General features: G+C 56.5%; 109 protein-coding genes and 1 tRNA gene (1 of these 110 running past the window's edge). 55 read left to right on the forward strand and 55 right to left on the reverse strand.

Features of this window, described 5'->3' with window-relative positions; all coding sequences use genetic code 11:
• Positions 1–351: 351 nt before the first annotated feature.
• On the forward strand, positions 352–1,887 hold the full coding sequence (locus ACXJGX_RS13315; protein WP_474782475.1) for an alkaline phosphatase D family protein: 1,536 nt from the start codon (positions 352–354) through the stop codon (positions 1,885–1,887).
• A gap of 51 nt (positions 1,888–1,938) precedes the next feature.
• On the opposite strand, the gene ACXJGX_RS13320 is transcribed toward ACXJGX_RS13315, so the two are convergent.
• Positions 1,939–3,312 carry a M20/M25/M40 family metallo-hydrolase gene (locus tag ACXJGX_RS13320; RefSeq protein WP_474782477.1) on the reverse strand — a complete coding sequence of 458 codons (1,374 nt, stop codon included), beginning with the start codon at positions 3,310–3,312 and terminating at the stop codon, positions 1,939–1,941.
• A 441-nt stretch (positions 3,313–3,753) separates the two neighbouring features.
• Between ACXJGX_RS13320 and hemA the strand changes: the two genes are divergently transcribed.
• From hemA to ispG, 3 genes are all read left to right on the forward strand, one after another.
• Positions 3,754–4,977 (forward strand): 5-aminolevulinate synthase, encoded by a 1,224-nt coding sequence (gene hemA, locus ACXJGX_RS13325; protein WP_474782479.1) that lies wholly within the window; start codon positions 3,754–3,756, stop codon positions 4,975–4,977.
• Between the two features lie 114 nt (positions 4,978–5,091).
• On the forward strand, positions 5,092–6,288 hold the full coding sequence (locus tag ACXJGX_RS13330) for a helix-turn-helix domain-containing protein (protein ID WP_474782481.1): 1,197 nt from the start codon (positions 5,092–5,094) through the stop codon (positions 6,286–6,288).
• A gap of 74 nt (positions 6,289–6,362) precedes the next feature.
• Positions 6,363–7,499, forward strand: coding sequence for a flavodoxin-dependent (E)-4-hydroxy-3-methylbut-2-enyl-diphosphate synthase (gene ispG / locus ACXJGX_RS13335; RefSeq protein ID WP_474782483.1), 1,137 nt, complete (start codon positions 6,363–6,365; stop codon positions 7,497–7,499).
• A gap of 69 nt (positions 7,500–7,568) precedes the next feature.
• Here the strand turns inward: ispG and ACXJGX_RS13340 are convergent, their stop codons facing one another.
• Entirely contained in the window at positions 7,569–8,351 is a 783-nt protein-coding gene (locus ACXJGX_RS13340; protein WP_474782485.1) for an MBL fold metallo-hydrolase, read from the reverse strand.
• Positions 8,352–8,513: 162 nt separating this feature from the next.
• Positions 8,514–9,266, reverse strand: coding sequence for a DsbA family protein (locus ACXJGX_RS13345; protein ID WP_474782487.1), 753 nt, complete (start codon positions 9,264–9,266; stop codon positions 8,514–8,516).
• A gap of 117 nt (positions 9,267–9,383) precedes the next feature.
• Here ACXJGX_RS13345 and ACXJGX_RS13350 point away from each other — a divergent pair, with 117 nt between their 5' ends.
• The 5 genes from ACXJGX_RS13350 (at position 9,384) to ACXJGX_RS13370 (ending at position 16,301) form a co-directional block, all read left to right on the forward strand.
• On the forward strand, positions 9,384–10,529 hold the full coding sequence (locus tag ACXJGX_RS13350; RefSeq protein ID WP_474782489.1) for a pyridoxal phosphate-dependent aminotransferase: 1,146 nt from the start codon (positions 9,384–9,386) through the stop codon (positions 10,527–10,529).
• The gene (locus tag ACXJGX_RS13355) at positions 10,526–11,680 is read left to right on the forward strand and encodes an N-acetylmuramoyl-L-alanine amidase (RefSeq protein WP_474782491.1); all 1,155 of its coding nucleotides are present in this window, start codon (positions 10,526–10,528) and stop codon (positions 11,678–11,680) included. Before ACXJGX_RS13350 ends, ACXJGX_RS13355 begins: the two co-directional genes overlap by 4 nt.
• Positions 11,681–11,776: 96 nt before the next feature.
• Positions 11,777–14,296: a penicillin-binding protein 1A gene (locus ACXJGX_RS13360; RefSeq protein WP_474782493.1), complete on the forward strand. Its 2,520-nt coding sequence runs from the start codon at positions 11,777–11,779 to the stop codon at positions 14,294–14,296.
• 72 nt (positions 14,297–14,368) lie between these two features.
• The gene (gene prfB, locus ACXJGX_RS13365; protein ID WP_474782495.1) at positions 14,369–15,493 is read left to right on the forward strand and encodes a peptide chain release factor 2; all 1,125 of its coding nucleotides are present in this window, start codon (positions 14,369–14,371) and stop codon (positions 15,491–15,493) included.
• A gap of 55 nt (positions 15,494–15,548) precedes the next feature.
• Complete coding sequence (locus ACXJGX_RS13370) at positions 15,549–16,301, forward strand: DUF2189 domain-containing protein (RefSeq protein ID WP_474782497.1); 753 nt, start codon at positions 15,549–15,551, stop codon at positions 16,299–16,301.
• Between the two features lie 54 nt (positions 16,302–16,355).
• Here the strand turns inward: ACXJGX_RS13370 and ACXJGX_RS13375 are convergent, their stop codons facing one another.
• From ACXJGX_RS13375 to bcp, 5 genes are all read right to left on the reverse strand, one after another.
• On the reverse strand, positions 16,356–17,447 hold the full coding sequence (locus ACXJGX_RS13375) for a LysM peptidoglycan-binding domain-containing protein (protein WP_474782499.1): 1,092 nt from the start codon (positions 17,445–17,447) through the stop codon (positions 16,356–16,358).
• 216 nt (positions 17,448–17,663) lie between these two features.
• Positions 17,664–18,161, reverse strand: a complete 498-nt coding sequence (locus tag ACXJGX_RS13380) for a bactofilin family protein (protein WP_474782501.1) — start codon at positions 18,159–18,161, stop codon at positions 17,664–17,666.
• On the reverse strand, positions 18,151–19,443 hold the full coding sequence (locus tag ACXJGX_RS13385) for a DUF5930 domain-containing protein (protein WP_474782879.1): 1,293 nt from the start codon (positions 19,441–19,443) through the stop codon (positions 18,151–18,153). Before ACXJGX_RS13385 ends, ACXJGX_RS13380 begins: the two co-directional genes overlap by 11 nt.
• Positions 19,444–19,568: 125 nt before the next feature.
• Positions 19,569–20,405 (reverse strand): ferritin-like domain-containing protein, encoded by an 837-nt coding sequence (locus ACXJGX_RS13390; protein ID WP_474782503.1) that lies wholly within the window; start codon positions 20,403–20,405, stop codon positions 19,569–19,571.
• Positions 20,402–20,869, reverse strand: coding sequence for a thioredoxin-dependent thiol peroxidase (gene bcp / locus ACXJGX_RS13395; protein ID WP_474782505.1), 468 nt, complete (start codon positions 20,867–20,869; stop codon positions 20,402–20,404). The genes ACXJGX_RS13390 and bcp overlap by 4 nt, the downstream gene beginning before the upstream one ends.
• Before the next feature lie 93 nt (positions 20,870–20,962).
• Here bcp and ACXJGX_RS13400 point away from each other — a divergent pair, with 93 nt between their 5' ends.
• The 7 genes from ACXJGX_RS13400 to ACXJGX_RS13430 all read left to right on the forward strand — a co-directional run bounded on the left by ACXJGX_RS13400 (position 20,963) and on the right by ACXJGX_RS13430 (position 32,972).
• Positions 20,963–24,256: a DUF3971 domain-containing protein gene (locus ACXJGX_RS13400; RefSeq protein ID WP_474782507.1), complete on the forward strand. Its 3,294-nt coding sequence runs from the start codon at positions 20,963–20,965 to the stop codon at positions 24,254–24,256.
• Positions 24,253–25,317 carry a tRNA preQ1(34) S-adenosylmethionine ribosyltransferase-isomerase QueA gene (gene queA, locus ACXJGX_RS13405; protein WP_474782509.1) on the forward strand — a complete coding sequence of 355 codons (1,065 nt, stop codon included), beginning with the start codon at positions 24,253–24,255 and terminating at the stop codon, positions 25,315–25,317. Before ACXJGX_RS13400 ends, queA begins: the two co-directional genes overlap by 4 nt.
• An 85-nt stretch (positions 25,318–25,402) precedes the next feature.
• A complete protein-coding gene (locus ACXJGX_RS13410; protein WP_474782511.1) occupies positions 25,403–26,665 on the forward strand; it encodes an MFS transporter in 1,263 nt (420 codons plus the stop codon).
• Positions 26,666–26,784: 119 nt separating this feature from the next.
• A complete protein-coding gene (locus tag ACXJGX_RS13415) occupies positions 26,785–27,369 on the forward strand; it encodes a DUF924 family protein (RefSeq protein WP_474782513.1) in 585 nt (194 codons plus the stop codon).
• Positions 27,370–27,453: 84 nt separating this feature from the next.
• The gene (gene lpdA, locus ACXJGX_RS13420) at positions 27,454–28,848 is read left to right on the forward strand and encodes a dihydrolipoyl dehydrogenase (protein ID WP_474782515.1); all 1,395 of its coding nucleotides are present in this window, start codon (positions 27,454–27,456) and stop codon (positions 28,846–28,848) included.
• Between the two features lie 284 nt (positions 28,849–29,132).
• Complete coding sequence (uvrA, locus tag ACXJGX_RS13425) at positions 29,133–31,997, forward strand: excinuclease ABC subunit UvrA (RefSeq protein WP_474782517.1); 2,865 nt, start codon at positions 29,133–29,135, stop codon at positions 31,995–31,997.
• Positions 31,998–32,114: 117 nt separating this feature from the next.
• Complete coding sequence (locus tag ACXJGX_RS13430; RefSeq protein ID WP_474782519.1) at positions 32,115–32,972, forward strand: hypothetical protein; 858 nt, start codon at positions 32,115–32,117, stop codon at positions 32,970–32,972.
• Here the strand turns inward: ACXJGX_RS13430 and ACXJGX_RS13435 are convergent, their stop codons facing one another.
• A complete protein-coding gene (locus ACXJGX_RS13435) occupies positions 32,973–34,472 on the reverse strand; it encodes a CoA-acylating methylmalonate-semialdehyde dehydrogenase (RefSeq protein ID WP_474782521.1) in 1,500 nt (499 codons plus the stop codon).
• Between the two features lie 95 nt (positions 34,473–34,567).
• Here ACXJGX_RS13435 and ACXJGX_RS13440 point away from each other — a divergent pair, with 95 nt between their 5' ends.
• The 3 genes from ACXJGX_RS13440 to coaD all read left to right on the forward strand — a co-directional run bounded on the left by ACXJGX_RS13440 (position 34,568) and on the right by coaD (position 36,503).
• Entirely contained in the window at positions 34,568–35,470 is a 903-nt protein-coding gene (locus tag ACXJGX_RS13440) for a LysR family transcriptional regulator (RefSeq protein ID WP_474782523.1), read from the forward strand.
• Between the two features lie 37 nt (positions 35,471–35,507).
• Positions 35,508–35,942 carry a CBS domain-containing protein gene (locus tag ACXJGX_RS13445; protein ID WP_474782525.1) on the forward strand — a complete coding sequence of 145 codons (435 nt, stop codon included), beginning with the start codon at positions 35,508–35,510 and terminating at the stop codon, positions 35,940–35,942.
• A gap of 66 nt (positions 35,943–36,008) precedes the next feature.
• The gene (gene coaD / locus ACXJGX_RS13450; protein ID WP_474782527.1) at positions 36,009–36,503 is read left to right on the forward strand and encodes a pantetheine-phosphate adenylyltransferase; all 495 of its coding nucleotides are present in this window, start codon (positions 36,009–36,011) and stop codon (positions 36,501–36,503) included.
• A gap of 297 nt (positions 36,504–36,800) precedes the next feature.
• On the opposite strand, the gene gap (ACXJGX_RS13455) is transcribed toward coaD, so the two are convergent.
• The 3 genes from gap (ACXJGX_RS13455) to gap (ACXJGX_RS13465) all read right to left on the reverse strand — a co-directional run bounded on the left by gap (ACXJGX_RS13455) (position 36,801) and on the right by gap (ACXJGX_RS13465) (position 39,087).
• On the reverse strand, positions 36,801–37,802 hold the full coding sequence (gene gap / locus ACXJGX_RS13455) for a type I glyceraldehyde-3-phosphate dehydrogenase (RefSeq protein WP_474782529.1): 1,002 nt from the start codon (positions 37,800–37,802) through the stop codon (positions 36,801–36,803).
• A 74-nt stretch (positions 37,803–37,876) separates the two neighbouring features.
• Positions 37,877–38,026 (reverse strand): hypothetical protein, encoded by a 150-nt coding sequence (locus ACXJGX_RS13460; protein ID WP_474782531.1) that lies wholly within the window; start codon positions 38,024–38,026, stop codon positions 37,877–37,879.
• Between the two features lie 59 nt (positions 38,027–38,085).
• A complete protein-coding gene (gap, locus tag ACXJGX_RS13465; RefSeq protein ID WP_474782533.1) occupies positions 38,086–39,087 on the reverse strand; it encodes a type I glyceraldehyde-3-phosphate dehydrogenase in 1,002 nt (333 codons plus the stop codon).
• 195 nt (positions 39,088–39,282) lie between these two features.
• On the opposite strand from gap (ACXJGX_RS13465), the gene ACXJGX_RS13470 reads away from it, so the two are divergent.
• The gene (locus ACXJGX_RS13470) at positions 39,283–40,242 is read left to right on the forward strand and encodes a DUF808 domain-containing protein (protein WP_474782535.1); all 960 of its coding nucleotides are present in this window, start codon (positions 39,283–39,285) and stop codon (positions 40,240–40,242) included.
• A 104-nt stretch (positions 40,243–40,346) separates the two neighbouring features.
• Entirely contained in the window at positions 40,347–40,673 is a 327-nt protein-coding gene (locus ACXJGX_RS13475) for a BLUF domain-containing protein (RefSeq protein WP_474782536.1), read from the forward strand.
• Positions 40,674–40,728: 55 nt separating this feature from the next.
• On the opposite strand, the gene tkt is transcribed toward ACXJGX_RS13475, so the two are convergent.
• Complete coding sequence (gene tkt, locus ACXJGX_RS13480) at positions 40,729–42,747, reverse strand: transketolase (protein ID WP_474782881.1); 2,019 nt, start codon at positions 42,745–42,747, stop codon at positions 40,729–40,731.
• Between the two features lie 272 nt (positions 42,748–43,019).
• Here tkt and ACXJGX_RS13485 point away from each other — a divergent pair, with 272 nt between their 5' ends.
• Positions 43,020–43,490, forward strand: a complete 471-nt coding sequence (locus ACXJGX_RS13485; RefSeq protein ID WP_474782538.1) for a hypothetical protein — start codon at positions 43,020–43,022, stop codon at positions 43,488–43,490.
• Complete coding sequence (locus ACXJGX_RS13490; RefSeq protein WP_474782540.1) at positions 43,477–43,866, forward strand: cell division protein ZapA; 390 nt, start codon at positions 43,477–43,479, stop codon at positions 43,864–43,866. The genes ACXJGX_RS13485 and ACXJGX_RS13490 overlap by 14 nt, the downstream gene beginning before the upstream one ends.
• Here the strand turns inward: ACXJGX_RS13490 and ACXJGX_RS13495 are convergent.
• The 6 genes from ACXJGX_RS13495 to ACXJGX_RS13520 form a co-directional block, all read right to left on the reverse strand.
• The gene (locus tag ACXJGX_RS13495; protein WP_474782542.1) at positions 43,863–44,258 is read right to left on the reverse strand and encodes a hypothetical protein; all 396 of its coding nucleotides are present in this window, start codon (positions 44,256–44,258) and stop codon (positions 43,863–43,865) included. The genes ACXJGX_RS13490 and ACXJGX_RS13495 overlap by 4 nt on opposite strands.
• Positions 44,224–44,583, reverse strand: coding sequence for a Grx4 family monothiol glutaredoxin (gene grxD, locus ACXJGX_RS13500; RefSeq protein WP_474782544.1), 360 nt, complete (start codon positions 44,581–44,583; stop codon positions 44,224–44,226). The genes ACXJGX_RS13495 and grxD overlap by 35 nt, the downstream gene beginning before the upstream one ends.
• A 70-nt stretch (positions 44,584–44,653) precedes the next feature.
• Positions 44,654–44,890 (reverse strand): BolA family protein, encoded by a 237-nt coding sequence (locus ACXJGX_RS13505; RefSeq protein ID WP_474782546.1) that lies wholly within the window; start codon positions 44,888–44,890, stop codon positions 44,654–44,656.
• A 94-nt stretch (positions 44,891–44,984) separates the two neighbouring features.
• Positions 44,985–47,144, reverse strand: coding sequence for a phosphoribosylformylglycinamidine synthase subunit PurL (purL, locus tag ACXJGX_RS13510; RefSeq protein WP_474782548.1), 2,160 nt, complete (start codon positions 47,142–47,144; stop codon positions 44,985–44,987).
• Between the two features lie 483 nt (positions 47,145–47,627).
• Positions 47,628–47,825, reverse strand: a complete 198-nt coding sequence (locus ACXJGX_RS13515; protein ID WP_474782550.1) for a CsbD family protein — start codon at positions 47,823–47,825, stop codon at positions 47,628–47,630.
• A gap of 336 nt (positions 47,826–48,161) precedes the next feature.
• Positions 48,162–49,079: a LysR family transcriptional regulator gene (locus ACXJGX_RS13520; protein ID WP_474782552.1), complete on the reverse strand. Its 918-nt coding sequence runs from the start codon at positions 49,077–49,079 to the stop codon at positions 48,162–48,164.
• Positions 49,080–49,239: 160 nt separating this feature from the next.
• On the opposite strand from ACXJGX_RS13520, the gene ACXJGX_RS13525 reads away from it, so the two are divergent.
• From ACXJGX_RS13525 to ACXJGX_RS13575, 11 genes are all read left to right on the forward strand, one after another.
• Positions 49,240–52,662 (forward strand): indolepyruvate ferredoxin oxidoreductase family protein, encoded by a 3,423-nt coding sequence (locus tag ACXJGX_RS13525; RefSeq protein WP_474782554.1) that lies wholly within the window; start codon positions 49,240–49,242, stop codon positions 52,660–52,662.
• A gap of 65 nt (positions 52,663–52,727) precedes the next feature.
• Positions 52,728–53,636 carry a lysophospholipid acyltransferase family protein gene (locus ACXJGX_RS13530; protein WP_474782556.1) on the forward strand — a complete coding sequence of 303 codons (909 nt, stop codon included), beginning with the start codon at positions 52,728–52,730 and terminating at the stop codon, positions 53,634–53,636.
• Positions 53,614–54,426, forward strand: coding sequence for a glutamate racemase (locus ACXJGX_RS13535; RefSeq protein WP_474782558.1), 813 nt, complete (start codon positions 53,614–53,616; stop codon positions 54,424–54,426). The genes ACXJGX_RS13530 and ACXJGX_RS13535 overlap by 23 nt, the downstream gene beginning before the upstream one ends.
• Positions 54,427–54,462: 36 nt before the next feature.
• The gene (gene argC, locus ACXJGX_RS13540) at positions 54,463–55,491 is read left to right on the forward strand and encodes an N-acetyl-gamma-glutamyl-phosphate reductase (RefSeq protein WP_474782560.1); all 1,029 of its coding nucleotides are present in this window, start codon (positions 54,463–54,465) and stop codon (positions 55,489–55,491) included.
• Entirely contained in the window at positions 55,488–55,955 is a 468-nt protein-coding gene (gene ccmE, locus ACXJGX_RS13545) for a cytochrome c maturation protein CcmE (protein ID WP_474782562.1), read from the forward strand. The genes argC and ccmE overlap by 4 nt, the downstream gene beginning before the upstream one ends.
• Before the next feature lie 45 nt (positions 55,956–56,000).
• On the forward strand, positions 56,001–56,612 hold the full coding sequence (locus ACXJGX_RS13550) for a holin-associated N-acetylmuramidase (protein WP_474782564.1): 612 nt from the start codon (positions 56,001–56,003) through the stop codon (positions 56,610–56,612).
• Entirely contained in the window at positions 56,603–57,100 is a 498-nt protein-coding gene (locus tag ACXJGX_RS13555; RefSeq protein ID WP_474782566.1) for a holin family protein, read from the forward strand. Before ACXJGX_RS13550 ends, ACXJGX_RS13555 begins: the two co-directional genes overlap by 10 nt.
• The gene (locus tag ACXJGX_RS13560; RefSeq protein WP_474782568.1) at positions 57,090–57,293 is read left to right on the forward strand and encodes a pseudouridine synthase; all 204 of its coding nucleotides are present in this window, start codon (positions 57,090–57,092) and stop codon (positions 57,291–57,293) included. The genes ACXJGX_RS13555 and ACXJGX_RS13560 overlap by 11 nt, the downstream gene beginning before the upstream one ends.
• A 77-nt stretch (positions 57,294–57,370) precedes the next feature.
• Positions 57,371–59,341 carry a heme lyase CcmF/NrfE family subunit gene (locus tag ACXJGX_RS13565; RefSeq protein ID WP_474782570.1) on the forward strand — a complete coding sequence of 657 codons (1,971 nt, stop codon included), beginning with the start codon at positions 57,371–57,373 and terminating at the stop codon, positions 59,339–59,341.
• Positions 59,338–59,778 (forward strand): cytochrome c-type biogenesis protein, encoded by a 441-nt coding sequence (locus ACXJGX_RS13570; RefSeq protein WP_474782572.1) that lies wholly within the window; start codon positions 59,338–59,340, stop codon positions 59,776–59,778. Before ACXJGX_RS13565 ends, ACXJGX_RS13570 begins: the two co-directional genes overlap by 4 nt.
• Positions 59,779–59,847: 69 nt before the next feature.
• Positions 59,848–60,624: an enoyl-CoA hydratase-related protein gene (locus ACXJGX_RS13575; RefSeq protein WP_474782574.1), complete on the forward strand. Its 777-nt coding sequence runs from the start codon at positions 59,848–59,850 to the stop codon at positions 60,622–60,624.
• Here ACXJGX_RS13575 and ACXJGX_RS13580 read toward each other — a convergent pair.
• From ACXJGX_RS13580 to gltX, 5 genes are all read right to left on the reverse strand, one after another.
• A complete protein-coding gene (locus tag ACXJGX_RS13580; protein ID WP_474782576.1) occupies positions 60,612–60,923 on the reverse strand; it encodes a DUF2087 domain-containing protein in 312 nt (103 codons plus the stop codon). The genes ACXJGX_RS13575 and ACXJGX_RS13580 overlap by 13 nt on opposite strands.
• 36 nt (positions 60,924–60,959) lie before the next feature.
• Positions 60,960–61,106: a hypothetical protein gene (locus tag ACXJGX_RS13585; RefSeq protein WP_474782578.1), complete on the reverse strand. Its 147-nt coding sequence runs from the start codon at positions 61,104–61,106 to the stop codon at positions 60,960–60,962.
• Between the two features lie 153 nt (positions 61,107–61,259).
• On the reverse strand, positions 61,260–61,766 hold the full coding sequence (locus tag ACXJGX_RS13590) for a GNAT family N-acetyltransferase (protein WP_474782580.1): 507 nt from the start codon (positions 61,764–61,766) through the stop codon (positions 61,260–61,262).
• Positions 61,767–61,828: 62 nt separating this feature from the next.
• Positions 61,829–63,124 carry a citrate synthase gene (locus ACXJGX_RS13595; RefSeq protein WP_474782582.1) on the reverse strand — a complete coding sequence of 432 codons (1,296 nt, stop codon included), beginning with the start codon at positions 63,122–63,124 and terminating at the stop codon, positions 61,829–61,831.
• A gap of 93 nt (positions 63,125–63,217) precedes the next feature.
• Positions 63,218–64,612 (reverse strand): glutamate--tRNA ligase, encoded by a 1,395-nt coding sequence (gltX, locus tag ACXJGX_RS13600; RefSeq protein WP_474782583.1) that lies wholly within the window; start codon positions 64,610–64,612, stop codon positions 63,218–63,220.
• A gap of 81 nt (positions 64,613–64,693) precedes the next feature.
• Between gltX and ACXJGX_RS13605 the strand changes: the two genes are divergently transcribed.
• On the forward strand, positions 64,694–66,823 hold the full coding sequence (locus ACXJGX_RS13605) for a ComEC/Rec2 family competence protein (protein WP_474782585.1): 2,130 nt from the start codon (positions 64,694–64,696) through the stop codon (positions 66,821–66,823).
• On the opposite strand, the gene lexA is transcribed toward ACXJGX_RS13605, so the two are convergent.
• From lexA to ACXJGX_RS13640, 7 genes are all read right to left on the reverse strand, one after another.
• The gene (lexA, locus tag ACXJGX_RS13610; RefSeq protein WP_474782587.1) at positions 66,817–67,503 is read right to left on the reverse strand and encodes a transcriptional repressor LexA; all 687 of its coding nucleotides are present in this window, start codon (positions 67,501–67,503) and stop codon (positions 66,817–66,819) included. The genes ACXJGX_RS13605 and lexA overlap by 7 nt on opposite strands.
• A gap of 111 nt (positions 67,504–67,614) precedes the next feature.
• Positions 67,615–68,787 (reverse strand): molybdopterin molybdotransferase MoeA, encoded by a 1,173-nt coding sequence (locus ACXJGX_RS13615; RefSeq protein ID WP_474782589.1) that lies wholly within the window; start codon positions 68,785–68,787, stop codon positions 67,615–67,617.
• Positions 68,784–69,260, reverse strand: coding sequence for a cyclic pyranopterin monophosphate synthase MoaC (gene moaC, locus ACXJGX_RS13620; RefSeq protein WP_474782591.1), 477 nt, complete (start codon positions 69,258–69,260; stop codon positions 68,784–68,786). The genes ACXJGX_RS13615 and moaC overlap by 4 nt, the downstream gene beginning before the upstream one ends.
• Positions 69,260–70,066 (reverse strand): indole-3-glycerol phosphate synthase TrpC, encoded by an 807-nt coding sequence (trpC, locus tag ACXJGX_RS13625; RefSeq protein WP_474782593.1) that lies wholly within the window; start codon positions 70,064–70,066, stop codon positions 69,260–69,262. Before trpC ends, moaC begins: the two co-directional genes overlap by 1 nt.
• Positions 70,063–70,704, reverse strand: coding sequence for a uracil-DNA glycosylase (locus ACXJGX_RS13630; protein ID WP_474782595.1), 642 nt, complete (start codon positions 70,702–70,704; stop codon positions 70,063–70,065). Before ACXJGX_RS13630 ends, trpC begins: the two co-directional genes overlap by 4 nt.
• Positions 70,704–71,717 carry an anthranilate phosphoribosyltransferase gene (gene trpD, locus ACXJGX_RS13635; protein WP_474782597.1) on the reverse strand — a complete coding sequence of 338 codons (1,014 nt, stop codon included), beginning with the start codon at positions 71,715–71,717 and terminating at the stop codon, positions 70,704–70,706. The genes ACXJGX_RS13630 and trpD overlap by 1 nt, the downstream gene beginning before the upstream one ends.
• Positions 71,714–72,295, reverse strand: coding sequence for an anthranilate synthase component II (locus ACXJGX_RS13640; RefSeq protein WP_474782599.1), 582 nt, complete (start codon positions 72,293–72,295; stop codon positions 71,714–71,716). Before ACXJGX_RS13640 ends, trpD begins: the two co-directional genes overlap by 4 nt.
• Before the next feature lie 142 nt (positions 72,296–72,437).
• Between ACXJGX_RS13640 and ACXJGX_RS13645 the strand changes: the two genes are divergently transcribed.
• Positions 72,438–74,048 carry a divergent polysaccharide deacetylase family protein gene (locus tag ACXJGX_RS13645; RefSeq protein ID WP_474782601.1) on the forward strand — a complete coding sequence of 537 codons (1,611 nt, stop codon included), beginning with the start codon at positions 72,438–72,440 and terminating at the stop codon, positions 74,046–74,048.
• Between the two features lie 31 nt (positions 74,049–74,079).
• On the opposite strand, the gene trpE is transcribed toward ACXJGX_RS13645, so the two are convergent.
• The 6 genes from trpE to fabI all read right to left on the reverse strand — a co-directional run bounded on the left by trpE (position 74,080) and on the right by fabI (position 80,707).
• Entirely contained in the window at positions 74,080–75,588 is a 1,509-nt protein-coding gene (gene trpE, locus ACXJGX_RS13650; protein WP_474782603.1) for an anthranilate synthase component I, read from the reverse strand.
• Positions 75,589–75,594: 6 nt separating this feature from the next.
• On the reverse strand, positions 75,595–77,469 hold the full coding sequence (locus tag ACXJGX_RS13655; RefSeq protein WP_474782605.1) for a peptidylprolyl isomerase: 1,875 nt from the start codon (positions 77,467–77,469) through the stop codon (positions 75,595–75,597).
• 31 nt (positions 77,470–77,500) lie between these two features.
• Positions 77,501–78,676, reverse strand: a complete 1,176-nt coding sequence (locus ACXJGX_RS13660; protein ID WP_474782607.1) for an aminotransferase — start codon at positions 78,674–78,676, stop codon at positions 77,501–77,503.
• Positions 78,677–78,755: 79 nt separating this feature from the next.
• Positions 78,756–79,259, reverse strand: coding sequence for a xanthine phosphoribosyltransferase (gene gpt, locus ACXJGX_RS13665; RefSeq protein WP_474782609.1), 504 nt, complete (start codon positions 79,257–79,259; stop codon positions 78,756–78,758).
• A 23-nt stretch (positions 79,260–79,282) separates the two neighbouring features.
• Positions 79,283–79,897, reverse strand: a complete 615-nt coding sequence (locus ACXJGX_RS13670; RefSeq protein WP_474782611.1) for a LysE family translocator — start codon at positions 79,895–79,897, stop codon at positions 79,283–79,285.
• 3 nt (positions 79,898–79,900) lie between these two features.
• Positions 79,901–80,707: an enoyl-ACP reductase FabI gene (gene fabI / locus ACXJGX_RS13675; protein WP_474782883.1), complete on the reverse strand. Its 807-nt coding sequence runs from the start codon at positions 80,705–80,707 to the stop codon at positions 79,901–79,903.
• Between the two features lie 153 nt (positions 80,708–80,860).
• On the opposite strand from fabI, the gene pdxH reads away from it, so the two are divergent.
• From pdxH to ACXJGX_RS13710, 7 genes are all read left to right on the forward strand, one after another.
• Positions 80,861–81,466 (forward strand): pyridoxamine 5'-phosphate oxidase, encoded by a 606-nt coding sequence (gene pdxH / locus ACXJGX_RS13680; RefSeq protein ID WP_474782884.1) that lies wholly within the window; start codon positions 80,861–80,863, stop codon positions 81,464–81,466.
• A 115-nt stretch (positions 81,467–81,581) separates the two neighbouring features.
• Positions 81,582–82,109, forward strand: coding sequence for a cold-shock protein (locus tag ACXJGX_RS13685; RefSeq protein ID WP_474782613.1), 528 nt, complete (start codon positions 81,582–81,584; stop codon positions 82,107–82,109).
• A complete protein-coding gene (locus ACXJGX_RS13690; RefSeq protein ID WP_474782615.1) occupies positions 82,106–82,582 on the forward strand; it encodes a DUF192 domain-containing protein in 477 nt (158 codons plus the stop codon). Before ACXJGX_RS13685 ends, ACXJGX_RS13690 begins: the two co-directional genes overlap by 4 nt.
• 41 nt (positions 82,583–82,623) lie before the next feature.
• Positions 82,624–82,700: transfer RNA gene (locus ACXJGX_RS13695), tRNA-Pro, on the forward strand.
• Positions 82,701–83,238: 538 nt separating this feature from the next.
• Positions 83,239–86,859, forward strand: a complete 3,621-nt coding sequence (locus ACXJGX_RS13700) for a vitamin B12-dependent ribonucleotide reductase (protein WP_474782617.1) — start codon at positions 83,239–83,241, stop codon at positions 86,857–86,859.
• Between the two features lie 14 nt (positions 86,860–86,873).
• Positions 86,874–87,134, forward strand: coding sequence for a hypothetical protein (locus tag ACXJGX_RS13705; RefSeq protein WP_474782619.1), 261 nt, complete (start codon positions 86,874–86,876; stop codon positions 87,132–87,134).
• Positions 87,135–87,361: 227 nt separating this feature from the next.
• Complete coding sequence (locus ACXJGX_RS13710; protein WP_474782621.1) at positions 87,362–88,147, forward strand: TIGR00266 family protein; 786 nt, start codon at positions 87,362–87,364, stop codon at positions 88,145–88,147.
• Here ACXJGX_RS13710 and ACXJGX_RS13715 read toward each other — a convergent pair.
• From ACXJGX_RS13715 to ACXJGX_RS13755, 9 genes are all read right to left on the reverse strand, one after another.
• The gene (locus tag ACXJGX_RS13715) at positions 88,144–88,563 is read right to left on the reverse strand and encodes a cupin domain-containing protein (RefSeq protein ID WP_474782623.1); all 420 of its coding nucleotides are present in this window, start codon (positions 88,561–88,563) and stop codon (positions 88,144–88,146) included. The two genes, ACXJGX_RS13710 and ACXJGX_RS13715, sit on opposite strands and share 4 nt — an antisense overlap.
• On the reverse strand, positions 88,560–89,144 hold the full coding sequence (locus ACXJGX_RS13720; protein ID WP_474782625.1) for a GNAT family N-acetyltransferase: 585 nt from the start codon (positions 89,142–89,144) through the stop codon (positions 88,560–88,562). The genes ACXJGX_RS13715 and ACXJGX_RS13720 overlap by 4 nt, the downstream gene beginning before the upstream one ends.
• An 83-nt stretch (positions 89,145–89,227) precedes the next feature.
• Positions 89,228–90,505 (reverse strand): phosphopyruvate hydratase, encoded by a 1,278-nt coding sequence (eno, locus tag ACXJGX_RS13725; protein WP_474782627.1) that lies wholly within the window; start codon positions 90,503–90,505, stop codon positions 89,228–89,230.
• A 42-nt stretch (positions 90,506–90,547) separates the two neighbouring features.
• Positions 90,548–91,438: a DMT family transporter gene (locus tag ACXJGX_RS13730; RefSeq protein WP_474782629.1), complete on the reverse strand. Its 891-nt coding sequence runs from the start codon at positions 91,436–91,438 to the stop codon at positions 90,548–90,550.
• Between the two features lie 307 nt (positions 91,439–91,745).
• Positions 91,746–92,159, reverse strand: coding sequence for a Fur family transcriptional regulator (locus ACXJGX_RS13735; RefSeq protein ID WP_474782631.1), 414 nt, complete (start codon positions 92,157–92,159; stop codon positions 91,746–91,748).
• Positions 92,160–92,228: 69 nt separating this feature from the next.
• The gene (locus tag ACXJGX_RS13740) at positions 92,229–93,197 is read right to left on the reverse strand and encodes a CorA family divalent cation transporter (RefSeq protein ID WP_474782633.1); all 969 of its coding nucleotides are present in this window, start codon (positions 93,195–93,197) and stop codon (positions 92,229–92,231) included.
• Positions 93,187–94,038, reverse strand: coding sequence for a PhzF family phenazine biosynthesis protein (locus tag ACXJGX_RS13745; RefSeq protein ID WP_474782635.1), 852 nt, complete (start codon positions 94,036–94,038; stop codon positions 93,187–93,189). The genes ACXJGX_RS13740 and ACXJGX_RS13745 overlap by 11 nt, the downstream gene beginning before the upstream one ends.
• Positions 94,035–95,285 carry a cation:proton antiporter gene (locus ACXJGX_RS13750; protein ID WP_474782637.1) on the reverse strand — a complete coding sequence of 417 codons (1,251 nt, stop codon included), beginning with the start codon at positions 95,283–95,285 and terminating at the stop codon, positions 94,035–94,037. The genes ACXJGX_RS13745 and ACXJGX_RS13750 overlap by 4 nt, the downstream gene beginning before the upstream one ends.
• 58 nt (positions 95,286–95,343) lie before the next feature.
• The gene (locus ACXJGX_RS13755) at positions 95,344–96,141 is read right to left on the reverse strand and encodes a GNAT family N-acetyltransferase (protein WP_474782639.1); all 798 of its coding nucleotides are present in this window, start codon (positions 96,139–96,141) and stop codon (positions 95,344–95,346) included.
• A gap of 45 nt (positions 96,142–96,186) precedes the next feature.
• Between ACXJGX_RS13755 and ACXJGX_RS13760 the strand changes: the two genes are divergently transcribed.
• A complete protein-coding gene (locus tag ACXJGX_RS13760; protein ID WP_474782641.1) occupies positions 96,187–96,330 on the forward strand; it encodes a hypothetical protein in 144 nt (47 codons plus the stop codon).
• Here ACXJGX_RS13760 and tyrS read toward each other — a convergent pair.
• Entirely contained in the window at positions 96,327–97,580 is a 1,254-nt protein-coding gene (gene tyrS / locus ACXJGX_RS13765) for a tyrosine--tRNA ligase (protein ID WP_474782643.1), read from the reverse strand. The genes ACXJGX_RS13760 and tyrS overlap by 4 nt on opposite strands.
• Positions 97,581–97,643: 63 nt before the next feature.
• Between tyrS and ACXJGX_RS13770 the strand changes: the two genes are divergently transcribed.
• Entirely contained in the window at positions 97,644–98,753 is a 1,110-nt protein-coding gene (locus ACXJGX_RS13770; protein ID WP_474782645.1) for an anhydro-N-acetylmuramic acid kinase, read from the forward strand.
• A gap of 213 nt (positions 98,754–98,966) precedes the next feature.
• Entirely contained in the window at positions 98,967–99,587 is a 621-nt protein-coding gene (locus tag ACXJGX_RS13775) for an outer membrane protein (RefSeq protein WP_474782647.1), read from the forward strand.
• A gap of 215 nt (positions 99,588–99,802) precedes the next feature.
• Here ACXJGX_RS13775 and ACXJGX_RS13780 read toward each other — a convergent pair whose 3' ends face one another.
• Genes ACXJGX_RS13780 through soxR form a run of 3 tightly spaced genes read right to left on the reverse strand, consistent with a single transcriptional unit; the run spans position 99,803 to position 102,565 of the window.
• Entirely contained in the window at positions 99,803–100,864 is a 1,062-nt protein-coding gene (locus ACXJGX_RS13780) for a bifunctional transcriptional activator/DNA repair enzyme AdaA (protein ID WP_474782649.1), read from the reverse strand.
• A 50-nt stretch (positions 100,865–100,914) separates the two neighbouring features.
• Complete coding sequence (locus ACXJGX_RS13785) at positions 100,915–102,090, reverse strand: pyridoxal phosphate-dependent aminotransferase (RefSeq protein ID WP_474782651.1); 1,176 nt, start codon at positions 102,088–102,090, stop codon at positions 100,915–100,917.
• 31 nt (positions 102,091–102,121) lie between these two features.
• Complete coding sequence (soxR, locus tag ACXJGX_RS13790) at positions 102,122–102,565, reverse strand: redox-sensitive transcriptional activator SoxR (RefSeq protein ID WP_474782653.1); 444 nt, start codon at positions 102,563–102,565, stop codon at positions 102,122–102,124.
• Between the two features lie 76 nt (positions 102,566–102,641).
• Between soxR and ACXJGX_RS13795 the strand changes: the two genes are divergently transcribed.
• Together ACXJGX_RS13795 and ACXJGX_RS13800 are read left to right on the forward strand one after the other, a co-directional pair.
• Positions 102,642–103,190, forward strand: coding sequence for a VOC family protein (locus ACXJGX_RS13795; RefSeq protein WP_474782655.1), 549 nt, complete (start codon positions 102,642–102,644; stop codon positions 103,188–103,190).
• Between the two features lie 75 nt (positions 103,191–103,265).
• Entirely contained in the window at positions 103,266–103,769 is a 504-nt protein-coding gene (locus ACXJGX_RS13800; protein WP_474782886.1) for a DUF1697 domain-containing protein, read from the forward strand.
• Positions 103,770–103,962: 193 nt separating this feature from the next.
• Here the strand turns inward: ACXJGX_RS13800 and ACXJGX_RS13805 are convergent, their stop codons facing one another.
• Positions 103,963–104,409, reverse strand: coding sequence for a DUF2971 domain-containing protein (locus tag ACXJGX_RS13805; protein ID WP_474782657.1), 447 nt, complete (start codon positions 104,407–104,409; stop codon positions 103,963–103,965).
• 301 nt (positions 104,410–104,710) lie between these two features.
• A complete protein-coding gene (locus ACXJGX_RS13810) occupies positions 104,711–105,004 on the reverse strand; it encodes a hypothetical protein (RefSeq protein WP_474782659.1) in 294 nt (97 codons plus the stop codon).
• Positions 105,005–105,062: 58 nt separating this feature from the next.
• Between ACXJGX_RS13810 and cysS the strand changes: the two genes are divergently transcribed.
• The 3 genes from cysS to ACXJGX_RS13825 are packed head-to-tail and all read left to right on the forward strand — an operon-like array spanning position 105,063 to position 108,912.
• Entirely contained in the window at positions 105,063–106,496 is a 1,434-nt protein-coding gene (cysS, locus tag ACXJGX_RS13815) for a cysteine--tRNA ligase (protein WP_474782661.1), read from the forward strand.
• Entirely contained in the window at positions 106,496–108,115 is a 1,620-nt protein-coding gene (gene cimA, locus ACXJGX_RS13820; protein ID WP_474782663.1) for a citramalate synthase, read from the forward strand. Before cysS ends, cimA begins: the two co-directional genes overlap by 1 nt.
• 29 nt (positions 108,116–108,144) lie before the next feature.
• On the forward strand, positions 108,145–108,912 hold the full coding sequence (locus tag ACXJGX_RS13825; protein ID WP_474782665.1) for a squalene/phytoene synthase family protein: 768 nt from the start codon (positions 108,145–108,147) through the stop codon (positions 108,910–108,912).
• 1 nt (position 108,913) lies between these two features.
• Here ACXJGX_RS13825 and ACXJGX_RS13830 read toward each other — a convergent pair whose 3' ends face one another.
• From ACXJGX_RS13830 to cobA, 3 genes are read right to left on the reverse strand one after another with little or no spacing between them, the layout of a single operon-like run.
• Entirely contained in the window at positions 108,914–110,131 is a 1,218-nt protein-coding gene (locus tag ACXJGX_RS13830; protein WP_474782667.1) for an MFS transporter, read from the reverse strand.
• Positions 110,132–110,170: 39 nt separating this feature from the next.
• The gene (locus ACXJGX_RS13835; RefSeq protein ID WP_474782669.1) at positions 110,171–111,421 is read right to left on the reverse strand and encodes a cobyrinate a,c-diamide synthase; all 1,251 of its coding nucleotides are present in this window, start codon (positions 111,419–111,421) and stop codon (positions 110,171–110,173) included.
• 59 nt (positions 111,422–111,480) lie between these two features.
• Positions 111,481–112,332, reverse strand: coding sequence for a uroporphyrinogen-III C-methyltransferase (gene cobA, locus ACXJGX_RS13840; RefSeq protein WP_474782671.1), 852 nt, complete (start codon positions 112,330–112,332; stop codon positions 111,481–111,483).
• 97 nt (positions 112,333–112,429) lie between these two features.
• Here cobA and ACXJGX_RS13845 point away from each other — a divergent pair, with 97 nt between their 5' ends.
• The 4 genes in view from ACXJGX_RS13845 to ACXJGX_RS13860 are tightly spaced (each overlapping or abutting the next) and all read left to right on the forward strand, a layout consistent with a single transcriptional unit that may run on beyond the window.
• A complete protein-coding gene (locus ACXJGX_RS13845; RefSeq protein WP_474782673.1) occupies positions 112,430–113,476 on the forward strand; it encodes a cobalt-precorrin-5B (C(1))-methyltransferase in 1,047 nt (348 codons plus the stop codon).
• Complete coding sequence (locus tag ACXJGX_RS13850) at positions 113,473–114,195, forward strand: cobalt-precorrin-6A reductase (protein ID WP_474782675.1); 723 nt, start codon at positions 113,473–113,475, stop codon at positions 114,193–114,195. Before ACXJGX_RS13845 ends, ACXJGX_RS13850 begins: the two co-directional genes overlap by 4 nt.
• Positions 114,192–114,821, forward strand: coding sequence for a DNA-3-methyladenine glycosylase family protein (locus ACXJGX_RS13855; protein ID WP_474782677.1), 630 nt, complete (start codon positions 114,192–114,194; stop codon positions 114,819–114,821). The genes ACXJGX_RS13850 and ACXJGX_RS13855 overlap by 4 nt, the downstream gene beginning before the upstream one ends.
• On the forward strand, positions 114,818–115,343 hold the 5' portion of the coding sequence (locus ACXJGX_RS13860; RefSeq protein ID WP_474782679.1) for an alpha/beta hydrolase. It continues 143 nt past the right edge of the window; only the first 526 of its 669 coding nucleotides appear in the window; the start codon lies at positions 114,818–114,820; its stop codon lies beyond the right edge, outside the window. Before ACXJGX_RS13855 ends, ACXJGX_RS13860 begins: the two co-directional genes overlap by 4 nt.

Here is a 115,343-nt window from a genome sequence, read left to right on the forward strand (position 1 = left end):
TTTGGTTGCCAGACAAACCGATCCAACAGGTGAACAACTGCAAAAAATGCGGCGATGACGACGACAAAATAAAGAACAGTACTCATGTACTTCCTCTCATACCAACACATGCTTTAAGGCAGGAAATTCTGACAATTGTGTGATTGTTCTGATAGAAATGCGAAAGCTGAGCAGACATTCATGCAGGTTGCAGCATCAATCAATTGGGGCTCGGAGCCGACGTTCGGTGTCTGTCGAAAGCCTGAGCAATTGTCATCAAATCTTTCCTAAACTGTCATGTGTTTGGTGTGAGCCTGTCACGTGGCTGCTGGATAGTTTTCGGATCAACTCTTGGTCAGGAAAGTTCAGAACATGCCACGTATTATGCTCAACCGCCGTCAAACGCTTTTGGGTTCCGCAGCACTTGGAACCAGTCTTTTTATGCCATCGCTCAGCCGCGCGCAAAGCCGTCCGGTGATGACACATGGGATTCAATCGGGGGATGCCGCCCATGACGGTGCCGTTGTTTGGGCCCGTGCCGACCGCGAGTCGCGGATGATGGTCGAATGGGCCACCACCGAAAGCTTTGCTGACGCTAACCCGGTCCCTGGCCTGTCTGTTGGCACGCCCAGCGATTATACGGGAAAGATGGCGCTGACAGGGTTGCCGTCGGATCAGGACATTTTCTACCGGGTCAAGATGATTGATTTGGCGGACGGGGTGGAATCAGAGGCCCTGACCGGGCATTTCCGGACAGCGCCAAATGCGCTGCGCGATATCACCTTTGTCTGGTCGGGCGATACCGCGGGCCAAGGCTGGGGCATTGATGTGGATCGCGGCGGCATGCAGACCTATGCCACGATGTTGCAGCACAACCCCGATTTCTTTTTGCATTCGGGCGATACTGTCTATGCCGATGGCGCGTTGCAAGAAGAGGTCACATTGGCCGATGGCACGATCTGGAAAAATATTGTCACCCAGGCAAAGTCCAAAGTGGCCGAGACGCTGGATGAATTCCGTGGCCAGCATTTGTACAATCTGATGGACAAAAATGTCTTGGCGCTTAATGCCCATGTGCCGATCATTGCGCAGTGGGATGACCACGAGGTGACCAACAACTGGTACCCCAATGAAATGCTCAGCGCCGATGATCGCTATACCGAAAAATCTGCGGCATTGCTGTCGGCGCGGGCGGCACATGCGTTTCACGAAATGATGCCGACGCGTCAGTCATTGGCCGAACCGAAGCGCGTTTATCGCAAGGTCGCCTACGGGCCGCTGCTGGATATTTTTGTGATTGATATGCGCACCTACCGTGGTGACAACACGGCCAACACCGAAACGGCGCCGACACCGTTTCTGGGTGCAGAGCAGATGGCGTGGCTGAAGCGTGAGATGGTCAATTCCACCGCCACATGGAAGGTGATCGCGTCGGATATGCCGATTGGCATGATGGTGCGCGATGGTGATACCAACATGGAAAACGGGGCAAATGGGGACGGACCTGTGCTGGGCCGCGAACAGGATATCGCGGCCGTGTTGTCGTTTATCAAGACCGCCGGCATTTTGAACACGGTTTGGCTGACCGCTGACGTGCATTATACTGCCGCGCATCATTATAGCCCTGATCGGGCTGTGTTTCAGGATTTTGATCCGTTTTGGGAATTTGTGTCGGGCCCGTTGCATGCCGGTACTTTTGGTCCCAGCGACTATGATAACACGTTTGGCCCCGAGGTGCGTTTTGCCAAACATCCGGGCCAAGGTCAGGCGAACCTGCCGCCATCCGACGGGATGCAGTTTTTTGGCAAGGTGGATATTGCGGCTGCGACAGGCGTGATGACCGTGCGCTTGATGGACAGAGCGGATGTTGAATTGTGGTCGGTCGCGCTGGACCCTGTGCGTATGTAACCGCGCCGCGCAAAGGGGGGCGGGATGAAACCCGCCCTCCGATCGTGGGTCTTACTTGGTCATTTCGTGCAGAATGCGCGCCCATGACCGGATTCCCTTGTGGAACGATGACAGGTCGTATTTTTCGTTGGGTGAATGAATTTGGTCGTCGTCTTTGCCAAAGCCGATCAGCATCGCGTCCATATTCAAGATATCCTTGAAGTGCCCCGCAATCGGGATCGACCCGCCGCACCCGACAAAAGCTGCCGCATTCGGCCATTCATCAGACAGCGCCCTGCGCGCCTGATCAAAGGCTGGGTGGGTTGTGGTCATCTGCCCGGCGGCGCTGGCGCCATGCGGCGCGAAGGTCACGCTGCAATCGGTGGGCAGCATGTCTTGCACCATCTTACGAAAGCTTTCGCGAATTTTCAGCGGGTCTTGTTTGCCGACCAATCGGAAACTGATTTTTGCATGGGCTTGGGATGGCAGCACCGTTTTGAACCCGTCGCCGGTATAGCCGGACCACATGCCGTTGACCTCGCAGGTGGGGCGCGACCAGATCATCTCAAGCGGGCGCCTGCCTTTTTCACCGGCAGGTTCTGACAGTCCTACCTCGCCCAAGAACGCCTTTTCGTCGAATTTCAGATCGTCCCAAGCAGCGGCAAGTTCGTTCGAAAGTTCGGGGACACCGTCATAAAAGCCGGGAACGGTGATCCGCCCGTCATCATCATGCAGTGCCGCGATGATTTTCGCCAAGACCCGTGCCGGGTTCATCGCCAAACCGCCGTACATGCCTGAATGCAGGTCTTTGTTCGGGCCGGTGATGGTCAGTTCTTCACCTAAAAGCCCGCGCAACTGGGTGATGATGGCGGGCGTACTGTCGCCGTAAAGCCCGGTGTCGCAGATCAGCGCGATATCGGCCGTCAGTTCATCGGCATTGTCACGCATGAAAGGTGTGAGCGATGGCGACCCGGATTCCTCTTCGCCTTCGAAGAACAGGGTAATGTTGCCGGGCAGTGTGCCGTGCACGGCTTTCCAGGCGCGGCAGGCCTCGACAAAGGTCATCAGCTGCCCTTTGTCGTCGGAAGACCCGCGCCCGCGAATGACCGGCCCTTTGGCCGTGTCTTCGATTTGCGGATCAAACGGGTCGCGGTCCCAAAGGTTCAACGGGTCCACCGGCTGCACATCATAATGCCCGTAAAACAACACATGCGGTCCGGTCCCGCCGGAGTGGGCAACAACCATAGGGTGGCCAGCTGTCGGGCGCTTTGAGGCATCAAACCCGATGCTTTGCAGATCTGCCACCAGCCAATCCGCTGCTGTATCACAGTCACCTTTGTAGGCGGGGTCAGTAGAAATTGACGGGATCCGCAGCAGTTCCAGCAGACGGTCTGTCGCTGCCGAAAGGTCGGTGTCAATGCGTGCAAGCACAGGGTCGAGTATCATGTTCGATGCCTTTTTGTTGTTTTGCACAGGGTGGCACGTTTATGGTCAGGGTCAATCAAATTCCCCAATGCACATTCGGTGTGTCACCGGTCCGGTAAGAATGGGTACCGCGATGTATGATTATTTAACCGATTTAGTCGAAGTTGCCATGAACGGCGAGACGCGGGGCGTACGTAAATTCGCGTTTTTTGCACTATGCTGACCGATATTTCGAGACAGCGTACCCTTGGGCCGATCGTCGCGCGGATCAGGATGGGGCATTGGGGCACCCTGTTTGATCCAGATCACGGAACGCTAAGCGGGTGCCATGTATGACCTAAATGGGGGTCGCGACAGTTTGTAGCGTATTGCCCGATGGGGTTTGGCCCTATATGACGCTTAGAACGATTCAAAACCTGACGCCTGCGCGGGGTTTTGTGACGACGAAGGAAGGAAGTATCAGTGGATTACAACGCCCAGCTGGACGCCGCTATTCAAAGTTTGCACACCGAAGGCCGGTATCGGACCTTTATTGATATCGAACGCAAACGCGGTCAGTATCCACATGCGATTTGGCGCAAGGACGACGGGTCCGAGGCGCCAGTGACGGTGTGGTGCGGCAATGACTATCTGGGCATGGGCCAGCACCCCGTTGTTTTGACCGCGATGCACGAGGCGATTGACGCCACCGGTGCAGGTTCGGGTGGCACACGCAATATTTCCGGCACCACAGTGTATCACAAGCGCCTTGAAGCCGAACTGGCCGATCTGCACGACAAAGAGGCGGCATTGCTGTTCACGTCGGCCTATATCGCCAACGACGCGACGCTAAGCACGCTGCCAAAGCTATTTCCGGGGTTGATCATCTACTCTGATGCTTTGAACCATGCGTCGATGATCGAAGGTGTGCGCCGCAATGGCGGGGCGAAACGTATTTTCCGCCACAATGATCTGGCACATTTGCGTGAATTGCTGGCCGCGGATGATCCCGCAGCACCGAAATTGATCGCCTTTGAATCCGTGTATTCGATGGACGGTGATTTCGCCCCGATCAAAGACATTTGCGATTTGGCGGATGAATTTGGCGCGCTGACCTATATCGACGAGGTGCATTCTGTCGGTATGTACGGCCCCCGCGGTGCGGGCATCGCTGCGCGTGACGGGTTGATGGGGCGAATTGATATGATCAATGGCACCTTGGCCAAGGCGTATGGCGTCATGGGCGGCTACATCGCTGCGAGCGCTAAGATGTGTGATGCGATCCGGTCCTATGCGCCGGGCTTTATTTTTACGACGAGCCTGCCTCCAGCGGTTGCTGCGGGTGCAGCGGCAAGCGTGGCGCATTTGAAAACGGACGACAGCTTGCGCGTTAAGCACCAGACACAGGCCAAGATCCTGAAGCTGCGGCTGAAGGGCCTGGGTTTACCGATCATTGATCACGGTTCGCACATCGTGCCCCTGATCGTCGGCGACCCGGTGCATACAAAAAAGCTGTCCGATATGCTGCTTTCGGAATTCGGGATTTACGTCCAGCCGATCAATTTTCCGACTGTACCACGTGGAACAGAACGTTTGCGGTTCACACCGTCACCCGTTCATGGGGCGCGTGAAATGGATGCTTTGGTTGGTGCGCTGGACAGCCTGTGGTCGCATTGTGCGTTGAATCGCGCCGAGTTAGCTGGTTAACTTCTTTTCAACATATGCATAGCATGCGCCTGTATGCTATGCGTTGTACAAGTGCACTTGCAAAGTTGATTCGTGTTGCAGCGCATTTAGGGGCAGCAAGCGACGGGACAGTCGATGATCGGGAAGACCTTCAAGCGCGTTAACGCAGCTGAGGACGCACAAGCCAAAGGTTTTGACGCCTTTGAGTTGCGCCTTGGCGACCTGATGCGCGGCGAACGTGCGACAATGGGCAAGAGCCTGTTAGACGTGCAGCGCGAGCTAAAGATCAAAGCCTCATATATTGCTGCAATCGAAAATGCGGACCCGTCTGCGTTCGACACGCCCGGGTTTATTGCAGGTTACGTGCGGTCTTATGCGCGCTATCTGAAAATGAACCCTGACGAAGCCTTTGCCACGTTCTGCAAAGAAAGCGGTTTTTCGACCGCGCATGGGATGTCGCAAAAAGCGTCATCTTTGCAGGTGAAACCGGGCGAGGTGGTGTCGGCCCCATTGGGTAAAGACATTTTTTCCGGATCAAGAACAGCGTTTATTCCCGCGGGTGACGCGGTATTGTCGCAATTTGAGCCGCGTGCATTGGGTTCTGTTTTGGTACTGATCGCGATGATCGGTGGTCTGGGCTACGGCGGATGGGCCGTCCTGCAGGAAGTTCAAAAAGTGCAGTTTGCGCCGGTAGAGCAAGCACCTGCCATCATTGCCGATCTTGATCCGTTGGCCGGGTTTTCCAGTGCCGCTGGGGCGTCTGATGCGCTGACAGGCTATGAGGCGCCGACCCGTGAAGCGCTGGATCGGCTTTACCGCCCGCAAGCTCTTGATGTGCCCGTTTTGGTGGCACGTGACGCGCCGATTTCAACATTGAATCCTGGATCAATCGGCACAATCGTCCCAGATGTGCCTGAGAACCCGCAGGTTATCGTCGCCACCGCCGAAGATATTGTCGGCCCGCATGCCCCGGCTATTCAGGTTGTCGAATCCCCGGTGCCAGAGTTGCAGCTGGTGGCAGTGCGCCCCGCATGGGTCCGTGTAAAGTCTGCAGATGGCACAGTGATTTTCGAAGGCGTGATGGCCCCGGGCGAGAATTTTGTCGTACCTGCAACCGAAGAGCCCGCAACACTGCGCGTCGGCGAAAGCGGTGCGATGTATTTCGCGGTCAGCGGCGTGCATTATGGCCCAGTGGGGCAAAAAGGTGTGGTCACATCCAATGTTGCGCTGTCCACCGATAGTTTGACGGAAACGTACGACGTCGCCGATCTGTCGGCTGATGCTGACCTTGCGGAAATGATCCGCGTTGCCGAGGCGGGCGTGACCGAATAAGCCGCTTGACTGGTTGCTGCCATTGGTAATCATGCTTAGGTTAGGTGCATACGTGTTTGCCCGAAAGCAGCCCCATGTCATTGAATCATATCCGCCCTTGGCGTTCGATTGAACGCCGTAAATCTCGTCAAATTATGGTGGGGAACGTGCCCGTTGGTGGCGATGCACCGATCACTGTGCAGACGATGACGAACACGCTGACCACCGACGTCAAAGCCACCATCGCGCAAATTCAAGAGGCCGCAGACGCTGGCGCCGATATTGTGCGGGTGTCGGTACCCGACGAGGCGTCAAGCAAGGCGTTGAAACTGATTGTGCCCGAAGTCTCTGTTCCGATCGTCGCTGATATCCATTTCCATTATAAACGCGGGATCGAGGCCGCCGAAGCGGGGGCCGCCTGCCTTCGCATTAATCCTGGCAATATCGGTGATGAAAAGCGCGTCAAAGAGGTGATCAAGGCGGCCCGCGACCATAATTGTTCGATCCGCATTGGCGTGAACGCAGGGTCGCTGGAAAAGCATCTGTTGGATAAATACGGCGAGCCAACGCCCGACGCGATGGTCGAAAGCGGGATGGATCACATCAAAATTCTGCAAGACAACGATTTTCACGAGTTCAAAATCTCGTGTAAGGCGTCGGACGTCTTTATGGCTGCGGCGGCCTATCAGCAGCTGGGCGATCTGACGGATGCCCCCATTCACCTTGGCATTACCGAAGCGGGCGGATTGATCAGCGGCACGGTAAAATCGGCCATTGGTATGGGAAACCTGTTGTGGATGGGGATTGGTGATACCATTCGTGTGTCGCTGTCCGCAGATCCGGTCCAAGAGGTGAAAATGGGATTCGAGATCCTTAAATCACTGGGTCTGCGGCACCGTGGTGTAAATATCATTTCCTGCCCGTCCTGTGCCCGTCAGGGTTTTGACGTCATCAAAACTGTCGAGGCGTTGGAACAGCGTTTGGAACATATCAAAACCCCGATGTCGCTGTCGATCATCGGATGTGTGGTCAATGGCCCGGGCGAGGCACTGATGACCGACGTGGGCTTTACGGGCGGTGGGGCTGGTTCAGGGATGATCTATCTGGCCGGTAAACAAAGCCACAAGCAATCAAACACGGACATGATCGAACACATTGTCGAACAGGTCGAAAAGAAAGCCGCTGAAATCGAAGCCGCACAAAAGGTGACGGCGGCAGAGCAGGGCACCTAATCACAATTCCACTGTGCAGAAAAGATAAGAGCCAGACCTGATATGGTCTGGCTCTGTCGCGCGCGATTTTTAGGACGGCATTACGCCGCCGTACCAATTCCCGATTTTGACTTCGATCTCGCCCGAGATCAGTTCAGCGAATTCTTCGGGGTTTTGTGTGCCGTTGTCCCGTCCGCGATAGTGGTAGGGATAGACATACTTTGGCGCAAATTCCATCACGGCAGACGCTGCGGCCTCTTTGCCCATGGTGAAGGGCAGGTTCATGCAGACAAAGGCCACATCAATGTTTTCCAGCGCGCGCATTTCCGGGGTGTCTTCGGTGTCCCCGGAAATATAGATCCGCAGCCCGTCCACCGACACGATATACCCGTTGTCGCGACCTTGTGGGTGAAAGTCGAGCCGGTCTTCGGTGATGTTGTAGGCAGGGACCGCCTCGAGGCTGATATCGCCTGTGCGGGCTGTTTCGCCGTTTGCCATTGCGGTCGCGCGCGCCTGCATCGCGGCGGGCAGCATATCAAACACGGCAGGGTTGGTAATAAGCGCGGCATCGTCGCCCAACAGGGATGTCAGCGTGTCGATGTTGTAGTGATCGCCATGCTCGTGCGTCACGAGAATAAGATCGGCGGCGGGCATCGCGTCATACATCGCGACATCGCCGACGGGATCGACGTAAATCACCCCTGCCGGCGTCTCGAGAACGATGGATGCATGGTCGATAGGGTGCACAGTGACACGACCGTTTATCGTGTCAAAAGTATCAGCGCTATGGCCAGCGGCGCGCAAGCGGAACGGCAGAAGCGTGACTGCGCCAGCGGCTGCGGCAGTGGTGAGAAAAGTCCGACGAGAGGTCATGGTTTTAATCCTTACGCTCAATTTTGCATAGGGATCAGAGGTAGCTTGAGAGGCCGACTTGTCGAGAGGCCGATCACACAATGCGACGCGATCTTCTGATTGTGAATTTTATTTCAGCATTAGGCGCGCGGCGTTGATGACAAAGGCCAATGCCACAATCCGCTATTCGCTACGCATTTCCGCGACAAGCCCTTCCATCGCATCAATCGGGATATATCCGCGCACCATGACGTCACCAATGACAAAAGTTGGCGTTCCCGATATTTGCATATCATTGCCAAGATTGCGGTTTGCTGCGATCACCTGTGTGACCTCTTCGGAATCCATCCGCGCGATAATCGCGTCATCGTCAAGCCCAAGTATTTCAGCGAGCCGTGTCATGCTTGCCGCGGTGATATCGCCGCGAAACTCCATTAAGTTATCGTGAACCGCTTTATAGGCATCGTCGCCTGCGACCAATTGCGTGGCAATGGCAAAGCGCGCGGCCAAAACTGATTGTTCGCCTAAAATCGGGAACTCTTTGACGATAAAGCGGATATTGTCGTCAGCACCAAGCAGCGCCTCGACCTCGGGGAAGGCGCGCTTGCAGTAACCACAGCGGTAATCCATGAATTCGACGATGGTGATGTCACCGTCAGGATTGCCGCCAACATAGGAATGACCGTCGTTAAACAAAGCGTCGGAATATGTTTGCACCAGCGCCATATCCGTTTCGAACTGCACCTGCTGTTCGCGCGCCTGAAGGGCTGCATTTGCTTCTTGCAGCACTTCGGGATTGTCCAGCAGATAGGCGCGCACTTCGGCGCGGAATGCTGCGCGTTCTGCATCGGTCATCGCAGTTAGATCCAGTGCGGCGACGGGGCTGGCAAGCGCCAGAAGGGCAGGAAGGGCAAAGCGCAACATCATTTTGGTCATCTCTTCTGAATATTTATGGATTGTCAGACCATATCCGCCGGTCTTTGCCAAGGTGCATTGACGTCACATGCCAGTGAGAGGCAAACAGGGCCAAAGCAAAAACGAATAGGCGAGCATATGCGACATTCCTCTCGGGGCGACGTAGATCCATTTATCGTGATGGATGTGATGGAGGCCGCGCGTAAGGCGGAAGAGGCAGGCCGGCACATCATACACATGGAGGTCGGCCAGCCCGGCACCGGTGCGCCTGCGGCTGCCCGCGCCAAGCTGATCACCGAGATGAAGACCCCGCTGGGCTATACCGTGGGCCTTGGCTTGCCGGAACTGCGCGCCCGCATTTCCCGCCATTATGGCGATTGGTACGGTGTCGATCTGGACCCTGCGCGTGTGGTTGTGACCAGTGGCGCATCGGGCGCGTTTTTGCTGGCGTTCTCTGCATTGTTCGACAATGGCGAACGGGTTGGGTTGGGCACGCCCTGCTACCCGTCTTACCGACAGATCCTAAAGGCCGTTGGTTTGACACCGGTCGATATCCCGACAACCCTTGCGCAGCGGTTTCAACCCCTGCCAAGCGATGTAGCAGATTATGATCTGGCCGGTTTGATTGTGGCATCCCCTGCCAATCCAACCGGCACGATGTTGGACGCCAGGGGCCTAAGGGCGCTGGCAGACGCATGCGAAGATGCCAACGCCGCCTTTGTCTCGGACGAGATTTATCACGGGATTGACTATGATGTGGCGCCGGTGACCGCGTTGCAGGTCACAAACGAAGCCTACGTCGTCAACTCTTTTTCCAAATACTTTTCGATGACAGGCTGGCGCGTGGGGTGGATGGTTGTTCCCGATGATCATGTGCGGCGCGTTGAGCGGCTTGCGCAAAATATGTTCATCTGCGCGCCGCATGCTGCGCAGCGTCTGGCATTGCACGCGATGGACTGCCCCGAAGAACTGGACCAGAACAAGGCAGTCTATGCAGCCAACCGCAGTCTGATGATCGACGGGTTGCGCGCGGCCGGATTGGCGCGGTTTGCCCCACCTGATGGTGCGTTTTACGTCTATGTCGATGTATCAGAGTACACAGATGATGCGCTTGGGTTTGCGGCGCAAATTCTGGACGAGGTTGGTGTCGCGGTGACGCCGGGCCTCGATTTTGATGCGTCCCGCGGGCATCACTGGCTGCGCTTTTCCTATGCGCGCGGGACCGAAGATATCCGTGAAGGCCTGACCCGCATTGCGCGCTTTATGGAGGCGCGCCGCACGTGATCCGCGTCGTTTGTCTGTTTATTTTTCTGTGTTCTGGTGCCGTTGCGCAGGTGCAGTTCGATCCCGAACGGACGGCCGTAAAAGACGGTTGGTGGGAACTTCGGGTGGCGGTCGGACTATCAGAAGTGACGCCCTATCGTTTGTTTACATTGGATAATCCTCGCCGTCTTGTCATCGACTTTCAAGATGCGATCTGGCCGGAAATTGATCCGATGGCGCTGCTGTCGGGTGATCGCGCCACGGCATTGCGGTTCGAGCAGCTGGATGGTGGTTGGTCGCGGATGGTTGTCGATCTGGCCGGGCCGATGCAGGTCGAAACAGCGGCGCTTGTCACACATCAGTCGGGCGCGGACTTATCGATTGTTCTCAAACGCGTCAGCGCGGCCAGCTTTTCCGCCGCTGCGGGCGCCCCCCCGCATGTTGTCCCGCCGATTGCTGCGCCCGCGTTGCAAACCGACCGTGACAGTGGTGGTGACTTTGTCGTCGTTGTGGACCCCGGCCATGGTGGGATTGATCCCGGCGCGGAACGCGGTGGTGTGCAGGAGGCCGCGCTGATGCAGCAGTTGGGCCACGAGTTGGCGCAGGCTTTGAACCAACTCGATGGGGTTACTGCGGTGTTGACACGTGACAGCGATGTGTTTGTGCCCTTGGACGCGCGGGTGTCTGTGGCGCGTGCGGCAAGGGCTGATCTGTTTATTTCGCTGCATGCCGATGCGTTAAGCGAAGATGACGCCTCTGGCGCATCGGTCTATACGTTGTCGGCGGATGGCGGGTCTGTTGCGTCGCGGCGCATGGTGGAACGTCACGAGCGCGGTGATCTGTTGGCGGGTGTCGATTTGGCGACCCAGACCGATCGGGTCGCGACGGTATTGATGGGCCTTGCGCGGTCCGAAACCGGTCCAGAGGGGCGGCGGTTTGCGGATATTTTGGTGAAAAATATGCAAGCGGCAAGGGTGCGTGTGAATAACCAGCCCCGCCGAGAAGGCCAGCTTGCCGTTTTGTCCGCCGCTGATTTTCCCAGCGTGCTGGTCGAAGTCGGGTTCTTGTCGAACGCGCAGGACCGTCGTGACCTGACAGATACCGCCGGGCGTGCGCGGCTTGTCGCCACGATCGTGGCCGCCGTCGCCACATTCTCCGCAACTGCGCCGTAAATTGTGAACAGCCGCGCTATATCTACATAGATCGGCTTTTGACCATTGGTCGCGGGCCGCGTATAAGATCGGCTAAACTATAGGACAAAATCACCCGTGCTGCGCTTTATTCTTTCATTCTTTGGTGGGATTTTTACCCTGCTGACACTGGGCTTGATCATGGGCGCCCTGACGCTGGGGGCTGTGTTCTATATGTATGGTCGCGACCTGCCGACCTATGAAACACTGGCGCGCTACCAGCCCAAGACGATTAGCCGGATTTATTCTGGTGAAGGGCAAATTATTGATGAATTTGCTACCGAACGCCGTTTGTTTACACCGATTGAGGAAATTCCTGACATCGTGAAACAGGCGTTTATTTCGGCCGAAGACAAGAATTTCTATACTCATGCGGGCTATGATCTGCGCGGCATTCTGGCTGCTGGCGTCGAGGCTGTGACATCGCGCGGTGAAAATATCCGGGGTGCATCGACGATTACCCAGCAGGTTATGAAGAACTTTTTGCTGGATGGATCAACCACCCTAGAGCGCAAGATTCGTGAAATTATTCTGGCAAGCCGAATCGAGACGGCCATGAGCAAGGACCAGATCCTTGAACTGTATCTGACCGAAATTGATTTGGGTGTGCGGTCATTTGGCGTCACGGCCGCCGCGCGGTCTTATTTCAACAAGGCGCTGTCTGAACTTAGCCCTGCCGAAGCCGCGTTTTTGGCAGTGCACCCGAAGGCACCGTATTCCTATCATCCCGTCAATAACCGCGCGCCAGCAATCGCGCGGCGTAATTTCATCCTGCGCGAGATGTTCGAAAACGGCTATCTGACTGATGCGCAATTGGTTGAGGCGCTGAATGATCCGCTGCGCACGGTCCAGAACGGCGATTTCCCCAGCTTTCAAGAAAGCCTGCCGCCACGCGATTATTTTACGGACGAAATTCGCCGCCAGTTGTCGCAAAACTTTGGCGAGGACGAATTCTTTTCGGGGGGGTTGTCTATTCGGGCGACGGTCGATCCGGAATTGCAGGTCTCGGCGGCACATTCATTGCAGCGCGCGCTGGAAGAGTATGATCGTGCCGAAGGTATCTGGCGCGGCACCGGGATTACGATCGCCGAAGATCAACTTGCCACCGAAGGTCAGTGGCGCGTCGCCTTAAGCGCAACCAAGGTGGCGCGTGATGTTGATTTGGTGTCCCGGTGGTATCCTGCCGTTATTCTGGGCGTTGAAGAAAATGAGCTGAAAATCGGCGTTGAGGGCGTGATCGAGACCGAAGCTGAACCGTTTGTTGTTCCGCGCCGCGACATTGAATGGATGCGCGGCGATTTCTTCGAGAACTTTACAGTCGGTGATGTCGTGCTGGTGCGCCGGATGACATCTGACAGTGACGGCACCTTTATCCGTTGGTCATTACGCCAAGTCCCCGAAGTGCAGGGTGGTTTTATGGCAATGGATGTCAACACCGGACGCGTGATCGCAATGCAAGGTGGCTTTAGCTATCAGGCATCTGTGTTTAACCGCGCAACGCAGGCGCAACGCCAGCCGGGGTCGTCATTCAAGCCGTTTGTTTATGCCGCGGCCCTTGATAGTGGCTATTCGCCAGCGACCATCGTGGTGGATGCACCGATCACGATCAACACGCCCCAAGGTGTGTGGCGACCGAAAAACTCGTCCAACCAGTATTACGGCCCGACGCCGCTGCGCACAGGTATTGAACGGTCACGCAACCTGATGACCATTCGCTTGGCCCAAGAAATCGGGATCGACACGGTTGGTCTCTATGCGGAACGTTTTGGCGTATATGATCATATGAACCGGGTTTTGGCGGCGTCGTTGGGGTCTGACGAAACCACGCTTTTCAAGATGGTTGCGGCCTATGCCATGTTTGCCAATGGTGGCGAAAGGGTTGAACCGACTTTGGTTGACCGCGTGCAGGACCGTTATGGCAATACCGTCTATCGCCACGACCAGCGCGACTGTCTTGACTGTGATGACGCGACCTTGCCTGCGGGTGTCGGCCCGCGGATCGTGTCAAACCGCGACCGTGTGATGAATGAAATCACGGCCTATCAGCTTACATCGATGATGCAGGGCGTTGTGACGCGCGGGACCGCAAGCGGCACGATTGATTTGCCCGTCCCCATTGCCGGGAAAACCGGGACGACCAATGATTCAAAGGATGTATGGTTTATCGGGTTTTCTTCCAATATCGTTGCGGGCTGCTATATCGGCTATGATACTCCGCGCACCATGGGGCGCGGCGCATCAGGCGGCGGCATGTGTGGACCCGTGTTCAACCGCTTTATGCGTGACGCGATTGACCGGTATGGCGCCGGGCCATTCACCCCGCCTGCCGATTGCCAGTTTATCAACATCGACCGTTTTAGCGGTGCGCGTTTGCCGGACGGCGCGTCGGGCGACAACGTGATCGCGGAATGTTTCCGCCCCGGCGAAGAGCCACTGTTCGGGATCACGTTCGATGGTGGTTTTGCGATGGCGGGTGATTTGCCATTGTTTGATGAAGTGCCGCGCGCGTCACGCCAGGTCACAACATCGACGGGTGAAACGGCGACGGTTGGCCCCAAAGCAACATTTGGCACGCTGTCGACGGGTGGTCTTTACTGACCACCCGCTTGTCGGCGCAGCTTGTGCGCTGTAAGACCCCACTGACATTGACTTGACCCAAAAAGGTGCCCCATGCGCGCAGAAATCCAGACAACCGTGGAAGCGATCGAAAAGTCGCTGAACCTGCTTGCCCAGCGGATGGACCGCGAAACTGCGCCGCATCGGCTGGAGGAATTTAACGCCCGCGTCGAGGATCCGACCCTTTGGGATGATCCCGAAGCCGCGCAAAAACTAATGCGCGATCGCCAGTTACTGGTCGATGCGATGGCAAATTACGACACCATCGCCCAAGAGCTTGCCGACAACATCGAATTGATCGAACTGGGTGAAATGGAAGACGATGCCGAAATCGTCACGGATGCAGAGGCGGCACTGACCGCATTGCGTCCCAAAGCGGCCCAAAAAGAGCTTGAGGCGCTGCTGGACGGTGAAGCCGATGCAAACGATACCTTCCTAGAGATCAACGCAGGTGCTGGTGGTACAGAATCCTGCGACTGGGCCAATATGTTGGCGCGGATGTACGTCCGCTGGGCCGAGAAAAAGGGATACAAGGTCGAACTGCAAGCCGAGCAATCCGGCGACGAGGCGGGGATCAAATCAGCGTCTTATAAGATCAGCGGACATAACGCCTATGGATGGTTGAAATCCGAAAGCGGTGTGCATCGTCTCGTGCGGATTTCCCCGTTTGATAGCGCGGCCAAGCGCCACACATCGTTTACATCGGTAAAGGTCTATCCGGTCGTTGACGACAACATCGAAATCGAAGTGAACCCATCTGATATTCGACTGGATACGTATCGGTCATCAGGGGCGGGTGGTCAGCACGTGAACACCACGGATTCCGCGGTGCGCATCACCCACTTTCCGACAGGGATCGTTGTGACCAGTTCGGAAAAATCGCAGCACCAAAACCGCGATATCGCGATGAAGGCGCTGAAATCCCGGCTGTATCAGATGGAGCTGGACAAGCGGTCCGCCTTGGTCAACGCGGCCCATGAAAACGCTGGTGACGCGGGATGGGGCAACCAGATCCGGTCCTATGTTTTGCAGCCCTATCAGATGGTCAAAGATCTGCGTACGGGGCACGAAACGTCGGACACCAAAGGTGTGTTGGACGGTGACCTGGACGGGTTTATGGGGGCCACATTGGCGATGGACGTTGCCGGCAAAAGCCGGGCTCAGGCCAACGCAGAATAATCTTTCGTAGACGTCACGGACATTGCTTCCTATCCTTTACGGACAGGAGGGTCCGATGACGCAAGTTGTGAAGCCACAGGTGCAGGTGTTGTCGCTGTCGACCATCGGCGCGGTTTTACGCGCGGGGCTGGCGGATTTTCGCAAGGCGCCCCAGTTCGGGCTATTCTTCAGTGCGGTCTATGTTCTGGGCGGATTTTTAATGATCTGGCTCGGGGCAGGGCATGTCAGCTGGGTACTGGCGACATCGCTTGGTTTTCCGCTACTTGCACCATTTGCTGCCGCAGGACTTTACGAGGTCAGCCACCGGATGGAAAATGATACGCCACTTTTGTGGCCCGAGGTGTTGGGAATTGTCTGGCAAGAACGCACGCGCCAGTTGCCTTGGCTGGGTGCAATTATTGTCATCTACTTTTTGTTCTGGACCTTTCTGGCCCATATGATTTTTGCCCTGTTCATGGGTGTGTCAACGATGACCAATGTGACGGGCAGCCTGGATGTGTTTTTGACGCCCACGGGGATCGCGATGATTGCCGCAGAACTGGTGGTCGGGGCGGTGCTTGCGTTTTTGCTGTTCGCGCTGACTGTGGTGAGCCTGCCATTGGTGCTGGACCGCGAAGTGGATTTTGTGACAGCAATGATGTTGAGCCTGCAAGTGGTGCGCCAAAACCCGTTTGTGATGATCGTCTGGGCGGTGGTCATTGCGGTGCTGTCGTTGATCGCGTTGGCCCCTTGGTTTTTGGGGCTGGTGGTTGTGCTGCCGGTTTTAGGGCACGCAACCTGGCATTTGTATCGCCGGGCGATTGTGTGATTGCAAAAAAAAGGGCGCCAATCGGCGCCCTTTTCGCGTTTGCGATCGTGTCGCTTATTGTGTCATCGCGCGATGTGCTGACAGGTGGCGGTTCACAATTTCAAACCAGCGCCCGTCTGCTTTGATCGCTGCGATGCCTGTGTTCATCATGTTCAGCAAAGCTTCGCGGTTGGGGTTTGATTTTGAAATCACCGGGCTGAGGTTCAGAACCTTGGTCAGCTGTTCGTTCAGCATGATTTGGTCTTGCGCACCCAGTTCCAGAACCGCGCCTTGGCCGGGATCAACAGCGATCACCACAACGTCGTATGTGCCGTCCAGCAGACCTTGCATACAGCCTGTGATCAGGACTTCCTGGCCAAAGGTGATGGCTGGCGCGACAAGGCCGTCTTCTTCGAGAACGAAGGTTTCATAGCCGTCAGGACGGCAGATGCTTTTCCCCATAAGTTCGGCATGGGTGGCTGGCAACGGATCGTCCGCACGGCTGAAATAGCCCAGCAGAATTTCGAACATCGGGTCGGACCATTCGAAGTTGTTGCAACGGAATTTGGCGTCGTCGCCCAGACGGTCAACGACATCACAGGGGGGTTCGTACCATGCGGTCGCAAAGTCATAGGCGTGGTCCGTCAGCAGCGGCTGCAGGTGTGAGCCCCAGTCGTTAATGAAATCGATCTTGTACTCTGGGGTGCCTTCTGCGGCGGACAGTGCAACATTTGTCAGTTCGGTGACCATCCCGCCTTGTTCTTGGTCCTCGTTGAAATAGGGCGCCCAGTCGGTCGCAGTGACAACGCGGACCACCAGATCAGACGGCGCGGCAAGCTGTTCGGTCGTGACCACTTCGCGGATTGCGGCGGCGTTTGCTTGCGATGTGGTGTTGCCATCAAGGCAGGGGATATCAATGACCAGCCCTGACGAAATCAGCCCGGGATTTGGGCCGATTGCCGCAGCGTTTGCGCTGTAGATGATCTGGAAATCGGCGGCAGATCCGTATACTTGTTTGGCAATGCCTGACAATGAATCGCCTGACGAAATTGTGTATGGCGCGCCACATGCGATCGATTGCGCGCTGGCAGATTGGCCAGCCAGCACAAATCCGGTTGTTGCGATCCCGAGGGTCAGCGTGCGCAGGGCAGGCTTAAGGTAATTCAATGTGTCTCTCCATGCATGATAGATTCGTTTTATTGACTGATTAATCAACTAACTGGATACGCAGCCAAAGTGAGTACGGCAAGCGGCGGAAATCGGACCGATCCGCGGCAATTCTTTGTTCAGTGAAAAAAACAAACGCCACTGCTAGAAATGTAAGCGCCATAAGAAAAGGGCACCCGTTTCAGATGCCCTTTGAAAGTGCGATTTTGGCGCAAATTATTTGCTAGGTTCTGTCGCCGCGCCGGTCGTCGGCATTTTTTTTGCGCTTGTGGACAGCGGGTCATCCTGGCGCTGCACGGAGCCTTCAAAATGTGCGCCGCTTTCGATGGCGATTGTTTTATGAATGATGTCGCCTTCGACGCGGGCCGTGGATGTCAGGCGCACCTTAAGGCCGCGCACGCGGCCCACAACGCGACCGTTTACGACAACATCATCCGCGATGACTTCGCCGCGAATTGTCGCGCCTTCACCAACTGTCAGCAGGTGCGCACGAATGTCGCCGTCTACCTGACCTTCAACTTGGATGTCGCCCGTTGTCTTTAGATTGCCTGTAATCAACAGGTCTGACGACAGGATCGACGCCGCCGGCTTGGCCTTGGGTGCAGATGGTTTGAAATCCGAACCTGACGCAGCGGTTTTGGACGCATCTGATGCATTGGTTTCATTTTCGGCCGACTTTGGCCCAGGTTCATTGATTTTGGATTTAGAAAACATCTTGTCCAGCTCTTATATAGATCATGGGGTTGACGGGTTCGCCTCCGACGCGAACCTCGTAGTGAAGGTGTGGGCCAGTCGACCGACCTGAGTTGCCCATATCACCAATTCGATCGCCACGCGAGACTCTTTGACCAACACTGACATTCATGGCGTTTAAGTGTGCGTATCTTGTCTCTATTCCGAAATCATGTTGGATTTTGATCAGGCGGCCGTAACCCGACGCCCAGCCTGCGTGGACGACGACACCGTCGGCGGTGGCGTAGATTGGGGTGCCAATGGGCCCCGCAAAGTCGGTTCCCGCGTGCATCCGGCCCCAGCGCGGCCCAAAGCCAGATGTGTAGCGAAAGCCTGCTTTTACTGGGACATCAAAGGGCGCTTTTTCAGCCGCAATGCGGTACAGGTTGATGCGATCCATCGACGCCAAAATGCCGTTTGCACGTAGCGCGTCTGAATCCGGCTCACCGCCGCGCGTCGAGAATTGAATAGGGGTCAAAGGACCGCCGGTGCCAGAGTACCCGCGCCGCACCTGTTCAAGCATCGTATCCGGGTTCATCCCCGCTGCACGGAACATATCGTCCAGCGGTTCAACCGACACCATCATCGCCTCTTCGAGTTGGCGGAAAATTTCGTCGTTGCGTTCTTGTAGCAAGCGTAGCTGTAGCTCTATTTCTTGGGCGTGTCCGACCGCGAATTCAGCGTCGGCGGCGATTTTGTCGCGTTCGACTGCGGTCTGCGCCAGTGCAGTGGCCAGCATATCCACAGTACCTAAAGTGTCTTCATTGATGGCGGTGTTGGTCTGCGGTCCGTTTTCAAGAGAAAGTTCAGAGACTTGTGCGCGCGCTTCTTCGCGGGCTTTCATCGTATCGCGGAGCGTGCTTTGCACGACCTCAAGCCCTGTTTCAAGTTCGCGACGTTTTTCTTCGGTCGCTAACAGTTCACTTTGCATGATCGAAATTTGGCGCAGCGCCGAATTGAAACGCTCTTGTGCGGTTGCAGCTTCGATGGCGCGCGCGTCCCGCTCTGTTGACAGTGCGTTCAGACGTTGTTCATAGGTCATCTGATCGCGTTGTGCTTGTGCACGGAAATTCCCGGCGCCTATGCTGTCCATCAACAAGATGGCCGTCGCGACAATCGTCCACGCCACGACGATGATACATCCGGTCCAAGCCACAAGCTGCGTTTCAGACTTCAGCCGGATAAACCGTGTCTCTGAATCGGAACGCAGGAACAACCTGCGTTCAGGGAACCAGCGTTCGAGTGTGGTGTGAACGGATTTTATTAGCTTTGATCGCACTATGTCGCCCTGTGTCGTCCCGGTATAAACTGGTCCCCACACCAGTGTCGCCTATGTCTCTAAGCACCCTAATCGCGGCCTGCAACAATTTTAGGACGCGGTCCGCGGGTTTATGCCGGACCGTCGGCAGTCTTTGCCTCGTTGGCGGGTTCTGTCAGCGGCCAATAAAAGTCGGGTGGCATACCGGCTTCTGCCCGTTTTTCTTCGTTAAATGGTGGCTTTAACGTGCCGTGAAAATAACGCCGCACCAAGTCATGAAAAACGCCTGTCGGGTCAAGGTCGTGACGACCGCACAAAAAGTTGAACCATTTGGACCCGTAGGACACATGGTGAACCTCTTCGGCATAGATGGTTTCAAGGGCTGCCACCGCCGCGACATGTTTGGCCTGTTTGAAGACTTTGATCATCCCTGGCGTGACATCAAGCCCGCGCGCTTCCAGCACCATTGGCACAACCGCAAGGCGGCCCATCAGATCATCAGCGGTGTCTTCTGCGGCGCGCCACATGCCGGCATGGGCTGGAAGGGCGCCGTAAAAGCTCCCCATTTCTTCAAGACAGTCGCACATCAGATTGAAATGTTTTGATTCTTCGTCCGCGGCTTTGACCCAATCGTCGTAAAACCCGATGGGAAAAGGCGTGTCGGTAAACCGGGCAATGATGTCCCAGTGCAGATCAACAGCGTTCAGTTCGATATGCGCGACCGCATGCAAAAGCGCGATGCGCCCGGCTTCGGTTCCGGGCTTGCGCTGTGGCACGTCACGGGGGTTCAGCAGTTCTGGTTTGTCGGGGCGTGCCGGGTAGGAAGGCGGTTGGGCGTCACCGATTGCAATGGGCGTACTGCCGGCGCGGCTTTCGCGCCACTGTGCGGCATAGCGATGTGATAGCGCCGTCTTTTCGCGGCCGTCAGCAGTATTCAGCACCGCCACAGCCATTTCTGTCAGGGTCATAATGCGCGTACCGCGTCCAATACCGCATCCACGTGGCCGGGCACGCGCACCTTGCGCCAGATTTGCGCGATCTTACCGTCTGCGCCGATCAGGAAAGTCGCGCGTTCGATCCCCATGTAGGTTTTGCCATACATCTGCTTTTCAACCCATGTGCCATACCGTTCACACACGTCACCGTCTTCGTCCGACAAGAGCGCGATTTTCAGGTCATGTTTGGCGACGAATTTTTCATGTTTTTTGACCGGATCCTTGGAAACGCCAAGAACAACTGTGTTCAGGCTGTCAAAGCCGGGCAGGTTGGTGGTAAAATCAATGGCTTCTGTGGTGCATCCAGGGGTGGCATCTTTGGGATAGAAGTAAAGAACCACGTTTTGACCCAGGAAATCCGCCAACGACACGGTTGTGCCGCCATCGCGTGGCAGTGTAATGCTGGGGGCCGGATCGCCAATTGTCAGCTCTGTCATATCGCGTCCTTTTCTGCGTTGTTCTTTCTTGCTTTTGTTTTAACCCGACAAGAGCAAAGATAAAGACCTTACCACCCGAAAGTACCCATCCGCGTGTCAGACCCAGACGATCAACCGCTTTTACCGCCGCCCGCTGCGCCGACCAGCCGGTTGCGACGCTGGGTGTTTTGGTTGCGCGCGATGATCTGGATTGGTCTGACACCCGTCGTGTTTGCTGTTGTCGCCAGCGTGATGATGGTTGACCGTGAAATCACGGCCCCAAGTTGGATCGTGAACCGGATCGAGGCGCGCGCGGGCGATGTTTTGGATGGCGGCACCTTGGAATTCGGGGCCATCACGTTGCGGGTCGGCCGCGATTTGCACCCGCACGTTCGCCTGATCGACACTAGGCTATCTGACAAAAACGGCGTGATGATCACGCGCATCCCTGTCGTCGAAGGTGTCGTATCACCGCGCGGGCTGATTTTTCGCCGTGAAGTGCTGATGCAAAATGTCAGCGTGATTGGAACCCAAATCAACCTGCGCAGGGCACGCGACGGGACCGTTGCCGTCGCGTTGGGAGGAAACACAAACGAAGTTGGGCAGGCGCGATCCATACCTCTTTTGCTGGACCAGCTGGATCGTGTGTTTGAACGTCCGCAGCTTGAGGCGCTGGAAAGCGTGACTGCACAAGGCGTTGTCATCAATTTTGACGATGCGCGCGCACGGCGCAGTTGGGTGGTTGACGGGGGCACCTTGCGGTTAAACCTGCGCGGTGGTGTGACCGCGCTTGACGGGAATTTTTCGCTGCTGTCAGGGCGTGCTGATGTGACGACGGTCACCTTATCCTACAGCAGTCCGCGTGGCAGTCGCGCCGCCCAGCTGGCGGTGTCGATTGACGATGCGATCGCAAGCGACATCGCCGCACAATCGCCTGCCCTGACATGGCTGCGCGATATTGACGCGCCAATTTCAGCCTCGCTGCGCACGGCGTTAGATGACGACGGCGCGTTGGGTCCGCTGAGTGCCACATTGGAAATCGGGCGCGGCGCGTTGCAGCCAAATGATGCGACCAAACCGATCGCGTTTCAGGCGGCCAAAGCTTATCTGACCTACGATCCGGTTCGGGACCGCATCGCGTTTTCCGATATCAACCTTGAGACGGATTGGGGCAGTTTGCACGCGTCGGGCGATGCGTATTTGCGTGAGTTTCAGGACGGGTTGCCCAGATCATTGCTGGGGCAATTTCAATTTCGCGATGTCGCGTTGAACCCGCTTGGTCTGTTTGATGCGGCGCCGACAATTGACACCGCTGATGTCGACTTTCGCCTGCGGTTCGATCCGTTCCGCATCGATCTGGGGCAGATGGTGATCGAGACGGGCGATGTCCGCGTGATATCGCAAGGGAACGTGGTCGCGTCCGAAGACGGCTGGCACGGTGCACTTGATAGTGCTGTCCATGATTTGCAGCCCGCGCAATTGTTGGCGTTTTGGCCCGCAACCATCAAGCCGAAGACGCGTACGTGGATCGACGAAAATCTGGCGCAGGCACGTGTCACGACCGGCACTGTTGGTCTGCGCATCGCGCCAGAGACAAAGCCGGTCGTGGCCATTGGTTTTGAATTTGATCAGGCACGGATCAGGTTTATGCGTGACATGCCATTGATCACAGAGGCCGCGGGTGTCGGGTCCATTATCGATCACCGATTTTCGGTGTCTCTGGATGCGGGCACAGTCGCACCGTCGCAAGGTGGGCCGGTCGATGTTTCCGGCACCACGTTTGAAATTGCCGACACCCGACAGAAACCGGCGCAAGGGACGGTTGATCTTGCGATTGATGGAACGATCACGTCAGTTTTATCAATCCTGAACCAGCCACCGTTTCTTTTCCTCGACAAGGCCCAGAGACCCGTCACCTTGGCGGACGGTCGCGCGCAAGTTGGCGGCACGGTGTCGTTCCCAATGATGCGCGGCGTCAAGCTGGACCAAGTCGATCTTGATGTAGCGGCTGAATTGCGCAGCGTGCGCAGTGATCAACTGGTCCCGGGGCGCACGCTCAATGCCGCGCGGTTGCAGGTCGCTGTCGATCGATCTGGACTGACGATCAATGGCCCGGTGCGTTTGGGTGCGGCCAATGCCAATGGCACATGGCGCCAGCAGTTTGGCCCCGAGCACGCAGGACAAAGCCAAGTGGCGGCGCAAGTCGTGCTGAACCAGGACGTCTTGGATGAATTCCGGATTGCGCTTCCACCGGGAACACTTGCGGGCAGTGGCACAGCTGATGTGGTGATCGATCTTGTGCGCGGTGAGGCGCCTGCCTTTTTGATCACCTCTGACTTGCGCGGACTAAGGGTGGCAATTCCTGCAGTGGGATGGGCGAAACCCGCAGGTCAAGCAGGCGAACTGCGCGTCGCGGGCACCCTTGGCGCAGTGCCTTCGGTTGACAGTTTACGCATCAGCGGTGGCGGTTTGAACGCTGTGGGCCAAATCAGGTTACGTGCATCGGGCGGGCTTGAGACGGCGACATTTAGCAGACTGCAAATTGGGAACTGGCTGAACGCGCCTGTCACTTTGCAGGGGCGCGGCGCTGGACAGCCCGTAGGCGTCGTAATGAACGGAGGCAGCGTTGATCTGCGTCGCGCAAGTTTCGGGCCCAGCCAAGGTGACGGAGGGCCGATGCAAATTGCGCTCGATCGGCTGCAAATTACTGAAGGGATCGCACTGACGGGCTTTCGCGGCGACTTTAACGGCGCTGGCGGATTTTCCGGGCGTTTCAACGGCATGGTGAATGGCACCGCCTCTGTCCAAGGCGTGATCGCGCCGCGAGATGGCCGGTCTGCGGTGCGTGTGCAAAGTGATGATGCTGGCGCTGTCATCGCCGCAACGGGCCTGATGGCGAATGCGCGTGGCGGCAGCCTTGACCTTACTCTTTTACCTGCGGGTGGCGCGGGGTCGTTTGATGGCACCGTGGCTGTACGTGGCATCCGCGTGCGCGATGCGCCGACAATCGCGGCGCTGCTGGACGCCATCAGTGTGGTTGGGCTGTTGCAACAGCTTGACGGGCAGGGGCTGAGCTTTGACGAAGTTGACGCACAATTCCGGCTGTCACCGACACAAGTTATCGTGACGCGGGCCAGTGCGGTCGGGCCGGGGCTTGGCATTTCGTTGGATGGGATTTACACGCTCGCCAGCAAACAGATTGATCTGCAAGGCGTGGTGTCCCCACTGTATCTGCTGAATGGCATTGGTTCTTTTCTAACCCGAAAGGGAGAGGGGCTGATTGGTTTCAACTATACCATCAAGGGCAGCAGTGATGCGCCGCAGGTCAGCGTAAACCCATTTTCGGCGCTAACACCGGGTATGTTCCGGGACATTTTCCGCCGTCCGCCACCGGAAGTAAGCAAATGAAACTAAGTGATTTTGATTTTGATCTGCCTGATACGTTGATCGCCACGCGTCCCGCCCGGCCGCGCAGTTCGGCCAGATTGTTGTTGGCGCAAAACGGCCACATCTCTGACCGGATTGTCGCGGATTTGCCGCAGCTTATGCAGCCCGGTGACCGGTTGGTTCTAAACGACACCAAGGTTATTCCAGCACGGCTGACAGGGATGCGGCATCGTTCAGGTGCGGAGGGTGACACCAGCGCAAAGATCGAAGTAACACTACTCGAGCCGCGCGCAGACGGATGTTGGGCGGCGCTGGTGAAACCGTTGCGCAAAATTCGCGATGACGAGGTGATTGTATTTTCGCACGATCTGACGGCACGCGTCACGGGACGTGCTGACGGGCAGGCGTATCTGGCGTTCAACCTGACCGGCGATGATTTCGATGCGGCGCTGGCGCAGGTCGGTGCAATGCCGTTGCCCCCCTACATCGCCGCAAAGCGTCCCGCCGACGAGGCCGACAAGCAAGACTATCAAACCTATTGGGCACGTCATGCAGGCGCGGTTGCTGCGCCTACTGCATCGCTGCATTTTGATGGTCCTTTGATGGAGGCATTGTCTGCGCGCGGTGTTTTATTCACCCATGTGACATTGCATGTCGGTGCGGGAACTTTTCTGCCTGTCAAAGTGGATGATGTGCGTGACCACAAGATGCATTCCGAATGGGGAGAGGTAACCGCACAAGCGGCCGCCGAAATCAACGCCACCAAAGCCGCAGGCGGCAGGGTGATTCCGGTTGGCACCACGGCATTGCGCCTGATCGAAACGGCAGCGCGCGGTGGTGCATTGACACCTTGGGCCGGCCCCACCGATATTTTTATTACTCCGGGTTTCGAATTTAAGGTGGCCGACGGGTTGATGACCAATTTTCACCTGCCGAAATCGACATTGATGATGCTGGTGTCCGCGTTGATGGGGCCACAGGTCATCAGGGATATATATGCGCATGCAATCAGCTCTGGTTATCGGTTCTTTAGTTACGGGGATGCATCACTGTTGTTACCTTTCTCGAATGATGCGGCGTGATTAGATACAGCTGTGTCGCTTTCGTGTGATGGAAATATACGACGATCGTTCATAGGTTCGGTTCTGCCAATTGAAGGGGCGCGCGATGATTAAGGTTTTTGTAGGGTCTTGGGCCTTGTTCATCGGGATGTTCATGCTGATGGTCGGGAACGGCCTGCAGGGGACATTGCTGGGTTTGCGCGGCGATCAAGAAGGTTTTAGCACTTTCGCGCTTTCAATTGTCATGTCGTCCTATTTTGTCGGGTTTTTATTCTCGTCTCGTTACACGCCAGAATTGATTCGCCGTGTCGGCCACGTGCGCGTTTTCGCGGCGATGGGGTCGATGATTTCCGCTGTGCTGATCTGTTATCCGGTTTTGATTGAACCTTGGGCGTGGGCAATTGGCCGCGTTATGATCGGGTTCTGCTTTTGCGGGGTCTATATCACTGCCGAAAGCTGGCTGAACGATGCGTCCAGCAATGAAACCCGCGGCAAGGCCTTGTCGCTTTATATGATCGTCCAGATGGCTGGCATCGTTTTTGCGCAGTGGATCGTCAGCCGTGGGGATGTGTCCGGCTATACGCTGTTTATTATCCCGTCTGTTTTAGTGTCGCTGGCCTTTGCGCCGATCTTGCTTTCTGCCCGGCCAATGCCCGCGTTTGCAGCAACAAAACGTATGAAAATCAAAGACTTGATTGACGCGTCGCCGCTTGCGTGTTTCGGCATGTTCATGCTGGGCGGCGTTTTCGCAGCGCAGTTTGGGATGTCTGCGGTCTATGGTAACCGCGTTGGATTATCCGTCGGTGAGATTTCGTTCTTTGTCTCGGCAATTTATGTTGCGGCATTATTGTTGCAGTATCCGATCGGGTGGCTGTCAGACCGTATGGATAGACGGATTTTGATCATCTGGATCGCACTATTTGGCGGCTTTGGATCGCTGCTGGCGTTTATCATCCCTGACAGCTTTGCCATTATCGTTCTGAGCGGCGCAATCGTGGGCGGCACATCGAACCCATTATATGCATTGCTGCTGGCCTATGCGAATGACTACCTCGAAAAAGAGGACATGGCGGCAGCGTCAGGTGGGTTCTTGTTTGTAAACGGGGTCGGCGCAATTGCCGGGCCGCTGATTGTCGGGCGCATGATGGATGTCATCGGCAACCGGGGGTATTGGTTGTTTACCGCCGTCTTGATGCTGATCATTGGGATTTATGGTCTTTACCGGATGACGCGCCGCCAGCGCAGCGACCTCGAAAGCGACCATCAGGTCCCTTACGCCCCCGTGACCGCCGCATCGAGCCAGATCGCCGCAGAAGTCGCACAAGAAATATACATCGATGCCGGCGAAGAGGACGCGCATAGCACGTAAATGCGTTGCGCATTTAGCAACATTGCGCGGGTTATTGCTGTGAAATTATGTGGCACCTTGCTTGCATAGAGCGGGTCTGGTTCGGTTGCACGAACAACGTCAATCGCAGGAGCAGCACGATGACGACCCCAGAAGACGTCTTGGCCTTTTGGCTGGATGAATGCACACCCGCCGATTGGTACAAGTCCGATCCCGATCTTGACGCGCGAATCCGGGACAGATTTTTAACCGGTTGGGAGGAGGCCACAGCAGGTGCCTATGGGCTTTGGCTGACCTATCCGTCGGGCGCGCTGGCCTATATCATTCTGACCGACCAGTTTCCGCGCAACATGTTTCGTGGCGATGGCAGGTCATTTGCCACGGACGCCATTGCGCGCGCTGCGGCAAAAATGGCGATTGATCGCGACTGGGACCTGAAGATTGCCGCCCCGGCACGACAATTTTTCTATCTGCCTCTTATGCATTCTGAAGGATTGAGCGATCAGGACCGCGCTGTCCGGCTGTTTCATGCGCGGATGCCGGATAATGGCGCAGACAATTTGGACCATGCCTGTGCCCATCGCGCGGTGATCCGTGAGTTTGGGCGCTTTCCTTACCGCAACGCAGCGCTGGATCGCAAAACAACACCCGCCGAACAGGCGTTTCTGGACGCAGGCGGCTACAGTGCTGCGATACGTGCGGTGCGCGAAAAGTCTGCTACGTGAATAACGGCCTTGCACTGGGCTATCTGGTGATCTCTTTAAAAGTGGTTTAGTGTTGAACTAATTTTTGATTTGGAGGGTCAGCAGATGGCTGCAAACAACTTTGACATGATCGTAATTGGGGCAGGTCCGGGCGGCTATGTCGCCGCGATCCGTGGCGCACAACTAGGTTTGCGTGTTGCAGTAATTGAGCGCGAAAATCTGGGCGGGATTTGTTTGAACTGGGGCTGTATCCCGACAAAGGCGCTGCTGCGGTCCTCCGAAGTGTTTCATTTGATGCACCGTGCAAAGGAATTCGGGCTGTCCGCCAGTGGCATCGGCTATAATCTGGACGCGGTTGTGAAACGGTCACGTGGCGTGGCCAAGCAGATGGAAGGCGGCGTCAAGCACTTGTTGAAGAAGAACAAGGTTACCGTGATCATGGGCACGGCAATGATCCCCGCCAAAGGGAAGGTGTCAGTGAAGACTGAGGCCGGAACCGAAGAACTGACCGCCAAGAATATCATTCTGGCCACAGGGGCCCGTGCGCGCAATTTGCCAGGCCTAGAGGCAGACGGCGACCGTGTTTGGTCTTACCGTCACGCGCTTGTCCCGCCGCATCAACCTAAGAAGTTGCTGGTCATCGGTTCCGGTGCCATCGGTATTGAATTTGCAAGCTTTTACAACACACTCGGCGCGGATACGACGGTTGTCGAAGTGATGGATCGCGTGCTTCCCGTCGAGGATGCCGAGATCAGCGCCTTTGCGAAAAAGCAGTTTGAAAAGCAAGGCATGAAGATCATGGAGAAATCCGTGGTCAAACAGTTGGACCGCGCCAAAGACAAGGTCACGGCCCATATCGAGACCGGCGGAAAGGTCATCAAAGAAGAGTTCGATACCGTGATCAGCGCCGTTGGTATCGTCGGTAACGTCGAAGATTTGGGGCTGGAGGCACTGGGCGTAAACATCGACCGCACCCATGTGGTTACCGATGAATATTGCCGCACCGGAATCGAAGGCCTGTTTGCCATCGGTGACATCGCGGGTGCGCCTTGGTTGGCGCATAAAGCATCGCACGAAGGTGTCATGGTGGCCGACCTGATCGCTGGTAAACACCCGCATCCGGTCAAACCCGAAAGCATTGCAGGTTGCACCTATTGTCACCCGCAGGTCGCATCGGTTGGATATACCGAAGCCAAGGCCAAAGAACTGGGATACGACGTAAAGGTTGGCAAATTCCCATTCATCGGCAACGGGAAAGCAGTGGCGTTGGGCGAACCGGAAGGTATGGTCAAAACGGTTTTTGATGCCAAGACTGGCGAATTGCTGGGCGCGCATATGGTTGGTGCCGAAGTGACAGAGCTGATCCAGGGATACGTGATCGGTCGTCAGCTTGAGACCACCGAGGAAGATTTGATGAATACCGTCTTCCCGCACCCGACATTGTCAGAAATGATGCACGAAAGCGTGCTGGCTGCATATGGCCGCGCGATCCATATCTGATACGGGAAATAGCGTAACAAAAGGCCGCGCCCTTTCACCGGGCGCGGTCTTTTTATGTGCATGATTTTGTTGATCGATCACGACGACCGCCCGCATTCCGATTGCAGGCGCGATCGGGGGGCGGTGCGGATCGGCGCTGCAAATTAACGATAGGCGTCGCTGCTATCGCACGAACGCCATGCGAAAGTGGCGTAAAATGAAAATGTTCATATTAAGTTCTCATTTTATGGTTGGATAGTTTGCGTTGGTCACCTATTTGTTAATTAATCTTTCCCGAGGGCCCCATGGCAGAGCTAAAGTTTATCGAAGTACGCGGCGCGCGCGAACATAACCTCAAGAATATCGACGTTGATATTCCGCGTGATCAGCTTGTTGTCATCACGGGCTTGTCCGGGTCAGGCAAATCGTCGCTGGCATTTGACACGATCTATGCCGAAGGGCAGCGGCGGTATGTCGAAAGCCTGTCAGCGTATGCGCGGCAGTTTTTGGATATGATGGAAAAGCCGGATGTCGATCACATCAGCGGTCTTTCCCCGGCAATTTCGATTGAACAAAAGACGACCTCAAAAAACCCGCGTTCGACTGTCGGGACAATCACCGAAATTTACGATTACCTTCGTTTGCTGTTTGCGCGCGCGGGCACACCCTTTAGCCCGGCGACCGGACTGCCGATCGAAGCGCAACAGGTTCAGGACATGGTGGACCGTGTCATGGCGATGCCTGATGGGACGCGCGGTTACCTGTTGGCGCCGATGATCCGGGACCGCAAGGGCGAATACCGCAAGGAATTTCTGGACCTGCGCAAGCAGGGGTTCCAGCGTGTCAAAGTGGACGGGCAATTTCATGAATTGGACGAGCCGCCGACATTGGACAAGAAACTGCGCCATAACATCGATGTGGTTGTCGACCGGATTGTCGTGCGCGAAGGTCTTGAAACGCGGCTGGCTGATAGTTTCCGGACGGCTCTTGATCTGGCCGACGGGATTTGTGTGCTGGAAACCGCGCCGTCCGAAGGCGAACCCGAGCGCGTGACTTTTTCGGAAAACTTTGCCTGTCCGGTGTCGGGGTTCACAATCCCCGAGATCGAACCGCGGCTGTTTTCATTTAACGCGCCATTCGGGGCCTGCCCAAGCTGTGACGGGTTGGGCGTAGAGCTGTTTTTTGACGAGCAACTTGTCGTGCCTGATGTCACGCTGAAACTCATGGAGCTGGCCGCGACGCATTGGCCCGAAGGCGGCACCCCGTTTTATAAACAGGCGCTTGGCGCGATTGCCAAACACTACGGGTTTGACAAAAATGCCCGCTGGAAGGATCTACCCCAAAAAGTGCAACAGGTGTTGCTGCGCGGGTCCGGAAAAGAAGAGATCATGTTCCGGTTCGACGAAGGCGGACGGGTGTATAACGTCGAACGCCCTTACGAGGGTGTGATCCCTAATATCGAACGCCGCTATCGTCAGACCGACAGCGACTTTATGCGCGAGAAATTTGAACGTTATCAGAATAACCGGCCTTGTGGGACGTGCGGCGGGTACCGTCTGCGCGCCGAGGCATTAGCGGTGAAAATCGGTGGCCTGCATGCGGGGCAGGTCGTTCAAATGTCGATCAAGGAAGCGTTTGATTGGTGCGTCGGGGTGCCGGACACCCTGACCGTTCAAAAGAATGAAATCGCCAAAGCAATCTTGAAAGAAATCCGTGAACGGCTTGGGTTTCTCAATAACGTCGGTTTGGATTATCTGACGCTGGCGCGTAATTCCGGCACGCTGTCGGGCGGCGAAAGCCAGCGTATCAGGTTGGCATCGCAGATCGGGTCGGGATTGCAGGGCGTTCTTTATGTGCTGGACGAGCCGTCGATCGGGCTGCACCAGCGCGATAATGACAGGCTGCTGACCACGCTGAAAAACCTACGTGACCAAGGTAACACCGTCATTGTTGTTGAACACGACGAAGACGCAATCCGCGAGGCGGATTATGTGTTTGATATTGGTCCGGGGGCGGGGATTCACGGCGGCAACGTCGTCGCCAAAGGCACACCGGCTGAAATTATGGCGAATGCCGCGTCTTTGACAGGGCAATATCTGACGGGCAGCCGCCAAATTCCGGTGCCTGCGTCACGGCGTAAAGGCAAAGGAAAAAAGCTGACGGTGGTGAAGGCGACGGGGAACAACCTGCAAAATGTGACTGTTGAGTTCCCGCTGGGGCAGTTTGTCTGCGTGACAGGGGTGTCAGGCGGCGGGAAATCGACGCTGACCATCGAGACGTTGTTCAAAAACGCATCGCAAAAGCTGAACGGCGCGCGCCAAGTTCCGGCGCCTTGTGAAACCATCAAAGGGTTCGAACATCTGGACAAGGTCATCGACATTGACCAGCGTGCGATCGGCCGCACGCCAAGGTCGAACCCGGCCACCTATACCGGCGCGTTCACCCCGATCCGTGACTGGTTCGCAGGCCTGCCAGAGGCGAAGGCGCGCGGCTATAAATCGGGCCGCTTTAGCTTTAACGTCAAGGGTGGCCGTTGCGAGGCCTGTCAGGGCGATGGCGTGCTGAAGATTGAAATGAACTTCCTACCGGACGTTTATGTCACCTGCGAAACCTGCAAAGGCGCACGCTATAACCGCGAGACGCTCGAGATCAAATTTAAGGGCAAGTCCATCTCGGATGTGCTTGAAATGACTGTAGAAGAGGCGCAAAGTTTCTTCACTGCCGTACCGTCGATCCGGTCAAAAATGGATGCCTTGGTGCGCGTTGGTCTGGGTTATATCAAGGTCGGGCAACAGGCGACAACACTGTCCGGCGGCGAAGCGCAGCGCGTCAAGTTGTCCAAAGAACTGGCGCGGCAATCGACCGGACGCACACTGTATATATTGGATGAACCGACGACAGGTCTGCATTTTGAGGACGTGCGCAAGCTGCTTGAAGTGCTGCATGAATTGGTTGATCAGGGCAATTCGGTGGTGGTGATTGAACACAATCTGGACGTTGTGAAAACCGCTGACCATGTGATCGATATCGGCCCCGAAGGTGGCGATGGCGGTGGCCGTGTTGTGGCAACGGGCACGCCTGAACAGATCGCGAAAGTCTCCGAAAGCCATACTGGCCGCTATCTGAAAGATATGTTGAAACCGAAACCAAAGCAGGTCGCGGCAGAGTAACCGATCAATGGGGCAGGTGCGCGCCGTTCAGGGCCCTGCAAATATTTTATGTTTGGCGTTAGCAATTGATTATCTTCGTTGATGCATAACCAACGACGATAGTTGAAGGATTTTGCAGTGGCGAAACAAAAACTTGGTGTGATTGTTATTCACGGCGTTGGCGGCCAATCGGGGGACAGGCCTGCGACGCGCGGTGTCCAAAGCTTTTCAGGGGCGATGGCGCGCAGGGTGTTGCGAAAATTGGGGGACAACGCCGATGATGTCGCTTGGCGCGAGGTTCACTGGGCCGATATTCTGCAAAATCGCCAACGCGCCTATTTGGAGATGATTAAAAACAAGACCGGTGCAGATGCCGCGCGCGCATTTATCCTCTCGGCGATGTCAGATTCAGCGGCATATCGAAAAACCGCTGATGGTTCGGCTGCCATTTATGAACAGATCCACAGTCGCGTTGAAATGGCAGTGCGCGACATCGAAACCGAGATCGGCCCCGACGGACCCATTTTGATATTGGCGCATTCTCTTGGTGCGCATATTGTTTCCAATTACATCTACGACCTGCAAAATTTTAAACGGCGAGCCGGTGCCGGACGTTTCGCGTCACCTTTGCAAAACATGGAAACCGTCGCAGGGTTAATGAGTTTTGGATGCAATATTCCAGTATTCTTATTTGCTCACCCGATGGATGACATCGTTCCCATCGATTTTCCGGGGTCTGCTTTGCCAGAGGCAAAAAAAATCAGAACTTGGTGGCAGAATTTCTACGACAAACAAGATATCCTCGCCTATCCGATGGGACCATCTGCGCCAAGCTACGCGGCGATGGTAAAAGACCGAAATCTGCGGGACGTCCCGGTGCATTTGGGCGCGCCCGAAACGGACGGCTGGGACCCGCTTTCACATGGGTCATACTGGGACGATGCCGAAATGATCGCCCCAGTTGTACACTACATCAAAAAGTATTTAGACGCGTAGTTAGTCCATCGGCTTAAAGTTGAATTCACCACCTTCTTTGATTCCCGATGGCCAGCGCGATGTGACTGTCTTTGTCCGTGTATAAAATTTGAACGCATCCGGTCCGTGCTGGTTCAAGTCACCAAAGACAGATTTTTTCCAGCCACCAAAGGTGTGGTAGGCGAGTGGAACAGGAATTGGCACATTGATCCCAACCATGCCGACATTGATCCGGCTGGCAAAATCACGGGCGGCGTCGCCGTCGCGGGTAAAGATCGCGGTGCCATTCCCGTATTCATGGTCCATTGCAAGGCCGATCGCCTCTTCGTAGGTTTGTGCGCGCACAACAGACAGCACAGGGCCAAAAATCTCTTTTTGGTAGATGTCCATGTCTTTGGTCACCCGGTCAAACAGGTGAGGACCGACAAAAAAACCATCTTCATATCCTTGAAGACTGAAGCCGCGTCCGTCGACAACCAAATCTGCGCCTTGGCTGATACCGGATTCAATGAGTTTCAGAATGTTGGCTTTGGCGGCTGCGGTCACAACAGGGCCGTAATCAACGTCTTTGCCGCCTGTATATGGTCCGACCTTTAGTTTTTCGATCCGTGGCACCAGTTTCGCAATCAGGCGGTCGGCAGTTTCTTCGCCAACGGGCACAGCAACAGAAATGGCCATACAGCGTTCGCCTGCGGCCCCGTAACCGGCCCCGATCAGCGCATCCGCTGCTTGGTCCATGTCAGCGTCCGGCATGATGATCATGTGGTTTTTTGCGCCGCCAAAACACTGCACCCGCTTGCCCATCGAACAACCGCGCCCATAGATATATTCGGCAATCGGCGTCGACCCGACAAAGCCGACGGATTGGATGACAGGGTGATCCAGAATTGCGTCAACTGCCACTTTGTCGCCGTTGACCACCTGCAAAATGCCTTTTGGCAGGCCTGCTTCCTCCATCAGTTCGGCCAGCATCAATGGGACCGATGGATCACGCTCGGATGGTTTCAGGATAAATGCGTTACCGCAAGCAATCGCGGGCGCAAACATCCACATCGGGATCATGGCTGGAAAGTTGAAGGGAGTGATCCCGGCGCTGACGCCGAGCGGCTGTTTCATTGAGTACATATCGATACCAGGGCCCGCGCCATCGGTGAACTCACCCTTTAACAGTTGCGGTGCGCCAATACAGTATTCGACGACTTCAAGGCCGCGTTGCACGTCGCCTGCGGCGTCAGGCATTGTCTTGCCGTGTTCGCGCGACAGCGCTTCGGCTAATTTGTCCATGTCGCGGTTCAGCAGGTCGACGAATTTCATCATGACCCGCGCGCGGCGTTGTGGGTTCACTGCGGCCCAGGCGATCTGCGCTTTTGCCGCAACCTCAACCGCTTGCGCCATTTCTTCAGCACTAGCCAGCGGGACTTTGGCCTGCACTTCGCCGGTTGCCGGGTTGAACACATCGGCAAAGCGTCCGGATGTCCCTTTGACGTGGGTGCCGTTGATATAGTGGGTAAGTTCTTGCATGACGTTCTCCATTGGTTGCGATCACTATAGAATTGCATTTTTGTCTGTAAAAGCGTCAATTATCCAAAATGATTTTGCAAAAATGTGGGTATGAGATGGATAACTGGGACGACATGCGGGTGTTTTTGGCTGTCGCGCGGGCAGAAAGCCTTTCAGGAGCAGCACCCGTTCTGAAAATGGACCCCGCAACGGTCGGGCGTCGCGTGGCGAGGCTTGAGCGATCACTTGGCGCGACGCTGTTTGTAAAATCGCCTCTGGGATACGCGCTGACTGATCTGGGAGAGAGGATGCGTAACCGCGCAGTAGAGGCAGAGACCCATCTGGTCATGGCGCGCGAAGAAGGGCAGGGTGCATCCACATCCCTGACGGGCCAGATTCGGATTGGTGCGCCGGACGGTGCCGCGAATTTTTTGTTACCGCAAGTTTGCGCTGCAATTCAGGCGCAGAACCCCAACCTTGAGATTCAAATTCTGGCATTACCGCGCGTTGTCAACCTGTCACGTCGCGAGGCCGATATGGCAGTGACGGTGAGTGCGCCGGCAGCGGGGCGCCTTACGGTGCAAAAAATATCGGACTACAAATTACATCTCGCGACACGCCGTGACTGTCCCCCGCCAACGTCGATAAACGACTTAAGCGGGACGCCGATTGTCGGGTATATTCCCGATATGATTTTTGACAAAGAGTTGGATTATCTGGCTGATCTTGGGATGAAAGGCGTTCAACTGGCGTCGAATTCGGCGGCGGTACAGTTGCAGATGATCCGCCATGCGGGGATCGGTATTGTTCACGATTTTGCTGTCCCGTTCGCGCCCGAGTTGCGGTGTGTTTTGACCGATCAACTGTCCTTGAACAGATCGTTTTATTTGGTGCGCCACACGTCAGACCGTCAGTCGGACCGTTTGAACAGGGTGGCGCGTTTGGTAATCAAGGGGCTTCAGGACGAAATAGCGCGGCTGGAACAGATCGCGCGCTTGACAGATGCCCCCGCTGTTTGACAGGCTAAAGACCTCACTTACGCTCAAGGAGCCGCTGATGATTGTTTCCCAAATCCTGAAATCAAAAGACAATACAGACATTATTTCTGTGAAACCAAGCGATCCGGTGTTTTCTGCCGTCAGTCTTTTGTCCGAGAAACGGATTGGGACAGTGGTTGTATCTGCCGACGGTACGTCGCTTGATGGTATCTTGTCAGAGCGCGACATCGTGCGGGAAATGGGCCGACGGGGCGCAACCTGTCTGTCGGATACGGTGGCCGACATGATGACCGCGAAACTGGTGACCTGCACCCCCGACGATAGTGCCGATGCTGTGCTTGAAATGATGACGTCGGGTCGTTTCCGGCACCTGCCGGTCATGGCCGACGGCAAAATGATCGGGCTTATTTCCATTGGTGACGTCGTCAAAGCCCGTCTTGCAGAGCTGTCGATGGAAAAAGACGCTTTGCAAGGGATGATTATGGGGCATTAGGCCTCTTGCAATCCTGCCCGCAATATTGTTGCGTGCGCGCAGCAATTGCAATGAATGAGGTGCGCCATGCGTGTAGGACTTTACCCCGGAACGTTTGATCCGGTTACGCATGGACATATCGATATTATCAGACGTGCCTGTTCGTTGGTGGACCGTTTGGTGATCGGCGTTGCCATTAATCGCGATAAGGGACCGTTGTTCAGTTTGGACGAACGTGTCGCGATGGTCGAAGCCGAGTGCGTGCCCCTGGGCAAAGAGCGTGGGTGCGAGGTGGTGGTACACCCGTTTGAAAATCTTTTGATTAGCTGCGCCCGTGATGTCGGTGCCGGGGTTATCATTCGCGGGCTGCGCGCCGTCGCTGATTTTGAATATGAATTTCAGATGGTTGGCATGAACCGATCAATGGACAATACGATCGAGACGGTGTTTTTGATGGCTGACGCCAAAAATCAGGCGATTGCATCAAAGCTGGTCAAGGAAATCGCCCGGCTTGGTGGGGATGTTTCCAAATTTGTGACACCGTCGGTGAACGCGGCGCTTAAGGCACGTTTCGGCGGGTGAACCTTGGCACCTGCATGACGTCGGGCGTGTTTAGATCTGCAACCTGTCCGTTGATCATGGATTTTATGCGCCCGGTGCGCGGTGTTATCACAGCTGCATCGTGATGTTGGTGATCGTGCTTGCCAGGCTGCAACGCCCACGAGCATCTATGTGGCCCATACGCCGCAGGCTGATGCCAATTTGCGAGGGTCGTGGGGTAGGTGACGTGCTGTAGATCGTCATGGCGATAATCAAATGCCGCATACAAAAAGCCGACCCAAGGGGCCGGCTTTTTGAATGATTAATGGTTAAGCGCGCTTAGATAAGTTTACCCATCGCAACCGCTGTGTCGCTCATCCGGTTGGAGAAGCCCCATTCGTTATCGTACCATGTCAGGATACGGACCATGGTGCCGTCCAAGACTTTGGTTTGGTCGAGGTGGAATACCGAAGAGTGCGGATCGTGGTTAAAGTCAGAGCTAACCAACGGCAGATCTGTGTAGCCCAAAATGCCTTTGAGCGGACCATCTGCTGCGGCAATAATCGCTGCGTTCACTTCTTCAACTGTCGTGGCACGGCTTGCCTCAAAGGTCAGGTCAACGACTGATACGTTTGGTGTTGGCACGCGGATCGCAACGCCGTCCAGTTTGCCGTTAAGTTCTGGCAGAACCAGACCAACGGCCTTTGCCGCGCCTGTTGATGTCGGGATCATCGACAGTGCCGCAGCGCGGGCGCGGTACAGGTCTTTGTGCATCGTATCCAGCGTCGGCTGGTCGCCGGTGTAGCTGTGGATCGTCGTCATAAAACCTTTGGTGATCCCGATTGCGTCGTTCAGAACCTTGGCGACGGGCGACAAGCAGTTTGTGGTACAGGACGCGTTCGACACGATAATGTCGTCGGATGTCAATGTGTTGTGGTTCACGCCGTAAACGATGGTTTTGTCAGCGTTGGTCCCCGGCGCAGAGATCAGAACGCGGCTTGATCCGTTATCAAGGTGCGCTTGGCAGGCGTCTTTGCTGGTGAAGATACCAGTGCATTCCAGCACAACGTCGATATGAGCCCAAGGAAGGTCGGCAGGGTTGCGGATCGCTGTGACTTCGATCGGGCCACGACCCGCATCAATCGTGGTTTCCGTCGTTGTCACTGTACCCGGAAACCGCCCGTGCACGGAATCAAACCGCAACAGGTGCGCGTTGGTTTCCACTGGGCCCAGATCGTTGATTGCGACCACTTCGATGTCGGTGCGTCCGCTTTCGATGATTGCGCGCAACACGTTACGGCCAATACGACCAAATCCGTTGATGGCTACTTTGACGGCCATGGTATCTTCTCCTAAAGGATCAATGTTGGCGCTAACATTGCGATTTATACGAAAAGGTCAACCTGTCATCGGCATCAACGCCAGAATGCCATGTATTCAATCAGGCGGAAAAGCTCGGTCACGACAAACGCAAAGATGCGCCCGCTCATCCAGTAGTGATCCCAGACGATCAAGGCAATGATGATGATAGCAAGGATCAGCGCGATACGGTTTGTCATAGACATGGTTTAACGTGCTTTGCGCTGCTGGCAAAGCACGTCCTGATAGATATCGCGCTATTTAACTAGTTAAGTCGGCCCATCGTCGCGGCCACATCTGCCATGCGTGCAGAAAAGCCCCATTCATTGTCATACCATGCCAGTACCCGCACCGTTTTACCGCCGACAACTTTGGTTTGGTCTGGCGCAAAGATGCAAGATTGGGTGGTGTGGTTGAAGTCGATGCTGACCTTGGCTTCGGCGTCATAGGCCATGACCATGCCCATGTATCCACTGGCGGCCTCTGCAACGATTGCGTTTACATCGGCGATCGTGACGGATTTTCCGGCTTCAAAGGTCAAGTCGACCGCGCTGACATTCGGGGTCGGAACCCGTATCGCAGTGCCGTCCAGTTTTCCTGCCAGTTCTGGCAGAACTTCACCCAGTGCTTTGGCCGCGCCGGTGGACGTTGGAATCATCGCCATGGCGGCTGCGCGCGCGCGATACAAATCGCTGTGCCGGCGGTCCAATGTGGGCTGGTCGCCCGTATAACTGTGGATCGTGGTCATGATCCCACGTTCGATTCCGATCGCGTCGTTCAGCACTTTGGCCAGCGGGGCAAGGCAGTTGGTTGTACATGATCCGTTCGAGATCATCTTTTCGGTGTTCAGCAGATCCCGGTGATTCACGCCGTAAACCACAGTGCGGTCCACGTTTTGCGCAGGGGCCGAAATCAGAACCTTTTTTGCGCCACGCGTCAGGTGAATACCTGCGGTATCGCCATCATTAAATTTGCCAGTACATTCCAACACGACATCGACACCAGACCAATCAAGCTCGGACGGGTCGTAGGTCGACATGACATCAATTGGTCCGCGCCCTAGGTCCATCGTCGTGCCACTGATTTTTATGGGGCTACCAAAGCGACCGTGCACACTGTCGTATTTTAGCAGGTGTGCGTTGGTTTCAATCGGACCCGTCGCGTTGATTTTGACCACCTGAACGTCATTGCGCGCGGCTTCTGTGATGTGGGCCAATGTGCAGCGGCCAATCCGGCCGAACCCGTTAATTCCGATTGTGACTGTCATCTGCGTGGCTCCATCTGGCGATCATGAAATTTGCATAGAGGACCATCGTGATGCTTAAAAGTATAAATGTTAATATATTTCAATATGTTAGCGTTAACTTTGGCTGATTGCGCTAACTGTTTTCGCTAACGTTGCGGGGTTGGCCTAAGGTGTGGGTGCGCTACATTGGCAACGAATCGAAATAGAGGACAAAACATGAGCGGATTACTGGCGTTGCTGGACGACGTGGTGGCAATTACCAAGGTGGCGGCGACCAGCGTGGATGATGTTGCAAGCATGGCCGCGCAAGCGGGCGGCAAGACGGCCGGGATCATTATTGATGACGCCGCCGTGACCCCGAAATACGTGGCGGGGTTGGATGCAAAGCGCGAATTGCCGATCATCTGGAAAATTACCAAGGGGTCGCTGTTCAACAAACTGGTGTTGTTGTTGCCTTTGGCGTTGCTGCTGAATGCCTTTGCGCCATGGCTGATTACCTATCTGCTGATGTTTGGTGGGGCCTATCTTTGCTTTGAAGGTGCGGAAAAGGTGTTTCACGTGCTGTTTCCGCATGGCGACCCGCATGTTGAGGCCGATATGACCGTCGGCGACCCCATGCACCTTGAGGAATCGCGCGTGAAGGGGGCGATCAAGACCGATTTCATCTTGTCCGCTGAAATTATGACGATCACGTTGTCATCCATTCCGGCTGCGAACTTTTGGCTGGAGGCAGCAACGCTGGCCACGGTCGGCGTCATGATTACGCTTGTGGTTTACGGTGCCGTTGCCCTGATCGTGAAAATGGATGACGTGGGATTGTGGTTTGCATTGAATGGCAAAACCGGGATTGGCCGCACGTTGGGACGCGGTTTGGTGAAAGCCATGCCAAAGTTGATGTGGGTTTTGTCGGTCGTGGGGACCACCGCGATGCTGTGGGTCGGTGGCTCGATCATATTGCACGGGCTTGAGGTGACGCATATTTGGGCGTGGCCGTATGAAGAAATCCATCACCTTGCAGACATCGCAGCAGCGGCTGTCACGACGGCGTCCGGTGCGGTGCGGTGGGCGGTCACGGCTATTCTGGATGGCATATTCGGTTTGGTTGTCGGGATGTTGCTGATCCCTGTGGCGACCAGGATCATGTCGCCCCTTATACAAAAGTTTAGCCGCGATTAGTCCGATTATGGCGGCGGCCACAACTTTTGGTGTTGACGAAAAATTGACACAAAATAAAAGTCTCTGTCAAAGCATGACTGTGCTTTGGCAGAAAAAGGTTTCCGATGAAAAGACTTCTCTACTTTAGCACGGCGAGTGCAGACGTGACGCAGGACGATGTTGATCGCATTGTTCAAGCAGCAAGCGACGCCAACGCGCAGACCGAAATTTCGGGTGCTCTTGCCTATAATGGACGAAATTTTTGTCAAGTTCTTGAAGGGCCGGATGAACAGGTCAGTGCGTTGATGCAACGTATTGAAGCTGACAATCGTCATAGCGGTATCAAGATACTGGACGAAAAACCGATCACCAACCGGTACTTCGCGGACTGGACTATGGTTGCCGTGGACGAATTGGATTTCAGCGTCGTGATCAACGCGATGAACGCCTAACCCGCGCCATAGGTTTAAGAAAAAGGTCGGCGGGGATACCGCCGACCTTTTTTATTTACGCAAGAAGCGATTTCACCAATGCGGCCGTATCTTGCGCCGTGATCCCGAATTCTTCGAACAGGCGTTCAGCAGGGGCAGAGGCACCAAAGCCGGGCATCCCGATAAACCCAGCTTTTTTGTGGTTGCCGCGTTCACCGAGCAACCACTGATCCCAGCCAAAGCGGACGCCAGCCTCGATCGCGACCCGAACAGGGCCAGCAGGCAACACGCGCTTGCGATAGGATTCGTCTTGCGCTGCAAACAGTTCCCAGCATGGCATGGATACAACGCGTGTTCCAATCCCGGCGTCTTGCAATAGCGCGCGCGCCGCCAAAGCCACCTCAACCTCAGAACCGGTCGCCATCAGAATGGCCTGTCGTTTGCCTTCGGCCTCGGCCAGAACATAGCCGCCCTGCGCGGTCAGGTTTTTTGCAGTGTGTTTGGTACGCACAGTCGGCAGGTTCTGGCGCGACAGGCACAGCACGGATGGCGTGCTGCTGGATGTCAGGGCCAGTTCCCACGCCTCGGCTGTCTCGACGGTGTCAGCGGGGCGGAACACATGTGTGTTTGGCGTTGCGCGCATCATCGCCAGATGTTCGACAGGCTGGTGGGTTGGGCCGTCTTCGCCAAGACCGATGCTGTCATGGGTCATCACGTAGGTGACGGGAATACCCATCAAAGCCGACAGGCGCATGGCCCCGCGTGCATAGTCTGTGAAGCACATGAATGTACCGCCGTAAGGGCGTGCGCCCCCATGCAGTGCCATGCCGTTCATCGCCGACGCCATGCCATGTTCGCGCACGCCGTAATAGATGTAGCGACCTTTGCGGTTGTCGGGGTGAAACACGCCCATGTCTTTGGTCAGGGTGTTGTTTGACCCCGTCAAATCAGCAGAGCCGCCAATCGTTTCCGTCATAATCGGGTTGATGACCTCAAGCGTCATTTCCGACGACTTGCGTGTTGCGACCTTTGGCAGACCTTCTGAAATCTGCTTTTTCAACGCGCGGATGGTTGCAGCCAGTTTCTTGGGGGCTTCACCAGCATAGGCGCGATTGAATTCGGCCTGTTTGGTGTCGGACAAGGACGCAAAACGGGTTTCCCAGTCTTTGCGTGTCTGGACACCGCGTGCGCCAATGGCTTCCCAGGCGGCTTTTGTATCTTCTGCAACTTCGAAATCGCCCATCGGCGCGCCGTAAAGTTCCTTTGTGGCCTTAAGCTGTTCGGCGTTGGTCAATGCGCCGTGACCTTTGGAAGTGTCTTGCGCCGCATGACCAAGCGCGATGTGTGTTTTGCACGCAATCATAGAGGGGCGAGGGTCTGCTTTGGCCGCTGTGATCGCTGCGTCAATCGCCACCGGATCATGACCGTCGATTTCTTGTACATGCCAACCCGACGCTGCAAACCGCTGCGGCTGGTTGGTGATGTCGGCGATATCCACCTTGCCGTCGATCGTGATGTTGTTGTTGTCCCAAAACACAACCAGGTGTCCCAGTTGCTGCATGCCCGCGAGGCCGATCGCCTCTTGGCTGACGCCTTCCATCAGGCAACCGTCACCTGCAATGACGTAGGTGTGGTGGTTCACGATCTTTTTGCCCCAAGCGGCGCGCTGAATTTCTTCTGCGATGGCAAAACCAACCGAATTGGCGATGCCTTGGCCAAGTGGGCCGGTGGTGGTTTCAATCCCGCGGGCATGACCATATTCGGGATGGCCGGCCGTTTTGGCACCCCATTGGCGGAAGTCTTTGATTTGCTGCAGGGTGATATCTTCGTAGCCGGTGAGGTACATCAGCGCGTAAAGCAGCATCGACCCGTGGCCCGCCGACAGAATGAACCGGTCGCGGTCAGGCCAAGCGGGTGCCTTTGGGTCAAAGTTAAGGTGTTTTTCATAAAGCACGGTGGCGACGTCAGCCATGCCCATCGGCATGCCTGAGTGACCTGAATTGGCGGCTGCAACAGCATCCAATGTTAATGTGCGGATTGCCACGGCTTTGTTCCAGTGGTCGGGGTGTGCTTTGCGCAGTGCGTTGATATCCAAGGTGGTCATGTCCTATTTCGAAAAGTGAACGTCATGCTTGCCAGCGTCATATCAGGGTCACCCCCAAGATCAAGCGTGACGGTTAAACCATTCATAATCAACGATCCGTCCGATTTGCTGGGACCCGCTGGATCGCATAGTCTGGGCGCACAGCGGTACGATTCGGTGTATGCGCAAACATTGGACGATGTTCCAACGTATGCCGATTTTTTGATTTGCGCACAGGCAGTGCAAGGTGGTTGTTATTTTGACAGCTGTGAAAGGACGAGCGGATGAGTGATATAAGTGCGCTAGAAAGCCGGATAACGGCGGCGCTTGATCGGATTAGGCTGGGTGTGGACGCACAGTCCTTCCATGGGGGCGGGACCGATGCCCTGAATGCCGCGCTTGAAAATGAGCGTGCCGCCAATGTTGAATTGATTGAACGTGTGCGCGTCCTGAAGGATCGTCAAGATTCGCAAGTTGCCGCACTGTCAGCACGCGTCGAAAAGCAACGTGCGCAATTGATCGCCTATGATGCGCAGATCCAGAACTTGCGGGCGTCAAATTCACAGCTGCGCGAGGCGAACACATTGTTGCGTGAGGCGATGACCGAAGGGCTGGCGCCAGAGCTGGTTGATATGGCCATCTCAGCAGAGATCACGGCCTTGCAGGCGCAACGTACTGCGGAAGCCACTGAAATCGAAGCTATTTTAGCCGAGCTCAAACCCCTGATCGAGGAGACACCGCATGCCGCAGGTTGAGATTTTGATCGGAGGCCGTAGCTTTGAGGTGGCCTGCCAGCCCGGCGAGGAATCGTTTTTGCAGTCGGCTGCAGCCGTGTTGGATGGCGAAGCCGCACATCTGGCCGAACAGATTGGCCGGATGCCAGAGGCGCGGATGCTGTTAATGGCTGGTTTGATGCTTGCCGATAAAACGTCAGGGTTAGAAGAAAAATTGACAAATGCCCTAGCCGAGTCAGAGCAACTGCGTCACCAGATTGAAGCACTGCAATCGCGACCCGCGCCAGAGCCTGTCCGCGTTGAAGTGCCGGTGGTCCCCGCGTCAATCGCCGAGGCGCTGGCCGAAATTGCCGCGCGTGCCGAAGCGCTTGCTGATCATGTCGAGGGGCAGGTTTAGGACACTTTGGGGAATGGCGCAGCAAGGCGTTGGTCTTGCTGCATTGCTTTATTCCAGCGCGTGATCCGGTCGTTGTTGTTTTTGTCGGACAGCATCAGCCGCGCAAATTTGCACCCATCGTCAGGCAGCGCAAAAGGTGTTGTGGCGGGCATCCAATATTGTCGTCCCATACGCAGCTTTCGCGGAATGCGTGGCGGGATTGTTGTCGTCTCGGCCTGACCGGTTTTGCCATATGGCATGACGTCAACGTCGTTCGCGTCAGTGATCGCAACGATCGCGAAAACACGCACACACACAGCGATTGCGAACACCACAAATGCTCTCACCGAACATAATTCGGTGAGAGCCAGTTGCCGATTAGGCGTTGGCAGCACGGATTTGTTCAGCGGCATCTTTGCTGAATGCCACACCATTATCCGCGAACAGCGTATCCAATTCACCCGACAACATCATTTCGGTGATGATGTCGCAGCCGCCAACAAATTCGCCTTTGACGTAAAGCTGGGGGATGGTCGGCCAGTCGGAATAGTCCTTGATACCCTGACGGATGTCGGCATCGGCCAAGACGTTCACATCAGCATATTCCACGCCCATGAAGTTCAAAACGCCCGCGACGCGCGACGAGAACCCGCATTGCGGCATGGACTTTGTGCCCTTCATGAACAGGACAACGTCGTTCGCGGTAACGGTTTCTTTGATTTTTGCTTCGGCTGTCATGATGATGTCCTTTGTAAGATTCTCACAGTTTGATGCGCACTGTGGGTGCATTTTGGTGCAAGGTAAGCCGCTAGGCTGGTGCCTTGGTTGTTAAGGCGAGCGCGTGCAGTTCGCCGTTGCTGCCGTCCATCTTTCCCTTGAGGGCCGCATAGACCGCACGCTGCTGCTGCACGCGGTTCATACCACGAAAGCTCTCATCGACGACCTCGGCCGCAAAATGCGCCCCGTCATCGCCCTGAACGTTGATCTGCGCGTCTGGAAAGCTGTCGCGCAACAAGGTTTCGATGTCATTTGCTGTGATCGGCATGGGCATTCCTTTTATTCTTCCCCATCAATCTAGTGACGGCGTGCCGGAGCGACAAGAGGGCGCCCCGGCAAGCGTGGTACGGCACGTCAGTAGATTATGCCACTGCATCCGCGAACGATGTGCGGAATATCTGCGCGAGCACTGCTAACGGGGCTTCCGATGCGCCATAGCACACCTTATCTCCGCCAACTTTGCCAACCATCACCAATGGAACCTGCGCCGTTTGTGCCGCAACCATCAAGGCCTCGGCCATGTCAAAATTACAGCCGATCAAATAACGGGCCTGATCTTCGCCGAACAGTGTCGGGGTGTCGGCGATGTCGATACTGACACCAACACCGGCCGCCTCGGCCATTTCAAATGCGGCCAGCGCAAGCCCCCCATCGCTGAGGTCCGTGCATGCGGTGATCAGCGTATGATTGGCGCGGATAAAGTCGCCGTTGTTTTTTTCCGCAACCAGATCAACGTGTGGTGCATCGCCTTCGACCCGGCCAAATACCTCTGCCAGCAAGGCAGATTGACCAAGATGTCCTTTGGTCGTGCCAACAAGAAGCAACACATGACCTTCACGGATTTTGCCTGTGATCATTTCGTCAGGATGGCGAATGATGCCGACAGCGCCAATGGTAGGGGTCGGCAAAATGCCGGTGCCGTCAGTTTCATTGTATAGCGACACGTTGCCCGACACGATCGGCATATCGAGCGCTTTGACCGCTTCGCCGATACCTTGGATCGCACCGACAAATTGCCCCATGATTTCGGGCTTTTCGGGATTGCCAAAATTCATGTTGTCCGTCGTTGCGAGAGGGGTCGCACCTACGGCTGTCAGGTTACGGTAGGCTTCTGCGACGGCTTGCTTGCCACCTTCAACAGGGTTGGCTTTGACGTAGCGCGGGGTCACATCGCTGGTGAAGGCCAGTGATTTATCAGTGCCGTGCACGCGCACAATGCCAGAACCAAGCCCCGGCGTGCGTGCGGTATCGCCCATGACCTGCTGGTCGTATTGTTCGTATACCCATTGTTTCCCAGCATAATTCGGACTGCTGATCAGCGCCTTAAGGCCGTCAATCGGATCAATGCCAGGTACATCGCCCATTGGGGCTGCCGCAGGGGTGGGTACCCATGGGCGGTCGTATTCCGGGGCCGATCCAGACAAAGTCGCCAGCGGCAGGTCCGCCATGACAACGCCTTTGTGGACGACAATAAACCGGTCTTCGGCAATCGTTTCACCAACAATGGCGAAATCCAGATCCCATTTGACAAAAACGGCCCGCGCTTCGGCTTCGAGTTCAGGCTTGAGCACCATCAGCATCCGCTCTTGCGATTCTGACAGCATCATTTCGTAAGCGGTCATATCGGTTTCGCGTTGCGGCACGTCGTCAAGGTTCAGGCGGACACCAAGCCCACCTTTATCGCCCATCTCGACCGCAGAGCAGGTAAGACCCGCGGCACCCATGTCTTGAATAGAGATCACCGCACCGGTGGCCATCAACTCTAGGGTCGCTTCCATCAGCCGCTTTTCTGTGAACGGGTCCCCGACTTGTACGGTGGGACGTTTTTCTTCGATGGTGTCGTCAAATTCGGCAGACGCCATCGTCGCACCGCCAACACCGTCACGCCCGGTTTTCGCGCCAAGATAGACAACGGGCATCCCGACGCCCGAGGCCGCCGAGTAAAAAATCTTGTCTGCATCTGCAAGGCCCGCTGCGAAAGCATTGACCAGACAGTTGCCGTTATAGGCCGCGTCAAAGCGGACTTCGCCGCCGACTGTGGGCACGCCAAAGCAGTTGCCGTAGCCACCAACCCCAGCAACCACGCCATTGACCAGTTGTTTTGTCCTAGGGTGGGATGGAACCCCGAAAGAAAGAGAGTTCATCGCCGCGATAGGGCGGGCACCCATCGTGAATACGTCGCGCAAAATACCCCCAACCCCGGTCGCAGCACCCTGATAGGGTTCGATATAGGAGGGGTGGTTATGGCTTTCCATTTTGAATACAACAGCTTGACCATCGCCGATGTCGACCACGCCAGCGTTTTCGCCGGGGCCACAGATGACTTGTGGACCTTCGGTGGGCAGCGTCCGGAGCCATTTTTTCGACGACTTATATGAACAATGCTCGTTCCACATTGCAGAAAAAATGCCCAATTCGGTAAAACTTGGCGTGCGACCGATGATATCAAGGATGCGCTGATATTCGTCAGGCTTTAGTCCATGGGCGGCAATCAGGTCATCGGTGATGGCGGGTTCGTTCATTGCAATCTCCCAAGCAGCGTTGCGGCCTTTTAAGGCCTTGTTGCGCGGGTTGGAAGGGCCAACCTTCGCAACAGCCGAGGAGAGTGCTGTGTTAGCGAAGCGGGTGTTACGACAGAACGTCAATCAACTGGCTTTTGCGATGTGGCAGTTTCTACTGGCTATCTTCAAAATGGCGCGCCGACACGAGAAGATCCCAATATTGTATTCGTCGCTGGTCCCGACCGGGCGGTCAAAGTGCGCCTGATTCATTGATGCTTGTGCAAGTGGACCCGTCAATGTGAAAAAACGCGGGGCGGGGCAACAATATCCGGAAGTAAATTGTCTGTTAATTTGCTGTCTATCTGGCGTCGCGTGCCTAAAGTCGGGCACCATTTTAATCACACGGGCTATGGGTCGGTGCGTATTAAGTGATTTTTGGCGTATTCAATAAAAAAATGCCCCCGCGTGCGGGCGTTAGCCTGACACGCGGGGGTTTTTATTTTCTTAGAGGTCGTCGATGAAGCTGTCGACTTCCTGCTTGGCCTGCTCTTTGGTTTTACCGTATTTGGCCTGCAGTTTACCTTCCAGCACCTCGCGGTTGCCTTCGATCTGGTCGAGCTCGTCGTTTGTCAGCTCGCCCCATTTGGCTTGCACGTTACCTTTAAGCTGCTTCCAGTTACCTTCTACTTGATCCCAGTTCATGGTGTATCCTTTCGTGTTTCTCTTCTGGGGATACAACACGTGGAGGACGAAAGGGTTCATCGCTAGATTGCAATTAGGCAAAAAAAAAGCCGGGCACATGGCCCGGCAAGTCCAACAGGGAGGTGAAAGTGACGCGCAATTAAGCATCGTCGCCTTCGATTGTTCAGATAGGGTGTGAATTTTCAGCGTTCAAGAAAAATGATAGGATTTCACTGCAAAGCGGCTATGCGTTTATTGCATGGCTGCCCATGGCAGTGGCACGCCAACACCCGAAACGGTATCACATCACCACGATGCCATTATATTTGAGACACCGGAATGCACCGGATCTGTGACCTATTCGTCTTTTGATAGACCAACGGTATCGCGTAGCTTTTGCCTGTGCGAGATAATTTCATCCTGCACAAAGTCGCGAAAGGCGCTGATCCGCTTCGATTGCCGCAGTTCTTCGGGATAGGCAAGGAAAACAGGTACTTCGCCGCTTTGCAAATCGGGGAGGATCCGCACCATATGTGGAAAATCCTCGATCAGGTAATCAGGCAAAACGCCGACGCCAAGATTGTTGATCACCCCTTGAAGGACACCGAAGTAATTGTTGACCGTGAATAGGCTATGCACGTCATGCGCCAGCAATTGCTGGACCAGCGACGCGCCGGCGGCGACTTGCGTCGAATTCGGGCTTTGGCAAATCAAACGATGATTGGTGATATCTTCGATATCGTTAATCATGCCGTTCTTGGCGATATATTCTTGAGATGCGTATAGACGCATCCGCACGGACATAAGCCGCTTACGAATCAAATCAGCCTGCGAGGGTTCTTTCATCCGGATCGCAACGTCCGCTTCACGCATAGGAAGATCAAGCACCCGCTCTTCGAGCATCAGGTCGATCTTCAGGTCAGGATATTTTTCGTAAAGCTTTGGCAGTCGTGGCGCCAGCCACAGTGTCCCGAATCCGGTTGTGGTGGTCACGCGCAGTTCCCCGAACACCTCTTCTTCGCTGTCTTTTATTCTTGCTGCCGCGGCCTCTAGGCGCCGGTTCATCGATTTTGTTGCGTCAAACAGCAATTCGCCCTGTTCCGTTAGAATCAACCCACGCGCGTGACGGTGGAACAGTGTTGTGTTCAGCATTTCTTCGAGCGCACGAATTTGACGGCTGACAGCCGATTGGGACAGGTGCAGCGTATCACCCGCATGGGTCAACGACCCTGCGTCAGCAACTGCATGAAATATCCTAAGTTTGTCCCAGTCCATTTTGGCCCAATATGTTTGTGATAGTTTATGTCTAACCACTTTCCATAGCTATTGCAGTAATTCGTTGCAAACCCGTTAGGCGGATAAATACCTCTTTGTAGGTCAGCATATTTGACCTAAGCTGAAAAGATGAGCGGTTTTATGCGCGGGGAGGTGCAAGATGACCCATCAAAAGGTTTCTTTAAACGACCGTTACGATTTATCGAAGACAACTGTTTTACTGAATGGCACGCAAGCATTGGTGCGACTCATGCTGATGCAGCGGGCGCGCGATGAGCGGGCCGGGTTGAATACCGCTGGTTATGTCACTGGGTACCGCGGATCACCGTTGGGTGCGGTCGATATGCAGATGCAGCGCGCAGAGCCGGCTTTGACCTCGGCGCAGGTTACCTTTCAACCGGGACTTAACGAAGATCTTGCCGCCACGGCCATGTGGGGAAGCCAGCAAGCGGAACTGCGCGGTGAAGGCAAGTATGATGGCGTCTTTGGCCTGTGGTACGGCAAGGGACCGGGTGTCGATCGATCCGGGGATGTAATGCGACACGCGAACATGGCCGGCACCTCGCCCCATGGGGGCGTGATCATGGCGATGGGGGACGACCACACCGGGGAAAGCTCTACGACATTGCATCAATCGGACTGGGCGATGCTTGACGCATATATGCCGATCGTTTCTCCCGCAGGGGTTCAAGAGGTGCTTGACTACGGTCTCTATGCGTATGCGCTGTCGCGCTATAGCGGGCTTTGGGTTGGCTTGAAGACAATGAAAGATACCATCGAGGTCACGTCCGTTGTGGATGGGGACCCGCACCGCCTGACCTTTGTGACCCCGGACGTGGAAATGCCAGAAGGCGGATTGAACATAAGGTTGGTTGATACCCCGCAACTGCAAGAGGCGCGCGTTATCGACCACAAAAGGTTCGCCGCCGAGGCGTTTGCGCGTGCGAATAAGGTGGATCAGCGCAAATGGGGGAAACCCGGGGCAAAGATTGGTTTTGTCGCTGCCGGGAAAAACTGGCTTGATTTGCAGCACGCACTGTCGCTTTTGAACCTGGATGCGCAGTGTGCCGAAAGTATCGGTGTGACCACCTATAAGGTTGGGCAGGTCTGGCCCTTGGATATGGCGAGTTTCCATGACTGGGCCGAAGGGCTTGATCTGATCGTGGTTGTCGAGGAAAAGCGCAAACTGATCGAGGTCCAAGTGAAAGAAGCCTTGTTCGACGACCGTCAGGGGCGGCGAGTCTATGGTTGGCACAAGGGTGATGAACATTCTGCGGGGCGCCGCGAGGAGGTGTTTCCCACAAAAGGCGCGCTTGATCCGATATGGATTGCCGAAAAAATCGGCGGTATTCTGGTCGAGGAGGGATGCGCGACGACCGACGTAAAGGCGGGGCTCGCGAAAATGATAGATGCGCGCCGCGCGGACAACGCCCCAGAGATCGCAGCGCGATTACCTTATTTCTGCTCTGGATGCCCCCATAATACGTCGACCAAAGTGCCCGAGGGAAGCCGCGCCTATGCGGGTATCGGCTGTCACTACATGGTGCAATGGATGGACCGCGATACGGTCGGGTCGACGCAGATGGGCGGTGAGGGGGCAAATTGGGTCGGCGAATCCCCGTTTTCGACCCGCGACCATGTGTTCCAGAATTTGGGGGACGGGACCTATAACCATTCTGGTGTTCAGGCGATCCGCTTTGCGCTGATGGCAGGGACCAACATCACCTATAAGATACTTTATAACGATGCTGTCGCGATGACTGGCGGGCAGGGGAATGACGGGGGGCTGACGGCCGATCAAATTTGTCGCGAATTACTGGCGATGGGTGTCGCGCATGTGGCGCTGGTCTATGATCCAAGCGAAGGTTTGGATCTAAACGCCTTTCCCAAGGGGCTGGATATCCACACCCGTGATGCATTGCCCAAGGTCCAAGACACCTATCGTGGTCACAAGGGTGTTTCCGCCATCGTGTACGTTCAGACCTGTGCCGCCGAAAAACGGCGACGCCGCAAGCGGGATCAATTTCCAGACCCCGATAAGCGCGTGTATATCAATACAGACGTTTGTGAAGGCTGCGGAGACTGCGGGGTGCAGTCCAACTGTGTGTCGATTGTGCCGGTAGAGACGGCACTGGGCCGTAAACGTGCGATCGATCAATCAAGCTGCAACAAAGATTTTTCATGCGTCAAAGGCTTTTGCCCATCCTTTGTGACGATCTCGGGCGCAAAAATCCGCAAAGACCCGACACGCGATGTTGATCTGCCTGATCTGCCGCTGCCAGATTTACCTGTCATTCACGGGACTCATAATGTGGTGATGACCGGGGTCGGCGGGACAGGGGTTGTCACGATTGGTGCCGTTCTTGCGATGGCGGCGCATTTGGACGGAAAAGGCGCCGGGATGATGGAAATGGCCGGGCTCGCGCAGAAAGGCGGCGCGGTGCATATCCATTGCAGGATCGGCGAGCGTCCCAGCGATATCTCTGCCATCCGGGTCGCAGTCGGTGAATGCGATGCGCTGATTGGCGGTGATCTGGTGGTGAGTGCGGGTTCCAAAACACTGGGGTTGATACAAGCCGGGCGCACGGTTGGCGCAGTGAATAGTTTTGAAATGATCACGGGTGATTTCACCCGTGACGCCGGATTCCAGCTGCCTGTTGCGCAGCTCCGGCTGGCGTTAGAGGCGCGGATGCAGGACCGGCTTGCGCTATTTGATGCAACAGCGCTTTCAAAAACGCTTTTGGGGGACAGTATCTATTCTAACATGATGGTCTTTGGGGCGGTCTGGCAGATGGGCGGCATTCCGATCAGCCATGACGCCATCCAACAGGCGATCAAGATGAATGGTGCCGCAGTTGCGCCAAACCTGCGTGCCTTTGCACTGGGGCGCTGGGCCTATTTGCACCCGGATGATGCCGCAGCGCTATTGACCGCTGACGTTCCTGATCAGCCGCATTCGTTGGATGAACAGATCGCGTTCCGCGAGGCGCATCTGGTCGCATATCAAGGGAAACGGTTGGCTGCGCGTTACCGTGCTTTTGTGGATAGGTTTCAGGACGCGCCGCTGCGTACGGCGGTGGCGATTTCCTATCATAAGTTATTGGCATATAAAGACGAATACGAAGTGGCCCGGCTTTTGCTGCGATCCCAATCGGATGCTGAAGCCGTATTTGCGGGTGATCTTAAACTGACTTACCACCTAGCGCCGCCGCTGTTGGCACGTAAAGGACCGGATGGGCGGCCGCAAAAGCGTGCGTTTGGCCCATGGATGGGGCGGGTTTTGCCGGTTCTTGCGCGTCTGAAAATCCTGCGCGGAACAGTATTTGATCCCTTTGGTTATACCGCTGAAAGGCGTCAGGAGCGCATGTTGATCCGCCAGTACGTCGCGGACATGACGGATGTGCTTGCTATTGTCCGCCCAGATACGCGCGATGCTGCGATTGCGCTGGGCGCGTTGCCGCAGGACATTCGTGGCTATGGGCCGGTCAAAGCGGCCAGTATCGAAAAGGCTGCCGAACGCCGCGTCGCGCTATTGAAACAGCTTCATGCGCCGCCGATGGGCAAGGAGAAATCCAGCGCATAAATGTCATTTTCTTGTTTCTCGACTATGCTATTGTCGGCGCAGAAACCTGAACGGGCCGAACCAGAATGGCAATCAAAGAACGTGAAGTCGCGCGCGATATTTCCTACGCGACCTCTGTAAAAGGGCGCGGCAGCCGGGTGTTGGTGAGGGTGATGGAAAATGCGACAGGACGCCTGACGCTGATCCGTAAGGCACGCGGGTATGACCGCGATGTTGCGTCTGGCCGCGACTTTTGGGACGTTATTACAGGTCGTTACGGGCTCGACCTTGATGTGATATCAGGCACGCTTGAGGGTATTCCAACCGAAGGCCCGTTGATTGTGGTCGCCAATCATCCCTATGGCATTTTGGACGGGCTGATGCTGGGCCGGATTTTGTCCCAGCGGCGCAGCGGTGATTTTCGGGTGCTTGCGCACCGTATTTTCCGCCGCTCACCTGATCTGGAGCGCGTGATCCTGCCCATCTCATTTGACGAAACAAAAGAGGCGGCAAAGCTTAACCTTGAAACGCGGGCCGCGGCTGTACGCTATTTGTCAGAGGGCGGCGCAATTGGTGTGTTTCCGGGGGGCACTGTGTCGACCTCGGCCACGCCATTTTCGGCGCCGATGGATCCAGGTTGGCGCACGTTTACGGCCAAAATGGTTGCGAAATCGGGTGCAACTGTCGTCCCGGTATTTTTCGTTGGCGGCAATAGCCGTCTGTTCCAGCTTGCCAGTCATTTACACAGCAATCTACGTATGGGTCTGTTGATCCGCGAATTCCGCACACGGGTCAACAAACCCGTGCAAGTCGTGATTGGTAAACCGATCCTGCCCGACCAATTGGCGGCGTTTCAAAAAGACCCCAAAGCATGCATGGATTTCCTACGCAAAGCCACGTATGACCTAAGCCCAAGCCCGATAGACTCAAGCTGTCTGGGCCACGAATTTGAAGCAAAATATAGGGTGCGCGATGGCCGTCGGGATCTTCGATAGTGGGCTAGGGGGGCTGACAGTGCTAGACGCTGTCGCAAAGCGGTTGCCTGATGTTCCTTTGGTTTATCTGGGGGACAGTGCACATGCGCCGTATGGCGTACGGACCCCTGATGATATTTACAACCTGACCACCGCTGCGACACAGCGCCTGTTCGATGCAGGATGTGATCTGGTAATTTTGGCATGCAACACGGCATCTGCGGCTGCTTTGCGGCGGATGCAGGAAAGCTGGATACCGCCGGGCAAGCGTGTTTTGGGCGTTTTCGTGCCGATGATAGAAGCCCTGACAGAGCGGCAGTGGGGCGATAATTCGCCACCGCGCGAGGTTGCAACAAAGCACGTGGCGCTATTTGCGACGCCTGCGACCGTTGCCAGCCGTGCGTTTCAGCGCGAACTGGCGTTTCGTGCAATCGGCGTTGATGTCGAGGCGCAAGCCTGTGGCGGTGTCGTCGATGCGATTGAAGATGGCGATATGATCCTTGCACAGGCTTTGGTGCGGTCGCATGTCGATGCGTTGATGCGCAAAATGCCGCAACCTGACGCCGCGGTTTTGGGTTGCACCCATTACCCGCTGATGGAGGCAGAGTTTCAGGCCGCTTTGGGCCCCGACGTAAAGGTGTTTAGCCAAGCCAATTTGGTGGCCGAAAGCCTTGCGGATTATTTGCAGCGTCGTCCAGAAATGGTGGGGCCGGGTACAGAATCTGCATATCTGACAACGGGCAATCCACAGAAAGTTTCGGCGCGCGCGACGCAGTTCCTGCGACGACAGATCACATTCACCGCTGCCTGATCTTACGCTATTATCAAATCCCAAGAGGATACCGCTATGATTTACAATGTCGCCATTCTGGGCGCTTCTGGCTACACAGGGGCAGAGTTGGTTCGCCTGATTGCCACACATCCAAGCCTGCGTATTGTTGGGCTTTCTGGAAATTCCAAGGCAGGTATGGCGATGGCTGATGTTTTCCCACATCTGCGCCATCTGGATCTGCCCGTGCTGACCACGATCGACGACATGTCCTTTGACGGTGTGGATTTGGTCTTTTGTGCATTGCCACACGCCACCTCGCAGGCTGTGATTTCACAGCTGCCCAAACACCTGAAAATTGTCGATCTGTCCGCCGATTTCCGTCTGCGTGATCCGGCTGCTTATGAAAAATGGTACGGCAAGCCGCACGCCGCCCTCGAGATGCAAAAAGAGGCGGTGTATGGTCTGACCGAGTTTTACCGCGACGAAATCAAAGCTGCACGTCTTGTTGCCGGCACGGGCTGTAACGCTGCAACTGGCCAGTATGCGTTGCGCCCTTTGATCGCGGCGGGTGTGATCGACCTAGACCACATTGTGCTGAACTTGATGGCCGCAGTGTCGGGGGCGGGGCGCAGCCTCAAGGAAAACCTGCTGCACGCGGAACTGTCTGAAGGCGCGCATGCCTATGCTGTCGGCGGCACGCATCGCCATTTGGGTGAGTTTGACCAAGAGTTTTCGGCAATCGCCGGGCGTCCGGTGCAGATCCAGTTCACCCCGCATCTGATTCCGGCCAACCGTGGCATTCTGGCGACGACCTATGTGCATGGCGATGCGCAGGTGATTTATGACACGCTGGTCGCGGCCTATCAGGATGAGCCGTTTATCGTGATGCTGCCGATGGGGCAGCATCCGTCGATCAAACATATTCGCGCATCAAACTTCTGCCATATCGGCGTTGTCGCCGACCGTATTGCGGGCCGTGCGATTGTTGTCGCGGCCTTGGACAACCTGACCAAAGGATCATCGGGGCAGGCATTGCAGAACGCCAACTTGATGTTGGGACTGCCCGAAACCGAAGGCCTGATGTTGGCGCCGGTATTTCCATGAGCGGGTTCAAGAGCCTTAAGAAACGCCGCCGTGTGCAGGTGATCGGCATTGCTGGTGCTTGTATCGTGGCGGTGTTAACGACCTTATGGTTCTTGCCCGACGACAGCTTTCAGTTTTTCCGGTCACCGTCCGAAATAGCCCAGACTCCTCCGCAGCCGCACGAACGGTTTCGGATCGGCGGGCTTGTCGCTGACGGGTCGCTGGTGCGTGGTCAGGGCGAAGAAATCAGCTTTGCGGTAACGGATGGTGGGGCGACGATCAGTGTTGTCTACACAGGGATATTGCCCGATTTGTTTGCCGAAGGTCAGGGAATGGTTGCGCAAGGCAACTACATTAATGGTCGATTTGAAGCCGTTGAAATTCTTGCTAAACATGACGAAACCTACATGCCGAAAGAAGTGCTGGATGCGCTGAAAGAGCAAGGCGTGTATGTTGCACCGGACGGTGCTGCGGTGACGAATTAACCTCTTTGGCGCAGCTTTCGTGTCGCACAGACATGAGGGCCGCCAATGCAAACCATTTCCCAGATTGCCACCGAAATTGTCGCCCGCGAGGGGGGCTATGTGAATGACCCCGACGATCCCGGTGGTGCGACGAAATACGGGGTCACGGTCCACACCATGCGCCGCCTCGGGCTGGATTTAACAGGTGATGGACAGGTCGACGCCGCGGATGTCCAAGTTTTAAGCCGCGACCGCGCAGTCGCAATTTTTATTGCACATTATTACCGCGCGCCAAAGATTGATCAGCTGCCTGCGCCTTTGCAGGCCTCTGTCTTTGATATGTATGTAAATGCCGGGGCCAATGCTGTGCGCATTCTTCAGCGGCTGTGCAACGCGATGCGCATTGACGTCGGTGTAGACGGCGTGATTGGCCCGCAAACAATTGCGGCAGTGCAGCAGGCGATGGATGCCGCACCAAATCACCTGTGTGATGCCTATGGTATCGCACGGCGCAATTATTATTACGACTTGGCGGATCAGCGGCCTGCCAGCCGCAAATACGCCCGTCGCCGGGATGGCGGAAAAGGTGGCTGGATTACGCGCGCCGAACATTTCATCAGCCCCCGCTATCACTTGACTGCAGTGCAACATCAACAAAGGACAGCGCAATGGGGTTGATCACCGGAATTATGGGATTTCTGTTTGGCGACGGACGCAATGTGGTGGCACAGACGGCCGAGGTGTTTCGCGAAAATACGGAGCGGAGCGCGGTCAGGGAGGCGACCGCAAAAAGCGAGGCATTGCAACAGTTTGCCGCTGAATTTGCACATGCCCGTCGGGGACTGTTTGACCGCTTTGTTGACGCGCTTAATCGATTGCCTCGGCCGATGTTGGCGCTGGGGACGATTTGGTTGTTTGTGATGGCGATGCGGAACCCTGTTGCGTTCAAAAACGGGATGGAAGGGTTGGCCGTTGTCCCTGAACCGCTGTGGTGGTTGATGGGCGCCATTGTCAGTTTTTATTTTGGTGCCCGACATCAAGCCAAAGATCAGGATTTCCAGCGGTCGATCGTGCGGTCATTGGCGGCGACGCAGGGTGCGAAAACTGTCGTTTCAGACGAACAAAACCCGGCGCTTGCTGAATGGCGGGTGCAAAATGGACAATAACTGGCACGAGGTGACCGAACGCCGGCTGACATCACTTGAAACTCGCAACGCGGTTGACGAGGTCCATCGTGGCAACGTCGCGGACAGGCTGGGTGCGATCGAAGACACGTTGCGGTGGCTGGTGCGCATGATGATTGGTGGCTTTCTTATGGCGGCATTAACCTATGCGCTGCAGGGGGGGCTCAAGCTTTAGCAGTGCGCGGCAAAATGTAACGTGCAATTGGCGCCAACGGCATGTTGCACCGGCCGAAATTGGGTTAAGACTGTCATATGATGACAGAACTTGGACATTTCGCGCTGATTCTTGCCTTTGGCGTTGCCATTGTACAGATGACAGTACCCATGATTGGTGCCCATCGCGGTAACGCTGCGTGGATGGCGGTGGCAGGACCTGCTGCAATCATTCAGTTTGCGCTGATCGCCTTTTCGTTCATCGCACTCACTTGGGCGTTTGTGACCTCTGACTTCTCGCTGAACCTTGTCTATGCGAACTCGCATACAGAGAAACCATTGATTTACAAAATCAGTGGTGTGTGGGGAAATCACGAGGGGTCGATGCTGCTATGGGTATTGATCCTGACATTGTTCGGAGCGAGCGCCGCAGTCTTTGGCGACAATCTGCCCGAACGGCTGCGCGCGCGCGTGCTGGCCGTGCAAGGTGCAATTGGTGTCGCGTTTATTGCGTTCATTCTTTTCACGTCCAACCCCTTTTTGCGACTGGCTGTGCCGCCGTTGAATGGCAAAGACTTGAACCCGCTACTGCAAGATCCCGGTTTGGCGTTTCATCCGCCTTTCTTGTACCTCGGTTATGTCGGCCTGAGTATGTCGTTTTCGTTTGCTGTCGCCGCGTTGATCGAAGGCAAAGTTGATGCAGCTTGGGGACGGTGGGTGCGTCCATGGACACTGGCCGCGTGGATGTTCCTGACGCTAGGTATCGCGCTGGGGTCGTGGTGGGCCTATTACGAATTGGGGTGGGGTGGCTTCTGGTTCTGGGATCCGGTCGAGAACGCATCGTTTATGCCATGGTTGATATCCACTGCATTGCTGCACTCTGCTGTTGTTGTGGAAAAACGCGAGGCATTGAAAAGCTGGACAATTCTGTTGGCGATCCTAGCCTTCGGTTTTTCGCTGCTGGGAACATTCATCGTGCGATCCGGCGTGTTGACGTCGGTCCACGCTTTTGCGAATGACCCCGCGCGCGGCGTGCTGATTTTGATCATTCTTGCGGTATTTCTGGGCGGTGCGCTGACACTTTACGCGGCGCGTGCGGGCGCAATGGAGGCCAAGGGTGTTTTTGGCGCGGTTAGTCGTGAAAGCGCGCTGGTGTTGAATAACGTCCTGCTCGCGGTCAGTTGCTTTGTCGTTTTCATTGGCACCATCTGGCCGTTGGTTGCAGAAATCCTGTTCGGTCGGACATTGTCGGTTGGGCCGCCGTTTTTTGACGCGGCATTCACGCCGTTTATGGTCGGCTTGGCAATTGTACTACCTGCTGGGTCAATGATCGCCTGGAAGCGCGGAACATTAAGCCGGACCATCAAGCCGCTGCTGCCTTGGCTGGTTTTGGCTGTGGCACTTGGTGCGCTGGCGTTTGCGATGCAGACCGGGCGATCAGCCCTTGGCCCGATTGGCGTGTTTTTGGGCGCTTGGGTCGTTGGTGGCGCTATCGCTGACCTGTTGCTGCGCAGCGGTCGCGGGCGCCTTGCTGATCGCTTTGGTCGGGTATTGCGGTTGCCACGTGCAGACTGGGGCAAGGCCTTTGCGCATATGGGCATGGGCGTAACTATCTTTGGGATCGCCGCCATGACAGCATGGCAGCAAGAAGATATTCGCGTTGTTCGCCTAGGCGAGCGCTGGGGCGTTGGAGAGTTTTCGTTTACGCTGGACGACGTGCGCCAGTTCGAAGGGCCGAATTATGTAAGCACGCTGGCCGAAATGGGCGTCTGGCGCGGTGATCAGAATGTCACCGTTTTGACACCCGAAAAACGGTTCTATCCGGTCGCCAAAATGCCAACCACCGAAGCAGCCATTCGCAACGGAATTCTGCGCGACATCTATGTCGTCATCGGGGACGCACAGGCAGGCGGTGGGTATGCCGTGCGCGTCTATGTAAAACCTTTTGCCAACTGGATTTGGGGTGGGGCGCTGTTGATGGCGTTGGGCGGTTTCCTGTCACTGTCTGACAGACGGCTACGGGTGGCCGCACCCGCCGCCAAGACCGCAAAGATGGTGCCGGCAGAATGAGGACGTTAATATTTGTTCTGTGCGTACTGGTCACCCCGCTTTGGGCGGTCGAACCGGATGAAATGCTGGCTGACCCAACGCTTGAGGCGCGTGCCCGCGAAATTTCCCAAGGCCTGCGGTGCCCGGTGTGCCAGAATGAAACCATTGATGAATCACATGCGAGCCTGGCAAGGGAACTGCGTATTGTGCTGCGTGAACGTATTACCGCCGGCGACAGCGACGCGCAGGCGATTGACTATATGGTCAGCCGTTACGGAGAATTCGTGCTGTTGCGCCCCGACGCGCGCGGTGTAAATCTTGTTTTATGGTTCGCAGCGCCGATCATGCTTTTGCTGGCGCTGGTCATTGGTTGGCGGACAATTCGCAGGCGGGGTGTAACGACCACATTACTGTCGGCGCAAGAAGAAGCAGACTTGGAAAAAATCCTGAAACAGTGACGCGCCGTCCTGCTTGGTGGTTGGTCGAACTGCGTTAAGGTGCGGCAAACCAAAGAAATGGAGCGGCGCATGGACTATCAGGCAATCACCTTTGACATCACCGATAGCGTTGCCAGGATAACGCTGAACAGGCCCGCGCTGATGAATGCGCTGAACCGCCAGATGCGGCTTGAGATCACGCATGCTTTTCAGACGGCCGAAGCCGCTGCGCGCGCTGTTGTGATGACAGGGGCAGGCGCATCGTTTTGCTCGGGGCAGGATCTGGCTGATGCGGCCGCCGGTGGCATCATCGACATGGAGGGCACGCTGAATAACGAATACGTGCCGATGTTGCGTGCCATTTTCGATTGTAAAATCCCCACAATTTGCGCCGTGAACGGACCTGCGGCCGGCGCTGGCGCAAACCTTGCGCTTGCCGCTGATGTGGTGATCGCGTCCGAAGACGCGTATTTCATTCAAGCTTTCACCCGGATCGGACTGATCCCGGATGCAGGTGGTACCTATTGGTTGCCGCGCCAGATCGGTGCCGCCCGCGCGATGGGCGCCACCCTGTTTGCCGATAAGGTAAGCGCGACGCAGGCCCGTGATTGGGGCATGATCTATGAAACAGCGCCTGCGGACACGTTCCAGGACCACGTGACGGCCCGTGCGCAGCAGTTGGCGACGGGGCCGACAGTGGCCTACGCACAGTTAAAGCAAGCCATCCGCGGATCATTTGAAAACACGCTGACTGCGCAGCTTGCTCTTGAGGCCAAGTTGCAAGGTGTCTGTGGTGAAACCGAAGACTTCAAAGAGGGTGTGACGGCATTTTTGCAAAAACGTGCCCCACATTATCAAGGGCGCTGAACGGCCTTGATCAGCGCCAGTGCAGCCGCTGGCGGGGCCTGCTCGATGCGGCGGTATACTTTGCCATCGATTGTCCGGCTTATAAGCTTATGATCGATAAGCGACCGCCGCAGTAAAACGTGATCGCCAAAGCTGTGACCGCTTTTCAGCACGTTATTGACCTGCGTTTCCGACAAGTCTTGCTTTGCCGGAAGTGCGGACCAGAACGCCCATAGACAAAGAAACTGCACGCTGGTTTTTTGCAGCCAGCGGGTCATGATCCCGTGATCAAACACGCGCAACGCTTTGTCCAATCGCAAGGATGGGGTATCTGGCTTTGCCGCCTTGGCGTGCTGCTAGTTTTCAAACCCTGCGGCTTTTGCCACCAGCGACAGCATACTGGCATGGCCGGGCAGGGTGTCTTGTTGTTGCAACGCGCGGCGCAGCGTCTTGGTAAATGTTGACAGGTCGTTTATCGCGAGAGATGTGATTTGTCGTGGCATGTCTGGCCTCTATCTTACGCCGGAAACCCGCGAACGGGTGCGATGGTCGCCCTTGTCTTCCGGCTGATGGTGGTCAGCGGTCGTGTGATGCCAATCTCAGGTTTAGCGTGACCCGTGTGGGTCGGCGACGCCTTGGTGAACTGATGACCGCCTTCAGTGTAATCCATCGGGGCGCGGCAAGGCAAGATACAGGCTGTCGGACCACACCCCATTTATGCAAAACGTGTTCTTTGCGCGATGTGTTTCGACGAAACCCAAGGTCTTAAGCGCCGTGACAGAGGCAATGTTTTGCGGATCAACATCAGCGGTTAGCCTGTCAACGTCCGTGATCGCAAAAAGGTGGGGGATGATCGCGTGCATTGCTTCTGTCACGATGCCTTGGCGCCAGTAATCGGGATGAAGGATGAACCCGATTTCGTCATCTTTGTGCATCCCTGCAGTGCCAATCACGCGGCCAGCCATTTCGATCACAAAATATGTCGGAAGCCGCGCCGCCTGTGCGATCATCCATGTCAGGTTGTTCTGGGTGATCTCTGGACCGGGATGCGGGGGCGTCGACCAATAGGCCATAGCCTGCGGATTGCCGTAAACGGCAAATAGATCCGCAAGATCGGTTTGGCGGGCCGCCCGCAAGGTCAGACGGGATGTTTTAAGGATCATCGCACGTCTCTCGATCATGACCATCAACGAAAAAGGCCACCCGCAGGGGTGGCCTTTCGAGATTAGCGTTTTTCGATATCAACGTATTCGCGGGCGGTTTCACCCAGATACAGCTGACGTGGACGACCGATTTTCAGTTGCGGATCAGCCAGCTGTTCTTTCCACTGGGAAATCCAACCAACGGTCCGTGCCATCGCAAAGATGGGTGTGAACATGGATGTCGGGAAACCCATCGCCTCGAGGATGATGCCGGAATAGAAATCAACGTTGGGGAACAGCTTCTTTTCGGCGAAATACGGATCGGCCAAGGCTTGCTGTTCAAGCGCTATCGCGACCTGCAACAGCGGATTATCCTCGACACCCAGCAATTCAAGAACCTCGTCGGCGGACTGTTTCATCACTGTCGCGCGCGGGTCAAAGTTTTTGTAAACGCGGTGACCAAACCCCATCAAACGGTATGGGTCGTTTTTGTCTTTGGCGCGTGCAATGAATTCAGGAATGCGATCAACAGTCCCAATTTCCTTCAGCATTTCAAGACAGGCCTGGTTTGCACCACCATGCGCAGGGCCCCAAAGGCAGGCGATACCCGCAGCAATACACGCAAACGGATTGGCACCCGAAGACGATGCCAGACGGACCGTCGATGTTGACGCGTTTTGTTCGTGGTCGGCGTGAAGCGTAAAAATGCGGTCCATCGCACGGGCCAGCACAGGGTTCACGTGGTATTCTTCGGCAGGCACCGAGAAGCACATGTTCAGAAAGTTGGACGCGTAATCCAGATCGTTGCGGGGGTAAACGAACGGCTGACCGATCGAATATTTGTAAGCCATCGCAGCGATGGTCGGCATTTTCGCAATCAGGCGGATCGACGCAACCTCGCGCTGATGCGCATCATTGATGTCGGTTGAATCGTGGTAAAACGCAGACATCGCACCGACGACACCGACCATTGTTGCCATTGGATGCGCGTCGCGGCGGAAACCACGGAAAAAATTGTGCATCTGTTCGTGGATCATTGTGTGCTTTGTTACCAGCGACTCGAACTCTTCAAGTTCGGTCGCCGATGGCAGCTCACCATAAAGCAGCAGATAGCATACTTCGAGGTAATGTGACTGTGCGGCAAGTTCGCCGATGGGATAGCCGCGGTGCAACAGCACCCCTTCTTCGCCGTCAATAAAAGTGATCGTGCTATCGCAAGCCGCAGTTGACGTGAAACCCGGGTCATAGGTGAATACATCCGCTTGTGCGTAAAGCTTGCGGATATCTAGCACGTCGGGGCCAGCTGTAGGCGAGTGGATCGGAAGATCGTATGTCTTGCCCTTGATCGTCAGCTTCGCGATATCTGTATTTTCAGCCATATGTCTTCCCCTTAAAGCCAGCGCACCGCGGTGTTGCCAGCGTATCATCTTTCGTTGGTATGCCAGTAAACTGCAATTCGTAACGAATTGGTTTCAGTCGCTAGCGTCTTGCAGACGGCCGATTGTTTCGGCCTGTCCCAAAACCAACATCATGTCGAACACACTTGGTGAAACTGCGCGTCCAGCCAGCGCCGCACGAAGCGGACCAGCGAGTTTGCCCAGCGTCGTTTCATGCGCTTCGGCGAGTGACGTCACAATCTCTTCTAAAGTGTCCCGTGTCCAGCTAGCACTTTGCAACTGCGGCGTCAATTCTGACAGTATACCACGGGATACAGGCGTCAGTTGCGCCGCGGCCTTTTCATCCGGAACGACCGGACGCATGACCAATGCAAACTGTGCCTTTTCAATGAGTTCCGGGAATGTTTTTGCCCGCTCCTTCAGGCAATACATGGCGCGCTCAATTCTGTCGGACTGAACGTCCGTCAGCGCTGGTTCATCAGTGACCGCCAAAAAACTGTGCAATTCTTGCAGCAGCGCAGCATCATCGGCCGCCGCGATATGCTGACCACAGATATTGGCAAGCTTTTTAAAGTCGAAGCGGGCAGGCGATTTGCCGATTCCATCGAGGTCGAACCATTCACGCGCTTGGGCATCAGTGAAAAACTCGTCGTCACCGTGGCTCCATCCGAGACGGGTCAAATAATTACGCATACCAGCGGCAGGATAACCCAGTTTCTGGTACTCGGCAGCGCCAGTCGCCCCATGCCGTTTCGATAGCTTTTTGCCATCTGGCCCGTAGATCAACGGGATATGCGCCAGCGTTGGTTTATCCCATCCCATCGCTTCGTAAATCAGGTTCTGCCGGAACGCGTTGGCCAAATGGTCGTCGCCACGGATGACATGGGTCACCCCCATGTCGTGGTCATCAACGACCACAGCCAACATATAGACGGGTGTGCCATCAGACCGCAAAAGGATCATATCGTCGAGCTGATCGTTGGACCATGTCACGTCGCCTTGCACTTCGTCATGTAGCGTCGTGTGCCCGGTGCGTGGTGCCTTGAGCCGGATTACATACGGCAGGTCCGGGTGGTCGGCGTCCGGTACATCGCGCCATGGCGACTGAAACAGTGTTGATGTCTTTTCTGCGCGTGCCGCTTCGCGAAATGCCTCGATCTCGTCTTGGGTGCTAAAACACTTATATGCATCACCCTGAGCCAGCATCTGTTGCGCGACTTTGACGTGGCGCGGCGCGCTTTGTGCCTGGCTCGTGGGTTCGCCGTCCCAATCAAGGCCCAACCACTTTAGCCCCTCAAGAATGGCCTGTTTGTTTTCTTCGGTCGAACGGGCCTGATCGGTATCTTCGATCCGCAAAAGAAACTTTCCGCCGCGGCCACGGGCATAAAGCCAATTAAACAATGCAGTGCGTGCGCCGCCAATGTGCAGTGCACCTGTGGGCGAGGGGGCGAAACGTGTGACGATGGACATGGGGAATTAACCTTTCGCTAACCAGCTTTCCGGTAGGATCCGGATTGGGGACGGGATACGAAACTGTGGGGTGAAGAACAAGTGCGCGCAGCAATTGAAGACGGGCTTCTGGCGCAGCGCGGTGGCTTGATCGGCTGGGTGCCTGTGTGTTTGGGCATTGGTATTGGCGTATATTTCAGCCTGCAATTCGAACCCAGTCGCACGGATTTGACGTGGGTCTGCGGCATTGCGGCGGTGTTCTACGTCATCTCACGCAAAATGACAGCATCGGTATCGCCGCTTTTTATTGCTGTTGCGCTTGTATTTGCGGGCTTTGGCGCGGCGCAATGGCACAGCGCAGCGGTCGCGGAACCCGTTCTGAACTTTCGCTATTATGGACCCATACAGGGACGGGTGATTGATATTGACCGATCGGCCAGCGATGCCCCGCGGTTGACGCTGGATCAGGTTGTGCTGGCGCGCATGGCACCGGGTCGCACGCCCACGCGCGCGCGGGTGTCCGTTCACGCAGAGCAGGTCATCACACATTACGAACCCGGCGATACGCTGATCATGACGGGTCATCTTTCGCCTCCGGCGGGTCCGGCTGAACCCGGGGGCTTTGATTTTCAGCGGCACGCATGGTTTATGGGTCTTGGCGCTGTGGGGTATACGCGCACACCGGTGCTAAGACTGGATGCACCGGCAACGCCTTCTTGGTCGATGCGCATATTTGCCATGCGGATGCGCATTTCGACCGCAGTGCAAAACGCAATTCCCGGGCAGACCGGTGGGTTTGCTGCGGCGATCATGACCGGCGATCGGTCTGCAATGGCGCAAGACACATTAGCCAATTTGCGCGCGGCCAATCTGGCGCATTTGCTCGCGATTTCGGGGCTGCATATGGGGCTGCTCACGGGATTTATTTTTGCGACGGTGCGCTACTGTCTTGCATTCAGCGGGACAATTTCCCTGTGGTATCCCACCAAAAAAATTGCCGCGCTTTGTGCGCTGGTTGTGGGTGCATTCTACTTGGCGCTGTCCGGAGGGAACGTCGCGACCGAACGCGCATTTATCATGGTGGCTGTGATGTTCATGGCGGTGCTGCTGGATCGGCGGGCGTTAACCCTGCGGGCTGTAGCGATGGCTGCAATCGTCGTGCTTATGCGTGCACCGGATGCGTTGATGGGGCCAGGGTTTCAAATGTCGTTTGCAGCGACGACAGCGCTGGTCGTCGTATTTGGGGCACTGCGCCGCTTTAACCTGACGCGGTGGCCAAAATGGACACGCGGCATTTTTTCTGTTGTGATGTCGTCGTTGATTGCCGGACTTGCAACTGCTCCGTTTGCGGCTGCACACTTTAATCAAGTTTCACACTTTGGACTGATTGCGAACCTGCTTTCGGTGCCTTTAATGGGCGTCGTCGTCATGCCCGCAGCGGTTCTGGCCGTATGTCTTGCGCCAATTGGCCTGTCGCAAATCGGATTTTGGGTGATGGCGCAGGGATTGCGGTGGATTTTGATGGTCGCGGATAAAGTGGCCCATTGGGATGGCGCCGTGGGGCATGTTGTCGCCCCGGGGCCATCGGTTTTGCCGCTTATGGCGATCGGATTGTTGTGGGCCGTCTTGTGGCAGGGTCGGTTGCGTTGGCTCGGAACGTTGTGTGTGGCGACAGCGATCATCATGTGGACCCAGGCCGGACGCCCAGCGGTTTTGGTAGCAGATTCGGGGGCTTTGGTTGGTGTGATGGGGCCGTCTGGCCGCGCTTTATCAAAGCCGACAGGGGATAGTTTCGTCGCGCAGATATGGCTTGAAAACGATGGTGCCCCTGTGGATCAAGCGGTTGCCGCAAGCCGTGACGGATATTCGCGTGACGGGCGGGTGGTCAGCATGGATGTCGGGGGCTGGCAGATCGTACAGGTTGCCGGAAAAACCGCATTGGCACAATTGTCGGGATGTGACGGTGCAGATGTTCTGATTAGCAACCAAGCAGATGAAGAACAGCGCCCCTGTTTGGTTTTTGACATCAATACGTTACGCAGCACTGGCGCGCTCGCATTTACGTTAGATGATGACGGATCGCTAGTGATCACCACGGCCCATGGGGTTGCAGGACAACGTCCATGGAACGCAAATCAAGGACGCGCGCACGCCGCAACTGTCATCCCGATTACGCAACAACAAGGGCGACCCGAGCGACCCTTGGTCACTGCGCATGCCGCAAATCAGTAGGTCCGTATCAACCCCACCAAACGACCCTGAACTTTCACCTGATGATCCTGAAGCAGCCGGGTTTCATAGGCAGGGTTCGCGGCCTCAAGGGCGATCATGCCGTTTTGACGACGAAAGCGTTTCAGCGTCGCCTCAAGGTCATCAACCAGCGCGACCACAATATCGCCATTGTCAGCAACAGAGGTTTCACGGATGACCACAACATCGCCGTCATTGATCCCTGCTTCGATCATCGAATCGCCTTTTACCTCAAGCGCATAGTGATCACCCTTGCCAACCATAGACGCCGGGACCTGCACATTATGTGACACTTCGCTAATGGCTTCGATCGGAACACCGGCGGCTATTCGACCCATGACAGCCAATTCAATCGACCCTGTCATGACATTCATCGCCTGGGCTGGCGTGCTGTCTGGTTTGTCACCATCAATGACGCGGGGCTGAAACCCTGATTTGGCCATCATCGCATCTGGCAACTTGACAATTTCCAATGCGCGTGCGCGGTGTGCAAGACGACGGATAAATCCGCGTTCCTCTAGGGCGGTGATCAACCGGTGAATCCCCGACTTGGACCGCAGGTCCAATGCTTCTTTCATTTCATCAAAGCTGGGGGGAACGCCGTCGCGTTGCACGCGGTTGTGAATAAATTCGAGCAGGTCGAGTTGTTTTTTCGTCAGCATCGGCATGTCCTTCGCAGGTTGTACCTATGTTCTATGCATGTTCCCGTTTTGTGTCAACTGCGCCGGCGGTTCGTCCGCATGATATTTCTGCGGGAAAACCTGAAAATCGGTCTAAAGCGCTATCAGCTCGATCATGTCGCCGCGCCCGCGCGCGGGGTCATTCGCGGGGCGCACCGCGAGACAGTTTGCCTGCGAAAGAACGGTCAAAAGCGCGCTGTCTTGGCGGTCAAAAATGGTGACACCTTCGGGGCCGTAATATGCGCGCGTATAGTGTTCGCGCGGGCCGTTGGGGCCGATTGCATGTTGCAGCGTTGATGTGAACCGCCGCGCAGGGGCGGCACCTTGTCCAAGCATATGCAAAATGACGGGTGCCAGAAAAACATGACCGCAAACCATTGCTGACACAGGATTGCCGGGCAGACCGATCATGACCGCAGCCCCCATGCGCCCGGCCATCAATGGTTTACCCGGCCGCATCGCGATTTTGTAGAACGCGCGTTCCATCCCCTTTGCTTGGGCGACATGCCCGACCAGGTCGTGGTCGCCAACAGACGCGCCACCGATGGTGACAATCAGATCAGCGTCTGCGGCCAGATCAAAGGCGAGCGCGAGGGCTGGAACGGTATCGCGCGCAATGGGCAGCAGCCGAGGCTGCGCGCCCAACGACTGCACCAAAGCCGCAAGACCATAGCTGTTCGAGGCGATAATCTGATCGGGGCCGGGCGTCTCTCCGGGCTGCACCAGTTCATCACCTGTTGCGATAATCGCGACAACAGGGCGACGGGTGACCGGAACCTGTGCAATATTCATCGCCGCCAAAAGCGCGATATCCGACGTGGATAAAACGCGCGGTGCGTTGATCTGATCACCGGTTTTAAAGTCAGCACCGGCGGGGCGAACATACGGCTTTGTTTCGGGATTCGCATTCAGCGTAATTGTGTCACCGCTACGCGTCACGTCCTCTTGGATCACGACCCAATCGGCACCGTCAGGCAGGGGCGCACCGGTAAAGATGCGTGCAGCTTCGCCCCTTCTGACAGATCCGGCAAATGCGTGGCCTGCGGCGGCTTCGCCAATCACGGTGAACCGGGCGCCGGGCGCGACGTCAACCGCTGCCACCGCGTACCCATCCATCGCCGAGGCCGCAAAGGGCGGCTGATCACGCACGGCGTTGACGTCTTGGGCCAGCGTGCGCCCATAGGCCTGCACCAAAGGCACTGTCTCAACCGAAAGAGGCGCAACAAGCGCAAACAGCTGATCAAGGGCTTCGTTAACAGAGATCATCGGCTTTCAAACCGTCCCGATTTACCGCCATCCTTCAGAGTGACGCGAATACCGCCGATTTCCATGTCCTTTTGGACCGCTTTCACCATGTCATAAACAGTCAAGCCCGCGATGCTGACCGCCGCGAGCGCCTCCATCTCGACGCCGGTTTGACCACCGGTTTTGACCGTTGCGCTGATGCGGATGCCGGGCAGGGCGGTGTCAGGTGTCAGGTCCAACGCGACCTTGGTGATCGGAAGCGGGTGACATAGCGGGATCAGGTCAGCGGTTTTCTTGGCCGCCATGATCCCGGCGATGCGGGCAATGCCCAGCACGTCGCCCTTGTCCGCACGGCCCTCAATGATCAGGTCAAGGGTGGCGGGCGCCATTTTGATCCATCCTTCCGCGATGGCAATCCGGGCAGTGACCGGTTTGTCGGAAACATCGACCATATGGGCTTTGCCGTCCCCGTCAAAGTGGGTCAGACCGGTCATTACAAATGCCCCTTGGGGGGATTTGCCAGCAATGCGCGTGTCGCGGCGGTTACGTCGTCCTGACGCATCAGGCTTTCGCCGATCAGAAATGTGCGCGCACCGTAACGGGCCATATCAGCCAGTTCTTCGGGCGTGTTCAGCCCGCTTTCACACACGATCGTCCGGTCGGCGGGGACCAGTTTGGACAGCGTACGTGTGGTGTCCAACGTGGTTTCAAACGTTTTCAAGTTGCGATTGTTGATGCCCATCAACGACGACTTAAGCAAACAGGCGCGTTCCAGTTCGGCGGCGTCGTGTACTTCTAGCAAAACATCCATCCCCCAGCCAAAAGCGGCATCCTCAAGCTCTTGGGCCTGACTGTCGCTGACCGATGCAAGGATGATCAAGATGCAATCGGCGTGCAGTGCGCGGGCCTCTGCGACCTGATAGGTGTCGTACATAAAATCTTTGCGCAGCGCCGGCAGATCACACGCCGCGCGGGCCGCAGTCAGAAAGCTGTCGTCGCCTTGAAAGGATGGACCATCCGTCAGCACCGACAGGCAGGTCGCACCACCTGCCGCATAGGCCTCGGCCAGTGCGGGCGGATTGAAATCTGCACGGATCAGTCCCTTGGAGGGGCTGGCCTTTTTGATTTCCGCGATGAGCCCGTAACCTTCGCGCGCGGCCTCTGCCAAACGATCGGCAAAGCCGCGTGTCGGCGGGGCATCCTTTGCGCGCGCTTCGACCTCGGTCAGGGGTACGGCGGTTTTACAGGCTGCAATGTGGTCCAGCTTGTAGGTTTTGATTTTTTCGAGAATATCGTTCATGGGTCCGCCCAGCTAATTGGCTCTTGCGCCTGATCAATAAGCCACTGGTTCACCTTTGAAAATGGGCGGGACCCGAAAAAACCCCGGTGACATGAAAGCGGTGACGGATGCGCCGACTGAATGACCAGATGTTTTTCGCTGATCTGCTTTGCATAGGTCTGGGCGGGGCCGCCCCACAAGATAAACGCGCGTGGGCGGTCATCAAGGCGTGCGATCACCTGCTTGACAAGGTGTGCCCATCCCAGTTTCGCGTGGGCTTTGGGTTTTCCGGGCGGGACGGTCAGCGCTGTGTTCAGCAGTAAAACGCCCTGATCGGCCCAGTCTTGCAGCCCGGTTTTTGTGCGCATTACCGCAAGATCGGTCTGTATCTCTTTGAAAATGTTACCAAGACTGTCCAGCCTCCCGCCAAATTCATCGGGAATTGAAAATGCCAGTCCGTCGGCTTTGCCGGGGGTGTGATACGGGTCTTGGCCGATGATCACGACACGTGTCGCCGCGGGCTGGCAGCGTTCAAGTGCGGCAAACGTCAGCGCGGGGGGCGGCAAAACATCCGCCCCGACCTGCGCTGCGATCGCGGGCAGATCTTGCGCGAAAAATGGCAAGTCTGCCCAATCGCCCAATCGGCTTAGGTTGAACATCAGGCGGACGTGATCCGCGCCAGATCGGCCAAAGCCTGCGCGGCTTTGCCGCTGTCGATGCTGGTGCGGGCGCGTTCTACGCCCTCGGTCAGGGTCGCGGCCTTGTCGGCCACCACAAGCGCCGCTGCCGCATTGAACAACACAGCATCGCGGTAGGCGCCCGTTTCGCCTGCAAGAAGCGCGCGCAACGCAACGGCGTTTTCTTCGGGGGTGCCGCCTATGATGTCGCGGAAACTATGGACCGGCAGTCCTGCATCTTCGGGATGGATTTCGCGCGATGTGACTTTGTTGTTTTCCAGCACCGCAACCGCTGTGGGACCGCAGATCGTGATTTCATCGGTGCCATCGCTCCCATGCACCAGCCATGCTTTTTCTGTGCCCAGTTGTTGCAGTGTCTCGGCCATCGGGTGGATCAGATCGATTGCAAAAGCACCCGTCAGCTGACGCTTAACCCCCGCCGGATTTGTGAGCGGTCCCAATATGTTAAAGATCGTTTTGCATCCTAATTCCAACCGGATCGGCCCCACATGTTTCATCGCCGGGTGGTGCAGCGGTGCCATCATAAAGCCGATCCCGGCCTCGCCGATGGCGCGCGCGACAACATCGGGGCCTACCATGACGTTGATGCCAAGCGCGCTTTGCACATCGGCGGTGCCGGATTTCGACGACAGGTTGCGGTTGCCGTGTTTGGCAACAGGAACCCCCGCACCTGCCACGACAAAGGCAGTCGCGGTCGAGATATTCAGCGTGTGTTTGCCATCACCCCCTGTGCCGACGATATCCATCGCCCCTTCGGGCGCATGGACGGGGACGCAGTGCGCACGCATGACCGCAGCAGCCGCTGCATATTCCGATACTGATTCCCCCCGCGCGCGCAGGGCCATCAGAAATCCGCCCATTTGCGCAGGCGTCGCCGTACCCTCAAACAGATAGCCGAACGCTTCTTCCGCTTGCGACCGCGATAACGGCCCTTCGGATGCGGCAAAGATCAGGGGCTTCATCGCATCGGTCATGCGGGCACCTTTGCGAGGTCCAGAAAGTTGTTCAACAGCTTGTGGCCGTGTTCTGACCGGATGCTTTCGGGGTGAAATTGGACACCGTGAATGGGAAGGTTTTTATGTTGCAGCCCCATAATCGTGCCGTCTTCCAGTTCTGCCGTTATTTCAAGGCAATCGGGCAGGGTGGCGCGTTCCACCACCAATGAATGATAACGCGTTGCCTCAAATGGGCTGGGTAGATCTGCAAACAGACCTTTGCCAGTGTGATGCATTGACCCCATTTTGCCATGCACAATCTCGTGGCATCGCACAACATGTCCTCCAAAGGCTTCGCCGATGGCCTGGTGGCCCAAACAGACCCCCATCAGCGGCATCTTCACTTCTGCGGCGGCATGCACCAATGGTAAACAGATCCCTGCCTGTGCCGGATCACATGGCCCCGGCGACAGCATAATGGCGTCGGGGCGCATGGCCATCGCCTCTTGGACGTTCAAGGCATCGTTGCGCCTGACGACCACCTCTGCCCCAAGTTCACCGAGATAGTGAACAAGGTTGTAGGTGAAGCTATCGTAGTTATCTATCAGCAAAAGCATGACAAAATCCCAAGTAGGTCGAAATAAGGGCTACCGTCCGCCCATCGGCTAACAGTATAAGTTGAGTCATACATGGGCCGGGACGCGGGGGTGCGTCAAGGTCGAACGGCGCAAATTGGCGCCACATGAAGGGTAAATTGCGATGCGTGGCAGTGTAGTAGGTAGTCTTTGGGCGCTCGTTTTAGGGGGCGCGGGTCTTGGCGTTGCATCGCTTGTTTCAGAACAGCCCGCAGGGAACGCGCCACCCAAAGTGCCGCAGTTGGCCGCGCCCGAAGTTGCCGTGGTGGCCGCCCCATCAGAACTGACAACGCCACCTGCTGCGGTGAACCGTGAATATGTGGTGACGGCACCGCGGGTGTCGACACCCGCAGCCGAAGTGTCTGAACCTGCGCCCGATACTGAACCCGCCGCGCCGCCCCAAACATTGCAGCTCGACACTGCATTAAGCACGCCGACAGACGTAACGGATGCGGACATTGCTGCTGCATTGGAGGAACCCGTTTTGCCTGCGACGACAGGCGCGCCACCACAATTTCCGTCGCACGAAGAGGATGTCGTCATTGCGACGCAACCGGCGCAGGCAGAGGCCGCAGATGCGACACCTGATGACGCCGAAGTAGCGGGTGTGATCGAAGATGTTGCCGTTCCAGATGAAACCGCCGCCAGCGCAACGCAAGAGCAGGACCCGCAAGCCGTCGCATCCGAAGATGCAGCGCCAGAGGTCGAAGTCTTTTCTGAACCTGAAATGGCCGTGGTGCCGGATGAAACACCGGTATCCGATGGCATCACACCGTTCGACCTAGCCGAGGCGGCGACACCCGCCGACATCCAGCCAAAGCCGATGGTCGTGACACCCCCGATCGTCGCGCAACCCGCAGCGCCAGTGCTGCCTCAAACAGACGAAACACCTGCGCCAGTCGTTATTGCACCAGCGCCCGAAGCACCGATGTCGGTTGATCCCGCGCCCACGACACCCGTCAGCCGCGTCCGTGTCAATCGCCCCGGTGCAACACCGGCAGAGGACACCGTACCAAGCGTTGAAGCCGAAGCGGAGTCAGAGATATCGCTGGAAGACACCCCCGCATTACAGCGCTACGCGACGGCGTTTGAAAATCCGGCCAGCCTGCCAATGATGTCGGTCCTGGTCATCGATGATGGCAGTCAGGGCGATATGAGTGCATCTATCGCTGACCTGCCGATGCCAGTCACGGTCGTTCTGAATGCCCTTGATCAGGGTGTTGCCGCACGCAGCGCCGCCTACCGCGCAGCCGGTGTCGAGATCGCGATGCAGACCACGTTGCCTGCGGGGGCTGTGCCAACTGATGTTGAAGTGGCGTTTGAAGCCGCTTTCGGTTTGCTGCCAGAGGCGGTGATTTTATACGAGGATGGTACGGGTGTTGTGCAAGACAACCGTGCTGTCAGCTCTCAGGTTGTGCAGATTTTGGCCGCAGATGGGCGTGGGTTGATCACGATGCAACGCGGGTTAGGCACCGCACAACGAACTGCGCAAGATGCGGGCGTACCGGCAACGACAGTGTTGCGTGATCTGGACGGGAACGGGGAAGATCCGGGCGCGATCAAACGTGGTCTGGACCAATCCGCCCTGCGGGCGCGTCAGCAAGGTGCGGTGGTGTTGGTCGCACGCGCGCAACCCGATACACTTTCGGTATTGCGTGACTGGGCGCAAACGCTTGATAAAACCCAAATGCTGCTTGCGCCCGCTTCGGCCATTTTGATTGATAGCGATACCTGATTGTGGTGGGGATTTTCCCCCACCTGACTGCCTAGTTTCCGCCACCGGTAAACATTGTCGCGTCAGCCGCGGCCTTGCGTATGGCGTTGGATTTATGAACGGTTTCTTGGTATTCGGCCTCTGGGTCGCTGTCGTAAACAACGCCGCCGCCCGCCTGAATGTATAATTTTTCATCCTGCAGAACGGCGGTACGCAGTGCGATACACATATCCATATCGCCATTTGCGCTGAAATAACCGCAGCCACCGCCGTAGACGCCACGCTTTTCGGGTTCCAGTTCGTCGATGATTTCCATTGCACGCACCTTTGGTGCGCCGGAAACCGTCCCCGCTGGCATACCCGCAAAAAATGCCGAAAGCGCATCCTGATCGTCCGCCAACTCGCCCACAACATTCGAGACGATATGCATGACATGGCTATAGCGTTCGACGATAAATTGCTCTGTCGGGCGGACGGTACCGATTTTGCTGACCTTGCCCGTGTCATTGCGCCCCAGATCCAGCAACATCAGATGCTCGGCCAGTTCTTTTTGGTCGGCCATCAGATCTGCTTCGTTTGCTTTGTCTTCTGCGGGTGTTGCTCCGCGTGGGCGGGTGCCTGCGATGGGGCGAATGGTGACTTCTTTACCGAACACACGGACCAGAATTTCTGGACTGGCGCCGATGACCTGGAAGCCGCCAAAGTTAAAGAAAAACATAAATGGCGACGGGTTGGTCCGGCGCAGGCTGCGGTATAACGCAAAGGGTGGTTCGCGAAACTCTTGGGTCCAGCGTTGTGACGGCACGACCTGGAAAATGTCGCCGGCGCGAATGTACTCTTTCGCTTTTTCAACGGCGTCCAGATAGCCCGCGTGGGTAAAGTTGGACACAGGCGGGCTGACAGGCGCAGGGTCGGCCAAGACGCGGCTTTCACCCGGGGCAGGGCGCTCTAACGCCCGTTGGGCATCCATCACACGTTCGGCGGCTTGGGCATATGCGGCGCGCGCGCTTAGCCCCGCGTTGACATAGGCAGGGGCAACCAAAATGACGTCACCCTTGACGCCGTCCAAGACTGCGACCACCGACGGACGCAGCATCATGGCATCAGGCAGGCCAAGTGGGTCAGGATTCACGTCCGGCAAATTTTCGACCAGCCGGATCATATCGTAGCCAAGATACCCAAACAGCCCAGCCGACGCCGCTGGCAGGTCCGCGGGCATATCAATCCGCGATTCCGAAATAAGACCACGGAGCGCGGTTAACGGGTCAGCGTCCATCGTGGCAAAAGCGGTATCATCAAACCGCGCCGTCCGGTTCACCCGCGACGTGGTGCCGCGACATTCCCAAATCAGGTCCGGGTTCATGCCGATAATTGAATAGCGACCGCGTACTTCGCCACCTGTCACGCTTTCCAGCATAAACGCGTTTTTACCCGCGCCTGACAGTTTCAGCATCAACGATACCGGCGTATCAAGATCCGCCGCGATCCGTGTATAGACTATCTGGTTTTCACCCGCGTCGTACGCGCGGGCGAAGCTGTCAAAATCGGGCAAAAGCGACATAGGAACCTATTGGAACTGCGCGTTGACAGCATCAACAGCGGATTGATTGATGTTGATATCTGTGTCGGCCCGCAGAGCATCTGCGTAAGCGGCAAAAATATCTTGGGCGATGCCGTTGGATGCGCGGGTCGCATACCCGGCGATCGTGGCTGCCGTTTCCGCATCGGCCGGATCTGGCGCGGTGATTGCGTCAAGCCGCACGATGATTGCGCTGTCCTGACCGCCCAATACCGAGACTGTACCGACATCCATGCCGAAGACGGTATCGTTGAATGTCGGCGGTGTTCCGTCGACAAACCCTGTCCGTGTCAGGCGGTCTTCGGTGCTCGCGATAAGACCGATCGTCGCGAATTCGGTTAAGGGCTGGATATCTGCTGCGATCTCTTCGGCGCGTGCCACAATGGCCTCTTGCTGGGTCTGGGCTTGCCACGCTGTGTCGACAGCATCGCGAACCTCGTCCAGCGGGCGCAACGTTGGCGGGGTGATTCCGTCAAGACGCAAGGCAAAGATGCCACCGTCAGCAAGGTCCAGGATTTGCGCAAACGCGCCGACTTCGGCTTCGGCAGCGGCGGCGCGGAAAGAATCATACGCCGCGATTCCATCGGCGACATCTGCCGTCCAGTTGATTGTGCCAAGTTGCAGGTCCGTGCGTTCGGCCAAATCTTCGAGCGTGGCGCCCCCCGCAATCAGATCAAGGACAATATCCGTATCCGTATTGATCACTTCACGTGCCGCATCTGCGGCCAGTTCACTGCGCAAATCATCCGCAGCTTCGTCAAGCGGCGTTTCTTGTGCCGTCAGAACCGCGTTCATCCGAAAGAGCGCAGGCCCGAGGGGTGAATTAAATGGACCGACCACGTCACCAGGTGCGGCTGCAAATACGGCATCGCCAGCGGCGCGCAGTTCGTCGATATCGACGTCACCCATATCGACATCGTTCAACGTCAATCCGCGCTCTGCCACGAGGTCCTCAAAGCTGGTCTCGCCTGCGTCGACGCGCGCGCGGGCCTCTTCGGCTTTGGCAGCGTCAAGATAGACAAGCCGTTCAACAAGGCGGCGTTCGGGCTGCACGAATTCGGCGATGCGGTCCTGATAAAGTAGGGCTACAGCCTCGTCGGGGACATCCATCTGATCCTGGATCATATCGGGCGTCAGCCAAACATAGGTGATATCGCGTGTTTCGGGCAGCGTGAATTCTTCTGGGTTGGCATCGTAATACGCCGCAATGTCCGCGTCAGTGGCGCCGGGCAGTGGCGCGATAAGCGCATCAGGACCAATTGTGGTCCAGGTGATGGCGCGTTCTTCTGCCAAGTAATTGACAACGGTATTGCCAAAGATGTCAGATTCGGGGACGCCGCCCACAACCGCACCTTGCAGCAACGTCCGCGCCATCTCTTCACGCAGCGTGGTTTCAAAGTTTGCTTCGGTCTGTCCTGATTGGCGCAGCGCAAGGCGATAGCTTTCGGCGTTGAAACCGCCGGCGCCTTGAAATTCGGGAATGGCCTTAAGCTGATCAAACACGCGTTGGTCACCCACGGAGATACCCAACTTTGCGGTCTCGTTATCCAGTGTTCTGTTCAGGATCACGGCCTGCAACGCCTGACGGTCGATGCCAAAAGCCAATGCCTGCTGCATTGAAATCTGCGTTCCAAACTGACGACTAAGCGTGGCGATCTGCTGGCGCATCGCCGTTTGATAGGCATTGATCGGCACGTCTTTGTCGCCGACGGTGCCCAAGCTGCGCAGTGAACTGGTCAGCCCCGCGGACCCGAATCCAGCCATCCCAACCAGGATGACACCCACGATAACCAAAGGTCCGTAACGATTTTTGTTCTTCTTCGCCATCTGTTCTGCCCACTCTGCCCTGATGAGGTCGCGCATGAATACGGCCCCACGCAGAATGGTGCAAGGGTCAGTAAGGCAGGTTTGCCAGTCGATGGAACAAGGTTGCGATCCCGCTACGATCGATATTGGCAAAAGCGATCCGCAATTGCTGTTCGCCGCCGGGCATATCATCGGGCATGAACATGGTGCCGGGCAGCAAAAGTACGCCCGCATCTTTGACCAGTTGTTGCGCCAGCGTGGCGGACGACATCGCATAGGGGTGCTGCACATAGGCAAAGTACGCACCGCACCCAAGCAACGTCCATCCCCGTGCTGCCAAAGCCGGAAAATGGTCAGAAATCGCTGCACGCCGGTCCAAAATCTCGTGCCGTTCCCCGGCAAGCCAGTCACCTAGGTTTTGCATCCCCCATAGCGCTGCTTTTTGACCCAACTGGTTCGGACAGATGGTGACGGTATCAAGAAACTTTTCGACCTCTGCCAAGCGTGCGGGGCTGGCAATGATCGCACCAACACGGTGGCCCGTCAGGCGGTAAGCCTTCGAGAAGGAATAAAGCTGGATCAGCGTGTCGTCCCAGTTCGGGTCGGTGAACAATGCATGCGGCGCACCTTCGCGGCTATCAAAGTCGCGGTAGGTCTCGTCGACGATCAGTGCGATCTTGTGCTGCCGCGCGAGGTCCATAAAAGCCCGCAGTGTTTCAGCCGGATATTCAACGCCACATGGATTATTTGGCGAAACCAGCGCGATCGCGCGGGTGCGCGGCGTAATCAGCGCGGCGGCCCGCGCGACATCGGGAACCATGCCTGCGCCAGTTTCCAGCGCAACGGTTTTAACACCCGACATATCCAGCCACATCCGGTGGTTAAAATAGTAGGGAACCGGCAAAATCACCTCGTCGTCCTCGGCGCAAAGCGTGGCGATCGCCGCGGCAAAAGCCTGATTGCAACCCGAGGTGATAGCGACTTGACCGGCTGTCACCGCGCCACCGTATGCCGTGCTCCACTGTTGCGCGACCTCGGCCTGCAGGGCCGGCAGCCCCAACACCGGACCATAAAGATGCGCTGACGGATCATTCACAATGATCTGCGCCATTGCGTCAAGCATGATGGCAGGTGGCGGGTCAACCGGTGCCGCCTGGCTGACATTCAGCAACGGCCTGTCCGCAGGATGGGTCACATCGTCCAACCACCGCCGGGCCTCCATGACCGGAGGGGAGAAAGTTGTCGCTGTGCGTGGTCGTGTCATGGATTGATCCCATTGCGCGGCTGCGCCGCACGATATGTTTTAGGCGCCCGTGGCGCGGTCATCGCAAGGCTGTCGCGGTTCAATCTTTGCCGCGGTAAGGTTCGACATATTGCAGGGCCATATCCCACGGAAAGAATATCCATGTGTCCTGACTGACTTCGGTGATGAAGGTGTCGACCTGCGGGCGGCCTTTTGGCTTGGCATAGACCGTCGCAAATTGTGCCTTGGGGTACAGCTTGCGGACAAGTTCAAGCGTTTTGCCGCTGTCGACAAGGTCATCGACGATCAAAATGCCGGTGCCATCACCCATAAGTGCGGCATCGGGCGCTTTTAGTATTGTCGCTTCAGAGCGGTCCTGATGGTCGTAGCTTTTGACGCTGATCGTATCGACCGTGCGAATATCAAGTTCGCGCGCAACGATCATCGCCGGGGCCATGCCACCACGTGTAATGGCAACCACAGCTTTCCAAGCGCCTTCATCGGGGCCCAGTCCATCCAACCGCCACGCCAGTGCCCGGCTGTCGCGGTGGATTTGATCCCAGCTGATGTGAAAACCTTTTTCGTGGGGCAGGCGGTCCGTCATGGTGGTGTTCCTTTTGGCGTCGTTTAGGTTGCGGCAATCTTAAGGCCCAAAAGCGCGAGTGTCGCGCCGAACGCACGGTCAATGAGTGTCTTCAGGCTGATATAACCGCGCTTGGTGCGTTCGAGGGAAAAGATGCGCGCGACAAGAATATTCCATATGGTTTCATTCAGAAAGACGGCCGTCAGGATGGCGCAATAGGCCAGCGGACCGGTTTCTGCGGGTACGGTTCCCAGAAAAATCGCGCTGAAAAGAACGGCTGGTTTCGGATTGGCAAGCTGCGTGACAATGCCCAGCCGTAATGCGGAACCAAAGCTGCGCGGCGGGGTGTCGTTTGCACCAAGGTCAAGCGGCGTATCTGCCGATTTCCACAGTTTCCATGCCATCCATACCAAATATGCCCCGCCTGCTACCTTTAGCGCGACCAGCAGCGCGGGCGCTGCCGCAAAGATAAAGGCCAACCCCGCCAATGCGAGTGCGGCCCAGATGACGCCACCGATTCCGATGCCAATCGCCAGCATCGCGCCGGTGCGCATCCCCTCTACGACGCCCGTGCGCGCAGACATGACCACCGCAGGGCCGGGGCTGATCGCGGCCAGAAGGTGCAAAAACCAGATCGTCCCGAAGCCCGCGAGGGTCATTTTTTATTCCTTTGTTATGTCAGGCGCATCAACCGCCTTCATCCCAACCACATGATAGCCTGCATCGACGTGCAAGACCTCGCCGGTTACGGCGCTGCTAAGGTCCGACAGAAGATAAAGCGCGGATTTGCCGACTTCTTCTTGGGTGACTGTGCGGCGGAGCGGCGAATTATATTCGTTCCACTTCAGGATCAGCCGGAAATCGCCAATGCCAGAGGCTGCGAGCGTTTTGATGGTGCCAGCGCTGATTGCGTTCACACGAATATTGTCTTTACCCAAATCTTCGGCAAGGTAGCGCACGGATGCTTCCAGTGCTGCCTTTGCAACGCCCATGACGTTGTAATGTGGCATCACCTTTTCTGCGCCGTAATAGGTCAGCGTCAGGCACGATCCACCATCCGTCATCATCTTTTCAGCACGCTTTACAACGGCTGTGAAAGAATAGACCGAAATATCCATCGACATCAAAAAATTGCTGCGGCTGGTGTCAACGTAGCGGCCGCGCAGTTCGTTTTTATCTGAAAACCCAATAGCGTGGACAACAAAGTCAAGCTTGCCCCAGCGTTCTTCAAGGCTGGAAAACAGCGCATCAATTGACGCTTCGTCACCAACGTCGCAAGGCAGAACAATGTCTGATCCTACCGATGCGGCAAGCGGGTCAACGCGTTTCTTCAGTGCATCGCCCTGATAGGAAAATGCCAGTTCTGCACCTGCGTCGGCGCATGCTTTTGCGATCCCCCACGCGATGGATTTGTCATTGGCAAGCCCCATGATAAGCCCACGTTTGCCTTGCATCAGCTGTGACGTCATCGCTGTCGTTCCTTTGTCTTCGTTCATCTTGCGTCATCACCGTTTAGGCGATTGGCATCCGCGCAGCAAGCGTTTGAACAAAGGTGTAAAAAGGTTGCCAGAACTATGGATTGCCCCTAAGCCTTGCGGGCGCAGGAATGTTGAGGAGCTATGATGGCGGACCGAGGGGGGATTTTTGCAGGAGACGACCCGTTTCAACTTGCCCAGCGATGGTTGGACACTGCAAGCGCGACAGAGGCCAGTGATCCGAATGCGATCGCATTAGCCACCGCAGATGACACTGGTTTGCCAAACGTCCGCATGGTGTTGCTCAAGGAGATTGAGCCTGACGCATTTGTATTTTACACAAACTACGAAAGCCGGAAGGCTGTCGAAATTTCTCATTCCGGTAAGGCGGCATTTGTGCTTCACTGGAAAACACTAGCCCGCCAAATCCGTGTTCGTGGATTAGCCAGCAAAGAAGACGGGCCGATCGCTGATGCGTATTATCAGTCGCGATCGCTCAAAAGTAAGCTTGGTGCGTGGGCGTCGCGCCAATCGCAGCCGTTGTCGTCACGGAGTGCGTTGATGGCAGAGGTTGCAAAGGTTACGGTTCAGCAGGGAGCGGACCCGGCGCGGCCGCCTTTCTGGGGTGGTTTTCGTATTGTACCTCTAGAGATAGAGTTTTGGTCAGATGGTGCGTTTAGGTTGCATGACCGGTTTCGGTGGTCACGAGAGAAAATAGATCAACCGTGGAAGATCACGCGGCTTAGTCCATAAATTTCGATCGGTTTGAAATTTATGTGTAGGGTGTCGCGTAGTTCCGGGTTGTGGTCGGGAAAAATATTGGTGGGTAGGCATAGTGAGTTTTGCCTGCCTTCGAGAGGAAGACGTAATGGAAACGCACGATGCGAGCAGCCAACGGCGTGTGAACGGACTGGTGAAATGGTTTGATCCGGCAAAGGGGTTTGGCTTTGTTGTGGCCAGTGATGGTGGTTCGGATATCTTGCTTCATGCAAACGTGCTGCGCAATTTTGGGCAGGGGTCCGTCGTTGACGGATCTGAAATTACCATCGTTGTGCAAGACACGCAGCGTGGTTTGCAGGCAATCGAAGTGGTGTCGATCACCCCACCGCATACAGAATCATCTGTCCCCCTTAAGGATATGGCGGAATTTACCCCACAAGACATCGCACAGCGAACAATAGAGCCCGCACGGGTCAAATGGTTTGATAAGGCCAAGGGATTCGGTTTTGCGAATATCTTTGGAAATAACGACGATGTCTTCATCCATATAGAGGTGTTGCGCAGATCTGGTTTGTCGGATTTGCAATCAGGCGAGGCAATCGGGCTGCGGCTGGTTGATGGCGAACGTGGTCGCATGGCCATCGAGGTGGTCGGTTGGGAAATCGCGGCGCGATGAAAACAGGCCTTTTTGTTTTTGCGCTGATCACTGTGGCGCAACCGCTTTGGGCCGCATGCGCCGATGACAAGGTCACCATCAGTGGTGATTGGGGGCAGGCGCATTTTTCCATCGATGTTGCGGACGATGTGGAAGAACGCGCGCGCGGTTTGATGTTTGTGGAACAGATGCCGACGATGTCCGGTATGCTTTTCATCTATCAAGAACCACAACGCGTCAGCTTCTGGATGCAAAACACATTGATTCCCTTAGATATGTTGTTTGTGGCTCCGGACGGAGAGATTCTCAAGATTCATGAAAATGCGGTTCCGCTTGATACCACCCCGATTCCCGGTGGCGATGGCGTCCAGATGGTTCTTGAGATTAACGGCGGGCTTTCAGCGCGTCTTGGCATCGCTGAAGGTGATGTTTTACAGCATCCCAGCTTCGGTGAAGCAGCAATTTTGAATTGCAGCGAAAAGAGTGACGATTAGGTCTTTTCAAATCAGTTCACTGGGGTTAGAGAAACCCTCGTCGGGGCGTAGCGCAGCCTGGTAGCGCATCTGTTTTGGGAACAGAGGGTCGGGAGTTCGAATCTCTCCGCCCCGACCATTCAAATCCACAAATTTGGAACTGAACGCCGGATCACCGTAAGGTGGCCGGTCGTTCCAATTTTGCGATGACGATCTCCATATAAAACCGGCAGCGACCCAGACCGACTTTTGTCGTTTCTTAACCTGGTCTGTGAATGTTTTTATCTAAGTCAGCCGCATATATGGGCTTTCCCGTTTTCATCCCTGTGGACAAGTTGGTGGATGAATCACTGCATAAAATTGCAGTTCGGCATATATGAGCCGTCAACTCTTTTAATCTGCATTTAGTGTTAAAAATTCGTTGACCCACTAGGGCTAGATGCGTCAGGTTGTGCGAGCAAATCAGCAGAACGCAAAATGTTGTGGTGGTGGGGCCGGGGCGGTTCAGCAAGCGGCAGTATGCCAATATGATAACTCAGTGCATTTCTGGATGTTCGCCAGGATCATTGGGAGCGGGTCTGGCGACACGTTTTTAAACGAAATGTGGGCGTCGTTTCCGCGATGAAAAATAGGTTTTGCTGCGGTCGCAGCATGTGCAGAAATATCAGGGGCAAAGAATGAAAATCGAGCGTAATTTCACTACTTCCGGTCAGGACGCATATGCGAATCTGGCATTTAAAACGACGACATCAGAGATTCGTAACCCTGATGGCACAATCGTGTTTAAACTGGATGATTGTGAAATTCCGAAAGGTTGGAGCCAAGTCGCGTCTGACGTGATTGCGCAGAAATATTTCCGCAAAGCGGGTGTGCCGTCCGCTGTGACCAAGGTCAAAGAAAAGGGTGTCCCTGAATTTCTGTGGCGTGCGGCCCCCGCAAAAGGTGCGACTTTCGGCGGAGAAACATCCGCCAAGCAAGTCTTTGACCGTCTGGCGGGCGCGTGGGCCTATTGGGGCTGGAAGGGCGGCTATTTCACAACCGAAGAAGACGCGCGCACATATTTCGACGAAATGCGGTATATGCTGGCGACACAACGCGCAGCGCCGAACAGCCCCCAATGGTTTAACACAGGCCTGCACTGGGCCTATGGCATTGATGGACCTGCGCAGGGTCACTATTACGTCGATTACCAGTCGGGCGAGCTGACAAAATCGACCTCGTCTTATGAACACCCGCAACCGCACGCCTGTTTCATTCAGTCTGTGGGTGACGATCTGGTGAACGAAGGCGGCATCATGGACCTTTGGGTCCGCGAGGCACGTCTGTTCAAATATGGCTCCGGGACTGGCACCAACTTTTCAAGCCTGCGCGCTGCCGGCGAATCGCTGTCGGGCGGCGGCAAGTCATCCGGTCTCATGGGGTTCTTGAAAATTGGCGACCGTGCAGCGGGCGCGATCAAATCCGGCGGCACGACACGCCGCGCGGCCAAGATGGTGATTGTTGATGCTGACCACCCTGACATTCAGGAATTCATCAACTGGAAAGTTATCGAAGAGCAAAAAGTGGCTTCTATTGTCGCGGGCTCCAAGATGCACGCGCGCTACCTGAATGCAATCTTTGCGGCGATTAAGGCGTGGGATGGCGAGGTAAAGGACGCGTATGAGCCGAAAGTAAATCCTTCGCTTGCGGCGGCGGTCAAAGACGCGAAACGTTCTGCGATCCCTGAAACATACATCAAACGTGTGCTGGATTACGCCAAGCAGGGTTACGAGAGCATCGAATTTCCAACCTACGACACCGATTGGGATTCAGAGGCATATTCGTCCGTTTCGGGTCAAAATTCGAACAATTCGATTCGCGTGACCGACGCGTTCCTGAAAGCTGTCGAAGATGATGCCGACTGGAAACTGATTAACCGTAAAAACGGTGAAGTTGCCAAAATCATCAAAGCCCGCGATCTTTGGGAACAAGTCGGCCATGCCGCATGGGCCTGTGCCGATCCGGGCATTCAATACCACGACACGGTAAACGCATGGCACACATGCCCTGAAGATGGCGCGATCCGCGGATCGAACCCGTGTTCCGAATATATGTTCCTCGATGATACTGCGTGCAACCTTGCGTCGATGAACCTGCTCAAGTTCTACAAGGACGGCGAATTCCAAGTCGAAGACTATATGCACGCCACGCGTTTGTGGACTGTGACGTTGGAAATTTCGGTGATGATGGCGCAATTCCCGTCCAAAGAAATCGCGCAGCGGTCGTATGACTTCCGCACGCTTGGTCTGGGCTATGCCAACATCGGCGGATTGCTGATGAACATGGGCTTTGGCTATGACAGCGACGAAGGCCGTGCGATGGGCGCAGCGCTGACCGCGATCATGACTGGTGTGTCCTACGCTACCTCTGCCGAAATGGCGGGCGAACTGGGTGCGTTCCCTGGATATGCAAAGAACGCCAAGCACATGCTGCGCGTCATCAAAAACCACCGTCAGGCTGCATTGGGCAAATCGACCGGCTATGACAAACTGGATGTGAAACCGGTGCCGCTGGACCACGCAAACTGCCCCGATCAACGTCTTGTCGCGCTGGCGATCGGCGCATGGGACGAAGCGCTGGAGCTGGGTGAAAAGCACGGCTACCGCAACGCCCAAGTGTCGGTGATTGCGCCAACAGGCACCATCGGTCTGGTGATGGATTGCGACACCACAGGGATCGAGCCTGACTTTGCCTTGGTGAAATTCAAGAAACTTGCTGGCGGCGGGTATTTCAAAATTATCAACCAGTCGGTGCCAGCCGCGCTTGAAAAGCTGGGGTATGGACCAGCGCAGATCGAAGAAATCATTGCCTATGCTGTCGGTCACGCGTCGATCGGGCAGGCGCCTGCGATCAACCACACCAGCCTGATTGGCCATGGCTTCGGCCAAGCCGAGCTGGACAAGATCGAAGCCGCCCTTGCTGCGGCGTTTGATATCCGGTTTGTGTTTAACCAATGGACCTTGGGCGAGGATTTCTGCACCAAAACGCTGGGTATCCCGGCCGCCAAGCTGAATGATCCGACCTTTGATCTGCTGCGCCACCTTGGTTATTCCAAACAAGACATTGAGGCAGCGAACGACCATGTTTGCGGTACAATGACGCTGGAAGGCGCGCCGCACCTGAAGCTGGAACACTACAGTGTCTTTGACTGCGCGAACGCGTGCGGCAAAAAAGGCAAGCGTTACCTGAGCGTTGATAGCCACATCTACATGATGGCGGCGGCTCAGTCGTTCATCTCTGGCGCGATTTCGAAAACCATCAACATGCCAAACGACGCGACCATCGAAGACTGTCAGAAGGCATACGAACTGTCTTGGTCGTTGGGTGTAAAGGCGAACGCGCTGTACCGCGACGGATCGAAGCTGTCGCAACCCCTTGCATCGGCCTTGGTCGAGGATGACGACGAGGCGGCGGAAATCCTTGAAAGCGGTACACCGCATGAAAAGGCGACTGTGCTGGCGGAAAAGGTGATCGAAAAGATCATCATTCAAGAGGTACGCAATCGCGAACGCGAAAAGATGCCACAGCGCCGCAAAGGGTACACCCAGAAAGCGATCGTTGGTGGCCACAAGGTTTACCTGCGCACGGGCGAATACGAGGGTGGCCAGCTGGGCGAAATCTTTATTGATATGCACAAAGAAGGCGCAGGCTTTCGCGCGATGATGAACAACTTTGCCATCGCAGTGTCGGTTGGCTTGCAATACGGCGTGCCGCTGGAGGAATTTGTTGATGCGTTCACCTTCACCAAATTCGAACCCGCGGGCATGGTGCAGGGCAACGACAGCATCAAAAATGCGACGTCGATCCTGGATTACATTTTCCGGGAACTGGCGGTGTCCTATTTGGACCGCACAGATTTGGCGCACGTCAAACCCGAAGGCGCATCATTCGATGACATCGGGCGCGGCGAGGAAGAGGGTGTATCAAACGTGCGCACCCCATCCGAGAGCGCTGCATCGCGGTCGCTAGAGGTGCTAAAGCAGATTTCGTCGACCGGATACCTACGCAAGCGGATGCCGCAGGATTTGATGATGATGCAGGGCACCGCAACCTTGGCACAACCATCGCAAACCGTTGTTGTGACAGCAAAATCGGAAACTGCGATCAGCACGGGAACCATCAGCATTTCCGCACGCGACAAGGCGAAAATGCAAGGTTACGAAGGTGACCCCTGCGGTGAATGTGGCAACTACACGTTGGTACGCAACGGGACTTGCATGAAATGCAACACCTGTGGCGGCACCTCTGGCTGTAGCTAAGAAAGAGACGACTGATGAACCTTGCTTTTGATATCGCCGGCCACACCTGCGTCGCACACAGCGTGACAATGCGCGGCCGCAGCCTTGAGGCCAGCTTTGAGACAGACGCGGTTGGTCCGCTGCTTGAGGCCTATGTGAACGGCAAAGCCGTCGCGTTTTTGGGAGTGTCCGGCATGCCCGTCGTCTACGCGGTCGAGACGTTCGCAAACGATAACAATGCCGGCTGCACGGCTGTGTTCTCGGTACACGGGTTGGGCACAGGGGCGGTGCACTAAAAGAGATCCAGGGCGGATGCGTTCGCCCTTGGCGCAGATCAGGCCGCAGGCAAAAAATCAGAGCGGTAATAAATAGTGAGCCTGATCAGCGAGACTACAGGGGGACTTCGGTCCCCCTTTTTTTGCGGCCAACTTTCGCCCAGCGGGCCAAAGGTAAGGCTTTCCAGCCTTTTGCCTGCGACACCACCACCTATATGTTTCCAAAAGAATTTAAGGGAGCATGAGCAATGCGTTGCCACGAAGTAGACTATGAAATTTTCGGCGATGACATGCAGATCGTCGAGGTTGAACTGGACCCGCAAGAGACGGTGATCGCCGAGGCCGGCGCCATGAACTATATGGAAGACGGGATCGGTTTTGTCAGCAAAATGGGCGATGGCACGACACCTACCAGCGGCATGATGGGTGCGCTGCTGAATGTGGGCAAACGCGTGCTGACAGGCGAATCTATTTTCCTGACCCATTTTTCGAACAACGGTCAGGGCAAGAAACGCGTCGCCTTTGCAGCACCTTATCCCGGCAAGATCATCGCTGTTGACATGTCCAAGGTGGGCGAAGAACTGATCTGCCAAAAAGATGCGTTTTTATGTGCCGCTTTCGGCACCACAACCGACATCGCGTTTCAGCGCAAGTTGGGCGTTGGGTTCTTTGGCGGCGAAGGCTTTATTTTGCAGCGGCTGCGCGGCGACGGAATGGCGTTTATCCACGTTGGCGGCACGGTGATCAAACGCGAATTGCAGGCAGGCGAAGTATTGCGCGTGGATACCGGCTGTATTGCGGCGTTCAGCAGCGGTGTTGACTACAATATCGAAAGGGCTGGCGGGTTGAAATCCATGGTATTCGGCGGCGAAGGCATTTTTTTGGCGACATTGTCGGGACCGGGGACCGTCTATTTGCAAAGCCTGCCATTTTCGCGGCTTGCTGACCGGATTTTGCGCGCCGCCGGGCCGGGTGGCCGCAAGGGCGAAGGATCGGTGTTGGGCGGTTTGGGTGACATGTTCGGCGACCGCTAGCGCGGAATGTCAAAGCCGGGGGGCGCAAGGGTGAATCCCGCAAAGTCGAACCCCGGCGATACCGTACAGCTGACCAATGTCCAGTCACCAGTTGTGCGCGCCGCTTGCCAAGTATCTTTGGGAACGATGATTTGCGGGGCTTGATCGTCCAGAACATCCGGCCCAAGAATGTGGTCGGCTGCGGGGCCGGCATCAGTTTCCGCCAGTGATAGCACAATCGGCGCACCCGCATGATAAAGCCATATTTCGGTCGCATCGACGCGGTGCCAATGGCTTGCCTCGCCGGACTTGAGCAGGAAATAGATGCAGGTGCCAGTGGGCCGCCCGTCGTTTTCGGCAACCCATGTCTGGCGGTAGAAACCACCTTCGGGATGCGGTTGCAGGCCTAGTTTGGCAATAATCGCGTCAGAGGTCATGGAAACACCGGAATATGCGGGCCAGCGCTGCGCGGCAAAGCCCCTGTAAGGCGCGGATCGGGCGCAATTTCAATCTCTTGCTTGATAGGTTCGAACCCGGCGCGTGTATAAAACCCAAGCGCCTGCGGGCTATCAAGCGTGCAGGTGTGTACGTGAAACCGGCGAATGGGTCGCGCAAAGGCCTGTTTGATCGCGTGGCCGATCATGGCGCGCCCAGCCCCTTTGCCAACCATTGCAGCGGTCAGCCCAAAGAAAGCCAGTTCGCATTCGCCCGCGGTCCGATGATCAATCTCGACCAAGCCGACGTCGCGGCCATCATTGTGCAGGGTCCAGAGTTCGTAATTGGTGTCGTGCAGGGTTTCCGCCAAAGCCTGATCGTTCAGCTGTAACCGTGAAAACCACAACCAGTCCTGGCCAACGGCCCGGAACATGTCGCGATACCAGTCCGGATCAGCCGCAGTGTGACGTTTGAAATTTGCCGATTCTTGCGGGGGCGGTGCAGGTGGCGCTGTCATCGCAAGGTGGGTGACAACGGTGGCGACCATGCCGCGCGAGACGGGGTGAAAACCGGGTTCTAACATTAGCGCAGTTTAAGCGGTTTTCGAAAACTCCGCAAAGCAAACAAAAGCCCCGCTTGCCAAAAAATGGAAGCGGGGCCGACTGTTTAGGCCTTTAGGATCGAACGCCCGGCATAGACTGCCGTTTCGCCCAGCATTTCTTCGATCCGGATCAGCTGGTTGTATTTTGCCAGACGGTCAGAGCGCGAAAGCGAGCCGGTTTTGATCTGGCCGCAGTTGGTTGCGACAGCGAGGTCGGCGATGGTTGCGTCTTCGGTTTCGCCAGAGCGGTGCGACATCACGTTGGTGTAGCGGGCGCGGTGTGCCATATCGACGGCTTGCAGCGTTTCGGTCAGTGTGCCGATCTGGTTGACCTTGACCAACATGGAGTTTGCGACGCCTTGCGCGATGCCGTCGGCCAGACGCACAGGATTGGTCACGAACAGATCGTCACCGACAAGCTGGATTTTGTCGCCCAGTTTTTCGGTCAGCAGTTTCCAACCGGCCCAGTCGTCTTCGGCCATACCGTCTTCGATCGAAATGATCGGGTAATCTGCACATAGCGCAGCCAGATAGTCGGCGTTTTCGGCTGATGTCAGCGATTTACCTTCGCCTTTCATCTCGTATTTGCCGTTCTCGTAATATTCGGTCGAGGCACAGTCCAGCGCCAGATAGATATCTTTGCCGGGCGTGTAGCCGGCCTTTTCGATCGCCTTCAGAATGAAGTCCAACGCGCTGCGGGTGCTTTCCAGCGCAGGAGCAAAACCGCCTTCATCACCGATCCCGGTGTTGTAGCCCGCGTTTGACAGTTCTTTTTTCAGGGTGTGAAACACCTCGGATCCCATGCGCACTGCTTCTTTGATGTTGGTGGCTGATACCGGCATGATCATGAATTCTTGGATGTCGATCGGGTTGTCGGCATGTTCGCCGCCGTTGATGATGTTCATCATCGGGACGGGCAGGGTACGTGCAGATGTGCCGCCAACGTAGCGGAACAGGGGCTGACCGGAAAATTCAGCGGCGGCTTTGGCCACGGCCATTGATACGCCAAGGATGGCGTTGGCGCCAAGGCGGCCTTTGTTCGGGGTGCCGTCCAATTCGATCATCGCCATGTCGATCCCGACTTGTTCGGTCGCGTCAAAGCCAAGGATGGCTTCGGCGATTTCACCGTTCACGGCGGCCACGGCCTCAAGAACGCCTTTGCCCAGATAGCGTGCTTTGTCGCCGTCGCGTTTTTCAACAGCTTCGTGCGCGCCGGTGGATGCGCCTGATGGCACGGCCGCACGGCCCATGGTGCCGTCTTCAAGGGTCACGTCGACCTCGACCGTTGGGTTGCCCCGGCTGTCCAGAATTTCGCGGGCGTGAATGTCGATAATCGTGCTCATCAAGAGGCTCCTTTGGGAGGGATATTAGCGGTGTTGCGCGTTCTATAACGCGGGTTTTGACGCAAGGGAAGTCCGACGCACCCGTGCTTCACGCCAGAGCGTATAAATACCGGACGTAACAATAATTGCGGCCCCAAGCAGCGTGAGCGCATCGGGATTTTCGTCGAAAACCACAAATCCGATGATCAGCGCAAAGACCAAACGCGTATAGCGAAACGGTGCAATCAGCGATATCTGTCCGATCCGTGTTGCGGCGACCAGCATGTAATATGCAACAACCCCGACCAAGACCGCCCCACACAGGCGCATAACGTTCACCGGTTCGGGCGCGATCATTGGCGCGCCGGTGACCCACATCACAATCGCACCGGTTGGAACCAGCACAAGAAAGGCATAGGTCGCGAGCTGGCGCGACGTGACACCCGGCGGAACCCGGCGCGTCGCAAGGTCGCGGATCGCCAATCCAATCACGCCCTGCACGGCAAACAGTGAATTTGCATCGAACCCATCCAACCCCGGCCGCAGCACCATCAGCACGCCACACAGCCCGATACAGACAGCGACCCAGCGGCGCCAGCCTACGGTTTCCTTAAGAAATAGCGCGGCACCGATTGTGACCACCAGGGGTGTGGCCTGCAAAATTGCAGATGCCGAAGAAATCGGGGTCAGTGCAACCGCCGTGATAAACCCGAGCGTGCCAAAGACTTCGCCTGCGTTGCGGATCAATACCGCCTGTTGCAAAAGGTCGCGCGACCAGAGCCTGTCCCCGTATGCCCAGGCGAGAAGCGCAAACAAAATTCCCCCCGCACCACCAAGCAAGATCAGGATTTCACCGACGGGCAGGGCGCCGGCAATAAGTTTGATAAACATATCCTCGAAGGCAAAGCCAAGCATAGCCGCCACCATAAGTGCGCTTCCGCGAATATTGTCCAAGGGGGTCTCCGGCTATGGTGCGTTAAGAGTCTGGCATACGCGGGCTATCGCGGGATGCAAGTGCTGTGCATGGAATGATTTGGAAAACTTTGCCACAAGCGCGGATGGCGCCTATCCAAACTGACGCGTCCCCAATGCCCAATCTGGATTTGCAGCCAAATGCGGGCGTCTGGTGGGGTGGACGTTAGTCGTCAATCAGGCACAACAAATTAAATCACCAAATCGGCCGACAACCCTGTGCGACGCAGAATGTCCCGCCGATGGCTGAACGTCATACGGTATACGAAGGTGCTAGGCTGATTGAGGTTCAAGATTTTTTAATTGGCACGGCATAAAGTTCAAGGCGGTGCCCCTTTAATTCATAGCCAAGTTTGGCCGCAATGCGCTCTTGCAGGGCTTCGATTTCGGGATCGACAAATTCGATCACTTCGCCTGAATGCATGTCGATCAAATGGTCATGATGGTCACGGTCCGCGGTTTCATAGCGCGCGCGCCCATCGCCAAACTCGTGTTTTTCCAAAATACCAGATTCTTCGAACAGTTTGACTGTGCGGTATACCGTCGCGAGCGAAATCCGCGGATCAGCCGACGAGGCGCGGTTATATAATTCTTCGACATCGGGATGGTCGTCTGCGGCCTCTAGCACACCGGCGATGGTGCGGCGTTGGTCTGTTAAACGCAGGCCGTGGGCCTCGCAACGGTCAAGGATTGTTTGTTTCATATCGCATCTCGGATTTTTACTGTGCCTTGATACCGCCGATGCCCCGCAGTTTCTACCCATAGCCGCCCGTTAGAACCATTTAACCCAGCGCAGGACACCATAGGTCGCAAGACCGATAATCGCCATAAGCGCGCACAGGATAGCAAAGGCATAGGGTGAATCCGTGCCGGGAACCCCGCCCACATTCACACCCAGCAGCCCGGTCAAAAAGCTGATCGGCAGGAAAATCGCGGCGACCACGGATAATGTGTAGCCATTGCGCGCGACTCGGGCCTCGTTTGTCATGTCGATATGCGACGACAGGGCGCGCAAGCGGTCGCGCACCTCTTCGACCTCTTCGACGGACCGCATCGCTCGATTGGCGGTATCGCGCAAGCGATTGCGCAATGTCGATGGGATCGGGCCAGTATGATTGGAAGCGAGCGCCATCAGCGCGTCTTTCATCGGGCCAATGTGCCGCCTTAACCGGATTGCGATACGTTGCAGGTTGAACAAGTCTGGTACTTCGGTCGCCTCGCCATCATAAACAAGGTCCTCCATCTGGTCCGTCTGCAGTTCAAGATCGACGGACACGGATTCGATGCGTTCGACCAAGCTTTCGGTGATGCGGGCGACCAGATGCGCAGAGCTAGGCGGGCAATCACCCGCAGTCATTGCGGCCCCGACTTCATCCATCGCAAAGACCCGCATCCTGCGAACCGAAACCACCAGATTACGCGTAATCCATAACCGCAGTGACACCATATCCTCAAGTTCGGCACCTTCGTTAAGGTTGATGCCCCGCAAGGTCAGCACAATTCCTTTTTCGTCGTCGTCCATATGCGGGCGCGTTTTGGCAGCAAGAATGGCGTGCGCGGCGCGGGGGGGTAAAGCCGCATCACACCAAGATTCAAGCGCGGGATCGGACAGGTCAAAATGCAGCCAACGGTATGCTATTGCGTCAGGAATTTGTGCGCTGATCGCCGCGGCGCGTGTGGCCTGACCGTCGGACGTCACATCAAAGGCATGCAGCGCGGTTGGCGTGTGATTAGTAGACAAGGTTGCCCTCCATGACGCGCCGGGCCTGACCGCTAATTGTGACGGGCACAGGGTCCAACATTTGCGTCGTCGCGATGATCAGCGAAGGTCGCCCGATTTGTGCACCTTGGGCAATGCGTAAATTTTGCGCGGCCTTCAGTTCTTCGGTCAGTAACGCGGCCAATGTTGCGGCGGCGCTGCCTGTTGCGGGGTCTTCGGGGATATTATCAAGGGGCGCAAACATCCGCGCTTGGATGTCGCTACCGCGGCGCACGTAAACGTAGATCGCAAAATCAAGTCCCCCAGGGTGTTTGCGCGCCCCTTCACGCAGCACGTCAATATTGGGGGCGCAGGTTGCAAGGCTTTCTGCGCTGTCCAGTTCTGCAATCACAAACGGCAGACCAAGGCTGGCTTGGACCGGGGCGTGGGTCGTGCTGTTGATAGACGATGCCGACAGCCCCAATGCGCGTGCGATCAGTTCGGGCGCGGGCGTGCTTAATCTTTCGAGCCGGGCGCTGGTGGTAAAAGATGCAAGGTCTCCCGCAAAATGACAGGGGATCGGGCCAACACCCAGTTCCAGAACCATGTTGCCGACGTGGCCCAGATCGCGCAGCGCAAAGGCCGAACCGATGGTGGGGTGTCCCGCAAAAGCGACTTCCATCGTTGGCGTGAAAATCCGCACCTTGGCGGTATGGGCGGCGTGTACCGGTGGATAGACAAACGTCGTTTCAGAAAAGTTGAACTCCTTGGCGATTTTTTGCAAATCGGCCTCAGGCAGCGCGGTTGCGTCCGGGATCACAGCAAGCTGATTGCCCCCGAACGGCGTGTCAGTGAACACATCATAAACAAGATATTGGATCATACGGGCAGCTCCGGTTCGCGGCCGACTTTTTCAGCCAGTTTTGCCACACTTAGCCCCTGCACGATGATGGAAAACACCACAACAACATACGTGGCTGTCAGAATGACGGGTTTCCATTCATTGTTTGGCAATGACAGCGCGAGCGCAACAGATATGCCACCTTTCAAGCCGCCCCATGTCATAATCGGGATCACACCGGCAGCAAAGCTACGGAACGGCTTTAGCATCAAAACCGGCACAGCGACGGCCGCCAAACGGGCAACTAAAGCAAGCGCGATCGACGCCACGCCCGTGACCAAGAAGCTGGCATTAAATGCGACAGCAAACACCTCGACCCCGATCATCAAGAACAGCACGGCGTTCAGGATTTCGTCGATCAGTTTCCAAAAGGCATCCACGTATAGCCGGGTTTCTTCGGACATGCCGTATTTTGTGCCCACGTCGCCGATCAGCAACCCTGCGCAAACGGCCATGATCGGGGCCGATACATGAAGATAAACCGCCAATTCATAACCGCCAAACGCCAGCCCTAACGTAATGAGCACCTCAAGCGAATAATCGTCAATCCGCCGCATCACACGAAATACCAGCCACCCCAGAACCAGGCCCAGGATCGCGCCACCAAGGGCTTCTTGCACGAACAGACGCATTGCTGCGGCGGCACCGCTGCCGTGGCTTTCACCGTGCGGAAACGCCAGCCCCATTAGGACCAAAAACACCACATAGGCAACGCCGTCGTTGAACAGGCTTTCGCCCGCAATCTTTGTTTCCAATGATTTTGGCAATTCGGCCTGCCGCAAGACACCCATCACAGCAACTGGATCGGTTGGCGAAATGAGAACCCCAAAGACGAGCGCCGTCAGCAGCGGCATCCCCGTAAGCCAAGAAAACCCGTAGCCAACAATGACCGTTGACAGCCCGATACCGATGGTGGCCATCAACATGACCGGCACCCATTCGCGTTTCAGGTCGGACACCTTTACGTGCAGCGCCCCCGCAAACAGCAGCAGCCCCAACATGCCTTCAAGCAAGGCATCCGAAAAATCGATGCTTAGCACGGTGCGGCGCACTGTATCCTCAAGCCCAAATCCGGGAACTGCAACGTCCAGAAGCATGACCACAAACGATGCGAGCAACGACACAATCAAGATCCCAATCGCCGATGGGAGCTTGAGGAAAAGATAGTTGATCGAACCGAAAACTCCGGCCAAGACGATCAAAAGCGATGTGATTTGCAGTAAAGTCATAGTGATCCCCAAAAGCGTTCACCAAGACTTAACAGGTGGTGCGGAACGGGGCTAGCGGTTAGGGGAACCGGATCCAGCTTCCGCCTAACGGATGTATCTTGGCACCACTGCCGATCTTGAAACGTGCAAGCCCCGGCGCTGATTGCGTATCGACGGTGCCAAGGTCAAGCCGCTGTACACCAACGCCCGCAAGATGCATCGCAGCGTCAATCAGCATCCGGTGGTGCGCCGCATGTGCCCGCCCGTCATCGTTCGTCCACCCAAGATGGTAGGTGGCACATGCCCCGTGCCGCAGGAATAACATACCCGCGACGATCACCCCATTCATGTCTGCCGTGCAGACCGTGACATCGTGGCGTGGGTAGGCATGGATCAGCGCGTGGGGAAGCGCGCGAAACCGTTTTTGTTTTTGCTGGGCAAGGTCTGCCTGCAAAAGCCACTGGTGCTTTGCAGGTGCAAACTGTGCATGCCTAATCCGAAGCGGAGTGTTTTGGGACCGTCGCCAGACATTGCGCCACTTGGCGTGCATGTGTGCGGCCATGCCATCGGCGTCCGCCGTAACCGTTAGTTCGGCCACATGGGCCGCTGTCATGATCCGTCGATACCCTGCGTCGCGCAACCCTTGCGCGTCACCACCGTTGCTGTTGATCAGATGCAGCTTTGCCATCCGCAGATCATTGGGTCTGGTGCTGTGTCCAGACAGCCAAACGGGTCCGCGCGCCACATAGTTGATGCCGTAGCGCCGTATCACCTGCACCGGGGCCGCGCCTGATACCGTGACGCTGTTCACCTGCACATCGATGTGGCGCAAGGCCCTGCCGAAATTCGGGTGCTGCTGGAGGGGCAAAAGTGTCATAGTGCCGTTAAGCCATTAGAAACCTAAGGCATGGTTAATGGCCGCATGAAAACGGTAAATAGATCAACGATCGCAGGGGTTCATGCCCCATCGCCGCGCCCCACAGTTTTGGGGGCGGCCATGGTGGCCGCCCTTGTCACAACCCCGGTCGGGGTTACGCTGTTTATTGTGGATTTGCTGTTGCTTTAGCCCAGTTGCACCAATGCGTGACGCTTTTTGCCCGCGCTCAGTTTGATCGGTGATGCAAGGGCCGCAGCATCGATGATCAGCCCGGGATTTTCCAGTGGCGCATCGTTCACGCGCGCGCCGTTTTCGCCAATCAGGCGCTTTGCCTCTTTCCCCGTGGCGGCAAGACCCGCGCGCACAAACAACTGGACGATCGAAATACCATCCGTCAATTCATCTACAGTTAGGGTCAGTGTCGGCAGATCATCCCCGACGCCGCCTTTTTCAAACACTTCGCGTGCGGTCGCCTCTGCTGTCGCAGCAGCGTCAGCGCCATGCAGCAAGGTCGTCACCTCATTGGCAAGAATGATTTTGGCCGCGTTGATGTCGGACCCTTCTAGCGCGCCCAGCCGGTCACATTCGTCGACTGGCAGCTCTGTGTAGAGTTTCAGGAAGCGGCCGGTATCAGCGTCAGTTGTGTTGCGCCAGAATTGCCAGAACTCATATGGCGACAGCATATCCGGATTCAACCAGACGGCGCCCGATTGTGATTTTCCCATCTTTTTACCGTCGGATGTCGTCAAAAGTGGCGATGTCATGCCAAAAATCTGATGGTCAAGCACCCGACGGGTCAGATCGATCCCGTTGACGATATTGCCCCATTGATCCGATCCACCCATCTGCAACAAGCACCCGTAACGTCGGTTCAGTTCAAGGAAATCATACGCTTGCAAGATCATGTAGTTGAATTCAAGGAACGACAGCGATTGTTCGCGGTCCAGCCGTGACTTGACGCTTTCAAACGACAGCATCCGGTTGATCGAGAAATGCCGCCCGATGTCGCGTAGAAAATCAAGGTAGTTTAGCCCGTCCAGCCATTCGGCGTTGTTGATCATCAACGCGCCAGTGGGGCCTTCGGAGTAATCAAGGTAGGCCGCAAAAACCTGCTTGATCCCGGCGATATTGGCGTCAATCTGCTCCGGGCCCAGCAGGGGGCGTTCATCGGCGCGGAAGGACGGATCGCCCACTTTTGTGGTGCCGCCGCCCATCAGCGTGATTGGCTTGTGTCCGGTCTTTTGCAGCCAGCGCAGCATCATGATCTGGATCAGCGATCCGACGTGCAGCGATTTTGCGGTCGCGTCGAATCCGATATAGGCCGGAATAGGGGTGCCTTGGGAAAGCGCATCGTCCAACCCTTGATAATCGGTACAGTCGGCCAGAAAGCCGCGTGTCATCATGACAGACATAAATTCGGATTTCGGATGGTAGGTCATTGGCTTGTTCCCGGGGTTTGCACGGTGCACTCTATACAAAGGTCACAGCGCGAGGGAAAGCGGATGTTGAAAACGGGAATGTTGCGCGCGCTTGGCACGATGTCAGGCACATCGCTGGATGGGGTCGACGCCGCGGTGATCGAAACCGACGGCGTGACCATCGGCGCGTTTGGTCCGTCCCTTTACCGGCCCTATACATCGCAAGAGCAAACAGTGCTGCGCGAACATCTGGGCCGTTGGCAAAGTGACGATGTGGATACCGCAGCCAGGATTGTTGAAGACGCCCATATCGCGGTGATGGCCCCGTTTCAGGGCGTCGATATCATTGGATTTCATGGCCAAACCCTTGCGCATGAGCCGCAGGGGCGCGGCACGCATCAGTGCGGTGATGGGCAGCGGCTGGCGGATGCCCTTGGGATGCCCGTGGTCTGGGACTTTCGCAGTAATGACGTCGCGCAGGGCGGGCAAGGTGCGCCTTTGGCGCCGTTCTATCACTTTGCATTGGCAAAATGGGTCCGCAGCAACGCGCCCGTGGTTTTTTTGAATTTGGGGGGCGTCGGAAACCTGACATGGGTCGATCCCCGCTATGATGATCCGGCAGATGCTGGTGCGTTGCTTGCGTTTGACACGGGGCCGGCAAATGCGCCGATCAATGACATTATGCTTAATCGACGTGGCATGGCATACGATGAAAACGGGCAGTTGGCGGCGACGGGTAAGGTTGATCATGACATCATCGCCGCGTTTCTTGAAAATCCTTATTTCGCACGCAGGCCGCCAAAGTCTTTGGACCGCGATGATTTCGCCTCGCTTGCTTCGGCAGTGGCTGGATTGCGCGATCCAGACGCCGTCGCCACATTGACCCACGCGGTGGTCAAAAGCGTGGCGCAAGGCGTCGCGGCCTGTCCTGCTGTGCCAGCGCGCGTTTTCGTCTGTGGCGGCGGGCGCAAAAACGCGACCATGATGCGTGCCTTGTCTGCGGAACTGCCCTGTCCGGTCAAAGCCATCGAAGACGTGGGGCTTGATGGCGACATGATCGAGGCGCAGGCGTTCGGGTTTCTTGCGGTGCGCGCGGCGCGGGGCCTAAGCCTGAGCGCCCCACTGACGACAGGAATAGCGCAACCCGAGTCGGGAGGACGATTTGCACAGCCCAAGGATTCTGTGCGCGGTTAACACCCCTGACCACGCAAGATTTGTAAAGGCCGCAAAAGTCACAGTGATGTGATTTTAAGTCATTGAAATTGCGCGATGTTTCGCCGATGTTTACCGAAAAGTTACTCTATTTTGCCCAATTTGTTCACAGCGCCGTGAGGTCCTATTGAACCTTTTCAAATGATGGGCAGTTGTATGAGCAGACGACAACATAAATCCGAATGGAGAAACAAAATGACGACGACTTTCAAAATGGTTCGCGCAGGTATCATCGCTGCACCCTTGGCACTTGCTGCTGGCATGGCATCCGCTGGCGGTTTGTCAGAGCCAATCATGACACCAGCGCCGACACCAGTTGCAGTCGCACCGGCGCCAATGCGCACAACCGGTGACTGGACAGGGTTCTATGCCGGTGGTCAGCTGGGTTACGCACAGCTTGATTCAGACGCGCTGCCAGAAGATCCTGAGGACATGACATACGGTGTTCAGGCTGGATACATGTACGACATGGGTAGCTGGGTTGTTGGTGGCGAACTTGACATCAATGGCACAGAAATCGAAAGCGGCACACCTGATGTTGCTGTTGACGCGATCACACGTGCAAAACTGCGCGTTGGTTACGATGCAGGCAACTGGCTGCCATACGCGACCGCAGGCGTTGCACAGGCACGCGTTTCGGGTGACATCGACGGCGAAGACACCGGTGCATTCGTTGGTCTGGGCGCTGACTACCGTGTAAGCGACAGCGTGATTGTTGGCGCCGAGGTCATCAAGCACCAGTTCGAAGATTTCGACGATTCCGGTGTTGATATCGACGCGACGACCGCAGCACTGCGCGTTTCATACAAGTTCTAATGTGAACCCCATTTGCCAAAACGCGTATTTATGTCCCTGAATACGTATGATGGCAAGGAGAGAGGCCCGTAGCGAAAGCTGCGGGCCTTTTCTGTTGATCCCATCCTGCATTTGACAAATGCGTCTAACGCGGGGCGGGACAGGTGCATACCGATATGCCGCGCTGTTGCGCCCAAGGAATGCAACATCCGTGCGCGATTGCGGCCCGAGGTTTGTTAAATTCCTGTCGCTTGTGCATATGATTTTTCAAGTTCGATCAAACGCTGTTTGCGCCACAGCCCACCGCCATAGCCGGTCAGCGCCCCATCTGCCCCGATCACACGGTGGCACGGGATCATGACCGCGATCTGGTTTGTGCCATTGGCTCGCGCCACCGCACGCGCTGCAGATGGTGCACCGATTGTCTGGGCCAGCGCGCCATAGCTGCGTGTTTCACCAGCGGGAATCTTGCGCAGTGCGTTCCAGACCGATCTGGAAAACGGGCTTCCATGCAGGACCAGCGGCACCGTAAAGGTTGCACTTGCGCCCGCGAAATACGCCCCGAGTTCGTTTTCGACCTGATCGGTCACAAGGGTGCGACCGACACCGATGCTGTCTTTGGTCATCGCGCGCAATTTTGCGAGCTCTGCAGGAAGCGCCTTGCGGTCAGCGAATTCCAAAAGATGCAACGCCTTGTTGTCACAGACGGCGATCATATCGCCGAGCGGGGTAACCAGATGGGTCGCGCGCAACATGGCGTCCGCTTTGAAACTGTTTGGCGCGGTCCCCAAAAGCTTTGCGAATGCCGCACGAAACGCGGAGGGGCTGTCAAATCCGGCATCAAGCTGTGCTTCGATGACTTTGCCCGATTCCAACGCCGTGAATCCATGCGCCAGCCGACGTTGGCGCGCCATATCAAGAAACGTCATCCCAAAATGCCGCTTAAAGCTGCGCCGCACGGTTGATGGGTCGAATCCGGTTTGTGCAATGGCATCCTCTGACCATCGCCGGCTTGGATCGGCATCAAGACGGGCCAGCAGTGCTGTGATCGTCGGATCACTTTGCGCGGCCGGGGTGACGGGGTGGCAGCGTTTGCATGGCCGGAACCCAGCCTGAATGCAGCCAGCGACATCGCTGAAAAAATGGCAATTTTCACGTTTGGGCTTGCGCGCCGGACAGGTCAGGCGGCAAAATATTCCGGTCGAAGATACGCCGACATATGCAGTCCCATCATAAGCCGGGTCGCGGGCCAGCAGCGCGTCGTACAGTGTATCGTCATCAGGTAAATGTATCATCATTGGGAAACCTTAGGTGATTCCCCCCGTGTACGCCGCCTAAAATCGGGCGTTTATTGTTTGGCCTGTGCGACGGCAAACGCGATGATCCGTTCGAGCGCGGCAACATAACGGGCGTCGTCAATCGTCATCGCGATCCGGATGTGTCCTGCGGCGGCCTGTCCAAAGCTTTCACCGGGCATCACGGCGATCTGCGCGGCATCAAGAAGCGCGTTGGCAAAGGCTTCGCCCGTCAGCCCGGTCGCGCGAATGTCCAGCATCAGATACATCGCACCTTGGGACTGCACCGCCTTCACGGTATCTTGCCCGGCCAACACATCCAGCGACAGCGCCCGGCGGCGGCGAAAGGGTGCGGCGACGGCGTCTTCGACGCGCGCGCCCTGACCAAGCGCGAATTCGGCCGCGTCCTGAATATAGCCAGCAACACCATAGGTTGTGTGGGTGGCGAGGTTGATCAGTTGGGCAATCACATGTTCCGGGGCGCAGATCCAACCGACGCGACTGCCGGTCATTGCATGGCTTTTCGACATTGATCCGACAACCAGCGTGCGATCCACCATGCCGGGTAGGGCGCGCGGGCTGATGTGCGGCCCCTCCCAGATTTGGGTGTCGTAGACTTCGTCCGAGATTAACCACAGGTCATGATCCCGACATGCAGCGGCAATGGTGGTCATCGTTTCAGCCGAGTAGACCGCGCCGGTGGGGTTGTTGGGGCTGTTAATCAAAAGCGATTTTGCGCCGGCAGCGGCGGTTTGCAACGCGGCGTGGTTGGGTTGGAACCCTGTTTCCGGTGTCGTGACAATCGGCTTGGGGATCGCGCCCACACTGCGGATCGTACCGGGATAGGTGACGTAATACGGGTCAATAAAAAGCGCGATATCGCCTTGATCACAAACAGCATTATGGGCCGCGAACAGGCCCGCCTGACCGCCCGGCGTCACCAGTATGTTGGCACCTGTGGTGGGTACACCTGTACGGTCGGTGAGGCGTTGCGCGATGGCCGCGCGTAAACTGTCGGTTCCCGGAACAGTGGCATAGCCCGTATGCCCGTTCATCGCGGCCTCATGCATCGCGTGAAGAATATCGGGATGTGTGCGCGTGTCATGTTCGCCGATATTCAGTTCGGTGACGTCAATACCGGCGGCGATCATCCGCCGCGCGCGGTAAAAGGTGTCCCAGCCGTCAGAGCCGCCACCGGTAATATGTGTAATGCGATCAGAAAGTTTCATGCCGCATGGGGATAACACGCGCCGCCCAAAGTCAACCCGGAAGCCGGGTCAAATTACGAGGCCCAGACCCATCACGCCCCCTGATGTCGGCGGGGTTATATAGCGCGCAGCTTTTTAGGCTTAGACATCCACACCCGATGCAGCCGTCAAGCTTATTGCGCAGTTCTTCTAGGGCCGCGATCCGCGCATCTATTTTTGTGCGGAAGGTTTTGCCGATCCGCGTCCAATCCGCCTTGTTTGGGGCTTTGTCGTCGGGCAGCGCATGCAGATGTTCCGCGATTTCACCGAGCGGAAACCCAAGGGTTTGCGCGGCCATGACGAACGACAGCCGCCGGATATCTGCCCGCCCATAGCGCCGGTGCCCGCCACTGTTTCGCAAGGGTTTGACGATCCCGTGGGTCTCGTAAAACCGGATCGCCGAGACGGCCAGACCGGTCCGGTCTGCCAAGTCACCGATAGATAATCCGCCTGTCATGAAAATAATCCTTGATCTCAAGTTAACTTGAGAAATTAGAACCGGAATTGTTCAGGTAATCCAGCGGAAAAACATAATGCATACCACCTACCATCGGTTTTTCGTGTCAGGGCAAGCCGCGGCCGCGCTGCGACGTGACGGGTTTGGTTGGGATCATGGCATGGAGTGTGTCGTGCTCCCTTGCGAGCGCAAACGCTGGTTTTTGATGGGCATCTTCAACTTTAAAAAGGATAATAAAATGAGCCGTTTAGAACATGTGAACATCACCGTATCCAATCCGAAATCGACCGCCAAAATGCTGGGCCATCTGTTTGGCTGGCACGTCCGGTGGGAAGGGCCAGCGATGGGGGGCGCAGGTTACACGGTACATGTGGGGGGCAAAGATAGCTATGTGGCGCTGTATTCCGGCGCTGGCGAACAAACTGTGCCCGCGGCTGACGCAAGTTACGCAACGCGCGGCGCGTTGAACCATATCGCGGTCGTTGTCGATGATCTGGGTCAGACTGAAGAAAAGGTGCGCGCCTTGGGATTTGAGGCCCATAGTCATGCGGATTACGAACCGGGGCGGCGGTTTTATTTCCATGACGCGGATGGCGTGGAGTTCGAAATCGTTAGCTACGCCTGATTGATTGTCCGGTTGACCCGCGCCGCTGCCGTGGCATTGTTGCGGCAGCGAAAGGGGCAGATTGTGCCAAAATATGTGGCTTTTTTAAGGGGCATCAATGTCGGCGGGAATTGCAAAATTCCCATGGCGGATCTGCGCCTGCTGTGCGCGGGCATTACGTCGGACCCTGGTGTGCGCAGCTATATTGGTTCTGGAAACCTTGTTTTCAACGCGACAGAGCCATTGGCCGATCAGATCGCAGGTGGCATCAAGGACAGGTTTGGATGTGATGTGCCAATCGTCGTGTTGGCAGCGTCAGAGATGCGTCAGGTGCTTGCCGATTGTCCCTATGCGGGTGCGGCGGGCAATACAGTGCATGGGTATTTATGCCTTGAAACACCTACCGTCGATCGGGTGAAAATCGACAGCCTGAAAGCACCGACCGAACAGGTCTCGGTGATGGGCCGCACCGTTTGGCTGTTCGCGCCGGATGGGTTAGGGCGATCTAAATTGGCCGCAAAGATGGAGGCCTGTATCGGCCCGGCGACCGCACGCAATCTGAATACACTGACCAAGATGGTCAAGATGCTGGATGATTGATCGTTGCCCCGCAAAAGGTCAAAGCCAAGCGGCGCGGCGCATGTGACGCGCCCGACAGGCCGCGTTTGCAGTGATAAGACCAAGGCACGCAGCGCCCACGATCAAACACGACGTTCGTCGGACGGCAAATCAAGGTGTGTGATGCGAACTGAACCGACCGCCAAGGACTTGGTTAGTTTCGTTTCTACTTGCGCTATTGTGGGACCATTGCGAATTTACGGAACGATGGCCGCGCCGTGGCGAATTTCACTTGGTCTGACGGTTTGAGCAGGTCTCGTATATCTTTGCTAGAGTATTTTGATTTGGCACCAAGGATAACCTCTCTAAGGATTAGGTCGTGATTAAAGTGGGCGAAAAAGATGGCTGATGGATCATCCAGTTTCGACCGCTTTTCTGTGTCATCAAGTGAAAACCAATAACGCCATTCCTGCTCATACTCCCAGTGAGTGCCCTTTGTTCGTTTTGCGATACCTTGCATCTTTTGATTATACTCAGTGTCGTTCAAAAGCCGCTCGTCTATCTCAATTAGCTCGTTCACATAGATGATCTTGTCGCCGTATCTTGTTGATGCATCACGATAAACTGGCAAGTCAAAGCCAAGGCATACCCCCTTGTGATTATCCGCGTAATGAGCCCACATGGTTGGAACGCTCCAGCCTTCTGAGAAGGATACGAAACCTTGTGTCTTCGAATTTTTTTTATGGCCTTACCCCAAGCCGCGCTGAGGTTGTGCCCCTGTGTGCCTTCGCCAAAATCAAAAGGTCTCAATTCAAACAAATCATTTACTGAGTCAGGAAATGCTAATTTCAGACGTCGTTTTTGTATGTTTTCAAACCCAAACTTATCGTTGACGAAATGGTATAATCTTATCGTTTTTGACATTATCTACCCCGAAATTTTTATCTGTCCGAAAATCACAACAACGTCGCTTAAAAACGAGGTTAGATTATTTCAGGACCTAAGGCTTTAACGCGTGTCTGGGCTGTTTCCTTGCATTCGCCGCTCTTCATGCGGAAAGAAGCGTTGCCACATTTTTTGCCTTTGGTTCGGATTTTTGTGCAGGCCTCATTGCTGTTCATAACATCGGGTTGAACGCTGCGCCCTTTGGCCATCTGCGTGCGCATGAAATGCTGGACGCTTCGCATTTTCGCTGCTATCTGAGTTGCATGAAGAGCATTTGCATCATTCTCTGCTGCATTATTACCTGCTGACAAAGTCGCGGGCTGCTCTTTCACGTTTCCTTCAAATGCTGAACTTGGTAAGCCCGCCGGCGAAACCCGTGCGTGAGGCGTTATGACAATTATCCGGCTGCAAAATACAAAATCCCGCAAACGCGAGGAATTTGAACCGATCGACCCGACAAACGTGCGGATGTATTTGTGCGGACCGACGGTCTATGACCGCGCGCACCTTGGCAATTCCCGCAATGTGCTGGTGTTTGATGTGCTGTTTCGGCTGCTGCGCCATGTGTACGGGGCGGATCATGTGACCTATGTGCGCAATTTCACCGACGTTGACGATAAGATCAACGCGCGCGCTGCCGAAAGTGGTCGTGCGATTGGCGATATCACTGCGGAAACCATCGTTTGGTATCATGCGGATATGGATGCGCTGGGGGCGATGCGCCCGACGCACGAACCGCGTGCCACGCATTACATTGCGCAGATGATCGCGATGATCGCGGATTTGATCGACAAGGGACACGCCTACGAGGCTGAAGGCCATGTGCTGTTTTCCGTCGAAAGCTATGCAGATTACGGCGCGCTGTCGGGCCGGTCGATTGACGATATGATCGCGGGCGCACGGGTCGAGGTGGCACCATATAAACGCAATCCGATGGATTTTGTCCTGTGGAAACCATCGGGTGATGGTGTGCCGGGGTGGACCAGCCCATGGGGCTATGGCCGTCCGGGCTGGCATATTGAATGCTCGGCCATGGCGTATGATCTGCTCGGTGAAAGCTTTGACATTCACGGCGGCGGCAATGATTTGCAGTTCCCGCACCATGAAAACGAGATCGCACAAAGTGCCTGCGCCCATCCGCATGGCGCATTCGCCCGCTATTGGATCCACAACGAGATGTTGCAGGTCGAGGGCAAGAAAATGTCCAAATCCTTGGGCAATTTCTTTACCATCCGTGACCTGCTGGATCAGGGCATCCCCGGCGAGGTGATCCGGTTGGTGATGCTGGGCACGCACTACGGCAAGACGATGGACTGGACAGAGGCGCGCCGTGCCGAAGCCGAAGCCACGTTGCGCAAGTGGTACGGCATTTTGCAGGGGCATGGATTCGGGCCTGACCTGATTGCGGCACTGCGTGCCGATGGCAAATGGCAGCCAGACGCCGAATTTATCGGTGTGCTGGCGAATGATCTGAATACATCGGGTGCATTGTCGCGCCTGCACGTGTTGTCGAAAGGCAAGACGCCTGCGGCGCTCGCCGGGTTCGCGCATGGCATGGACATGCTGGGTCTGGTCAATGACTGGTCAGACATTCCGATGTTTGACGGTGGTGAGGCGGGCCCTGATGTGGCCCCCGCGGTTGCGGCGCGGGTTGATGCGCTGCTGGCGGATCGTGCCTCGGCGCGCGCGGCCAAAGATTGGGACCGTGCCGATGAAGTCCGTGATATTTTGAACGCAGCTGGCGTACAGGTAACGGATGTCGGCGGGCAGGCGACCTGGGCGCCGGGACCTGATTTTGATGCAGCCAAGCTGGGGGATTTCTGATGCCCAAAGAACGGCTTTATCTTTTTGACACCACCCTGCGCGACGGGGCGCAGACCCAAGGCGTGCAGTTTTCAGCCGGTGAAAAGCGGCAGATCACGGCTGTTCTTGATAGGCTAGGCGTGGATTACATCGAAGGTGGCTGGCCGGGGGCAAACCCGACCGACACCGAATTTTTCGCCAACCCGCCCGAAACCCGCGCCACGATGACCGCGTTTGGTATGACCAAGCGGTTGGGCCGGTCGGCCGAAAATGATGACATTCTGGCGGGGGTCATCAATGCAGGGACGCCTGCGGTGTGTTTGGTGGGAAAATCGCATGATTTTCACGTCACCACGGCGCTGGGGATCACGCTGGACGAAAACACCGAAAACCTGCGCGCAAGCTTTGCCTATCTGACAGCGCAGGGCCGCGAGGGATTGTTTGACGCCGAGCATTTTTTTGATGGCTATAAATCCAACCCCGGTTATGCGCTTGAGGCGGTGCATGCGGCTTATGGCGCCGGTGCGCGTTGGATTGTGCTGTGCGACACCAATGGTGGCACCTTGCCCCATGAGGTCAGTGCGATTGTGACTGCCGTGATTGCCAGCGGCATTCCCGGCGATCATCTGGCGATCCATACCCATAATGACACCGAAAACGCTGTGGCCAATAGTTTGGCCGCGGTGATGGCGGGTTGTCGACAAATTCAGGGAACGTTGAACGGGTTGGGAGAACGCTGTGGCAATGCCAATCTGACGACCTTGATCCCGACATTGTTGCTGAAGGAGCCGTTCGCAAGCCAGTTTGAAACGGGCGTCACGCCTGATGCGCTGAAAGGATTGCGCAAGGCGTCGCGGATGCTGGATGATATTTTGAACCGGGTGCCTGCGAAACAGGCGGCATATGTCGGCGCGTCGGCCTTTGCGCATAAGTCGGGGCTGCATGCCTCTGCCATTGCGAAAGACCCATCGACATATGAACACATCGACCCTGCCTGCGTCGGCAACAGCCGGATTGTGCCGATGTCGAACCAAGCCGGGCAGTCGAACCTGAAAGCGCGTCTTGCTGATGCAGGCATCGCGGTGGAATTGGGCAATCCGGCGCTCGCGCGGATTGTGGAACGCATCAAAGAAAAAGAGGCGCAGGGCTATTCCTATGACACGGCGCAGGCCAGCTTTGAACTGCTGGCCCGCAAGGAACTGGGGCTGCTGCCCGAGTTTTTCGAGGTCAAACGCTACCGCGTCACCATCGAGAGGCGCCGCAACAAGCGTGGTCGCATGGTATCCCTGTCCGAGGCAGTGGTCGTGACCAAGGTGAACGGCGAACGGTTCCTGAATGTATCAGAAAGCCAAGGCCCTGATGGCAGCGACCAAGGCCCGGTGAACGCGCTGTCGCGGGCCTTGTCCAAGGATTTGGGCCCTTACCAGCAATATATCGAAGATATGCAACTGGTGGATTTTAAGGTTCGTATCACCAATGGCGGTACAGAGGCGGTCACCCGCGTCATCATCGACAGTGAGGATGGGCAGGGGAATACTTGGTCGACCGTGGGCGTCAGTGCCAACATTGTCGATGCGTCTTTTGATGCGCTGGTCGATGCGATCAATTGGAAACTGATCCGCGATGGCGCGAAGGTCTGATTTTTGAGTATTTATGGCAAGATGATACGATGAGTTTGCATGCCTGCGCAGCCTTGGTTGAAAAAGCCGACCCGGAGCGGTTCCGCGCGACGATGGCGGCACCTGTCGCGGCGCGCCGCGTCCTGTTTGCGCTTTATTCATTCAACGTCGAGGTGGCCCGTGCGCCTTGGGTGACCCAAGAGCCGATGATCGCTGAGATGCGTTTGCAGTGGTGGCGCGATGCGTTGAGTGAAATTGAGAATGGTGTAAAGCCCCGTAAGCACGAGGTTGTGGATGCCCTGTCTGACGTGCTGGATGCCGAAGGCGCGCGCGTTCTGGATGGGTTGATTGCGGCGCGCCGATGGGATTGCTACAAAGACCCGTTTGAAGACACGGCGCATTTTGACAGCTATATTGATGCCACATCGGGCCATTTGATGTGGACAGCGGCGCGGCTGCTGGGCGCAACAGCCGAGACTGTTGTGCGCAATTTTGCCTATGGCGTCGGGGTGGCCAATCTGTTGCGTGCGATTCCTGATCTTGAGGACCGCAACCGAATGCCGCTTTTGGATGGATCAGAGGCCGGGGTGCTGGCGCTGGCGCAACAGGGCGAACAGCGGCTGCAATCAGCAATCAAAGCCAGAGCACAGGTGCTGCCACCAGCCGGGGCGGCAATGGCCGCGGGTTATCTTGCGCGCCCGGTATTGCGACAGGTGCGCAAAGACCCGGGCAAAGTGGCGCGCGGCGCGCTTGGCTTGCCGCCGTTGCGCGAACATCTGCGGTTCACCCATGTGGCGCTGCGGGGGTGGTGGCGTTAGGTCAGATGCCTGCGCGCGGCTGCCGTGCCAGCCAAATGAGCGCGCCGCCTGCCAGCGCCAAAAACGGGATCATCGCGAGGTTTACCGCGGTCCAGCCTTCGATCGCACTGCCGCCCGAGCAGTTCATCAATCCGCCTGACGCCAGTGATGCCACTGTGACCATTCCAAAGACCATCATGTCGTTCATCCCCTGGACGAGGCCGCGTTCTTCGGGGCGGTGCGCGCCCGCGAGCATCGTGGTCGCGCCGATGAAGCCAAAGTTCCAGCCGATTCCCAGCAAGACAAGCGCGATGTAGAAGTTGGCCAGATCAACGCCAGACAGTGCCACGATCCCTGCGCCGCCAAGAATGATCAGCCCGGCCGCGACGATTTTTTGCGTGCCGAACCGTGCGATCAGGTGTCCGGTAAAGAACGACGGCACATACATCGCCAGCACGTGCGCTGACACGATGTCGGAGGCATAGTTTTTGTCGAAACCACAGCCAACGACGGCCAGCGGCGTCGAGGTCATCACAAGGTTCATCAGTGCATAGGAGACCATTGCGCAGATAATCGCGACCAGCACCCGTGGTTCGCGCAACAACGCCATGCGGCTGCGCCCGACAATGGGGTCTTCGATTTTGGGGCTATTGCGCGACCCTTTTGGCAGGTCGAGGAAGAAAAACAGCAACATGCCCCCAAGGTTCAGCGCCGCGACAGCAAGGTAGGTGCCCAAAAATGGCACGGCATACGCGTCTTGGACCACTTTGTTCAACTGCGGCCCGACGATGGCAGACAGCAAGCCGCCCGCCATGACGTAAGAGATGGCTTTGGGCCGGAACGCATCTGATGCTGTGTCCGTCGCAGCGAAACGGAAAAATCCCTGCGATGACATATAGATACCGGTCAAATATGATCCAGCGAGCAAAATGGCAAAAGAGGCAAAGTAAAGCCCGGCTGCGGCGATCAGCGCGCCGAGCGCCCCCGCCAGCGCCCCGAGGAAAAATCCGAAGCGCCGACCGCGTCGCTGCATCAGCGGGCTGAGCCAGGGCGCCGTGGTCATCGACCCGAAGACGATGAACGAGATCGGCAAAGTGGCAAGACAGGGGTTTGGCGCATACATGCCGCCCGCAAGCCCGCCGATTACAAAGATCATCGGCATTTGCGCGCCAAGGATGGCTTGGGCTAGGACCAAGACGGCGACGTTACGTTTTGCGCGGGTATCGTTTATCATTTCCATAGCGGTATCGGTAAGGCGCGATTTGGCCCAAGGCAATGGTCATTCAGCCGCGTCGATCAGATGGCCGAATGACCCCGACACCCTGCCGTTGATCAGGCCCATCGCGGGCAGTGGCGCGGCTTCGGCATCTTGTGCGGTGAACAGCGGATCGCCAATTGCTTGCAGGGTGGTCGCATAGTGGAATTCGTGGCCGGTCCATGCGCCGCACATGATGCCTTTGGTGGCGGTGAGATGCCTGTAACCCAGGTGCAGTTTGCGACGGGCAAAGGATGTTTCAAGCCCCAGCAGCCCCGCCATCGCGTGTCGCTGTCCGTCCGCGTCGATCAATCCTTGACCGAGCACCATATACCCGCCGCATTCACCATAGATATGGGCTGGGCTGTTGCGCAGGCTATCGAGAAAGGTGCTGTTGGTGGCGATCCGTCCGGCGTGCAGTTCGGGATAGCCGCCGGGCAGGTAAATCACGTCAGCCGTCGGGGCCGGTTCGTCGGCGAGCGGCGAAAAGAATGACACCTGTGCCCCGGCGCTGCGCCAGTCGTTCAACAGGTGCGGATAGCAAAAGGCAAACGCGGCGTCTTGGGCCACTGCGATCGTTTGGCCGGGTGGTGGGATGGGTTTGCTGTTGGCGGGTAACAGCGGTGCAGTGTGCAGGCGCATGAGCCCGTCGAGGTCAAGATGGCGCGCCATCAGATCGCCCGCCCGGTCAAGATATGCATCAAGATCAGCGTGTTCGGTTGCTTGCACAAGACCGAGGTGACGCGATGGATGATGCAGGTCGGGTGTTCGGGGAATTGCGCCGAAAATCCGCACATCTTGCAGGGCGCGCCGCAGCATGGATTCGTGCCGGGCGGAGCCCACGTTGTTCAAAATGACGCCTGCGATTTTGACCTGCGGGTCGTGGTTGATGAAACCCGCCGCAAGCGCCGCGACAGACCCGGCCATTTTTCCGGCATCAATCACCAAAACCACGGGCAGGTGCAGGATGCGTGCCAGATCGGCGCAGGCCCCTTTGCCGTCAGGTGGCGCGCCGTCGAACAGGCCCATTGCGCCCTCTACGATCAGGGGTGTCGGACCTGCCGCCAATGATCTGACCCGATCTGGTGTCATCGCCCAGGCATCGAGGTTCAGGCAGGTCTGTCCGCAGGCGGCGGCGTGAAACCGCGGGTCGATATAATCGGGGCCTGATTTTGCGGCGCGCACAGGGGTGCGGCGACTGATGGCGCGCAACACGCCAAGGGTAACAGTGGTTTTGCCGCTGCCCGAAGCGGGGGCGGCAATCAGAAAGCTCATGTGAGGCGGAGGCGTAGTGCGGCCTCCGGCGGGAGTATTTTGACCAAAGCGAGGGGCATTTAGGCCGTTTCAGCGGGCAGGCCGCGGTTCAGGGGGTCCAGATTGCGCGGCGGTTGACCTGATGCCATGCCTTGCCAGTCGAGCACCTGCCGCATCAGTACCGATTTGCCGACGCAGATGATGGCGGGCGGTTCCAGCCCCGATGCTGCAATGTCAGCAACCATGTTGCCCAAAGTGGTTTCAAGCACGTGTTGATCAGGCGTTGTGGCCGAGGTGACCACGGCCACGGGTTCATCCGCACCGCGCCCGGCCGCCAGCAGTTTATCGGCGATCTGGGCGATGTGTTTCATCCCCATGTAGATCACCAACACCTGACTACCTTTTGAAATACTGTCCCAATCGAGCGAACCGGGGGTGTTGCCCGATTGGTCATGTCCGGTCACGAAGGTCACCGATTGGTTGACGTCGCGGTGCGTGACCGGAATGCCGGCGTAAGCCAGCCCGCCGATTCCGGCGCTGATTCCCGGGATGATGCGCACGGGGACACCGTGTTGCACCAGTGTCTGCGCCTCTTCGCCGCCGCGCCCAAACACAAAAGGATCGCCGCCTTTTAGCCGCAGGACCTTTTTGCCAGCGCGTGCCAGATCAACCAGTTGCAGAGAGATGTCGCGCTGTTTTGCTGAGGGTTTGCCGCCGCGTTTGCCCGCGAAAATGTGTTCTGCTTGTGGCGCCCAATCAAGGATCACCTCTTGGACCAGCGCGTCATAGATGACCACGTCGGCCTGCCGCAGTGCGTTGGCGGCATGCAGCGTCAAGAGGCCCGGATCACCGGGGCCAGCGCCGCAGAGCCAAACCCAGCCGGGTTGCAGTTGCGGCCAGTCATAGGCGGGAAGGGAGGGTGTCAATGTCATGCCCCCTATATGCCGTTCGACGCGGGTTTTGGAAAGGTGCCAAACGACCATCATTTGCCGATTGGCGGCATCGGTGCCTGCGCCTATAGTCCTGCTGATGACACGCAAACCCACATCTGACTTGCGCCGTGGCTGGACCACGGGGGCCTGTGCGACAGCCGCCACCAAGGCGGCGTTGATCCGTCTGTGGGGCGGCGCATTTCCGGCTGAGGTGGGGATCACGTTGCCGAAGGGGGAAACCCCGGTTTTTCCGCTGGCTGTGGCCGAGGCTGGCGATGCGTGGGCGCGTGTCGGGATCACCAAAGATGCGGGTGACGATCCGGATGTGACACATGGCGCGTTGATTATCGTCACCGTGCGCCCGAGCGAATCTGGCGTGACCTTTCGCGCTGGCGCAGGGGTTGGGATGGTCACCAAGCCTGGTCTGCCGATTGCGGTGGGCGAACCTGCGATCAACCCGGTGCCGCGCCAGATGATGCAGGCTGTGGTTCACGAGATGGCCGCGCGTTTCGGCCAGCGCCACGATGTCGAGATCGAAGTTTCAATTCCCGATGGTGCTGCGATTGCGCTGAAAACGTGGAACCCAAGGTTGGGGATCGTCGGCGGCCTGTCGATTTTGGGTACGACCGGCGTTGTCCGCCCGTTTTCCTGCGCGGCGTGGATTGCATCGATCCACCGCGGAGTTGATGTGGCGCGTGCCGGTGGGCAGGCCCATGTTGCGGGGTGTACCGGCGCGACATCCGAATCCACCGTGCAGCGGCTATATAACCTGCCCGATCACGCGATGCTTGATATGGGGGATTTTGCGGGCGGTATGTTGAAATATCTGCGCAAACATCCTGTCGCGCGCGTCACCATCGGCGGTGGCATTGGAAAGATGGCGAAACTGGCGCAGGGGGCGGTCGATTTGCATTCGTCGCGGACCCAGGTGGATTTTGCGCAATTGGCCGAGTGGGCTGGAAATGATGATGTGCGCACCGCCAATACCGCGCTTGAAGCCTATACGATTGCGGGCGCACCTTTGGCCGCGCGGATTGCGCAAGAGGCCTGTGTCACGGCGCAAACCATGGTCGGTGACGCTGTGCAGATCGATACCGTCGTGATTGACCGTGCAGGCCATATTATCGCGAGGGCGGGCGGATGACGCTTTTGATTTTAGGTGGCACCGGGGATGCGCGCAGCATTGCGCAGGCTTTGATTGGGACGGATGCGGTGATTTCATTGGCCGGTGCGACCCGCAGCCCTGACCCGCTGCCGTTGCCGACACGCATTGGCGGTTTTGGCGGAGACGCGGGATTTCGCGATTATCTGCGCGATGCAGGAATAACTGCGGTATTGGATGCGACCCATCCGTTTGCCGATCGCATCACGGCGCGGTCGGCGCGGATCTGTGCAGAGATCGGGCTGCCGTATCTGCAATGCTTGCGGCCCGGTTGGACGCCAGAGCCCGGTGACGACTGGCGCGAAATCGCCCGAGAGGAAGAAGCGATGGCCCAGATCCCACCGGGGGCGACGGTGTTTTTGGGAACTGGACGGCAAACATTGGACCGCTTTGCCAACCTTGTCGGTCGCACGGTGATCTGTCGGCAGATTGATCCGCCGAGTGGTCCGTTCCCGTTTACGGGGGGGCGATTTTTGGTCGGGCGTCCGCCGTTTTCGGTCGGGGACGAGGTCGCGTTGTTCAGCGCGCTAGGCGTTGATTATCTGATTGTAAAGAATGCAGGGGGCGCGGCAAGCCGCACCAAACTGACGGCGGCCAAGCAATTGGGGATCCCCGTGCTGATGATCGCCCGCCCGCCGCAAGGTGACTGGCCAGTGGTTGATAGTGTGGATGCGGCGCTGGACTGGGTGCGCGGGTTGTGACCGGGCGCATTATTACCAGCGATGCCTGTGTGTCCGAAGGCGCTGCGTGGCTTTGCCAGCAAGAGCCGCGTTTTGCGGTGGCGATGCAAACCCTGCCACCCTTGCCACTGCGGCGCAAACCAGACGGGTTTGCAGAACTGCTGAGCGCGATTGTCAGCCAGCAGGTCAGTGTCGCGTCGGCCACTGCGATTTGGGGGCGTCTGCATGGTGCCGGTATGGTGACACCGACCGCAGTGTCGGCGGCAACCGAGGATGAATTGAAGATATTGGGCCTAAGCCGCCAAAAAGTACGCTATGCACAGGCGCTGGCCGCAGCGGGGATTGATTTTGAGGGTTTGCGCGCTTTGTCGACGCTGGACGTGGTCAAGACGCTGACGGCCGTGCCGGGTGTTGGTATCTGGACCGCCGAGATTTACGCGATGTTTTCACTGGGGCGCGCGGATGTGTTTGCGCCCGGTGATCTGGCGCTACAAGAAGCGGCCAAGTTGATGTTTGACCTGGATACGCGTCCATCAGAACGCGCCCTGCGCAAAATGGCGGAAGACTGGTCGCCGTGGCGATCGGTTGCGGCGCGCATCATGTGGGCCTACTACAAGCACAGCAAACAACGGGAAGGTATCAGATGACACGGGCACTTCAGGCGCAGCGGCGCGAACCAATTTCGGGCGAAATCCGGTCTTGCGTGGTGTTTTTGCACGGCTACGGCGCAAATGCAGCGGATTTGATCGGTCTTGCCGACCCTTTGGGCGAACATATGCCGGATACCTTGTTTATCGCGCCCGATGCACCGGAAGACTGCGCCGGGTCGCCGATGGGGTATCAGTGGTTTCCGATCCCGTGGATTGACGGATCATCCGAAGAAGAAAGCCGCGCAGGATTGGACCGCGCCGCGGCGGATCTGGACGCGTTTCTGGATGGTGTGATGGTTGACGAAGACCTGTTGCCCGAGCAGGTGATCGTGTTGGGCTTTTCGCAGGGCACAATGATGGCGCTGCATGTGGTGCCCCGCCGCGAAGACCCGGTTGCAGGGATTGTCGCGTTTTCGGGACGCCTGTTAGAGCCAGAATCCTTGGTTGACGATGTCCAAAGCCGCCCGGCGATTTTGCTGATCCATGGGGATCAAGACGAAGTGGTCCCGCCACAATCAT

This window comes from Yoonia sp. SWMV100, from assembly GCF_056108365.1.

Bases quoted from the DNA above. Each gene is read 5' to 3' on its own strand.
- ACXJGX_RS13315 (WP_474782475.1), top strand. From the start codon at position 352: ATGCCACGTATTATGCTCAACCGCCGTCAAACGCTTTTGGGTTCCGCA.
- ACXJGX_RS13320 (WP_474782477.1), bottom strand. From the start codon at position 3,312: ATGATACTCGACCCTGTGCTTGCACGCATTGACACCGACCTTTCGGCA.
- ACXJGX_RS13330 (WP_474782481.1), top strand. From the start codon at position 5,092: ATGATCGGGAAGACCTTCAAGCGCGTTAACGCAGCTGAGGACGCACAA.
- ispG (WP_474782483.1), top strand. From the start codon at position 6,363: ATGTCATTGAATCATATCCGCCCTTGGCGTTCGATTGAACGCCGTAAA.
- ACXJGX_RS13340 (WP_474782485.1), bottom strand. From the start codon at position 8,351: ATGACCTCTCGTCGGACTTTTCTCACCACTGCCGCAGCCGCTGGCGCA.
- ACXJGX_RS13345 (WP_474782487.1), bottom strand. From the start codon at position 9,266: ATGACCAAAATGATGTTGCGCTTTGCCCTTCCTGCCCTTCTGGCGCTT.
- ACXJGX_RS13350 (WP_474782489.1), top strand. From the start codon at position 9,384: ATGCGACATTCCTCTCGGGGCGACGTAGATCCATTTATCGTGATGGAT.
- prfB (WP_474782495.1), top strand. From the start codon at position 14,369: ATGCGCGCAGAAATCCAGACAACCGTGGAAGCGATCGAAAAGTCGCTG.
- ACXJGX_RS13370 (WP_474782497.1), top strand. From the start codon at position 15,549: ATGACGCAAGTTGTGAAGCCACAGGTGCAGGTGTTGTCGCTGTCGACC.
- ACXJGX_RS13380 (WP_474782501.1), bottom strand. From the start codon at position 18,161: ATGTTTTCTAAATCCAAAATCAATGAACCTGGGCCAAAGTCGGCCGAA.
- ACXJGX_RS13390 (WP_474782503.1), bottom strand. From the start codon at position 20,405: ATGACCCTGACAGAAATGGCTGTGGCGGTGCTGAATACTGCTGACGGC.
- bcp (WP_474782505.1), bottom strand. From the start codon at position 20,869: ATGACAGAGCTGACAATTGGCGATCCGGCCCCCAGCATTACACTGCCA.
- queA (WP_474782509.1), top strand. From the start codon at position 24,253: ATGAAACTAAGTGATTTTGATTTTGATCTGCCTGATACGTTGATCGCC.
- ACXJGX_RS13410 (WP_474782511.1), top strand. From the start codon at position 25,403: ATGATTAAGGTTTTTGTAGGGTCTTGGGCCTTGTTCATCGGGATGTTC.
- ACXJGX_RS13415 (WP_474782513.1), top strand. From the start codon at position 26,785: ATGACGACCCCAGAAGACGTCTTGGCCTTTTGGCTGGATGAATGCACA.
- lpdA (WP_474782515.1), top strand. From the start codon at position 27,454: ATGGCTGCAAACAACTTTGACATGATCGTAATTGGGGCAGGTCCGGGC.
- uvrA (WP_474782517.1), top strand. From the start codon at position 29,133: ATGGCAGAGCTAAAGTTTATCGAAGTACGCGGCGCGCGCGAACATAAC.
- ACXJGX_RS13435 (WP_474782521.1), bottom strand. From the start codon at position 34,472: ATGCAAGAACTTACCCACTATATCAACGGCACCCACGTCAAAGGGACA.
- ACXJGX_RS13440 (WP_474782523.1), top strand. From the start codon at position 34,568: ATGGATAACTGGGACGACATGCGGGTGTTTTTGGCTGTCGCGCGGGCA.
- ACXJGX_RS13445 (WP_474782525.1), top strand. From the start codon at position 35,508: ATGATTGTTTCCCAAATCCTGAAATCAAAAGACAATACAGACATTATT.
- coaD (WP_474782527.1), top strand. From the start codon at position 36,009: ATGCGTGTAGGACTTTACCCCGGAACGTTTGATCCGGTTACGCATGGA.
- gap (WP_474782529.1), bottom strand. From the start codon at position 37,802: ATGGCCGTCAAAGTAGCCATCAACGGATTTGGTCGTATTGGCCGTAAC.
- ACXJGX_RS13460 (WP_474782531.1), bottom strand. From the start codon at position 38,026: ATGTCTATGACAAACCGTATCGCGCTGATCCTTGCTATCATCATCATT.
- gap (WP_474782533.1), bottom strand. From the start codon at position 39,087: ATGACAGTCACAATCGGAATTAACGGGTTCGGCCGGATTGGCCGCTGC.
- ACXJGX_RS13470 (WP_474782535.1), top strand. From the start codon at position 39,283: ATGAGCGGATTACTGGCGTTGCTGGACGACGTGGTGGCAATTACCAAG.
- ACXJGX_RS13475 (WP_474782536.1), top strand. From the start codon at position 40,347: ATGAAAAGACTTCTCTACTTTAGCACGGCGAGTGCAGACGTGACGCAG.
- ACXJGX_RS13485 (WP_474782538.1), top strand. From the start codon at position 43,020: ATGAGTGATATAAGTGCGCTAGAAAGCCGGATAACGGCGGCGCTTGAT.
- ACXJGX_RS13490 (WP_474782540.1), top strand. From the start codon at position 43,477: ATGCCGCAGGTTGAGATTTTGATCGGAGGCCGTAGCTTTGAGGTGGCC.
- ACXJGX_RS13495 (WP_474782542.1), bottom strand. From the start codon at position 44,258: ATGCCGCTGAACAAATCCGTGCTGCCAACGCCTAATCGGCAACTGGCT.
- grxD (WP_474782544.1), bottom strand. From the start codon at position 44,583: ATGACAGCCGAAGCAAAAATCAAAGAAACCGTTACCGCGAACGACGTT.
- ACXJGX_RS13505 (WP_474782546.1), bottom strand. From the start codon at position 44,890: ATGCCGATCACAGCAAATGACATCGAAACCTTGTTGCGCGACAGCTTT.
- purL (WP_474782548.1), bottom strand. From the start codon at position 47,144: ATGAACGAACCCGCCATCACCGATGACCTGATTGCCGCCCATGGACTA.
- ACXJGX_RS13515 (WP_474782550.1), bottom strand. From the start codon at position 47,825: ATGAACTGGGATCAAGTAGAAGGTAACTGGAAGCAGCTTAAAGGTAAC.
- ACXJGX_RS13520 (WP_474782552.1), bottom strand. From the start codon at position 49,079: ATGGACTGGGACAAACTTAGGATATTTCATGCAGTTGCTGACGCAGGG.
- ACXJGX_RS13525 (WP_474782554.1), top strand. From the start codon at position 49,240: ATGACCCATCAAAAGGTTTCTTTAAACGACCGTTACGATTTATCGAAG.
- ACXJGX_RS13530 (WP_474782556.1), top strand. From the start codon at position 52,728: ATGGCAATCAAAGAACGTGAAGTCGCGCGCGATATTTCCTACGCGACC.
- ACXJGX_RS13535 (WP_474782558.1), top strand. From the start codon at position 53,614: ATGGCCGTCGGGATCTTCGATAGTGGGCTAGGGGGGCTGACAGTGCTA.
- argC (WP_474782560.1), top strand. From the start codon at position 54,463: ATGATTTACAATGTCGCCATTCTGGGCGCTTCTGGCTACACAGGGGCA.
- ccmE (WP_474782562.1), top strand. From the start codon at position 55,488: ATGAGCGGGTTCAAGAGCCTTAAGAAACGCCGCCGTGTGCAGGTGATC.
- ACXJGX_RS13550 (WP_474782564.1), top strand. From the start codon at position 56,001: ATGCAAACCATTTCCCAGATTGCCACCGAAATTGTCGCCCGCGAGGGG.
- ACXJGX_RS13555 (WP_474782566.1), top strand. From the start codon at position 56,603: ATGGGGTTGATCACCGGAATTATGGGATTTCTGTTTGGCGACGGACGC.
- ACXJGX_RS13560 (WP_474782568.1), top strand. From the start codon at position 57,090: ATGGACAATAACTGGCACGAGGTGACCGAACGCCGGCTGACATCACTT.
- ACXJGX_RS13565 (WP_474782570.1), top strand. From the start codon at position 57,371: ATGATGACAGAACTTGGACATTTCGCGCTGATTCTTGCCTTTGGCGTT.
- ACXJGX_RS13570 (WP_474782572.1), top strand. From the start codon at position 59,338: ATGAGGACGTTAATATTTGTTCTGTGCGTACTGGTCACCCCGCTTTGG.
- ACXJGX_RS13575 (WP_474782574.1), top strand. From the start codon at position 59,848: ATGGACTATCAGGCAATCACCTTTGACATCACCGATAGCGTTGCCAGG.
- ACXJGX_RS13585 (WP_474782578.1), bottom strand. From the start codon at position 61,106: ATGCCACGACAAATCACATCTCTCGCGATAAACGACCTGTCAACATTT.
- ACXJGX_RS13590 (WP_474782580.1), bottom strand. From the start codon at position 61,766: ATGATCCTTAAAACATCCCGTCTGACCTTGCGGGCGGCCCGCCAAACC.
- ACXJGX_RS13595 (WP_474782582.1), bottom strand. From the start codon at position 63,124: ATGGCTGAAAATACAGATATCGCGAAGCTGACGATCAAGGGCAAGACA.
- gltX (WP_474782583.1), bottom strand. From the start codon at position 64,612: ATGTCCATCGTCACACGTTTCGCCCCCTCGCCCACAGGTGCACTGCAC.
- lexA (WP_474782587.1), bottom strand. From the start codon at position 67,503: ATGCTGACGAAAAAACAACTCGACCTGCTCGAATTTATTCACAACCGC.
- ACXJGX_RS13615 (WP_474782589.1), bottom strand. From the start codon at position 68,787: ATGATCTCTGTTAACGAAGCCCTTGATCAGCTGTTTGCGCTTGTTGCG.
- moaC (WP_474782591.1), bottom strand. From the start codon at position 69,260: ATGACCGGTCTGACCCACTTTGACGGGGACGGCAAAGCCCATATGGTC.
- trpC (WP_474782593.1), bottom strand. From the start codon at position 70,066: ATGAACGATATTCTCGAAAAAATCAAAACCTACAAGCTGGACCACATT.
- ACXJGX_RS13630 (WP_474782595.1), bottom strand. From the start codon at position 70,704: ATGTTCAACCTAAGCCGATTGGGCGATTGGGCAGACTTGCCATTTTTC.
- trpD (WP_474782597.1), bottom strand. From the start codon at position 71,717: ATGACCGATGCGATGAAGCCCCTGATCTTTGCCGCATCCGAAGGGCCG.
- ACXJGX_RS13640 (WP_474782599.1), bottom strand. From the start codon at position 72,295: ATGCTTTTGCTGATAGATAACTACGATAGCTTCACCTACAACCTTGTT.
- ACXJGX_RS13645 (WP_474782601.1), top strand. From the start codon at position 72,438: ATGCGTGGCAGTGTAGTAGGTAGTCTTTGGGCGCTCGTTTTAGGGGGC.
- trpE (WP_474782603.1), bottom strand. From the start codon at position 75,588: ATGTCGCTTTTGCCCGATTTTGACAGCTTCGCCCGCGCGTACGACGCG.
- ACXJGX_RS13655 (WP_474782605.1), bottom strand. From the start codon at position 77,469: ATGCGCGACCTCATCAGGGCAGAGTGGGCAGAACAGATGGCGAAGAAG.
- ACXJGX_RS13660 (WP_474782607.1), bottom strand. From the start codon at position 78,676: ATGACACGACCACGCACAGCGACAACTTTCTCCCCTCCGGTCATGGAG.
- gpt (WP_474782609.1), bottom strand. From the start codon at position 79,259: ATGACGGACCGCCTGCCCCACGAAAAAGGTTTTCACATCAGCTGGGAT.
- ACXJGX_RS13670 (WP_474782611.1), bottom strand. From the start codon at position 79,897: ATGACCCTCGCGGGCTTCGGGACGATCTGGTTTTTGCACCTTCTGGCC.
- fabI (WP_474782883.1), bottom strand. From the start codon at position 80,707: ATGACGTCACAGCTGATGCAAGGCAAACGTGGGCTTATCATGGGGCTT.
- pdxH (WP_474782884.1), top strand. From the start codon at position 80,861: ATGGCGGACCGAGGGGGGATTTTTGCAGGAGACGACCCGTTTCAACTT.
- ACXJGX_RS13685 (WP_474782613.1), top strand. From the start codon at position 81,582: ATGGAAACGCACGATGCGAGCAGCCAACGGCGTGTGAACGGACTGGTG.
- ACXJGX_RS13690 (WP_474782615.1), top strand. From the start codon at position 82,106: ATGAAAACAGGCCTTTTTGTTTTTGCGCTGATCACTGTGGCGCAACCG.
- ACXJGX_RS13700 (WP_474782617.1), top strand. From the start codon at position 83,239: ATGAAAATCGAGCGTAATTTCACTACTTCCGGTCAGGACGCATATGCG.
- ACXJGX_RS13705 (WP_474782619.1), top strand. From the start codon at position 86,874: ATGAACCTTGCTTTTGATATCGCCGGCCACACCTGCGTCGCACACAGC.
- ACXJGX_RS13710 (WP_474782621.1), top strand. From the start codon at position 87,362: ATGCGTTGCCACGAAGTAGACTATGAAATTTTCGGCGATGACATGCAG.
- ACXJGX_RS13715 (WP_474782623.1), bottom strand. From the start codon at position 88,563: ATGACCTCTGACGCGATTATTGCCAAACTAGGCCTGCAACCGCATCCC.
- ACXJGX_RS13720 (WP_474782625.1), bottom strand. From the start codon at position 89,144: ATGTTAGAACCCGGTTTTCACCCCGTCTCGCGCGGCATGGTCGCCACC.
- eno (WP_474782627.1), bottom strand. From the start codon at position 90,505: ATGAGCACGATTATCGACATTCACGCCCGCGAAATTCTGGACAGCCGG.
- ACXJGX_RS13735 (WP_474782631.1), bottom strand. From the start codon at position 92,159: ATGAAACAAACAATCCTTGACCGTTGCGAGGCCCACGGCCTGCGTTTA.
- ACXJGX_RS13745 (WP_474782635.1), bottom strand. From the start codon at position 94,038: ATGATCCAATATCTTGTTTATGATGTGTTCACTGACACGCCGTTCGGG.
- ACXJGX_RS13750 (WP_474782637.1), bottom strand. From the start codon at position 95,285: ATGACTTTACTGCAAATCACATCGCTTTTGATCGTCTTGGCCGGAGTT.
- ACXJGX_RS13755 (WP_474782639.1), bottom strand. From the start codon at position 96,141: ATGACACTTTTGCCCCTCCAGCAGCACCCGAATTTCGGCAGGGCCTTG.
- ACXJGX_RS13760 (WP_474782641.1), top strand. From the start codon at position 96,187: ATGAAAACGGTAAATAGATCAACGATCGCAGGGGTTCATGCCCCATCG.
- tyrS (WP_474782643.1), bottom strand. From the start codon at position 97,580: ATGACCTACCATCCGAAATCCGAATTTATGTCTGTCATGATGACACGC.
- ACXJGX_RS13770 (WP_474782645.1), top strand. From the start codon at position 97,644: ATGTTGAAAACGGGAATGTTGCGCGCGCTTGGCACGATGTCAGGCACA.
- ACXJGX_RS13775 (WP_474782647.1), top strand. From the start codon at position 98,967: ATGACGACGACTTTCAAAATGGTTCGCGCAGGTATCATCGCTGCACCC.
- ACXJGX_RS13780 (WP_474782649.1), bottom strand. From the start codon at position 100,864: ATGATGATACATTTACCTGATGACGATACACTGTACGACGCGCTGCTG.
- ACXJGX_RS13785 (WP_474782651.1), bottom strand. From the start codon at position 102,090: ATGAAACTTTCTGATCGCATTACACATATTACCGGTGGCGGCTCTGAC.
- soxR (WP_474782653.1), bottom strand. From the start codon at position 102,565: ATGACAGGCGGATTATCTATCGGTGACTTGGCAGACCGGACCGGTCTG.
- ACXJGX_RS13795 (WP_474782655.1), top strand. From the start codon at position 102,642: ATGCATACCACCTACCATCGGTTTTTCGTGTCAGGGCAAGCCGCGGCC.
- ACXJGX_RS13805 (WP_474782657.1), bottom strand. From the start codon at position 104,409: ATGTGGGCTCATTACGCGGATAATCACAAGGGGGTATGCCTTGGCTTT.
- cysS (WP_474782661.1), top strand. From the start codon at position 105,063: ATGACAATTATCCGGCTGCAAAATACAAAATCCCGCAAACGCGAGGAA.
- cimA (WP_474782663.1), top strand. From the start codon at position 106,496: ATGCCCAAAGAACGGCTTTATCTTTTTGACACCACCCTGCGCGACGGG.
- ACXJGX_RS13825 (WP_474782665.1), top strand. From the start codon at position 108,145: ATGAGTTTGCATGCCTGCGCAGCCTTGGTTGAAAAAGCCGACCCGGAG.
- ACXJGX_RS13830 (WP_474782667.1), bottom strand. From the start codon at position 110,131: ATGGAAATGATAAACGATACCCGCGCAAAACGTAACGTCGCCGTCTTG.
- ACXJGX_RS13835 (WP_474782669.1), bottom strand. From the start codon at position 111,421: ATGAGCTTTCTGATTGCCGCCCCCGCTTCGGGCAGCGGCAAAACCACT.
- cobA (WP_474782671.1), bottom strand. From the start codon at position 112,332: ATGACATTGACACCCTCCCTTCCCGCCTATGACTGGCCGCAACTGCAA.
- ACXJGX_RS13845 (WP_474782673.1), top strand. From the start codon at position 112,430: ATGACACGCAAACCCACATCTGACTTGCGCCGTGGCTGGACCACGGGG.
- ACXJGX_RS13850 (WP_474782675.1), top strand. From the start codon at position 113,473: ATGACGCTTTTGATTTTAGGTGGCACCGGGGATGCGCGCAGCATTGCG.